Source organism: Streptomyces antibioticus (assembly GCF_002019855.1).
Taxonomy (GTDB): Bacteria; Actinomycetota; Actinomycetes; order Streptomycetales; family Streptomycetaceae; genus Streptomyces; species Streptomyces antibioticus_B.
The window spans coordinates 7920619-8035961 of the sequence record NZ_CM007717.1 but is presented as its reverse complement, the minus strand read 5'-3'; the positions used below and the strand labels follow the sequence as shown (position 1 = coordinate 8035961).

The 115343-nt window shown below is 73.1% G+C and carries 104 protein-coding genes and 1 tRNA gene (1 of these 105 running past the window's edge); 55 read left to right on the top strand and 50 right to left on the bottom strand.

Annotated features, from left to right (window positions below):
- Nucleotides 1–381: 381 nt before the first annotated feature.
- Complete coding sequence (locus AFM16_RS39620) at nt 382–519, bottom strand: hypothetical protein (protein ID WP_167797320.1); 138 nt, start codon at nt 517–519, stop codon at nt 382–384.
- 69 nt (nt 520–588) lie between these two features.
- On the opposite strand from AFM16_RS39620, the gene AFM16_RS36250 reads away from it, so the two are divergent.
- Nucleotides 589–4038 (top strand): DNRLRE domain-containing protein, encoded by a 3450-nt coding sequence (locus tag AFM16_RS36250; protein ID WP_078636520.1) that lies wholly within the window; start codon nt 589–591, stop codon nt 4036–4038.
- Between the two features lie 248 nt (nt 4039–4286).
- Here AFM16_RS36250 and AFM16_RS36245 read toward each other — a convergent pair whose 3' ends face one another.
- From AFM16_RS36245 to AFM16_RS36215, 7 genes are all read right to left on the bottom strand, one after another.
- Nucleotides 4287–6218, bottom strand: coding sequence for a lectin (locus AFM16_RS36245; RefSeq protein ID WP_078636519.1), 1932 nt, complete (start codon nt 6216–6218; stop codon nt 4287–4289).
- A gap of 236 nt (nt 6219–6454) precedes the next feature.
- On the bottom strand, nt 6455–6973 hold the full coding sequence (locus tag AFM16_RS40325) for a hypothetical protein (protein ID WP_245177894.1): 519 nt from the start codon (nt 6971–6973) through the stop codon (nt 6455–6457).
- A gap of 186 nt (nt 6974–7159) precedes the next feature.
- On the bottom strand, nt 7160–8578 hold the full coding sequence (locus AFM16_RS36235; protein WP_078636518.1) for a pyridoxal phosphate-dependent decarboxylase family protein: 1419 nt from the start codon (nt 8576–8578) through the stop codon (nt 7160–7162).
- A gap of 122 nt (nt 8579–8700) precedes the next feature.
- Nucleotides 8701–9627, bottom strand: a complete 927-nt coding sequence (locus AFM16_RS36230; protein ID WP_030782344.1) for a poly(ethylene terephthalate) hydrolase family protein — start codon at nt 9625–9627, stop codon at nt 8701–8703.
- Nucleotides 9628–9727: 100 nt separating this feature from the next.
- Nucleotides 9728–10342, bottom strand: a complete 615-nt coding sequence (locus tag AFM16_RS36225; protein ID WP_030782347.1) for an acetoacetate decarboxylase family protein — start codon at nt 10340–10342, stop codon at nt 9728–9730.
- Nucleotides 10339–12063: a GMC oxidoreductase gene (locus AFM16_RS36220; protein ID WP_078636517.1), complete on the bottom strand. Its 1725-nt coding sequence runs from the start codon at nt 12061–12063 to the stop codon at nt 10339–10341. Before AFM16_RS36220 ends, AFM16_RS36225 begins: the two co-directional genes overlap by 4 nt.
- The gene (locus AFM16_RS36215) at nt 12060–12713 is read right to left on the bottom strand and encodes a TetR/AcrR family transcriptional regulator (protein WP_030782353.1); all 654 of its coding nucleotides are present in this window, start codon (nt 12711–12713) and stop codon (nt 12060–12062) included. The genes AFM16_RS36220 and AFM16_RS36215 overlap by 4 nt, the downstream gene beginning before the upstream one ends.
- 198 nt (nt 12714–12911) lie before the next feature.
- Here AFM16_RS36215 and AFM16_RS36210 point away from each other — a divergent pair, with 198 nt between their 5' ends.
- On the top strand, nt 12912–14252 hold the full coding sequence (locus tag AFM16_RS36210) for an NAD(P)-binding domain-containing protein (RefSeq protein ID WP_078636516.1): 1341 nt from the start codon (nt 12912–12914) through the stop codon (nt 14250–14252).
- A 4-nt stretch (nt 14253–14256) separates the two neighbouring features.
- Here the strand turns inward: AFM16_RS36210 and AFM16_RS36205 are convergent, their stop codons facing one another.
- Nucleotides 14257–14718 carry a hypothetical protein gene (locus AFM16_RS36205; protein WP_143648519.1) on the bottom strand — a complete coding sequence of 154 codons (462 nt, stop codon included), beginning with the start codon at nt 14716–14718 and terminating at the stop codon, nt 14257–14259.
- A gap of 66 nt (nt 14719–14784) precedes the next feature.
- Between AFM16_RS36205 and AFM16_RS36200 the strand changes: the two genes are divergently transcribed.
- A complete protein-coding gene (locus AFM16_RS36200; RefSeq protein WP_030782358.1) occupies nt 14785–15555 on the top strand; it encodes an ABC transporter permease in 771 nt (256 codons plus the stop codon).
- Between the two features lie 3 nt (nt 15556–15558).
- Here the strand turns inward: AFM16_RS36200 and AFM16_RS36195 are convergent, their stop codons facing one another.
- From AFM16_RS36195 to AFM16_RS36180, 4 genes are all read right to left on the bottom strand, one after another.
- Complete coding sequence (locus AFM16_RS36195) at nt 15559–16212, bottom strand: response regulator (RefSeq protein ID WP_037874840.1); 654 nt, start codon at nt 16210–16212, stop codon at nt 15559–15561.
- A 46-nt stretch (nt 16213–16258) separates the two neighbouring features.
- Nucleotides 16259–17467 (bottom strand): sensor histidine kinase, encoded by a 1209-nt coding sequence (locus AFM16_RS36190; RefSeq protein ID WP_051780179.1) that lies wholly within the window; start codon nt 17465–17467, stop codon nt 16259–16261.
- 64 nt (nt 17468–17531) lie between these two features.
- Nucleotides 17532–18248 carry a DUF4232 domain-containing protein gene (locus tag AFM16_RS36185; RefSeq protein WP_078636514.1) on the bottom strand — a complete coding sequence of 239 codons (717 nt, stop codon included), beginning with the start codon at nt 18246–18248 and terminating at the stop codon, nt 17532–17534.
- Between the two features lie 220 nt (nt 18249–18468).
- Nucleotides 18469–19185: an SDR family NAD(P)-dependent oxidoreductase gene (locus tag AFM16_RS36180; RefSeq protein ID WP_078636513.1), complete on the bottom strand. Its 717-nt coding sequence runs from the start codon at nt 19183–19185 to the stop codon at nt 18469–18471.
- Between the two features lie 155 nt (nt 19186–19340).
- Between AFM16_RS36180 and AFM16_RS36175 the strand changes: the two genes are divergently transcribed.
- Nucleotides 19341–19847 (top strand): MarR family winged helix-turn-helix transcriptional regulator, encoded by a 507-nt coding sequence (locus AFM16_RS36175; protein ID WP_245178035.1) that lies wholly within the window; start codon nt 19341–19343, stop codon nt 19845–19847.
- A 24-nt stretch (nt 19848–19871) separates the two neighbouring features.
- On the opposite strand, the gene AFM16_RS36170 is transcribed toward AFM16_RS36175, so the two are convergent.
- The 5 genes from AFM16_RS36170 to AFM16_RS36150 all read right to left on the bottom strand — a co-directional run bounded on the left by AFM16_RS36170 (nt 19872) and on the right by AFM16_RS36150 (nt 25673).
- Nucleotides 19872–21104 (bottom strand): OmpA family protein, encoded by a 1233-nt coding sequence (locus AFM16_RS36170; protein WP_078636512.1) that lies wholly within the window; start codon nt 21102–21104, stop codon nt 19872–19874.
- 50 nt (nt 21105–21154) lie between these two features.
- A complete protein-coding gene (locus AFM16_RS36165; RefSeq protein ID WP_078636511.1) occupies nt 21155–21862 on the bottom strand; it encodes a hypothetical protein in 708 nt (235 codons plus the stop codon).
- A complete protein-coding gene (locus AFM16_RS36160; RefSeq protein WP_078636510.1) occupies nt 21859–23121 on the bottom strand; it encodes a hypothetical protein in 1263 nt (420 codons plus the stop codon). The genes AFM16_RS36165 and AFM16_RS36160 overlap by 4 nt, the downstream gene beginning before the upstream one ends.
- On the bottom strand, nt 23118–24803 hold the full coding sequence (locus AFM16_RS36155) for a hypothetical protein (RefSeq protein WP_167797316.1): 1686 nt from the start codon (nt 24801–24803) through the stop codon (nt 23118–23120). The genes AFM16_RS36160 and AFM16_RS36155 overlap by 4 nt, the downstream gene beginning before the upstream one ends.
- 276 nt (nt 24804–25079) lie before the next feature.
- Nucleotides 25080–25673, bottom strand: coding sequence for an NADPH-dependent FMN reductase (locus AFM16_RS36150; protein ID WP_078636508.1), 594 nt, complete (start codon nt 25671–25673; stop codon nt 25080–25082).
- 112 nt (nt 25674–25785) lie between these two features.
- Here AFM16_RS36150 and AFM16_RS36145 point away from each other — a divergent pair, with 112 nt between their 5' ends.
- Nucleotides 25786–26625, top strand: a complete 840-nt coding sequence (locus AFM16_RS36145) for a helix-turn-helix domain-containing protein (RefSeq protein ID WP_078636507.1) — start codon at nt 25786–25788, stop codon at nt 26623–26625.
- On the opposite strand, the gene AFM16_RS36140 is transcribed toward AFM16_RS36145, so the two are convergent.
- The 7 genes from AFM16_RS36140 to AFM16_RS36110 all read right to left on the bottom strand — a co-directional run bounded on the left by AFM16_RS36140 (nt 26609) and on the right by AFM16_RS36110 (nt 36519).
- Nucleotides 26609–27952 (bottom strand): NtaA/DmoA family FMN-dependent monooxygenase, encoded by a 1344-nt coding sequence (locus AFM16_RS36140; protein ID WP_078636506.1) that lies wholly within the window; start codon nt 27950–27952, stop codon nt 26609–26611. The genes AFM16_RS36145 and AFM16_RS36140 overlap by 17 nt on opposite strands.
- 401 nt (nt 27953–28353) lie before the next feature.
- Nucleotides 28354–29556, bottom strand: coding sequence for a vWA domain-containing protein (locus AFM16_RS36135; protein ID WP_078636505.1), 1203 nt, complete (start codon nt 29554–29556; stop codon nt 28354–28356).
- Nucleotides 29553–30764 (bottom strand): AAA family ATPase, encoded by a 1212-nt coding sequence (locus tag AFM16_RS36130; RefSeq protein WP_078636504.1) that lies wholly within the window; start codon nt 30762–30764, stop codon nt 29553–29555. Before AFM16_RS36130 ends, AFM16_RS36135 begins: the two co-directional genes overlap by 4 nt.
- Complete coding sequence (locus AFM16_RS36125) at nt 30761–32596, bottom strand: ankyrin repeat domain-containing protein (protein ID WP_078636503.1); 1836 nt, start codon at nt 32594–32596, stop codon at nt 30761–30763. The genes AFM16_RS36130 and AFM16_RS36125 overlap by 4 nt, the downstream gene beginning before the upstream one ends.
- Entirely contained in the window at nt 32593–33726 is a 1134-nt protein-coding gene (locus AFM16_RS36120; protein ID WP_078636502.1) for a leucine-rich repeat domain-containing protein, read from the bottom strand. The genes AFM16_RS36125 and AFM16_RS36120 overlap by 4 nt, the downstream gene beginning before the upstream one ends.
- Nucleotides 33727–33848: 122 nt before the next feature.
- Nucleotides 33849–33924, bottom strand: a tRNA-Arg gene (locus AFM16_RS36115).
- Nucleotides 33925–33978: 54 nt separating this feature from the next.
- On the bottom strand, nt 33979–36519 hold the full coding sequence (locus AFM16_RS36110) for a SpoIIE family protein phosphatase (RefSeq protein WP_078636501.1): 2541 nt from the start codon (nt 36517–36519) through the stop codon (nt 33979–33981).
- Nucleotides 36520–36646: 127 nt separating this feature from the next.
- Here AFM16_RS36110 and AFM16_RS36105 point away from each other — a divergent pair, with 127 nt between their 5' ends.
- Nucleotides 36647–37180: a DUF488 domain-containing protein gene (locus AFM16_RS36105; RefSeq protein WP_078636500.1), complete on the top strand. Its 534-nt coding sequence runs from the start codon at nt 36647–36649 to the stop codon at nt 37178–37180.
- Here AFM16_RS36105 and AFM16_RS36100 read toward each other — a convergent pair.
- Complete coding sequence (locus AFM16_RS36100; RefSeq protein ID WP_078637223.1) at nt 37153–37590, bottom strand: DUF2267 domain-containing protein; 438 nt, start codon at nt 37588–37590, stop codon at nt 37153–37155. The two genes, AFM16_RS36105 and AFM16_RS36100, sit on opposite strands and share 28 nt — an antisense overlap.
- 155 nt (nt 37591–37745) lie before the next feature.
- Complete coding sequence (locus tag AFM16_RS36095) at nt 37746–38180, bottom strand: Hsp20/alpha crystallin family protein (protein ID WP_030782416.1); 435 nt, start codon at nt 38178–38180, stop codon at nt 37746–37748.
- A 138-nt stretch (nt 38181–38318) separates the two neighbouring features.
- On the opposite strand from AFM16_RS36095, the gene AFM16_RS36090 reads away from it, so the two are divergent.
- The 3 genes from AFM16_RS36090 to AFM16_RS36080 all read left to right on the top strand — a co-directional run bounded on the left by AFM16_RS36090 (nt 38319) and on the right by AFM16_RS36080 (nt 40211).
- A complete protein-coding gene (locus tag AFM16_RS36090; RefSeq protein ID WP_078636499.1) occupies nt 38319–38987 on the top strand; it encodes a type III effector protein in 669 nt (222 codons plus the stop codon).
- A gap of 83 nt (nt 38988–39070) precedes the next feature.
- Nucleotides 39071–39703 carry a DUF1345 domain-containing protein gene (locus tag AFM16_RS36085; RefSeq protein ID WP_078636498.1) on the top strand — a complete coding sequence of 211 codons (633 nt, stop codon included), beginning with the start codon at nt 39071–39073 and terminating at the stop codon, nt 39701–39703.
- Nucleotides 39704–39728: 25 nt separating this feature from the next.
- Nucleotides 39729–40211: a GreA/GreB family elongation factor gene (locus AFM16_RS36080; RefSeq protein ID WP_078636497.1), complete on the top strand. Its 483-nt coding sequence runs from the start codon at nt 39729–39731 to the stop codon at nt 40209–40211.
- Nucleotides 40212–40222: 11 nt separating this feature from the next.
- On the opposite strand, the gene AFM16_RS36075 is transcribed toward AFM16_RS36080, so the two are convergent.
- A complete protein-coding gene (locus AFM16_RS36075) occupies nt 40223–40402 on the bottom strand; it encodes a hypothetical protein (protein WP_030782424.1) in 180 nt (59 codons plus the stop codon).
- Nucleotides 40403–40518: 116 nt separating this feature from the next.
- On the opposite strand from AFM16_RS36075, the gene AFM16_RS36070 reads away from it, so the two are divergent.
- Nucleotides 40519–41535, top strand: coding sequence for a cation diffusion facilitator family transporter (locus AFM16_RS36070; RefSeq protein ID WP_078636496.1), 1017 nt, complete (start codon nt 40519–40521; stop codon nt 41533–41535).
- Nucleotides 41536–41542: 7 nt separating this feature from the next.
- Here the strand turns inward: AFM16_RS36070 and AFM16_RS36065 are convergent, their stop codons facing one another.
- The 4 genes from AFM16_RS36065 to AFM16_RS36050 all read right to left on the bottom strand — a co-directional run bounded on the left by AFM16_RS36065 (nt 41543) and on the right by AFM16_RS36050 (nt 51703).
- Nucleotides 41543–46453 (bottom strand): DNA repair ATPase, encoded by a 4911-nt coding sequence (locus tag AFM16_RS36065; RefSeq protein ID WP_078636495.1) that lies wholly within the window; start codon nt 46451–46453, stop codon nt 41543–41545.
- Between the two features lie 77 nt (nt 46454–46530).
- Complete coding sequence (locus AFM16_RS36060) at nt 46531–48603, bottom strand: flotillin family protein (protein ID WP_078636494.1); 2073 nt, start codon at nt 48601–48603, stop codon at nt 46531–46533.
- A 262-nt stretch (nt 48604–48865) separates the two neighbouring features.
- Nucleotides 48866–49501: a hypothetical protein gene (locus AFM16_RS36055; protein WP_078636493.1), complete on the bottom strand. Its 636-nt coding sequence runs from the start codon at nt 49499–49501 to the stop codon at nt 48866–48868.
- 243 nt (nt 49502–49744) lie between these two features.
- Complete coding sequence (locus tag AFM16_RS36050; RefSeq protein WP_078636492.1) at nt 49745–51703, bottom strand: ATP-binding protein; 1959 nt, start codon at nt 51701–51703, stop codon at nt 49745–49747.
- A 200-nt stretch (nt 51704–51903) separates the two neighbouring features.
- On the opposite strand from AFM16_RS36050, the gene AFM16_RS36045 reads away from it, so the two are divergent.
- From AFM16_RS36045 to AFM16_RS36015, 7 genes are all read left to right on the top strand, one after another.
- Complete coding sequence (locus AFM16_RS36045) at nt 51904–52575, top strand: uracil-DNA glycosylase (RefSeq protein WP_078636491.1); 672 nt, start codon at nt 51904–51906, stop codon at nt 52573–52575.
- A gap of 57 nt (nt 52576–52632) precedes the next feature.
- On the top strand, nt 52633–52995 hold the full coding sequence (locus AFM16_RS36040) for a zinc ribbon domain-containing protein YjdM (RefSeq protein ID WP_078636490.1): 363 nt from the start codon (nt 52633–52635) through the stop codon (nt 52993–52995).
- Between the two features lie 313 nt (nt 52996–53308).
- Nucleotides 53309–55072: a SulP family inorganic anion transporter gene (locus AFM16_RS36035; RefSeq protein WP_078636489.1), complete on the top strand. Its 1764-nt coding sequence runs from the start codon at nt 53309–53311 to the stop codon at nt 55070–55072.
- Nucleotides 55069–55476, top strand: a complete 408-nt coding sequence (locus AFM16_RS36030) for a pyridoxamine 5'-phosphate oxidase family protein (protein WP_078636488.1) — start codon at nt 55069–55071, stop codon at nt 55474–55476. The genes AFM16_RS36035 and AFM16_RS36030 overlap by 4 nt, the downstream gene beginning before the upstream one ends.
- Nucleotides 55476–55901 carry an ATP-binding protein gene (locus AFM16_RS36025; RefSeq protein ID WP_078636487.1) on the top strand — a complete coding sequence of 142 codons (426 nt, stop codon included), beginning with the start codon at nt 55476–55478 and terminating at the stop codon, nt 55899–55901. The genes AFM16_RS36030 and AFM16_RS36025 overlap by 1 nt, the downstream gene beginning before the upstream one ends.
- A gap of 68 nt (nt 55902–55969) precedes the next feature.
- Nucleotides 55970–56407, top strand: a complete 438-nt coding sequence (locus AFM16_RS36020) for an STAS domain-containing protein (protein ID WP_030782454.1) — start codon at nt 55970–55972, stop codon at nt 56405–56407.
- Between the two features lie 211 nt (nt 56408–56618).
- A complete protein-coding gene (locus tag AFM16_RS36015) occupies nt 56619–56972 on the top strand; it encodes an ArsR/SmtB family transcription factor (RefSeq protein ID WP_030782456.1) in 354 nt (117 codons plus the stop codon).
- A gap of 100 nt (nt 56973–57072) precedes the next feature.
- Here AFM16_RS36015 and AFM16_RS36010 read toward each other — a convergent pair whose 3' ends face one another.
- Nucleotides 57073–59070, bottom strand: coding sequence for a heavy metal translocating P-type ATPase (locus tag AFM16_RS36010; RefSeq protein ID WP_030782459.1), 1998 nt, complete (start codon nt 59068–59070; stop codon nt 57073–57075).
- 108 nt (nt 59071–59178) lie between these two features.
- Here AFM16_RS36010 and AFM16_RS36005 point away from each other — a divergent pair, with 108 nt between their 5' ends.
- Nucleotides 59179–59550, top strand: coding sequence for an ArsR/SmtB family transcription factor (locus AFM16_RS36005; protein WP_030782462.1), 372 nt, complete (start codon nt 59179–59181; stop codon nt 59548–59550).
- A gap of 224 nt (nt 59551–59774) precedes the next feature.
- Here the strand turns inward: AFM16_RS36005 and AFM16_RS36000 are convergent, their stop codons facing one another.
- From AFM16_RS36000 to AFM16_RS35985, 4 genes are all read right to left on the bottom strand, one after another.
- Nucleotides 59775–60473, bottom strand: a complete 699-nt coding sequence (locus tag AFM16_RS36000; RefSeq protein ID WP_030782465.1) for an adenosylcobinamide amidohydrolase — start codon at nt 60471–60473, stop codon at nt 59775–59777.
- Nucleotides 60474–60539: 66 nt separating this feature from the next.
- On the bottom strand, nt 60540–60887 hold the full coding sequence (locus tag AFM16_RS35995) for a hypothetical protein (RefSeq protein ID WP_030782468.1): 348 nt from the start codon (nt 60885–60887) through the stop codon (nt 60540–60542).
- 71 nt (nt 60888–60958) lie between these two features.
- Nucleotides 60959–62026, bottom strand: a complete 1068-nt coding sequence (locus tag AFM16_RS35990) for a dipeptidase (RefSeq protein ID WP_030782471.1) — start codon at nt 62024–62026, stop codon at nt 60959–60961.
- Nucleotides 62023–63366 carry an amidohydrolase family protein gene (locus AFM16_RS35985; protein WP_030782473.1) on the bottom strand — a complete coding sequence of 448 codons (1344 nt, stop codon included), beginning with the start codon at nt 63364–63366 and terminating at the stop codon, nt 62023–62025. Before AFM16_RS35985 ends, AFM16_RS35990 begins: the two co-directional genes overlap by 4 nt.
- A 131-nt stretch (nt 63367–63497) precedes the next feature.
- Here AFM16_RS35985 and AFM16_RS35980 point away from each other — a divergent pair, with 131 nt between their 5' ends.
- The 11 genes from AFM16_RS35980 (at nt 63498) to AFM16_RS35930 (ending at nt 75794) form a co-directional block, all read left to right on the top strand.
- On the top strand, nt 63498–64280 hold the full coding sequence (locus AFM16_RS35980) for an IclR family transcriptional regulator (protein WP_030782476.1): 783 nt from the start codon (nt 63498–63500) through the stop codon (nt 64278–64280).
- Nucleotides 64277–65233 carry an ornithine cyclodeaminase family protein gene (locus AFM16_RS35975; protein ID WP_030782479.1) on the top strand — a complete coding sequence of 319 codons (957 nt, stop codon included), beginning with the start codon at nt 64277–64279 and terminating at the stop codon, nt 65231–65233. Before AFM16_RS35980 ends, AFM16_RS35975 begins: the two co-directional genes overlap by 4 nt.
- Before the next feature lie 233 nt (nt 65234–65466).
- Nucleotides 65467–65805 (top strand): DUF485 domain-containing protein, encoded by a 339-nt coding sequence (locus AFM16_RS35970; RefSeq protein WP_030782481.1) that lies wholly within the window; start codon nt 65467–65469, stop codon nt 65803–65805.
- Nucleotides 65802–67421, top strand: coding sequence for a sodium/solute symporter (locus AFM16_RS35965; protein WP_030782485.1), 1620 nt, complete (start codon nt 65802–65804; stop codon nt 67419–67421). Before AFM16_RS35970 ends, AFM16_RS35965 begins: the two co-directional genes overlap by 4 nt.
- Nucleotides 67422–67598: 177 nt before the next feature.
- Nucleotides 67599–68135, top strand: a complete 537-nt coding sequence (locus AFM16_RS40530; protein WP_051780200.1) for a hypothetical protein — start codon at nt 67599–67601, stop codon at nt 68133–68135.
- A 57-nt stretch (nt 68136–68192) separates the two neighbouring features.
- Nucleotides 68193–68954: a bestrophin-like domain gene (locus tag AFM16_RS35955; protein ID WP_030782490.1), complete on the top strand. Its 762-nt coding sequence runs from the start codon at nt 68193–68195 to the stop codon at nt 68952–68954.
- Nucleotides 68955–69314: 360 nt separating this feature from the next.
- Nucleotides 69315–70187 (top strand): hypothetical protein, encoded by an 873-nt coding sequence (locus tag AFM16_RS39615; RefSeq protein ID WP_179123352.1) that lies wholly within the window; start codon nt 69315–69317, stop codon nt 70185–70187.
- A gap of 104 nt (nt 70188–70291) precedes the next feature.
- Nucleotides 70292–72469 (top strand): bifunctional polysaccharide deacetylase/glycosyltransferase family 2 protein, encoded by a 2178-nt coding sequence (locus AFM16_RS35945; protein WP_030782496.1) that lies wholly within the window; start codon nt 70292–70294, stop codon nt 72467–72469.
- Nucleotides 72466–73761, top strand: a complete 1296-nt coding sequence (locus AFM16_RS35940; protein WP_030782498.1) for an acyltransferase family protein — start codon at nt 72466–72468, stop codon at nt 73759–73761. Before AFM16_RS35945 ends, AFM16_RS35940 begins: the two co-directional genes overlap by 4 nt.
- Before the next feature lie 70 nt (nt 73762–73831).
- Complete coding sequence (locus tag AFM16_RS35935) at nt 73832–74236, top strand: hypothetical protein (protein ID WP_030782500.1); 405 nt, start codon at nt 73832–73834, stop codon at nt 74234–74236.
- Between the two features lie 511 nt (nt 74237–74747).
- Entirely contained in the window at nt 74748–75794 is a 1047-nt protein-coding gene (locus tag AFM16_RS35930) for an ABC transporter substrate-binding protein (RefSeq protein ID WP_030782503.1), read from the top strand.
- Between the two features lie 20 nt (nt 75795–75814).
- On the opposite strand, the gene AFM16_RS35925 is transcribed toward AFM16_RS35930, so the two are convergent.
- Entirely contained in the window at nt 75815–76744 is a 930-nt protein-coding gene (locus tag AFM16_RS35925) for a helix-turn-helix transcriptional regulator (RefSeq protein ID WP_107419220.1), read from the bottom strand.
- A gap of 339 nt (nt 76745–77083) precedes the next feature.
- Here AFM16_RS35925 and AFM16_RS35920 point away from each other — a divergent pair, with 339 nt between their 5' ends.
- Genes AFM16_RS35920 through AFM16_RS35895 form a run of 7 tightly spaced genes read left to right on the top strand, consistent with a single transcriptional unit; the run spans nt 77084 to nt 85757 of the window.
- Nucleotides 77084–81004, top strand: a complete 3921-nt coding sequence (locus AFM16_RS35920) for a non-ribosomal peptide synthetase family protein (RefSeq protein ID WP_245177892.1) — start codon at nt 77084–77086, stop codon at nt 81002–81004.
- A 28-nt stretch (nt 81005–81032) separates the two neighbouring features.
- Entirely contained in the window at nt 81033–81257 is a 225-nt protein-coding gene (locus AFM16_RS40315) for a tautomerase family protein (protein WP_245177891.1), read from the top strand.
- Between the two features lie 50 nt (nt 81258–81307).
- Nucleotides 81308–82297: a DMT family transporter gene (locus tag AFM16_RS35915; protein WP_078636485.1), complete on the top strand. Its 990-nt coding sequence runs from the start codon at nt 81308–81310 to the stop codon at nt 82295–82297.
- On the top strand, nt 82294–82986 hold the full coding sequence (gene epsC, locus AFM16_RS35910) for a serine O-acetyltransferase EpsC (protein WP_179123351.1): 693 nt from the start codon (nt 82294–82296) through the stop codon (nt 82984–82986). The genes AFM16_RS35915 and epsC overlap by 4 nt, the downstream gene beginning before the upstream one ends.
- A gap of 35 nt (nt 82987–83021) precedes the next feature.
- Nucleotides 83022–84038 carry a cysteine synthase A gene (cysK, locus tag AFM16_RS35905; RefSeq protein ID WP_051780250.1) on the top strand — a complete coding sequence of 339 codons (1017 nt, stop codon included), beginning with the start codon at nt 83022–83024 and terminating at the stop codon, nt 84036–84038.
- On the top strand, nt 84035–84526 hold the full coding sequence (locus tag AFM16_RS35900; RefSeq protein ID WP_030782519.1) for a cupin domain-containing protein: 492 nt from the start codon (nt 84035–84037) through the stop codon (nt 84524–84526). The genes cysK and AFM16_RS35900 overlap by 4 nt, the downstream gene beginning before the upstream one ends.
- A gap of 37 nt (nt 84527–84563) precedes the next feature.
- Nucleotides 84564–85757, top strand: coding sequence for an MFS transporter (locus AFM16_RS35895; RefSeq protein WP_078636484.1), 1194 nt, complete (start codon nt 84564–84566; stop codon nt 85755–85757).
- An 18-nt stretch (nt 85758–85775) separates the two neighbouring features.
- On the opposite strand, the gene AFM16_RS39185 is transcribed toward AFM16_RS35895, so the two are convergent.
- Nucleotides 85776–86027: a hypothetical protein gene (locus AFM16_RS39185; protein WP_143648514.1), complete on the bottom strand. Its 252-nt coding sequence runs from the start codon at nt 86025–86027 to the stop codon at nt 85776–85778.
- Here AFM16_RS39185 and AFM16_RS35890 point away from each other — a divergent pair.
- The 3 genes from AFM16_RS35890 (at nt 86008) to AFM16_RS35880 (ending at nt 88010) form a co-directional block, all read left to right on the top strand.
- Nucleotides 86008–86424 carry a hypothetical protein gene (locus AFM16_RS35890; RefSeq protein ID WP_143648512.1) on the top strand — a complete coding sequence of 139 codons (417 nt, stop codon included), beginning with the start codon at nt 86008–86010 and terminating at the stop codon, nt 86422–86424. The two genes, AFM16_RS39185 and AFM16_RS35890, sit on opposite strands and share 20 nt — an antisense overlap.
- Before the next feature lie 267 nt (nt 86425–86691).
- Nucleotides 86692–87609: an NAD-dependent protein deacetylase gene (locus tag AFM16_RS35885; protein ID WP_078636482.1), complete on the top strand. Its 918-nt coding sequence runs from the start codon at nt 86692–86694 to the stop codon at nt 87607–87609.
- An 80-nt stretch (nt 87610–87689) separates the two neighbouring features.
- Entirely contained in the window at nt 87690–88010 is a 321-nt protein-coding gene (locus AFM16_RS35880) for a GYD domain-containing protein (RefSeq protein ID WP_030782530.1), read from the top strand.
- Between the two features lie 12 nt (nt 88011–88022).
- Here the strand turns inward: AFM16_RS35880 and AFM16_RS35875 are convergent, their stop codons facing one another.
- The gene (locus AFM16_RS35875; protein WP_078637221.1) at nt 88023–88796 is read right to left on the bottom strand and encodes a DUF1963 domain-containing protein; all 774 of its coding nucleotides are present in this window, start codon (nt 88794–88796) and stop codon (nt 88023–88025) included.
- 54 nt (nt 88797–88850) lie between these two features.
- Nucleotides 88851–89336, bottom strand: a complete 486-nt coding sequence (locus tag AFM16_RS35870) for a molybdopterin-dependent oxidoreductase (RefSeq protein ID WP_030782536.1) — start codon at nt 89334–89336, stop codon at nt 88851–88853.
- A 213-nt stretch (nt 89337–89549) separates the two neighbouring features.
- On the opposite strand from AFM16_RS35870, the gene AFM16_RS35865 reads away from it, so the two are divergent.
- The 12 genes from AFM16_RS35865 (at nt 89550) to AFM16_RS35810 (ending at nt 103521) form a co-directional block, all read left to right on the top strand.
- Nucleotides 89550–90368 carry a class I SAM-dependent methyltransferase gene (locus AFM16_RS35865; RefSeq protein WP_078636480.1) on the top strand — a complete coding sequence of 273 codons (819 nt, stop codon included), beginning with the start codon at nt 89550–89552 and terminating at the stop codon, nt 90366–90368.
- A gap of 224 nt (nt 90369–90592) precedes the next feature.
- A complete protein-coding gene (locus tag AFM16_RS35860) occupies nt 90593–91849 on the top strand; it encodes an ATP-grasp domain-containing protein (protein ID WP_179123350.1) in 1257 nt (418 codons plus the stop codon).
- An 8-nt stretch (nt 91850–91857) separates the two neighbouring features.
- Entirely contained in the window at nt 91858–92748 is an 891-nt protein-coding gene (locus AFM16_RS35855) for a Rossmann-like domain-containing protein (RefSeq protein ID WP_078636479.1), read from the top strand.
- A complete protein-coding gene (locus AFM16_RS35850; protein ID WP_078636478.1) occupies nt 92745–93860 on the top strand; it encodes a PLP-dependent cysteine synthase family protein in 1116 nt (371 codons plus the stop codon). The genes AFM16_RS35855 and AFM16_RS35850 overlap by 4 nt, the downstream gene beginning before the upstream one ends.
- Entirely contained in the window at nt 93857–94915 is a 1059-nt protein-coding gene (locus AFM16_RS35845; RefSeq protein WP_078636477.1) for a dipeptide epimerase, read from the top strand. The genes AFM16_RS35850 and AFM16_RS35845 overlap by 4 nt, the downstream gene beginning before the upstream one ends.
- Complete coding sequence (locus AFM16_RS35840) at nt 94899–96161, top strand: MFS transporter (protein WP_030782551.1); 1263 nt, start codon at nt 94899–94901, stop codon at nt 96159–96161. The genes AFM16_RS35845 and AFM16_RS35840 overlap by 17 nt, the downstream gene beginning before the upstream one ends.
- A gap of 71 nt (nt 96162–96232) precedes the next feature.
- Nucleotides 96233–97033, top strand: coding sequence for a class I SAM-dependent methyltransferase (locus tag AFM16_RS35835; protein WP_078637219.1), 801 nt, complete (start codon nt 96233–96235; stop codon nt 97031–97033).
- A 76-nt stretch (nt 97034–97109) separates the two neighbouring features.
- A complete protein-coding gene (locus AFM16_RS35830; RefSeq protein ID WP_078636476.1) occupies nt 97110–98690 on the top strand; it encodes an ABC transporter substrate-binding protein in 1581 nt (526 codons plus the stop codon).
- Nucleotides 98687–99640 (top strand): ABC transporter permease, encoded by a 954-nt coding sequence (locus AFM16_RS35825; protein WP_078636475.1) that lies wholly within the window; start codon nt 98687–98689, stop codon nt 99638–99640. Before AFM16_RS35830 ends, AFM16_RS35825 begins: the two co-directional genes overlap by 4 nt.
- Nucleotides 99637–100494 carry an ABC transporter permease gene (locus tag AFM16_RS35820; protein WP_078636474.1) on the top strand — a complete coding sequence of 286 codons (858 nt, stop codon included), beginning with the start codon at nt 99637–99639 and terminating at the stop codon, nt 100492–100494. The genes AFM16_RS35825 and AFM16_RS35820 overlap by 4 nt, the downstream gene beginning before the upstream one ends.
- Nucleotides 100495–100574: 80 nt before the next feature.
- Nucleotides 100575–102041, top strand: coding sequence for an ABC transporter ATP-binding protein (locus AFM16_RS35815; RefSeq protein ID WP_306293492.1), 1467 nt, complete (start codon nt 100575–100577; stop codon nt 102039–102041).
- Between the two features lie 76 nt (nt 102042–102117).
- Nucleotides 102118–103521, top strand: coding sequence for a phosphoinositide-specific phospholipase C-related protein (locus tag AFM16_RS35810; protein ID WP_179123349.1), 1404 nt, complete (start codon nt 102118–102120; stop codon nt 103519–103521).
- A gap of 49 nt (nt 103522–103570) precedes the next feature.
- Here AFM16_RS35810 and AFM16_RS35805 read toward each other — a convergent pair whose 3' ends face one another.
- The 8 genes from AFM16_RS35805 to AFM16_RS35770 form a co-directional block, all read right to left on the bottom strand.
- Entirely contained in the window at nt 103571–104494 is a 924-nt protein-coding gene (locus AFM16_RS35805; protein WP_078636472.1) for a TauD/TfdA dioxygenase family protein, read from the bottom strand.
- Nucleotides 104495–104549: 55 nt separating this feature from the next.
- A complete protein-coding gene (locus tag AFM16_RS35800) occupies nt 104550–105380 on the bottom strand; it encodes an ABC transporter ATP-binding protein (RefSeq protein ID WP_078636471.1) in 831 nt (276 codons plus the stop codon).
- Nucleotides 105367–106443 carry a taurine ABC transporter substrate-binding protein gene (locus tag AFM16_RS35795; RefSeq protein ID WP_078636470.1) on the bottom strand — a complete coding sequence of 359 codons (1077 nt, stop codon included), beginning with the start codon at nt 106441–106443 and terminating at the stop codon, nt 105367–105369. Before AFM16_RS35795 ends, AFM16_RS35800 begins: the two co-directional genes overlap by 14 nt.
- A 77-nt stretch (nt 106444–106520) precedes the next feature.
- A complete protein-coding gene (locus tag AFM16_RS35790; protein WP_245178031.1) occupies nt 106521–107297 on the bottom strand; it encodes an ABC transporter permease in 777 nt (258 codons plus the stop codon).
- 427 nt (nt 107298–107724) lie between these two features.
- The gene (locus AFM16_RS35785) at nt 107725–108408 is read right to left on the bottom strand and encodes an Rv1733c family protein (protein ID WP_078636468.1); all 684 of its coding nucleotides are present in this window, start codon (nt 108406–108408) and stop codon (nt 107725–107727) included.
- Between the two features lie 93 nt (nt 108409–108501).
- A complete protein-coding gene (locus tag AFM16_RS35780) occupies nt 108502–109329 on the bottom strand; it encodes a rod shape-determining protein (protein ID WP_078636467.1) in 828 nt (275 codons plus the stop codon).
- Nucleotides 109326–109742, bottom strand: coding sequence for a TraR/DksA family transcriptional regulator (locus tag AFM16_RS35775; RefSeq protein ID WP_370628123.1), 417 nt, complete (start codon nt 109740–109742; stop codon nt 109326–109328). Before AFM16_RS35775 ends, AFM16_RS35780 begins: the two co-directional genes overlap by 4 nt.
- A 31-nt stretch (nt 109743–109773) precedes the next feature.
- Complete coding sequence (locus AFM16_RS35770; protein ID WP_078636466.1) at nt 109774–110103, bottom strand: TraR/DksA family transcriptional regulator; 330 nt, start codon at nt 110101–110103, stop codon at nt 109774–109776.
- Nucleotides 110104–110430: 327 nt separating this feature from the next.
- On the opposite strand from AFM16_RS35770, the gene AFM16_RS35765 reads away from it, so the two are divergent.
- From AFM16_RS35765 to secD, 4 genes are all read left to right on the top strand, one after another.
- Complete coding sequence (locus tag AFM16_RS35765) at nt 110431–111426, top strand: sensor histidine kinase (protein ID WP_030782586.1); 996 nt, start codon at nt 110431–110433, stop codon at nt 111424–111426.
- 2 nt (nt 111427–111428) lie between these two features.
- On the top strand, nt 111429–112178 hold the full coding sequence (locus tag AFM16_RS35760; RefSeq protein ID WP_030782588.1) for a response regulator: 750 nt from the start codon (nt 111429–111431) through the stop codon (nt 112176–112178).
- Between the two features lie 34 nt (nt 112179–112212).
- Entirely contained in the window at nt 112213–112629 is a 417-nt protein-coding gene (locus tag AFM16_RS35755; RefSeq protein ID WP_078636465.1) for a hypothetical protein, read from the top strand.
- Nucleotides 112630–112732: 103 nt separating this feature from the next.
- Complete coding sequence (secD, locus tag AFM16_RS35750) at nt 112733–115039, top strand: protein translocase subunit SecD (RefSeq protein WP_078636464.1); 2307 nt, start codon at nt 112733–112735, stop codon at nt 115037–115039.
- A gap of 48 nt (nt 115040–115087) precedes the next feature.
- Here the strand turns inward: secD and AFM16_RS35745 are convergent, their stop codons facing one another.
- A protein-coding gene (locus AFM16_RS35745; protein ID WP_078636463.1) for an NAD(P)-dependent alcohol dehydrogenase crosses the window boundary here: on the bottom strand, nt 115088–115343 show its end. Its footprint extends 734 nt past the window's final position; only the last 256 of its 990 coding nucleotides appear in the window; its start codon lies beyond the right edge, outside the window; it ends in the stop codon at nt 115088–115090.

Below are 115343 nucleotides of genomic sequence, written 5' to 3'. Positions count from 1 at the left end.
GCGGCGGCGGGCAGACGAAAAGCGACCGAACACGGCGAGGTCCCCCCGGACCACTTGTGGCGGGACCGGGAACGGACCACGCGTGATGGCGTATCAGATGGCGAAGATTCTGCGACGACAGCGTGAACACGCGCCAGAGCGGACCATGCCATGTGATCATCATCACGTATCGTAATCGGCCGTAGCCCTGCGTGTCGGACTAAGTCGACTCTGCTCATCTTCCGGAAATCCCTGGGCCTTTCGGTTCGTCCGGCAGCAATCCACTGATCACCTATCAGATCCATGCCATCAGGCGACCGTTAAGGTCGTCACCGACCGTTTCGCCCCTCGGGGTGTGGTCACCCACCGACTGCGGTCAGGCCACGCGAAGCACCACATGCGCTACGACGACACGCCCGCTTCCGCTTTCGCCCCGTCGGTGCACAGGGTGACGAAGGCCTTCACATGGGTCATCATCAGCTGGCCCTGCCATGCCCTGACCGGATCGGGAAGATCCGCGCCGGGGAGCCGATGTCTCATGGCCCGGCTTCACCATTCCGGCCGCGCCCGCCCCGCGCGCCGGCTCCAAGGGGGAAGGGACCTCGTCCGATGACGCGTACCCGGCGCCGGATGCCTGGCCGCCGCACCAGCGCGGTGGTGCTCACCGCGGCCGTGCTGGTGGGCGGCCTCGCCTACACCGGTTTCCAGTTGGAAAGCCCGAAGGGCGCCGGCAGCCACCCCGACCGACGGCCCGGGCCCCTCTCCGAGGCAGCGGCAGTGGAGACGGCCGCGCGGACCGGCAAGCCGGTCGAGGTCACCGCCCTGCGTACTGCGCGCTCCACCACCTGGGCCCGCCCCGACGGCAGCATGGCCAAGAAGCTGTACTCCTCCCCCGTACGGGCCAAGGTCGGCAGCGAGTGGAAGGACATCGACTACCGCCTGCACCGGACAGCGGAGGGCTGGGAACCGCAGGCCACCAACACCCGGGTGGTGTTCTCACCCGGTTCCCGGGCTGCGGGACGCACATCCCGAAGCTCCGTGCACCGGATGCCCCTGGTCAAGGGCGCCACGAATGGGGACGGCACCGACACGGCGCTTGCCACCCTGCACATCGACGACTACGAGCTCCAACTGACCTGGCCCGGCACCGTCCCCGCCCCGATCATCGACGGCTCCCGCGCCCTGTACCCCGAGATCCTCCCGGGCGCCGACCTGGTCCTCACCGCCGACGACGACGGGTTCGCCCAACTGGTCGTCCTGAAGAACCGGCAGGCCGCCTCCGACGCCCGTGTCCGGCAACTGTCGTACGGCATCACGTCGGAGGACCTGACCTTCCGGCTCGACCCGGTGTCCCACGTCCTCATGGCTGAAAACGCCTACGGCAACGAGGTCGCGACCTCGCCCACTCCACTGATGTGGGACAGCAGCGGCCTCCCGGCGGTCACCGACAGCACAGTCGGCGCCACCGCCCAGCCGACCGAGGCAGAGTCACCGATCCCCACGGACGAGGGCGCAACGCCGGAGGACAGCGCCAGCCCCAGCGAGGACACGCCAGCCGAGTCGGACGAGCAGAGCGACACCAGCCCCGAAACCCTCCCGTCGGCCACCGATGGTCCCGAACCTACGGTGTCCGAGTCCCCCTTGCCGCCTGCGCCACCCGAGCCGACCCCCGCGCCCTCGCAGAGCGGATCGGCGGCCACGCTCAGTCTGCCCTCCATCGACGGCCCGTCCCCCGACTCCCGCGGCGATCTGGTCGAGGTCGGCCTGTCCGGGGCGAACTGGGTCTTCACACCCGACCCGAACTTTCTCACCGACCCTGCGACCACGTACCCGGTCTTCATCGACCCCTCGGTGAAGAAGCACACGCAGAACTGGACCACCGCTTACAGCAGGCACCCCAACGCCTCCTTCTACAACGGTAAAGGCTTCAACAAAGGCGGTACGCACGAGGCTCGGGTCGGCTTCGAGTCCGACACCTGGGGAACTTCGCGCTCATTCTTCAACATCGATTTCGACAAGGACCTCAAGGGCACGAAGATCACCAGCGCGAAGCTGCGCGTCCTGGAGACATATGCGTGGTCGTGCAGTTCCCGCTCGATGACGGTTCACCTGACCGGCGCCATCAACTCCCACACCAACTGGAAGAACGCCCCGAAGCTGCACAACGGCAACAAGTACGCGACCAAGAGTTTCGCCCACGGATACAAGTCGGGCTGCCGGGATGCCTACGAGACCTTCGATGTGAAGAAGGCCGCCCAGCTCCGCGCCGACCAAGGGAAAGACAGCATCACCTTCGGCATGCGGGCGTCCGACGAGCACAGCCAGTACGCGTGGAAGAAGTTCCAGGCCGACGGTGACAATGCGCCTGTCCTTGAGCTGGTCTATAACCGCCGGCCGACCATCGACCCCAAGGCACTCGACCTTGGCCCCGACGCAAAGTGCACCACCACCGAGCCGTACGTCCGCATGGGGTCGGGCAACCTGACCTTCACCGCCCGCGCATCCGACAAGGACAAAAACCTCGACTTCTTCGATTTCGACCTGTGGCCCACAGGCAAGTGGGACAACACGGGTGACCTGCTGGGGTCCACGGGCAAGGTTTCCACGGGCAGTGACACGGACACCGCGCTGCGCACCACCACAGGCTTCTCCACGAGCAAACTGAGCAACGGGACCCTGTACTCCTGGCGGGTCCAAGCACGCGACGATGCTGGCTCCACCTCCGGATTTGCGCCGGCGAAGACACCGTGCCGTTTCGTCCTGGACACCAGTGCGCCCAAGCCGCCCAAGGTCAGTTCCACCGACTTTCCCAACGCCGACGGCGACGAGAACGGCTTCGGCAACGACGCCGAGGACGCCAACTGGAGCGCCAAGAAGTTCGGAACCCCCGGCTCGTTCACCGTGCGGGCCCTCAATACCGATGTCGTCCGGTATGAGTACGGGTTCAACTCCGCCAGTTACCCCTTCTCGCTCGCTCGCACATCCGGTACCGCCACCACAGTGACCGCGACGCTCGCGAACGCGAAGCCGCCCACCGCGGGGCCGAACGTCCTGTACGTCCGTACCGTGGACGCGGCCGGCAACGTCTCGCAGCCGACGAAGTACTTCTTCTACGTCTCGCCACGCGACCAAGCCGACGCGCCGGGCGACTTCACCGGCGACAAGCTCGCCGACCTCATGGTCGTCACGGAGGGCGGGAACCTGGCGCTCTACCCCTCGCAGGCCACCAACGACCTCGCCAAGGGCAGCGGCGACCTGGACTACTCCATGTCCGGCGCCTACCGCGCCAATCCCGACAAGGACCCCAACGGCGACGACCTGCCGCCCTTCGTCGCCGCCCCTTCCGGGCACTTCAAGGGTGCCCTGATCACCCACAACGGCGACATCTACGGCGGAGACGGCCTCCAAGATCTCGTCGTGCGCGTCGGCGGCAAGTTGTGGGTCTACCCGGGCGACGGCTACGGCGCCGTGAACGTCGACAAGCGCCGCGAGATACTCCTGCCCGACAATGCACCGAAGCCCGCCGACCTCAGCCAGATCGTGGCGGCCGGCGACATCACCGGAGACGGACGAACCGACTTCTTCGCCACCTCCGGCGACGCACTGTGGGCCTTCACCGGCTACCACGGAGCCACCGTCGACCAGGCCGTACGACTGTCCGCCTCAGCCTGGACCGAACGCGACATCGTCACCGTTCAGGACATCAGCGGTGACGGCGTCAGTGATCTCGTCTACCGCACCGACGTCTCCGCAAGATTGCTGCTGCGTAAGGGCATTGCGGCTTCCGGCGGCGGAGTGACACTCACCTCGCTTGCCTCCGCGGCCAACTCCTCGGGCGGCGTCGACATCGAGTACGGAGCCGCGGGCTGGGGCAGCGCCAGTATCCCGCACCTCATCGGGACGCCCGACGTCAACGGGGACTCCGTGCCCGACATCTGGACCGTGCGCTCCGACGGAGCGGTGCGCTTCTACGCGGGCAGTAAGACGGCACTGTCAGGATCTGGTGCCGAGATCATCGCTCCGGCGAGCTACTGGAAGACCCGTATCGCCATCGGCTGAGCCCTACACTCCGCGACGCCCAAGGCCACGGTCCCGCCCCCTATGGGCGGGACCCGCTCTCGCCCATGGTTCACCGCCTCGCTTGAGGAGACGCTGAAGGGCGCGATCCCCTGGTCACGAGGTCGAGGGCGGCTACGCGGATGTCGCAGTTGACAGACGCGCGAATGCGGGCGTCCGCGCTGGCGCCGCAGCAACCCGACCACCGCCGGGCCCCCGTTCCCGGGAGCCCGGCAGCTCGGTGGCGTGGGTCAGGCCGCGTTCAGGGTCCACTTCTGGTTCGCCCCGCCCGTGCACGTCCAGATCTGGGCGGGCGTGCCGTCCGCCGAGTTGTTGCCGGTGACGTCCAGGCACTTGTTCGCGCCGGTGTTGACGACGTCGTGCGTGCCGGCGTTGTACGACCACTGCTGGGCCGCGGTGCCGTTGCAGGTGTAGAGCTGCACGCGCGCCCCGTCGGCCGCCGAACCGCCGCTCACGTCGAGGCACTTGCCGAGCGCCCTCACCGTGCCGTCGGCTCCCACGGTCCAGCGCTGGGCGGTGGTGCCGTTGCAGCCGTAGAGCTGTACGGCGGTGCCGTCGGCGGTGGCACCGCCCGCGACGTCCAGGCACTTGCCGGCCAGACCGGTGAGGGTGCCCGTGGTGCCGCCGCCCGGGTTGCCCGACGGGGTGCCGGACCAGGTGAAGGTCGCCGTCGTCCGGGCGGGCAGGGTGTAGACGAGGGACTGGCTGCCCCAGTCCACACGCACCGACCGGGCCGAGGTGGAGCCGTTGTGGGCGATCAGCGCCTTGGAGCCGTCCGGGTTGCGCCAGGCGACGTTGGGCACCGAGGAACTGGCGGTGGAGGCGATCCGGTAGGCGCCCGGCCTGACGAACTTGGTGAGATGGCCTGTGGTGTAGTACTCGACGGTGTAGTCGACCTGCCCGGCGCGCGGGCCGCCTTCCTGGACGGTGATCAGGCCGGTGCAGGTGCCGCAGCCGCCGTTGTGCGGGCCCATGTCCTGGTTCAGGGCGAGGCTCCATTTGACCAGGCTGCTGCTCCAGTTGCGGGCGTAGGTGACGATGTCGGCCAGGTCCTCGTTGTGCTGGTTGGTGATCCAGGTCCCGCCGGAGTGCTCGGTGCTGAACTGCCGTACGGTCGGGTACTGATTGTGGACCTGGGTGCCCACGGCCGGATCGCCGAAGTAGCCGTGCCACGCGATGCCGCCGAAGAGCGGGTCGTTGCGCACACCGGCGTCGGCCAGGATGGCGGCACCGAAGTTCGCGTAGTCACCGTAGTTCCAGTCGTGGATCAGGACCTTGGTGTCGATGCCGGCGGCCCGGAAGGCCGGGTAGACATGGTTCTTGGTGAACTCGACCAGGCCGGACGGATTCCAGCTCATCCCCGGGTAGTTCATGGCGGTGGGGTTGCCCGCCTGACAGCAGTTGGGCTCGTTCTGCACCGACAGATAGTCGACGTGCACTCCGGCGGCCTGGTAGCTCTGGACGTACTTGACCAGGTACTGGGCGTACAGCGGGTAGTACTCCCACTTCAGCCAACCCATCTGGTCCATACGGCCGTTGTCCTTCATCCAGCCGGGCGCGCTCCACGGCACGCCCTTCACGCGCAGGGCCGGGTTGAGCTGCTTGGCCTGGACGGTCAGCAGGCGCACATTGGCGTCGTAGCCGTTCGCGCCGAAGTCGCTCAGCGTGCAACAGGTGTCGTCCAGCGAGACGTTGCCGGGCCGGGACAGGTCCGAGGCGCCGATGGGGTTCCGGACGAACGACAGCCCGATGCCGTCGGCGGGCGAGAACAGCTTGCGCATGACGGTGTCGCGGGTGGCGGCGCTGATGGCTCCGCCGCGCAGCAGATGGGCGGTGGTGTCGGTGATGGAGGCGCCGCCGCCCTCGAACTGCTGGTAGGTCGTGCCCTCGTCGACGGTGATGGTCTGGTCGGCGCCGCCGCCCGCGGAACCGAAGTTCACGGCCGTCTGCTGGGCGAGACCGCGGGTGACGTTGCGACCCGCCGCGTCGGACGTCGTGGTCAGCCAGACGTCGACCCGTTCACCCGCCGCGGCGGCCCGGGGTGTCAGACCGGGGCCGACGCTCAGCGCCAGCACGAGCAGCAGGACGGCGGCCACGGTGGCGGGCAGCCGGCCGGACGAGGGGGTTCCGCGCCGGGGCGGGAGTCTGTGCGGCAGAGTCATGACGAGACCTCTCGTGGGGGGGGCCGTCGCCTTCAGGGCTTGAATGCACGCCACAACGGTCCGGACGGCTCCGGACGTCCGGGCGCACGCCTGAGAGGGCACGGTGAGGGGCAGGTGTGCGGCTCAGCGACACCTCGGTGACTTATCTCAAGGCGTGATTCAACTAATAAGACATGCACTCGTCAATACTGTGCGTCCACATCTCCAAGCTTTGCCGCGCCCCTTGACAACTCCCCCTACAGGTTCCGGCAGCAGTGCCGTTCCGACTCCGCGCCGGAGATCCTGGGGATGCGCAGCCGGTGCATCAGATCGCGGGTGAGACGGGTGTCGAGCGTGGTGCGCCAGGTGACCTCGGGGTACCGGGCCCGCAGATGCGACAGCGCCCGGGTGCCCAACCCGCAGCCCAGGAAGGGTTCTTCGAGCACGACGTCCGTGATGACGCCCTCGGCGCACCGGTCGCACGCGTGATACGTCACGCGCCCGACGACCTTGCGGATGTGCACCAGCAGCAGACACTCCTCGCCCGGGCCGTCCGGTGAGGAGGACGGCAGCAGTTCGACGCCGCGGTAGGCCAGCAGCCTGCGGTGCCACCGGCCCCCGCGCCCGCCGCCGCGCCGGTGCCTTCCCCCGGACCGGCCGGTCGGCCGCCGTGGTGAGACGTCCGCCCGGCGCCCGGGCCGGCCGTGCGTGTCCGTCGTGGCATACGTCTGGTTTCCGTGCATGCGGTCGCGGGTGCCCAGGCCCGCGGACACCATGCGGGATCCGTGATCGTCCGATCCGATGGCGGCAGGTTGCCCGGGACAGGCATACAACCCCCCGCCACCGGGCACCAGAGGGACACAGCTCGGGACAAGTGCCCTCCCCCCGGCCACCCGAGCGCATGTCGGCCCCACCCCCGTCCCCCCGGGCAGTGGGGCCGACGCATGCCGTGCGCCACCTGTTCACGCGTCCGCGACGGGGGCGGGCCCCAACTCCCGTACCGCGCGCGCCAGGGCGTCCAGGACCCGGTCCGTGTCCGTCTCCGTCGTACGCCAGTTGCTGAACGCGGCGCGCAGCGCGGGCGTTCCGTGCAGGACCGTGGGCGTGAGGAACGCCTCGCCCGAGTCGGCGACCGCCCGCGCCAGAGCGCCCAGCCGCTCGGGGGTCGCGCCCTCGGTGAGGGTGAGGCAGACGACGTTCAGCCGCACCGGCGCCAGGAGCCGCAGCCCCGGGACGGCCGCGACACCCTCGCCCAGCCGCCGGGCCAGCGCGACACAGCGCCCGACGATCTCCGCGTGGCCCTCACGGCCGTAGGCGGTGAGCGAGAACCAGGTGGCGAGGGCGCGCAGCCGCCGGGAGTTCTCCGGGGTCAGATGGAGGAAGTCGGGGGTGCCGGTGGGCAGGCCGAGATACGGCGACTCGTTGTGGAAGACCCGCACCTGGAGGTCCTGGCGGCGGGTGAACTGGACGGCGGCGTCGTAGGGGACGTTCAGCCATTTGTGCAGGTCCACACAGATCGAGTCGGCGGCGTCGAGGCCGTCGACCAGAGCGGCGTGGGCCGGTGAGAGCGCGGCGAACGCGCCGAAGGCGGCGTCCACATGGAGCCAGAAGTCGTACCGCTCCTTGAGGGCGGCGATCGCCCGCAGGTCGTCGAAGTCGACCGTGTTCACCGTCCCGGCGTTGGCGACCACGACGGCGGGATGCCCGTCGAGCACGTCGAGGGCCTCGGCGAGCCGGGACACGTCCACGGCCTCGCGGTCACCGCCCAGCAGGGGGACGGGGCGCAGCCGGTCGCGGCCGATGCCGAGGACGGACAGGGCCTTGGTGATGCTGGAGTGCGGGCTGCCGGACAGCACATGGACGGGGCCGAGAGCGGCCGCTCCTTCGCGGGAGACGGACACGCCCTGCCGTTCGCCGAGCCACTCCCGGGCCACGGCCAGGCCCACGGTGTTGGACATCGTCGCGCCGCTGACGAAGGCGCCCCGGTGCGCCTCGCCCAGGCCGAACAGTTCCCGCAGCCAGCCCAGCGTCTCGCGCTCCAGGGCGTCGGCGCCGGAACCGCCGCCGCTGGAGCCGTTCTGGTCGTAGACGCCGGTGAGCCAGTCGCCGGTGAGGGCCGCGGGGGTGCTGCCGCCGGTGACGAATCCGAGGTAGCGCGGGCCCGCCGAACCGGAGAAGCCGGGCTCCCACTGCCGGGCGAAGCGTTCCAGAGCGCCCTGTGCGCCGACCCCGGCCGCCGGGAGCGGGCCGGGGTCGGGGGCGGGTACGGCGGCGGAGACCGGTCGCTCCCCGATGCCGGCGAGCGCACGGGTCGCGAAGTCACGGGCGGAGGCCAGGAGTTCCGGGAGTCGGTCGAGGTCGGCGCGGAGCGTGGGGTGCATGTCCGCAGCGTAGGCGGGCGGTCCGGGCGGACGCGGGAGCCAATCCGGAGGAAGTGGACCGGAATCCCAGACGAGGAGCACGGCGGGCGGCCACGGGGTGCGCCGTGGCCGCCCGCCGGGGTTCAGGGCTTGGCGGTGTACGTCACTCCGGTCAGGTTCTGGGCCGCGGCGCCCCACACCTGGTCGTGGAGGGAGGAGTCGACGCCGAGGGTGTGGAGCAGCCAGGCGGTCGTGATGCCGTAGGTCAGGCGGAGCTGGGTGGCCCGGGTGACGGTTCCGCTGTCGCAGCCGATGCCGGAGCTGTCCTCGAAGCCGCAGTGGAACCCGCCGGTGATGACGCGCAGTTGGCTGGCGGACTGCTTGGCGTCGTACATCTTGCGCTGGTGGTCGGCGACTTTGGCGATGGTGTCGGAGCTGCCGCCGACATACTGGACGGGGATGGTCAGCGAACCGGAGGCGGTGACGGCCGAGGGGTTGGTCTCGGCGGCCGCGAGGGTGGAGACGGTGGCGACGGCCGGGTTGCGGCCCGCCGCGACCAGGGCCGCTCCCCCGCCCATCGAGTGGCCCGAGAGGGCGAGCCGGTCGGTGCTGACCGCGCCCGCGAAGCGTGAACCGGCGGTGCCGTTCTGGGTGGTGAGCCAGGTGAGCGCCGCGTTCAGGTCGTCGGCGAAGGCGGTGTGGCTGGGGAAGAGACCGCCCTGGGACTTGGGCGCGACGGTGATGACGCCCCAGGACGCGTAGTGCCTGAGGAGGCTCTCGTACTGGCCGATGCCCTGGAAGAAGCCGTGTCCGAAGGCGAGGCCGGGGTGGGTGCCGGTGGCGACCGGCGCGTTCGCCCCGGCCGTCGTGCCCGGGTACCAGACGCGTGCGCTGTAGGAGCGGCCCGAGGCGGAGACGGTGAGGTCGGTGTAGGCGACGGGGAACGACCCGGTGGTGAAGGGGTCCGTCGCCCGCACGGCGGGGGCGGCCTGTGCGGCGGGTGCGAGGGTAAGGGCGGCTGCCGCGGTCAGCAGCAGCGCGGTCAAGGAGCGCAGGAGCGTACGGAACACGAGATCACCTTTTCTGTGGGGAGGAAACAGTGATGTCTGAGCCGCTCGCGGTCGAACTCGGCGGAGGCGTAAGGCCGTTGGCGTGTCGGCCGTGGCGCGTTCAGCCGCCGAAGCGCAGGGTGAAGTCGCGCAGGGTGAGACTGATCAGCGGGGGCCGGCCGCCGAGTGCGGCGAGCGGGCTGCCGGCCGGTGCCGTCCATTCGGCGCGTGCCCGTCGCAGCTCGGCGCGGCTGCGCACCGGGCTGGTCCTGATCCGGCCGTCGAGGCTCTGCGCCACCTTGTAGGCCAGCGGCCAGCGCCCGGGCAGGCGTCCCCGCTCGGTGCAGCGGCCGGTCGCGAGCACCTCTTGCCCGGTCCGGGCGGTGAAGGACGCGCCGTCGTCCGTTCGCTCCGCGTCGAAGGCCGCCATCTCCTTGGGGATGCCCCACAGGGCACGGCCGCCCGCCATGGACGCCTCGCTGTCGACCCAGATGTCGGTGACGCAGACCCGGGGCCGGGCGCCGTCCCGCACCAGGACCGCCCGCAGCAGTTCGGTGTAGTGCAGGACGCTGTCGTTCTCGTAGACGACCCAGGCGGCGCCGACCAGTCCTCGGCCCGCGACGGTCAGGGGGCGCAGGCCGGGTGTGACGGGGGGAATCGCGGCACGTCGTACGGCCCACAGGGACAGGTACATCTGTCCGGCCAGGTGCCAGGGCTCGTCCGGGTAGGCGGTCATACCGCGTCCGTTCCGTGGGGTGGGGGGAGGCGCAGGGCGGCGGGGGCGGTGGCCGCGACGGCGGGGCGGCGCGGCGGGACGGGTGCGACGGGGCGGTACGGGAGTCCGGGTGCGGGGCGGGGGTCGGTCTCCCCCAGGTTGGGCCACAGGGCGGTCGCCCGCTCGGCGAGGGCGGTGATGGTGAGCGAGGGGTTGACGCCGAGGTTGGCGGAGACGGTGGAGCCGTCGATCACGTGCAGCCCCGGGTGGCCGTGGAGGCGGTGGTAGGGGTCGACGACTCCGGTGTCGGGGGTCTCGCCCATCGTGCAGCCGCCGATCAGGTGTCCGGTGGTCGGTACGTCGAAGAGGTCGGCCCAGGTGCCGCACGCCTGTCCGTCGATGCGGGCGGCGGCCGTGCGGGCGGCGCGGTGTCCCGCGGGGATCCAGGTCGGGTTGGGCGCGCCCTCGCCGGGCCGGCTGGTGAGGCGGCGGCGGCCGGTCGGGCCGCGTCGCAGGTAGGTGGTGACCGAGTTGTCCACCGTCTGCATGACCAGCAGCACCACGGTCTGCTGCGACCAGCGGCGCGGACTGTGGACGGCGGGCAGACGGCGGGCGCCGCGCGCCATGGCGGCGAGTCCCACGAGGAGGCGGGATCGTCCCGGCACCGGGTCGACGAGCATCGCGCCGAGCAGGGCGAGGAGGTTGCTGCCGCGGCCGTAGCGCACCGGCTCGACGTGCGTGGTGTCGTCCAGGTGGACGGAGGAGGTGATGGCGACGCCGCGGGAGTAGTCCGCGTCGCGTTCCCGGGCGCGGACTCCGAGGATGGCCTCCGAGTTGGTGCGGGTCAGCAGGCCGAGCCGGGGTGAGATTCCGGCGAGCGAACCGTCGTCCTTCAGGGTGTGCAGCAGCCGTTGGGTGCCCAGGGCGCCGGCCGCGAAGATCACGTGCCGTGCGGTGAGGGTCCGCCGCCGTCGGCCGGGGACGGCGCCGGTGTGGACCGAGGTGACGGCCCAGCCGTCGCCCGCGCGGCGGACGCCTGTCACGGTGCGGCGTTCCATGACGTGTGCTCCGGCGCGTTCGGCCAGGCCGAGGTAGTTCTTGGGCAGGGTGTTCTTGGCGTTGTGACGGCAACCGGTCATGCAGGCGCCGCAGTTGACGCAGGTGGTGCGGTCCGGTCCGGCGCCGCCGAAGTACGGGTCGGGTACGGAGGTGCCGGGTTCGGCGCCGGGCGGGCCGAAGTGGACGGCGACGGGGGTGGGTCGGAAGGTGTCTTCGCGGCCGAGGTCGCGTGCGGTGTCCCTCAGCAGCAGGTCGGCCTCGGTGAACAGCGGGTTGGGGGTGACGCCGAGCATCCGGCGTGCCTGGGCGAAGTAGGGGGCCAGTTCGCGGCGCCAGTCGGTGAGGGCCGCCCAGCGCGAGCCCTCGTAGAACGCGTCCGGGGGTTCGTAGAGGGTGTTGGCGTAGCCAAGCGATCCGCCGCCGACGCCGGCGCCGCTGAGCACGAGGATGTCGCCGAGCAGGGAGGCGCGCAGGATGCCGGTGCAACCGAGGCGGGGTGCGAAGAGGTACCTGCGCACCCGCCAGGACGTGCGCGGGAAGTCGGCGTCGGCGAAGCGCCGGCCGGCTTCCAGGACGCCGACGCGGTAGCCCTTCTCGGTGAGCCGGAGGGCGCTGACGCTGCCGCCGAAGCCGGAGCCGATGACGAGGACGTCGTAGTCGTGCGGGTCCTGGGCGGGGGTCATCGGTCGTCTCTCGCTCTGAAGTCGGCGAGCAGCGGGGTGATGAGACGTTCGAGGTTCTCGCGGCGCACCTGGGGGTGGACGCCGGTGAGCGGAAGGGGGCCGTCGAGGCCGGGGACGTGCGGGACGAGCGCGAGGTGGGGCAGCAGGACGAGGAGGTGCGAGAGGAGGGCGTCCAGGTCGGCGTCCTTCCTCAAGTCCCGTGCCGCGACGGCGCGTTCGAGGAGGGGGCGGAGGCCGGCCTGGTACAGGGCGTCCACGGGGGCGCGGACCGCGTCCCGGACCGCGGGGTCCATCTCCATGTTGGTGGCGGCGGTGACCCCGCGCTCCAGAGGGTGTCCGGCGAAGTAGTCGAGCCAGGCTTCCAGGGCGTCGACGAGATGGGTGGCGAAGTCCGTGCTCCCGTCGTAGCCGTCGAGCCAGCGCCGCATCCGGGCGTAGATGCGCAGCGAGGTCTGTTCGGCGACGTAGGTGAAGAGGTCGAGCTTGCCGGAGAAGTACTGGAAGAGGGAGCCCTTGGCGACGCCGGCCTCGCGGGCGATGACGTTCAGGCTGCCCGTGGAGTAGCCGTGGGTGCCGAACTCGTCCATCGCGGCGACCAGGACGCGCTCGCGGCGGGCCGGCGACAGCCTGGTCCAGGTGGGCGTGGGCATGGACACTCCTCCGTATGACCGGACGGTCATGTGACCGCCCGGTCATGGTGGGGGCGGCGGGTGCGGGAAGTCAACGGCCTTGCGACAGAAGGCTGTTGAGGGGCTCGGTGCCACGCCGCGCCCGTTGACAGGAGGCGACGGATACGCCCAGCCTGTGACCGGCCCCCGATATGACCGGGTGGTCATGAGGAGGTCGGCATGCAGAAGGTGTGTGTGATCGGGGCCGGTTCTTCCGGGATCACCGCGTGTCAGGTCCTGGCGGAGCGGGGCATCGCCTACGACTGCTTCGAGCTGGGCTCGGACGTGGGCGGCAACTGGCGCTACCTGAACGACAACGGGCAGTCGTCGGCGTACCGCTCGCTGCACATCAACACGTCCCGGCAGATCATGCAGTACGCCAGTTTCCCCATGTCGGACGCGTATCCGGTCTACCCGGGGCACGCGCATATCGCGCGCTACTTCGACGCGTTCGTGGAGCACTTCGGGCTGCGGCCGTCGATCCGCTTCCGCACCGAGGTGACCGAGGTCGTCCAGGACGGGGACGGGTGGGTGGTGACGTCACGCCATCGCGACACGCACGAGGAGGAGCGGGGGGTGTACGACGCCGTACTCGTCGCCAACGGCCACCACTGGAAGCCCCGTTGGCCCCGGCCGGGCATCCCGGGGTCGTCGGATTTCGTGGGCGCCCAACTCCACTCGCACGACTACCGCACACCCGAACCGTTGGCCGACCGGCGGGTGTTGGTGGTGGGCATCGGCAACTCGGCGTGCGACATCGCCGTGGAGACCTCGCGCGTCTCCCGGCGGACGTATCTCGCGATGCGCCGGGGCGCGCACATCGTGCCCAAGCATCTGTTCGGCGTCCCCACCGATCACCTCACGCACTCCTGGCTGGCCAGGGCGCCCCTCGCGGTCCAGGACCGCGGCCTCCACCTCCTGCTCCGCCTGAGCCGCGGCCGGCTGGCGGACTACGGCCTGCCCACTCCCGCCCACCGCGTTCTGGCCGCCCACCCGACGATCTCCGACGACCTGCTGTCCCGGCTCGCGCACGGCGACATCACGGTAAAGCCCGCGCCGAACAAGGCGGATGAGGGTCATGTCTTCTTCGAGGACGGCAGCGTGGAGGAGATCGACACGATCATCTACTGCACGGGGTACGACATCTCGTTCCCCTTCCTGGCGGACGGCGTGCTCGGCCTCCGGGACAACAACCCGGCCCTCTACCGCCGGGTCGCCGCACCCGACCGCCCCGGCCTGTACTTCATCGGCCTCGTCCAGCCCCTCGGCGCCATCATGCCCCTGGCGGAGGCCCAGTCCCACTGGGTCGCCGACCTGCTCCAGGGCCACTGCACCCTCCCCGACCGCGAGCACATGCACGCCGAGATCCACACCTACCGCACCCGAACGGCCCGCCGTTACGTGGCGTCCACCCGCCACACCATCCAGGTGGATGCCCAGGCGTATCTGCGGGAGCTGAGGAGGGAGCGGAGGCGGGGGGCGGTGCGGGGGCGGGGCGCGGTGCGGGGTGGCCTGCGGTGACGGTCTACGGTCCGGCCTCGAGGTCGTCGCGCATGGCGGCTCTGAGGGCGTCGAGCGCGGTGTCGTACCGGACGCGGTGTTCCGCGTAGGCGCCGTCTTCGAGGAGGAGGCCCTCGGCCATGGCGTTCCGGAGGTCGCGCAGGATGCGGTACAGCTCTTCGGACGGCGCGACGACGCTGCCGGGGGCGGAGATCGTCATCTGATGGCGGAACCCGGAACACGGGTCGAAGGCGTCCCAGGCGGCCTTGCCGCGCTCCGTGTCGGAGGCGCCCGTGTCCCGCGAGAGGCGGCTGAAGGTCAGCCTGGCCTGGGACAGGGCGGCCAGGTAGTCGCCGTAGAGCGCGCGGCGCGCCTCGGTGCGCTGGTCGATCCGGTCGCGTCTCCACCGTCGGCGGTCGAGGTACCCGGCGGACACCGTGGCGATCGCGCCGCCGGCCAGGGTGCTCGCGAGAGCCATCCAGTCCATCGTCACCACGATAGGGGGCCGTCGGCCGCCGCGTAGGGCTCCTGGTGCGGTGGGTAGTGTCCGTGGATGCATGTCCTTGCCGCGGAGACCTTGTTGCCCGTCGATCTGCGGCTCGGTGTCGCGTTGGTGGTGTTGTTGGTCGCCGCCGCCGGGGTGGCCGTGGTGTTTCGGCTGGCGCCGGACGCGTCGTTCGGGCGGGCGTGGGAGATCGTGGCGGCCGGGGTGCGGGCCGCCGCGCAACTGGCCGCCGTATCCCTGGTGATCGGGTGGGCGGTGGGGCATACCGCGGCGCTCGTCGGGTTCTTGTGTCTGATGTTCGGCGTCGCGACCCGGACGGCGGGTCGGCGGATCACCCGTAACTCGACGTGGTGGTGGGCGGCGTTGCCGATCGCCGTTCCGGTGGCGCCGGTCGTGGCGGGACTTGTGATCGGCGGGCTGTTGCCCGTGCCCGGGATCGCCATCGTTCCCGTGACCGGCATTCTCATGGGCGGGGCGCTGACCGCGACCGTGCTGGCGGGTCGGCGCGGTCTGGACGAACTCGCCCAGCGGCACGGAGAGGTGGAAGCCGGCCTCGCGCTGGGCCTGCTGGAGCGTGAGGCGCGGCTCGAAGTGGCTCGGGGTGCCGCGTCGGAGGCGTTGGTGCCGGCCCTGGACCAGACCCGCACCGTCGGGCTGGTCACGCTGCCGGGGGCGTTCGTCGGCATGCTGCTCGGCGGAGCCTCACCGGTGCTGGCCGGTGCCGTGCAGGTCTTCGTGCTGATCGCCCTGCTCGCGGTGGAGGCGCTCGCGGTGGCCCTCACCCTCGAACTGATCGCCCGCCGACGGATCCACCGGTGAGCGTCAATCGCCGACCTGTGCGATACCCGACTCATAGGCGAACACGACCGCCTGGGCGCGGCTGCGGAGGTTCAGCTTGGTCATCGCGCGGTGCAGGTGGGTCTTGACGGTCGACTCGCTGACGCTCATACGGTCGGCGATCTCCTCGTTGGCGAGACCCTTGGCGACGAGCCCGAGCACCTCGGCCTCGCGGTCCGTGAGCACGCTCGTCGCGTCGCCCCCGGTACGGGACCGTTGTTGCCGTACGGCATGCTGCTCGACCAGCCGCCGGACGCGGGCCGGGGCCACCAGGAGGTCGGCGGAGAGGGTCGCGGTGACGGCGCTGAGGAGCTGCTGCGGCGGCATGTCCTTGAGGAGGAAGCCGCTACAGCCCGCGCGCAGGGCGGCGTAGACGTACTCGTCCTCGTCGAAGGTGGTGAGGACGACGATGCGGGGCGCCGGGTCGAGGCCGAGGGCGAGGATGCGCTCGGCGGCCGCGAGTCCGCTGAGCCGGGGCATCTTGATGTCCATGAGGATCAGATCCGGGCGGTGTTCGCGCGCGGCGGCGACGGCCTCCTCACCGTCCGACGCCTCCAGGACCGGGCCCAGCCCCTCCACGGTGCGCAGCAGCGTCACGATGCCGGAGCGGATGAGGTGCTGATCGTCCACGACCAGGATGCGGGCCACAGCGCTCCTCGGAGATGCTCACTGCTCGGGTCTCGGATCAGCCGCCGTCCCGGTCCTGCCCCAGGGGGAGTCGTAGCTGTACCTGGTATCCGCCTCCCGGGCGCGCACCGGTGGTCAGCGAGCCGTGCCACATCTTGGCCCGTTCCCGCATTCCGATCAAACCGTGTCCGGAACCGCCGCCCGTCGTGGCCGGAAGCGGGCCTCCCCGGTCGAGGACCGTGACGCGCAATTCGTCGTCCAGGTAGCGGACTTCGACGTCGGCCGTACCCGATCCGGAGTGCTTGACGACGTTGGTGAGAGCTTCCTGGACGACGCGGTAGGCGCACAGTTCGAGCCCGGGGTGCAGGGGTCTGCGTTCACCTGTGAACCGGATCCCGACGTGCAGGCCGGCCGCCTCCAGGCGCTCCGCGAGCGCGGGGATACGGCCGATGTCGGCCAACAGGTCGTCGGGGAGCGGGTCGTCGGGAAGCAGGTCGGCCGGATCCTCCGCGCCGGGCGTGCCGCCGAGGTCGTGGGTGCGCAGGACGACCAGCAGTCGGCGCAGTTCGTCCAGCGACTCCCGTCCGGCCGCGGCGGCGGTGCCGAGGGCCGTACGGGCGGCGGGCGGGTCGGCGTGGAACAGGTACTCGGCCACACCGGTCTGGAGGGTGACGATCGTCATGTGCTGCGAGATCGTGTCGTGCAGCTCGCGCGCGATCCGGAACCGCTCGTCCAGCACGGCCCGCCGGGCCTCCTGGCGTTGCTGCCGGTCGAGCAGCGCGGTCAGCCGCCGCAACTCGGCGTTGCGCGCGGCCAGTCGGCGCTGGGTGAGTCCGACGGCGAAGGCGACGGCCGGCACGATCAGCGCCTGTACGGCCACGACCGGCCAGGGCAGCCGCCCGCACACCCCGCTGAGCGCGATGACGGCGGTGAGCAGCGCGGCCCCGCAGACGATGCGGGCGCGGGCCGCCCGGGCCGCGACGGAGACGAACGCCACCGCCGGGACCCAGAAGTTGAGCGAGGGCTGATACCCGAGCAGCAGATAACCGGCGAAGCCCGCCGCCGTGACCACGAGCACGGCGAACGGCCGGTTCTCCCGCAGCGCGAGCGGGAGGGCGATCAGCAGGGTGAGCAGGTGGGCCCACAGGTCGAACGGCCGCCACGGCGCCGGATGGTAGAAGGCGCCCGCCAGACAGCCGGCGACGGCGAAGCCGGCGGCGAGGGCCACGTGGGCCGGGCGCGGGCGGAGGGCCTGCGTCGCGGGCATCCGGTCATGGTAGACGACGGTTCTCAACTGATCCGCCCCCACGCGGAGTCGCGGCCCCCGGCCGTCAGGAGTCCATGATGAAGTCCAGCGCGAAGCCGGACGCGGTCGTCCAGTACGTGACCCGGGCGCCGTCGTCGAACGCCACCACCCCCGGCAGGTCCACGCCGATCGGCCCGCTCCCGTCACTGCCGTGCTCACGTCCGTGCAGGAGAAGGGTGACCGAGTCCGTCTCGTACTGGTCCATGGGGACACCGGAGGCGAGCAGCGCGGCGTACGCCTCGTCCCCGGGTGCGAGGACGACGGGGCCCTCCCCGGGGTCGCTGTCCTCGTACACGTCGATCGGGTACCGGGCCTCGGCGTAGTCGCCGAGGAAGAGGTACGGGTAGTGGTGGACGGCGCACTTCTTGTCGCCCGCGTTGGTGACGGCGATCAGGAGATGCTTGGGGACCTCTCCCTTCCCGTCCTCCAGGGTGGTGCCGAACGAGAGGTCCTCCTCGGCGCAGTCGGGAACGGCGGCGCTGTCGCCGCCGTTCCCGCCGCCACCGGTGGTGCCCCCCGAGTTGTCACCACCGGAGTCACTCGGCTTCGCCGGACTCGACGCGCTCGGCCGGCCCGAAGGAGTGGAGCCGGCGCCGTCGGTCGTGTCGGGCTCGCACGCCGTGGCGGCGAACGCCGCGGCGACCGCGGCGGCCCCCACGGCGTAGGACCTCCAACCCCCGTTCGTCCTGGGGCCCTTGGTCTTCCTGGGTGTCGTGCGGTTGTCGCAGGCATCGGTACGCATGATGTTTTCCCCCGTGGCCGGCTGGTCCCGGCCGTACTCGACTCTCGGTGGGCGACGTCTGTCGCCCCCGCGATGTCGTCGAGGCTAGGAGAGCGAGGGTGCCGACGGCGTCCGCCGCGGAGCCGGAGACGCCGTCGACTTCGGGCGTCGGGAACGGCGTTCACGTAGACCGTGGACCGACGGCGGGGTCGTCCTGCGGTTGACCCGGTCCCTGAGGGCGCTATCTCGTGGTGAAGGCACCGCCGTTGACGTGGATGGTCTGGCCGGTGATGTGCCGGGCGCCCGGCGAGGCGAGGAAGTGGGCCGTCTCGGCGATGTCGTCGACCGTGCCCGCGCGCTTGTCGTGCGTCTCCCCCACCAGCGACGCGTGGCGCTCGTCGGTCATCTGCCCCTGGAAGAAGTTGGTTCCGGCGATGTAGCCCGCGGAGATCACGTTGACGGTGACCCCGCGGGGGCCGAGTTCACTGGAGAGCGAGGCGCTCCACGCGGCCAGTGCCGCCTTCGCCGCGCCGTAGGAGCCGCCCCGGCGCTCGGCGCCGATCGACCCGATGCTGAGGACCGTGCCACCCGGGCCGAGCTTGTCCTGTACGGAGGCCGTGGTCAGCACCGCGCCGAGCAGGTTCTGGGCGAGGTTGGCCCGCCACTGCGCCAACACCCCTTCCAGGGGCGGGACATCGCCGGGTGCCGGGCCGGGCAGACCGCCGGCCGCGTTCACCAGGACGTCCAGCGCGTCGAACCGGGCGGCGAGTGCCGCGACCTGCCCGGGGTCGGTCGCGTCGCAGGTCACGCCGTGCACGCCCAGTTCCTTCGCCGCCCGTTCGACGGTGTCGGCGTGGCGGCCGGTGATGTACACCTCCGCCCGGTCGGCGGCGAACCGGGCCGCGACGGCACGGCCGATGCCGCTGGTTCCTCCTGTGACGAGCACGGTGCGGGTCAAGGGTTCCTCCTCCAGGCCTCGCTGCTACGTTTAGACCTAAACATAGCCGAACCGATTCCGTGCGGAGGGATTCCACCGTGGACGACAGCGGCGCCGTACCCGAAGAGCACGTGCCCGAAAGCCACGTACCCGAAGAGCACGTACCCGAAGAGCAGGTGCCCTCCTACCCGCCCGCGGAGATCGCCGCGGCGTGGCGGCGGGAGCGGCCGGGCACACCCACCGAGTCGATCGAGATCGTCACGCCCATCTGGTGGTTGGGGAAGCTGTTCGCCGACGACCGCGGCCGGGTGCTGCGCGAGGCGGGCATCGACGCGGCGACGCTCGACCTGCTCTCCGTCATCCGCCGTTCCGGGCCACCCTACTCGCTCAGCACGCGCGAGATCGCCCGGCGGACGCTGGTGACCGCCGGCGCGGTCTCGCAACGCGTCGCCCGAGCCGAACGGGACGGTCTGGTCCGGCGGGCGGCGGGGACCACCGGCCGCCGGTCCGTGGAGGTGTCGCTCACGGCCGACGGCCACGCCCTCATCGAACAGTCCGTCGACGCCGTCCTCGGCCGCGAGGCCACACTCGTCAGCGATCTGTCGGCGGACGAACGCGACGTCCTCATCGGGCTGTTGGGGAAGCTGATGACCGATGTACGGCGACGCACCGCCCAGTCGTGACGTGAGAGAGCCCAAGTCCCGGTCTCAGGAGATCGGTTCGATGACGACCCGCCGGTTCTCGCGGGCCGCCGAGAGGTCGTGGGTGCCGTCGGGGAGGATCTCCGGGCGTTTGGGCCGCGTCGCGCCGACGCCCCGCACGGTGAGCCGGTCCCGTGGGACGCCGAGCCGGACCAGCGCGTCGCGTACCGCCGTCGCCCGCTGGACGGACAAGGTGCGCCGGCCCGCCGCGGTGCCGTACGCGGCGGTGTGACCCGTCACGGTGTAGCGCCGGGCGCCGGGGGCGGCCCGGATCCGGTCGGCGACGTCCTGGAGCGTGGTCTCGGTCGACGGCAGCAGCCGGGCGCTCTCCGGGGCGAACAGCAGCGCGGCGGGGATCTCCCAACCGTCGTTCAGCGAGACGACCTTCGGCTCCGGGACGGTGTCCTGCGGCAGACCGGAACCATCGGTCCCGCCGGACGGCGTGGCGGTGGCCGCCGGTGCCGCGCGGTCGTCGAACTCGATGTCGTCCGCGGACACCCCGGACGCCGTCAGGAGGGCACGCCACAGAGCACGCAACTGCTCGACCTGGGCGGTGCCCAGCGGGACGCTGCTGCTGCCGAGCGACAGCCAGGTCACCCGCACCCCCTCCGGCAGCCGAGGCAGCGAGCCGCTCTCCCGGAGCTGGGCCACGAGGTCGTCGGGGGACACGTCGTATCCCGTGTCGGCCAGGTCCAGGGCACCGGCGGTGGAGATGCCGTCGGAGTCGATCACGATCCAGGAGGGGCGTTCCCGTGCCGCGGTGGCCAGGGCGGTCAGCAGATCGCTGCCCGGCTTCCGCGGGCGCAGGGCGCTCCCCCGGGCGTCGCGGCGGGCGCAGGCGACGGCGGCCGCCCGGACACGGTTCGCGAACGCCGAGCGGTTGTCCGGCAGCGGGTCGAGGCTGTACCCGGCGACCGGATCACGGACGGCGTCCGTGCCGTCGACGGGGACGAACGTCACGCGCGCGTGTTCCTTCTGCGCCACCGTCAGGACGTCCGCCGCCCCCGGCGGGGCGACCTCGTGGGCACGGACGGACGCGGTGACGTCGCCGATCAGGGCGACCGTCTTCGCCGACGCGGGCTGCTCGGCGTTCCGTACGTCCGCGCACTGCTTGTCGTCCACGTTGTTCTGTACGGTCGTGTTGTCGCCGCCGCCCTCGTCCTGGCAGCCGGCGAGCGCCGACGCCATCAGCAGCGCCGCCGCCAGGACGGCCGTCCGGCGCGGTGTCGTCCTCTTCACTTCTCGCTCCCCCTAGTGGATCCACTCGTGTCCCGAATGTCCGGGCGGCCTCAGCGGACGACCAACGGCCGCCCGGTCAGTGCGGCGAGGCTCACCCCGAGGGCGAGCGCGACGTCCTCCGCGTCCCGGCCGTCGTAGACGCGCGGCGCGGGGCCGTGCGGCGGGTCCCAGCCGGGGACCCGGCCGAGGCCGGAGCGGTGGAAGGCGGGCATACGGACCGCGCGCAGCCCGATGAGCGCCAAGTGGTCAGTGTCGCCACCGGAGTTGTGGTCGGGCAGCCCGGTCAGCTCCCCCGTGCTCAGGACCACCAGGACGGTGTCCCGGTCGACGGCGCACAGGGCCCCGACCGGCCCGGTCAGGGCGTCCAGCGTCGATGCGGTGTGGCCGAGTTCGGGCCCGAGCGGGGCGGGCAGGGCGAACGGCCGTCCGATCGGGGCCGGTTCGAGGCGGACGCGGGCGGTCTCCGCGAAGTCCACCACGGCGAGTTCGTCGTCGTCCCGCAGTTCACCGCCGAGCCAGACGGCGAACGCGTCGAGTCCGGGCGCGGCGGCGGGGAGCGCGCGCAGGGACGACAGGGAGACGTCCAGCGCCACGACGAGACGCAGCGGCGGGCCGAACGGCTCGCCGCCGAGGCGGGCGCAGACCAGGCGGGCGGGGAGCGGGGCCGCCGGCAGCTCCACGGACCGCGCTCCCGCCAGCCGCTTCGATCGCGCGAGACGGGCGTGCACCGCCAGCCGGGGAGCGCCGCCCGGGCTCACCGGTCGCTCCCGAAGCCGTCGTCAGGGGTTCCGGTGTCCTCCGTACCGCCCGCTCCGCCGGCCCCCTGGGGCGGGAGCGCCCGCGGCAGTTCCCCCTCCAGTCGCGCCCGCAGCGCCCGCGCGGCCCGCACATGGCGGAACGCCACGTCGGGGACGTCAAGTCCCGCGATGTGCAGTCGCGGATCACCGTCGGGGTGGGAGGAGGCGGACAGGCCGCTGTCCTCCTCGCCCGACACGGGCGGCTTGTGCCGGGAGCGTTCGGCGAGGATGAGTGCGGCGGCCGCGGCCCGGCTGCCCACGGCCGTCACCATCAGGTCGTTCACGAGCCGGTCCAGCTCGATACCCGCTTCCTCGTAGGCCGTTCGGGCGCTCCGCCAGTCGCCGCGCAGGCGGTGCTCCCTGCTGTCGTCAGCACGCACCTCCTTGTCCCGGGCCGTCTCCACCGCGTCCCGATTCCGCTCGCGTCCGAAGATCCGGGCGAGGAGGTCGGCCAGGAGCAGTCCGGCGAAGACGAGGGCGACCAGTGGCCCGCTGGGGCTGAGGTCCCCGAACGCGGCGAAGGCGGACGAGCCGTCGAGGCGCTGGGCCGTGAGCAGGCAGGTCACCGCGATCAGGCCCAGAGCCACCAGCAGGGCGGCCGCCGGGCCGACGGGCGAGGGGCGGGGACGGGTCGCCCCGTCGCCGCCGGAGCTGCCGAGCCGCGCGGCGAACGGCCGGCACAGCGCGCCCGCCACCCGCACCGCCAGCACGCTGCTCACGGGGATCACGGCGGCCAGTGCGTAGCCGCGCAGGTCGAGTCCGCCGGTCGCGTCGCCGAACGTGAAGGCGTTGAGCCAGAACAGGAACTCGGTGAGCACCAGGATCAGTTCGGTGACGATCAGCAGATGCCGGGGCAGGGTGAACAGGGCGGCCGGACCGCGGTCCGCGGCGCGTTCCTCGGCGGCGCGGGCGCGTTCGGCCTCGTACGCCGTCTCCCGCCGGATCGCGGGGCGCGGGTCCCTCGCCCAGATACGGAAGGCGTCGTCGGCCGCATGCCAGCGCCGGTGCTCGGCGAGCAGCGTCCGCTGGGCGTCCATCAGGGGGTCTGCGGCCGCGAGTTCGCCGACCGTGTCGGTGCTGACGACGGTGACGACGGCGAAGTACTCGCCGGGGGTGGGGCTTTCGGAGCGGACGGCGCGCTCCGCGGCGAGCAGCGCGGCCACCTGCTCGCTGCCGTCGGCGGTGTACGTCGGAACGGTGCGCCGGGGAAAGGTCGTCATCGGTGTCCCTTCGTCCCGCCGGGCCCCTCGCCGGGCCGCGGTGGTTCTTCGTCAGGTCGGGACGGTGGCGGCAGCGCCTTCAGGGCCTCGCCGAGTGCGTCGCCGGCCTGTCGCAGCGCGTCCTCGGTGTCCTCGGTGTCCCGCTTGTGGTGCTGTTCGAGGGCGAGCATGACCTCCCGTTGCCCGGCGGCACCGCGCGTCATCCACCGGGTCACGGCCTCGCGGTGCTCGTGGCGCAGCCGCTGGAGCTCGGTCGCCTCGGCGAGCAGCGCCGCACGGTATCGGGCGTCCTCGGGGTGCGCGCCGTCCTCGACGCCCTCCTCCGTGGCGGGCGGGACGTTGTCGAGCAGGACGGTGAGCGCCGTGAGGTGGTCCCCGGCCGAAGCCATACGGTGCGAGCGCGCCACGTCGTCCCGGCAGCGCCGGGCCTGGACGCGCAGTTGCTCCACTTTCACCCGGAACACGGCGTCATCGGTGTCTTCCATGTACGACCGCGCCTCGCCCAGTACGCCCGTGACGTCGGCTAGTTGGCGTTCCACGGCCGTGTGGACCCTGGCCCGTACGGCCGAGGCGTCGAGGCGCGGGACGGGTTCGGAACCGGCGGAGTAGGAGGCGTGGGCTTCGTCGATGCGGGTTCTGAGGGAGTGCTCGACGGCCTTCTGATGGGCACTCAGGGCCTCGTCGTAGGCTGCGGCCAGGGCGGGCATCCTGGTGCCCGGGTCGTCCTCGGCGAGGCCGCGAATCCAGTGCATGACGAAGCGGCCGACCGCGGCGCCCACGACCGGCGCCACGAACAGGCCGACGCCGGAGAGTCCGAGCGCGGCGCCGACGATCATGCCGGCGTGGGCGCCGATCGCGGCGGACGCCGTGTCCTCCACGACGTGCTGGGCCGCCAGCCACATGTCGATCTCGCCTCGCCGCACCTTGCGGAACTCCCGGGCCGAGGAGAACAGCAGTCCGAAGAAGGGGATCCCGGAGTCGGTGATCGCGTGGAGCACGCCCGTGCCCATGTGTTCCAGGGCGTCCAGGCCGTGCTGGGCCGCGAGATCGAGGTGGGCCGTCATGTCCTCGCCCAGCGGATGGTGGAGGAACTCCTCGAAAAGGGTCTTGCCGACACCGAGGGCCTGGTCGTGCAGGGCGCGGGAGACGAGTCCGCCCAGCGACACGTCCGCCTCGGCGCTGATGTGCAGCAGCCCTTTGACGGTGTCCACGAGGGTGGGCAGCGCCTGCTCCTGGAGGACGTCCCACGCATGGTCCAGGTAGTCGGTGTGTGCCACGACGTCACGCAGATAGTGGACGGCCGCCTCGCCGGCGTGCGACAACTCGGCGTGCACGGCGTGCAGATCGCCGATGCCGGTCGCCATCAGCGTGCCGGACAGTTCGACGCCGTGCGGCTCGCCCCTGGCCGCCATGGCGAGCAACGCGGCCTCTACGGTGCTCAGTTTGACGCCCCGGTCGAGGGTCTCGGAGAGCCACCGCCAGGCTCCGCCGGGGCGACGGGGATCGGCGTCCGGCGGGTCGGGGGACGGCGGTTCGGGCAGGGCGCCGTGCAGCCGCCGTTCCAGGCCCGACGCGGCGGCGTCCTCGTAGCGCGCGAGCACGACGGCCTCGCGCAGTTCCACGACGACACCGGGGACGGGCCTGGCCGGATCCGGCGCCAGCGCCGCGACGCGAGCCGTCACCGACCGGCGGCGCTCGGCGTGCAGTTCGGCGCTGGAGGTTCGGGTACGGGTTGCGAACGATGGTCGGAACGACGACGGCGGCATACGGAGCCTCCCGCCGGGGGTTCTTCAGGCGTGCCCGAGGCACGGACGGCTGCGCGCGAGGGGCCTGCACCGTCGCACCGTGGCGTGGGAAGGACGCGGCGTCCGGAAGCCCCCCGTCATGCCTCCGCGCCGTGTGCTCACGCTACTGGCGGCGGTACGGGGCGAATTCCCGCCCGTGCGGGAGTCGTGACGTCACGCCGGATAGGGAATCGCCTCCCGGGCCGTGCGCAAGGCCCCTGCCCACCAGGCCAGTTGGTCGAGCATCGTCTTGGCGTAGCCGGGGGCGTCCGGGTCGACGGGGCTGCCGTCCCGCCATTCCGTGTAGAGGAGGGGAAAGGCGAGGCCGTCGCGGATCGTCACGGCGTGCAGTTCGCTCAGCACGTTCTCCAGATGCAGCACCGCGTGACGTCCGCCCGCGGCACCGCCGTAGCTGACGAAGGCGACGGGCTTGGCCGCCCACTGGGTGAAATGCCAGTCCACGGCGGCCTTCAGGGAGGCGGGGTAGCTGTGGTTGTACTCGGGTGTCACGACGAGGAAGGCGTCGGCGCGGGTCAGGGCCGCGGTCAGCGGGGCCATACCGGCGGGGCGGGGGTAGTCGTCGCCCGCGTGCTTCGGGGAGGCGTCGGGCAGTGCCAACGGGAGGTCGTAGTCGGCAAGATCGACGGTGTGGACCTCGAATCCCCCGTGGGCCGCGGCCTGTTCGGCGGCCCAGGAAGCGACCGTCGGTCCGAACCGGTTCTCGCGGACGCTTCCGACGATGACGGCGAGGTTGTGTGCGCTCTTCATGACCTCCACGATCGGGCCGCGCCCCGGTCGCAGCCAGGCCGTGGCCAGGCTGGCCCTCGTGGGGCCACGCTGAGCCCGCGCCGCTCGCCCCGGCGGCCCATATCCTCGGGTCATGGGTACGCCGTTGGGGGATTTCATCAGGGCCAAGCGGGACAGCATCCAGCCCGAGTCGCTGGGGCTGCCGGACCGCGGCCGCCGCCGTTCACCCGGACTGCGGCGCATCGACCTCGCCGCCCGGGCCGGCATCAGCGTGGAGTATCTGACGCGCATCGAGCAGGGGCGGGACCGCAACCCGTCGATCGCGGTGGTGCACGCGCTGGCCGACGCGCTGAGTCTCGACGCCGCCGAGCGCGACCATCTGCGCCACCTCACGAAGATCACCGGCGGTGAGTGTTCCGCCCTCGGCCGCGGGCCGCAGCCGCCGGGCCGGGACGTGCGCCCGTCGGTGCTGGAGACGCTGCGGCTGCTGGAGCCGGGCCTCGCCCTGGTGACCAACCGGCTGGGCGACGTGCTGGCCCGGACCGACGCGTTCGAGGCGGTGCTGGCCGACACCGGTCTGTTCGACACCGACCGCCCCAACCTCACCCGGTACGTCTTCACCGACCCGCGCGCCCGTGCGCTCTTCCCCGACTGGGACGACATCGCCGACGAGCGGGTGTTCGGCCTGTGGCATGGCCCCGCCGTCGAGAACTTCGCCTGGTTCACGGCGGAGTTGGCTGCCGTCGCGGGCCCTGACTTCACCCGGCGCGTGAACCGGCACGCCGTACCGCGCGACCAGGTTCTCCGCCTTGACCACCCGACCGGATGCAGGCTCCGGCTGCACCGCGAGACCCTCGAACTCGCCTCGGACGGGCAGCAGTTGGTCGTCCATCTGGCGGCGGACGCGGAGACGGCCGAGGCCGTCGACCGTCTCCGCCGCCGCGCGCACGGCGGGCTCAGCGCCGTGTCGTAGGGTGCGGGACGGCGCCCCCGGCGTCGGCCCGGGAGGGCCGCGGCGGGAGTTCGAGGCCCAGGTTCTCGCGCAGGGTCGTCCCCGTGTAGTCGGGGGCGACGATCTTCCGCCTGCGCAGCTCGTGGAGAAGGCCGTCGACGATGAAGTCGTGCTGGCGCGGGTCGGCGAGACCGCTGAGCGAGATCACGTCCAGCACGCCCGCCCGGAACCGTTCCTCCACCGCGTCGGCGAGCTGCTCGGGGGTTCCCGAGGCGGCCCAGTGTCCCGTGTCCTGGGCGGCGACGACGAGTTCACGCAGCGTGTAGCCCTGCCGGACGTACCCGGCGAAGATGTCGACCCGGCCACGGCGCCGGTTCACGGAGGTGATCTCCGGCAACAGGCTCTCCGGCAACGGCTTGTCGAGCGGCAGGTCCGACAGGTCGACGCCGCCGCCGAGCATGTCGGCGACCTGGTGACGGCCGCGCTCGAAGTCGATGGCCTCGCGCCGCTCACGCACCAGCCGCCGCGCCTCCTCCTCCGTCGCGCCGAACGTGGCGTGGAACGAGCTGAAGATCAGCGGCAGTCCGTCCGCCCGGCCGAACTGCCGCGCCTGGCCGCGGATCCTGCGCGTGAAGTCGAGGGCGTGGTCGAGCGTCGGCAGCGAGGTGAAGACGATCTCCGCGTAGCGGGCGCCCAGCGCGGTGCCCGCCTCGGACTGTCCCGCCTGGATCTGCACCGGGCGACGCTGCGGCAGGGGCGGGATGTTGAGCGGTCCGGCCACGTCGAAGAACCGGCCTGAGTGGTGGACCGGGTGCACCCGGTCGCGGTGCAGCACCGCCTTCCCGTCGGCGCCGACGGTCAGCGCGTCGGGCTGCCAACTGTCCCACAGCGCGTTGACCACCTCCAGCGTCTCGGCGGCGCGCGCATAGCGCTCCTCGGGGCTGGGGAGTTCACCATTTCCGTAGTTCTCCTCGCCGACCGAGGAGGTCACGAGGTTCCAGGCCGCCCGCCCGTTGCTCACATGGTCGAGGGTGCCGAACAACCGGGCCAGGTTAAAGGGGTGGTGGAAGGTCGACGACACGGTGGCGATCAGGCCGATCCGTGAGGTCACCTGGCTCAACGCCGAGACGAGGACCAGGGGTTCCTGCGAGCCGATCGCGCCCTGGGCGTCGAAGCGCAGCAGATCGGCGGTGAACAGGGCGTCGATGCGCGCCGCCTCGGCGAGCTTCGCGACCCGTACGGCGGTGTCGAGGGTGGACCGGGTCGGGTCGACCGCGAGGTCGTAGGTCTCCGACGTGCCGCCGGCTCCGGTCACGGTCTTCAGCGTCCTGGGCTGCTGCACGCTCACAACTCGTCCTTTTCTCAAGGGTGTCGGTGTCGTCCCGGGTCGACCGCCCGCGCGGACACGGTCACGCACGGCGGGACATCCAGAACATGCGGGACATGCGGGACATGGCGGATCCCGTGCGGGACCGCCGGAGAAAGCCGGAACAGTCAGGTCAGCGACAGAGCGCGGTGTGGGTCCGGCACAGATCGACGTGCCGGCGCTTGGTCCACCCGGGAGACAGGGCCGCGGAGAGGGCCGGCCGGACGGGTGCTGTCCCCACCGTGGCTCCCCTCCGGATCGGCGGCGGCGCGGGCGTGAGTGCCGCGGCGCGCGTCAAGCGCACCCATGATCTCCCGCCGCCGCGACCGCGGCAAGGCCGCCCGCTCCCCCGAACCGGGCGGAGACGGCCGTCACGCCGTACGTCAGACGGGAATGCGCACCGTCTCCACCCACTTCGGCGGCTCGGGCGCGGCCGGGCCGATCAGGGCGGCGATCAGACGGCAGGGGAGGTTCCCCTCGGGCCAGGGCGTGAATCCGTCGGTGAGGACGACGACGATGCCCGGGCGTTCGGGGGCCGCGAGGGCGGCGGCGATACCGACGCGCATGTCGGTGCCGCCACCGCCGCCCAGGGTGATCTGTTCGGTGGCCACCACCCGGGTCACGGCGTGCACGTCGGCGTCACAGGCGAGGACGGTCACGCGGTTGCCCCGGATGCCCACTTCGCGCAGGACGCCCGTCACCTCGCCCAGGGCGGCGGCCAGTTCGGCGTCGCCCATCGATCCTGAGGTGTCGATGACGACGGCCACCCGCGGCAACGGGCGGCGCAGGCTGGGCAGGACGACCCCGCGCAGCGCCGGTGTGCGGCGCGAGGGGCGGCGGTAGGTGTAGTCGACGGCGCCTGCGGCCCACGCGGCGGCCTCGCGGACCGCGCCGGTCAGGGCGCGCCGCCAGTCCACCGTGGGTTCCAGGACCTCCTCGGCCCAACGCCGCCAGCCCTCGGGGAGGTTGCCCCGGGTGCGCTGATGTGCGCGCATCGCCTCGGCGGTCTGCCTCCGCAGGGCCTGTGCCTCGACCTCGCCGAGCCGTGCGGGGCCCGCGGAGTCGGGGAGTTCCCAGGGCGCGGGCCGTCCGTGGGCGCCCGAGCCGCAGTCCGGGGTCGTCACCCCGGCCGGCAGCAGGTCGACGTACGCCTCGAACAACTGGCCCTCGGGGAGGCCGAATCGGCCGGGTTCCATGCGTCCTTCGGGCAGCCGCAGGCCGTCGGCGAGGAGATCGTCGTTGATCTCGCAGTCCTGGGCGACGTTGACGCGGTACGGGTCGCGCTGGACGGCGGCGGGGAGCCGGTCCGCCCGGCCGTGGTGGTCGCGCAGCAGGTGCGCCGCCTCGTGCACCCACACGCCCGCCAGTTCGGGCACCGGCGTCGCGTCGACGAAGGCGGGCGACACGTAGCAGCGCCAGTGCCGGTCCACGCCCATCGTCGGCACCTCGGTGCTGGGGACGACGGTCAGGGCGTACAGCGCCGACGCCAGATAGGGCCGGTCCTGCGCGGCCTTGTAGCGGGCGGCGAGCAGTTTGGTGCGGTCCAGGGCGCGGCCGGCCTCCCCGGCCGGCCCCGGACGGGTCACCGTGCGCCGCCCGGCAGGGCTCCGGACATCTGGAGCAGACCGAGGAAGCCGTCGATGCCGGGCGGGACGGGCCAGTCGAGCCGGCGCATCGCCGCGAGGTCGGTGGCGGCCCGGGCGGCCACGTCGGGCACGCCCGCGTCGACCGCCTTGGCCAGGACGGCCCAGCCGGCCTCCCAGCGGGGCCGGGTGAGGTCGCTCTGGATGGCGGCGACGACCGCGATGAGGAACGCGAGCTGCCGGTCGCCGCGGTCGGGCAGCGCGAAGGCGTCCGGGTCGGCGAGGACCCGGTCGGGGTCGGGCAGGTCGAGGTGTTCGAGGTACGACAGCAGCTCGATGCCCGCGCCGTCCCCGACCGCGCCGGTGAGCGCGGCGGCCAGCGCCTCGCGGCCGGCCCCGGCCGCGTATCCGGCGGCGAGCAGCCTGAGCGCCATCTCCCAGGTGCGCGGGGACGGCCAGGACCGGCCGCGGCTCTCGGCGTCGGCGGGGATGTGGTGGACCAGGCCGGGCCGGGCCGTGAGGAAGCCGGAGATCGCGCCGCGGGCGCGGGCGACCGCACCGGGCACCTTGCCGGCGTCGACCACGGGGACGGTCACCTCCGGCCAGGTGCCGGCCATGCCGCGGGCGACCGTGCGGGGGTCGTGGGTCCAGTCGAGGTGGACGAACCGGTTGGCGAGCGGCGGGCTGAGGTGCCAGCCGTCCGCGGCGCTGGAGGGCGGGTTGGCGGCGGCGACGATCCGGACCGCCTCCGGCAGCACCAGGCTGCCGACCCGGCGTTCGAGGACCACCCGCAGCAGGGCCGCCTGCACGGCGGGCGGGGCGGAGGACAGCTCGTCGAAGAAGAGCAGGCCCTGTCCGGCCCGGGCGAGGCGGACCGCCCAGTCCGGCGGCGCCATCGGCACCCCGGTCACGGCCGGGTCGTCGCCGACGACGGGCAGTCCGGCGAAGTCGGACGGCTCGTGCACGCTGGCGATGACGGTCTCCAGCGGCAGCCCGAGTCCGGTGGCGAGCTGCTCCAGGCCGGCCGACTTGCCGATGCCCGGCTCGCCCCACAGCAGGACGGGCTGATTGGCCGTCACGGCGAGGGCGAGCGCCTCCAGTTGGGGGTTGGCGGCGGGCTCGGTCCGATGGGTGCGCAGCCTGCGGTTGAGGTCGTCCGCGGCGGCCAGCGGGCCGGGCGGCGCGGTGGCGGCGGTACGGGGCGTGCTCAAGAGGTCGGCTCTTCCTCGTCGTCGGACTCGTAGGCGTCGGCGGGTTCGTCGGACTCATAGGCGTCGTCGGGGTCGTCCGTGTCGTACGCCTCCGGTTCCTCCTCCATCCACCGGTCCCACCAGTCGGCGCCGATGCCCGGGTGTTCCGCCTGGACGCGCTTGCGGAGGAAGGCCAGGTCGGGCCGTTTGTAGCGGCGGACGATCTGGGCGAGCGACAGTTCCGTGTCGTCGGTGACGTCGAGCCGGGCGCCCGCGGCGACGAGCGCCCGGACCAGGGCCTTCGAGCCGAGGTCGTTGGCCGCCACGAACAGCGGTGTGCGGCCCCGCTGGTCGCACGCCTCCAGGTCCAGCCCTTCGGCCAGCAGCCGCGGCAGCAGCGCCTCGTGGTCGAGGAGGTTCAGTACGTGCAGCAGGGTGCGGCCGTGCGCGTCCCGGACCCGGGGATCGACGCCCGCGTCCAGCAGTTCCAGCACGCCGGCGGTGTCGCCGTGCTGGGCGCGCAGGAACAGGTCGGCGCGCTGGGCGCGCAGCGCCTTGGGCAGCCGGCCCGCTCCGGAGGTCCAGGTCTGCTCCACGGCGAAGCATCCGGCGATCTCTCCGCCGAAGGCGCGCAGGGCGCGTTCGCGCTGCTGTTCCTCGTCGCTGTGCGGCATCCGCAGCAGGCCGCCGGGCCGGAAGGCCACCTCGTGCCACTCTCCGCGGCACCGGACCCGCACGGGTGCGGGGGCCGCGGGTCCCGGCGGTCCGGCCGGTCCCTCGGGGGCGGCGAGGGCCGGGAACAGCGCCTCGCGGACGAGCGGATGCAGATGCTCCGGTACGACGCCGCCGACGCGCAGCAGATCCAGGTCGGGGAGGCGGCGCCACAGGGCCTCGGGGAGGAAGGGCACCCCCTCGACGCCCTTGCGGTCGACCGGGCGCAGCCGCAGTCCGCCGGTGCTCGCGGGCTCCACGAGGAGGGAGACGCGCCAGTCGGCGGCGATCAGGCATCGGTCGCCGAGGCCCTCGGCCGCGCGGCGGCGCAGTTCCGGTTCCAGGCGGGTGTGGTTCAGGGCGAGCCCGGCGATCAGCCGCTCGGGGTCGGCCCGGTACCAGCCGGACGTCTCCGGCGGCGTCAGGTCGGCCTCGATGCCGGCGGCGGCGAGGGCGGCCCGGGACTCGCCCCGCTGGTGCAGCAGGGTGGTCCACTCGGCGCGGGCCACGGGGTCGCCGGGGTCGGCGGCGGGCAGTTCGGCCGCGCCGCGCGGGGTGCCGTCGGCGTGGAAGAACGGCGGGCGCTCGTGGTCGCCGCCGCTCCGCTCGCGCAGTTCGGCGGTGTGCCGGGCGTCCCACAGGTGCCGGGCGGAGCGCCAGTCCTGGGTGGTGCGCGTGAAGACTCCGGCGGCCTGCTCGTCCTGGACCGTCTCGAAGCGCAGGGCGATCCGCTGCGGGCCCTCGGTCATCGCGGGCGTGGTGAGGTGCAGATAGGGAACGGCCCGGGGGCCCTCGCCCGGTCGCGCGGGCTGGTAGCGGGCGAGGACGACCGTGAGGTCGGTGGCGAGGGTGGTGCGCCCGCCGAGGACGCGCGGCAGATGCCAGCGCAGCAGATCGGGGGCGAGGTGGCGGAGGTCGTCGGTGAGGCGTTCGGCGATGTCGTCGCCGCAGTGGTCGGCGATCTCGGACAGGTCGAAGGTGATGTCGACGTTCGCCGCCGCGCAGGCGCCGCGCCAGTCACCGGCCAGCCGGCGTTCGGTCGCGTGCTCGATCATCCGGCGGGGCACCGCGTACCGGCGGATCCGGCGGCGGCTCGCCGCCTCGTCGGGCGGCAGCCACGGCGCTTCGGCAGGGGTGCTCACCGGTAGACGCTCCCTATCGCACGCAGGTCGGGGTGTGTGCCGACGGTGGCGCGCAGCCGCTGGGTGAAGGACCGCTTCACCTTGCGGGGCAGGCCGGGGCCGAGGCCGACGTACTCCAGGGGCGAGCCGTCGGGGACGGCGGCCAGCAGGGTCTTCGCGCCGCGCCCGGTGAGTCCGGTGTGGCACAGCTCCAGGCGGCGCAGCGGGCTGCCGGGGAGGGCGGCGGCCAGGGCGTGGGCGCCTTCGTCGCCGGTGGTGTTGGCGGGGGCGCCGAGGCTGCGTTCGGACATGGGCCGGCCCAGGTCGAGGGCCTCGATCCCGGCGAGCGATCCGGCGAGGGCACGGGCGCCGGCGGGGCCGATGCCGTTGCCCCCGAGGCCGAGGCGTACGGGGCGGGCGGGGTCGGCCGCGGCGGCGAGGATCGCGGCGCCCTCGTCGCCGAGGTGGTTGGCGGGGAGGTACAGCTCGCGCACGCCCGCGTCCCGGATCAGGGCGGCGAGCAGCGGGGCGGCGTCGGCGGTGAGGCCGTTGCCGCCGACGAACAGGCGTTCCACCGGGCGGGGCCGGGCGGTGAGGGCGTCGAGCAGGGCTGCCAGACCGTCGGAGGTCAGCCCGGTGTTGACGAGGTCGAGGGTGCGCAGCGCGGTGTTGCGGCGGAGCGCCGCGGCCAGGGCGCGGGCGGCGGCGTCGCCGGCCGGGTTGCGCTTGAGCCACAGGGCGCGGACGGTGTCGTCGCCGGTCAGCGCGTCGGCGAGCACGGTGACACCGTCGGGGCCGATGCGGTTGCAGCCGAGGTACAGGGTGTGGAGGCCGTGTCCGTCGGTGAGGGCGTCGGCGACCGCGCGGGCGCCGTCGTCACCGATGGTGTTGGTGCCGAGCAGGAGGTGCGTGGCGTGGGCGGAGGCGGCGGCGACGGGCAGCAGCCGTGCGGCACCGGCCGTGCCGAGGCCCTGCTTGCACAGGTCGACGCGGCCGTCGGCGCGCAGGGTGCCGACGGGGAAGCTCTCGTCCGTCCCGACCCGCCGTGCCGATCGCAGCCGGTCGAGCAGCGGCTCCAGTGCGGCGGGGTCGCCGACCGGGATGTCCGGGTGCTCGATCGCGGGGCAGCGTACGGGTGTCGGCTGCGTCATCACCACTCCACCGGTCCGTCGCCGGTGCCAGGCCCGCCGAGGGCGGCTCGCCCTCCGCCCGCCCAGGACCGACGCCCATCGTCTGTTGCACTGTTCGTCTGTTGCGCTGTTCCACGACTGGGTGGCAAGACCGGTCGGATTCGAACCGACGTCCTCCAGCTCGCTGCTTGGGCGCGACGACCTCTGCGCTACAGCCTTGCCGCGAAGATCATAGCGGTACTCGGCCTGACGTTCGAAGCAATTCCCCTGTGGTCACGGCGGTGGTGGCGGGTGGAGCAGGAGGAGGGCGACGTCGTCACCGCACGACGGGGAGCGCTGGAGCAGGGCGTCGGCCATGGCGTCGAGGTCGCGGGGGTCCTCGCGTGCGAGGTGTCCGGCGAGGACGGCGGTGGCGTCCCCGAGGTCGACACCGGGCGCCTCGATCAGACCGTCGGTGTACAGGGCCAGTACGGCGCCGGGCGGCAGCGGGATCTCGGTGGCCTCGTACTCGGCGCCGGGGTCGATGCCGAGCAGCAGCCCGGGCGGCAGGTCGAGGATCTCGGTGCGGCCGTCGGGCCGGCGCAGCAGGGGCGGCGGGTGGCCGGCGGTGGCCAGGCGGACGGTGCGGCCGGCGAGGTCGAGGTGGGCGTAGACGCAGCTCGTGAACAGGCCCGAATCGAGGTCGGTGAGCAGCCGGTTGGTGCGGGCGAGGACTTCGGCGGGCGGGGCCCCTGCGGTGGCGTGGACGGCGGTGCGGACCTGCCCCATGAGGGCGGCGGCGTTCACGTTGTGGCCCTGGACGTCGCCGATGGCGGCGGCGACACCGGCTCCGCCGCAGCGGATGACGTCGTAGAAGTCGCCGCCGATGTCCATGTCGCGGGCGCCGGGGAGGTAGCGGGCGGCCACGCGCAGTCCGGGCACGGTCGGGAGGGTGGCGGGGAGCAGGCCGGTCTGGAGGCTGTGGGCGAGCTGGTGCTTGGCGTCGTAGAGGCGGGCGCGGTCCACGGCCTGGGCGATCAGTCCGGCGAGGGAGGTCAGGACGGCCCGTTCGCCGGGGGCGAAGGTGTGGGGGCGCTGGTAGGAGACCACGCAGCAGCCGACGGGGCGCCCGGAGGCGATCAGCGGCAGGAAGGCCCAGGATCCCCTGCCGGTGAGCCTCGGGATGGCCGGGTTGAGCCGGGCCATCTCGCGCGGTGAGGCGAAGAAGAGCGGGGCGCCCGTGGTGAGGGCGCGCACGGTGGGTGCGGTCGCGTCCTTGAAGGGCGGCAGGTCGAGGAACTCGATCACCTCGGGCCGGTAGCCGCGGTGTCCTACGACCCGCAGCCGGCCGCCCTCGGCCAGGGACAGCACGAATCCCTGGGCGTCGAAGGCGGGCATGATGTGATCGGCGGCCAGCTCGACGACGTCCCGCACGCTCGCGGCCTCGGTGAGGGTGGCGGCGAGGTGCATCAGGTCGTAGAGGCCGCCGGTGCCCTGGTGCTCGGACCCCGGTCGATCGACGGTGTCGGCCGTCGCGGCGATCCCGACCGGGGTGATACGGAGGCTGACCCCCGAGCCGTCCGGGCAGAGCCGCAGGTCGAGCCGCAGGTCCGGCGGGCACAGGGCGGTGAACGACGTGGGCCGGTGACTGAGCACGGCGGCCCGGTAACGGTCCTCGAACGCGGGATCGTCCAGCCATGGCAACGCCTCCCACAGCAGCACCCCGGCCAGATCCGCCACCCGGCGCCCCAGCAGCTCCGCGGCCGCCGCGTTGACGAAGGTGATCCGTCCCTCCGGGTCCAGCGCGCAGCAGCCTTCCGGGAGGCGGTTGGCGAAGTCCGCGGCGGCCTGCGCCTCGGCGGGCCCGGCGGTGGGGCCGCGCGCCGGGGCGACATGGCGCGGCGCGCGCCCCGGCAGGACCGGCTGCCCGTCCTCGGCGGCCCGCTCCAGCAGCGCGCTCATCCGGTCACGGGCGGCGCCGACCGCCCGGCGCTCCTGGGCGCCGAGCCGCGGCGGGCGCGAGCCGGGCCACAGCAGCACCAGCGCACCCCGGACCATCGGCCCGGCCACGAGCGGGGCGGCGGCCAGCGCCACGTCGTACGGCAGCACGAGCGCGGCCTTCGGGTAGCGCCGCGTGAGTTCGGCCTGACTGGCGAGCCACACCAGCCGCCTCTCCCGCACCGCATCGGCCACGGGCCCCGAGGCCGCCACCCTCAGCCGCTCCCAGAGTGCGGCGATCTTCGGCGGCACCCCGCTGGTCGCCGCCAGCCGCAGCACCCGCCCGTCCAGCGACACCAGGTAGAGCAGCCCGGCGGACGCACCCGTCTCACGCACCACCTCGACCAGGCAGGGCCGAAGCGCCTCCAGGACGTGACCGGGCTGCTCCTCCGGTGCCGGGACGGGGTCGGTGCCCGGAAGCGGTGTCGTGGCGACGGCCGTGCGCCCGCGTCCGTACCGGTTTCTCGCCGCCTCGCCCCCGATTCCCAGCCCCGCGCCGATCTGGGCCCAGGTCGCGCCGGCCTGGCGGTCGGCCCGTACGGCGTTGCGTACGAGTTGGTCGGCCAGGTCCGGTACCTCCGCGGCCTCCGCGCAGAGGCGGCCCGCGTCGGAGTCGTGCGCCGGGGACGGGTCGACCGCGCGCGTCGCCACGGCTTGGGCCCGGTCCAGCAGGTCCGTGCCGGTGAGCAGGGTCGCCCGGCGTGCGTCCGCCGCTGCGCGCCACCGGCGTCGGGCCCGCCAGGCCGCCTGCCGGTGCAGCGGGCCGCAGTACCGTCGGTTGCGGGCGGCGTCGTCCGGTAGCGGCGCATCGCACCAGCCGCACCGAACATCGTCCATATCCGCACAATACGCCCGTCTGGGGCGACGCTGCGGGGCCGGTCCGGCGCGACTCGCACACCGTCGCGATGTCTTTCATGATGCCTGGAGCGCCTTCGGCGTGCCGCCGGGCGAGAGGACGGTGGGCATGAACCGGATCTGCACGATCGGGCATTCCACGCGTGACGTCGACGAGGTGGTGGCGATGCTGCGGAACAACGCGGTCACCTGCCTGGTGGACGTCCGGTCGTTCCCGTCGTCCAGGAAGTTCCCGCAGTGGAACCAGGACGCGATCGTCGAGGCGCTGCCTCCGGACATCGGTTACCGGTGGATCCGCGAGCTGGGCGGGCGGCGGCACACGCCGAAGGACGTGGCGAGCGTGAACGACGCCTGGCGGGTCAAGGCGTTCCGTGACTACGCCGACTACATGGCCACCGACGCCTTCGCGGAGGGGCTGCGCGAGCTGATCGAGCTGGCCGGGCACGAACGGCCGGCGATCATGTGCAGCGAGGCGGTGCCCTGGCGCTGCCATCGCCGGCTGATCACGGACGCCCTGATCGTCGCGGGTGTCGAGGTCGTGAACATCATGTCCCCCACGACGACGAAGCCGGCCGTCCTGGACCGCAACGCCCGTGTCCAGGACGGCCGGTTGACCTACCCCGCGGACGCCGGTACCCCGTGAGAACACTCGGGCTCGGCGCCCGGTCTCGGCAGCTCGGCGCGGCCGAACAGCAGGGCATGGCCCGAAGGGAGCCGGGCGAGGATGCGCCGCAGGAGATCCTCGCCGGCGAGCTGGGCCACGACGCGGAGGACGGTGCCCGTGTCCCAGCGCGTGGTGGCCGCCGTGCCGCCGGTGCGGGCGGCCAGGTCCTTCACGAAGCCCCAGCCGGTGAGCGGTTCGACGGCCGGGATCTCGGAGGTGAAGGCGACCGCGGCCTCGTGCGGCAGTCTGGCCGCCAGCTCCACGCGCTCGTCGCCCGTGAGCTGGCGTCCGAACGCGGCCAGTACGGTGCGCACGGCGTCCTCGGCCCGCTCACGCGTGGGGTACGCGCCCTCGTAGCGCACTCTTTCCAGCATCTGCTCGAACGTCATGCCGACGGCGGGCCGGCAGGGTTGTTCCGGCAGCGTGATCATCGGTGATGCGGTCGCCTTTCTCGTCTGCGGGAATCGTTCGGGGACGGCACGGACCGTTCAGGGACGGCCCGGTCCGTTCGGGGACGGCGCGGTCATCGTGTGCGCCGTCGGGCTCAGCCGCCGATCTGCTTGCGGGCCGTGCCGCCGCCGATGGCGATCTTGCGGGGCTTGGCGCGCTCGGCGATCGGGATGCGCAGGGTCAGCACGCCCGCGTCGTAGTCCGCCCGGATGTGCTCGGTGTCCAGGGTGTCGGCCAGCACGACCTGGCGGGAGAAGACGCCCAGCGGGCGCTCCGAGAGTTCCATCTGCACGTCGTCGGCCTTGGCGACGGGCCTCCGCTCGGCCTTGACGGTCAGCATGTTCCGCTCGACGTCGATGTCGATCGCGTCCGGGGAGACGCCCGGCAGGTCGAGGGCGATCACATACTCCTCGCCCTCCCGGTAGGCGTCCATCGGCATCGCCGACGGCCGCGACCAGGTACCGGTCGTGTTCAGGAGCTGCTGGGTGAGGCGGTCCAGCTCACGGAACGGGTCGGTGCGCATCAACATGAAAGACACCTCCAGTGTTCGGGTCAGCACGTCGCTGCCAATGCGGTTCACCTGGCATCCGTTGTAACATGTCATCGAAACGATGACAAGTTCAGTGTCATCGAAAGGGTGACAAGACATCTCGGAGGATCCGTATCCATGGACGACAGGCCCACCCCCACCTCCTTCCTCGCCGCCGCCGCAGCGCTCGACTCGATCAACGAGACCCTGCACACCGCCCGGACCCCGCGGCACGGCGAGCCGCCCGAGCCCGTCCCGACCAGCGCCGAGCAGGCCCTCGCCGCGCTGCTCCTGCTGCGCGAGGTGCGCGACCAGCTCGCCGCCTGGGAGCCGGGACTGATCGAGGAGGCCCGTGCCGCGGGCGCCAACTGGGCCGATCTCGCCCACCCGCTCGGGGTCTCCAGCCGCCAGGCCGCCGAACGCCGCTATCTGCGCGTACGCCCGGGAGGCCCCGGGACGACGGGCGAGGAGAGGGTGCGGGCGACCCGTGACCGCAGGGCCGCCGACCGCACGGTCACGGCCTGGGCCCGTGACAACGCGGCGGACCTCCGTCAGCTCGCCGGCCGGATCACCGCGCTCACCGACCTCCCGGCCTCCGCCCGCACCTCGCTCGCCGCGCTCACCACGGCCCTCGCCGACAACGACGCGGCCGCCCTCGTCAGCCCCCTGACGGCCACGCACGCGTACCTGACCTCCGGGCACTCCGACCTCGCGGCCCGCGTGGACGACGTCGCCCGGCACACCGACCGGCTCCGCCGGGACAGCGGCGACCAGCGGCGCGGCCCCCGCAGACCGGCGGGTTCCTGAGCGGGAACCGTGGGCGGAGCCCCCGGGCGGGCGCGTCCGCCGTGCCGGGCCGATCGGCGGCATCCGGATTATCGTGGTGGTTCATGAGCACCTGGTTGCCGGTCGGTGCCGTGCCCCGTCTCGCCGGTTCGGTGGTCCTCGGGGCCGCGGTCGGCGTGGCCGTCGGGCTGACGACCGACGCGCCGCTGGGCGCCCTGGCCGCGATCGCCGCGATGGAGCTGTTCTTCGTCCTGGCGGGCTGGGTGGTGCTGTGGCCGATGGACGCGGCCGCCACCCATCGCAACGCCCGCCGCGAGGACTTCGAGCCGGTCGTCGAGGAACTCGTGGTGGTCGGGGTGGCCCTGTGCGGCCTGGTCGCGATCGTGCTGCTGCTCCTGCACGGCGACACCTCCGACACCCGGCACGCGGCGACCGCCCTGTGCGGGGTCTTCACGGCCTGGGCCGCCCTGCACCTGATGTACGCGACGCGCTACGCCTACGTGTACTACGAGGACTCGGGCGGCGGCATCGACTTCAACTCGGACAGCCCGCCCGCGTACCGGGACTTCTTCTACTTCAGCTACAACCTCGGCATGACGTACCAGGTGTCCGACACGAACGTCTCCAGCACCACGATCCGCTCGATCGTGCTGCGGCACTGTCTGATGTCCTACGTCTTCGGCACCGGCATCCTCGCGACCGCCATCAACCTGGTCGTGGGAATCGTCAGCAGTTGAGATCAGCCGTCACAAGGGAGAACGCATGTCCAGCGAACCCGCGCCGATCAGCAGCGCCGCCCGTGACGCCCTCGAACGGGAACTCGCGGATCTCCACCGGGAACGCGGCGCGGTCGCGGCCACGCTCAAGGACTCCGACATGCAGGTCGGCGACGAGGCCGACGCGGCGGACGAGCTTCAGCGGGCCGACGATCTGACCCGTCTGGACGACCGTATCTCCGAGATCACCACCCGGCTCGAGCAGGCCGACGTGGCGGGGCCGCCGCCCACCGACGTGGTCGGCGTGGGCAGCACCGTGGCCGTGCGGTTCGCCGACGGCACGGTGGAGACCTTCCAGATCGGCGAGACGGCCACGGACGCCGATCCGACGCTCGTCACCGCGGACAGCCCGCTCGGGCGCGCCCTCCTCGGTCACCACGTGGGCGACACGGTGAGCTACGACGCACCCGACGGACCGGCGTCCGCGGTGGTGGTGTCTCTGGGCGAGCCACGGGACTCCCGTGACTGATCGGGACTCCTTCACTCCTCGTATTCGGCTTCCTCGTCCGACGAGGGACCGACCGGCAGTCCGGCCTCCAGACGGTCCTGCCGGGTCCGCTCGGCGAGTTCGTCCTGGTCGGGTCGCCGTGGCATGCCCCTGCCGTGACCGGTGCCCGGGTCGCCTTCGACGGCTCGATTGGACTTGTGGTGGTGCGCCATCCGGAGTCTCCTCCCATGGGTGCCCACGCAGCGGCGAGCACGCGTATGACTCTGCCAGGATATTTCCACTTTGCCCCTCACGTCTCTCCCGCCCGGACGGAAGCCGCTGATCGCCGATGCACCCGCGCCACGGAAGAGAACCCGAAGAACGGCGGCCGGACACGCGCACCGGCCCGGTGCTGGACGCCCGGGTGGGTGCCTCGGGCGGTCCCGGAGCGGGCGGGTCCGCCTTCACCGTCGTCGTGGCGACCGCCGCCAACTTCGGTGTCGCCCTCGCCAAGGCCGTCGCCGGCGTCATCAGCGGTTCCAGCGCGATGCTGGCCGAGGCCGGGCACTCGGTCGCCGACACCTGCACCGAACTGCTGCTCCTCGTCTCCCTCAAGCGCAGCAAGAAGCCCGCCGACGAGGACCATCCGCTGGGGCACGCGCCCGAGCGCTACATCTGGGCGCTCCTCGCCTCCGTCGCCACCTTCGTCGGCGGCGGTGTGTTCGCCCTGTACGACGGCATCCACTCCCTGACCCACGGCGAGACCCCGGGCGATCCGCTGGTCTCCTACATCGTGCTCGCCGCCGCCTTCGTCCTGGAGGGGCTCTCGCTGCGCACCGGGCTCAAGCAGGCGTCCGGCCGCGCGGGGTACTTCAAGGTCCCGCTGCTGCGCTATCTGCGTCACACGCCCGACACCGCCGTCAAGGCGGTCGTCATGGAGGACACGGCCGCGCTCGTCGGCCTGGTGCTGGCCGCGCTGGGGCTGCTCGGCGGGCAGCTCACCGGGTCCGGGGTGTGGGACGGCATCGCCTCGATCCTCATCGGGCTGCTGCTCGTCCTCGTCGCGGTGATCCTGGGCCGCGCCAACACCGAACTCCTCGTCGGCCGCGCCCTGCCCGCGTCCGCGCGGGACGCGGTGCGCCGGGAGCTGCTGACGATCCGGCACATCGAGGACGTCATGGAACTGACGACCCTGGTGCAGGGCCCCGGAGAGATCCTGGTCGCCGCGAAGGTCGACTTCCGCGACCTCTCCAGCGCCGCCGAGATCGAGTGGGCCTGCGAGGAGGCGGAAACCCGGCTCCGCGCACTGTTCCCGGACATCCGGCGCGTCTACCTGGACCCGACCCCGCCCCGCCGCGACGGCTGAGCCACCTCTACTCCTGAGCGGAGTGACGCGGACCGGCGGCCGCCCGGCTGATCGCCGACTCGACCGCCGCCATCCGGTCCGCGAGCAGGCCGAGCGCCGCGATCGCGCGCGAGAGCTGGTCGTCCTCGGGTCCGCCGAGCGCCGCGGTGCGGACGTGGGCGGCCTTCACGTCGTTCCAGCGGGCCGCCTGTTCCGGGGTGAGCGTGCCCCGCAGTTCGGCGAGCTTGAGCAGGTTCGCCTCGGTGCCGGTGGTGAGGACCTGGGCCTCGGCCGCGTAGTGGTCGTCGATCAGCGCGGCCAGCTCGGTGTCGTTCATGACCGGCCGGATCCGCTGCACGATCTTGTTCATGTTGCGGTACGACCCCTGGAGCTGGAAGGGCGGTTCCGTGCGGGCGTCGTCGGACCGGGCCGCCGAGGCGATGTAGGCGGCGTTCACCGCGAGGACCGTCGCGCGGGCGGTGAGGAGGTGGCGCAGTACGGCCAGGATCTGTTCCAGTTCGGCGGTCCCGTAGGGGTGGACGAGCCGGTCGGCGCGGGCCGTGCCGTCGCTCTCGGCGAGCCGGACCAGCAGGTCCAGGTCGGCGCGGTCGCGGCCGGCGAGTGGGGCCAGGACCGGGTGGGCGGTGAGCGCGTTCTCCACGAAGCTGAGCGCGAAGGCGTCCTGCTTGCCGGTCAGGACGTTGCCGAGGTTCCACACGTCGGCCCGGTTGGCGAGCATGTCGGGCACCCGGAAGCGGTTCCCCGACTCGGTGTAGGGGTTGCCGGCCATGCAGACGGCGAAGCGCTTGCCGCGCAGGTCGTAGGTGCGCGGCTCGCCGTCGCGGACGCCCTCGACACGGCGGGTGGCGTCGCACAGCGGGATGAACTTCTGGAGCAGCTCGGGCGACGTGTGCTGGATGTCGTCCAGGTAGAGAAGGGTGTTGTTGCCCGCCTCCAGCGCGAAGTTGATCTTCTCGACCTCCTGGCGGGCCGTCGCGTTCGGGGCCTCGGCCGGGTCGAGGGAGGTGACGGCGTGTCCCAGGGCGGGGCCGTCGACCTTGACCAGGACGAGGCCGAGGCGGTCGGCGACGTACTCCATGAGGGTCGTCTTGCCGTAGCCGGGCGGGGAGATGAGGAGCAGCAGGCCGCCGGTGTCGGTGCGCCGGGACGCGCCGGTGGTGCCGAGCTGCTTGGCGAGGCTGTCGCCGATCAGCGGCAGGTACACCTCGTCGATGAGCCGGTTGCGCACGAACGCGGACATCACGCGCGGCCGAAACTCGTGCAGCCGGAGCCGGGTCCGTTCGGCGGTCACCAGTTCCGCGCGGCGGCGCTGGTAGGAGCGGTGGCCGGGGACGTCGTGGGCGCGGAAGGCGCGGGTGCGGGCGAGGAACTCGTCCACGCGCAGCGGCAGGGTGCCGGCGGTGACGCGGGGGTGGGAGCCGAGCAGCCCTTCGACCGTCGTGGTCAGCGGCGCGTCGGAGGTGTGGCGGGGCAGGCCGGGGCAGAGTTCGGCGGCCACCGCCTCGGCCAGGTCGCCGGGGGTGGTGCCGGCGCCGGTGGACGCGTTGTACGAGGACAGCCACGCCTCCACGAGCTGTCGGCGCGCGTCCAGCCCCTCGAGGGCGGCGAGGTCGTCGTCGTAGGCCGAAGTGCCCACCGTACGGCGGAACTTGTCGAGGAGGTCGCGGCAGCCGCCGCTGATGACGAAGCCGTCGGGGCCGCCGGTCAGCTCGTCGAACAGGTAGTCGGCGGCCGCGTCGGCGCGCTCTCCGGTGATCGCCCGCGCGAACTCCCGGCGGAGATCGGCGATGGCGGGGGTCAGGCCGAACGTGTCGCGGGCGCGGGCCAGGGAGAGCGCGCGCCGAGTCCAGTCCTGGCGGGACTGTTCGGTGGTGCCGTGGGCCCAGAAGACCTGGGCGGCGGCGCGGGCCGCGGGTTCGTGGCGCAGGGGTCCGGCGGTCCGGTGCAGGCGGAGCAGGGCGGTGAGGATCAGGGTCGCGTCGTGGTCATGGACCCCGCGCTCGTAGCCCTCGTCGTAGGCGGCCTCGGCGGCCCGTCGTACGAGGCCGGGCAGGTCGGCCTCCTCCAGGGCCGGTGCGCCGTGCTCGTCCAGCAGCCGGGCGGCGAGGTGTTCGGCGCGGTAGACCTCCGGCGACTCCGACGGCAGGGTGCGGTCCCAGTACGGGCGGGTGGCGGCGAAGGCGGGGTCGGTGACCGGGGCGCGGTAGTCGGTGCCGGTCAGGGAGAGGACGAGGCCGTCGCCGTGCGGGACGAGGGTGAGGTCGAGGGGCTGGGTGTTGACGGCGAACCGGTGGGCGCCCAGGCGCAGGGTGCGGCCGTCGTCGGCGTAGAGGTCGGTGCGGTCGCGAAGGGAGCGCAGGGCGTTCTGGCGGGCGGCCTTGAGGCGGCCGTCGAGTTCCTCGGCCCTGACGGTGTCGCCGAGCCGGCGCAGTTCGTCGGTGATCGCGCGGAGCTTGGCGACCATGGGGTCGGCGGTGAAGTAGGTGGCGATGTCGTCCGTGTCGGCGAGGGCGGCGCCGCGCCGGGTGATCGTGCGCAGGACGCGGGCGGCCGACTCGGCGAGGCGTTCGGCGCGCCGGGCGCCCGCTTCCACGAGGGTCTGCTTGCGGGTGGAGAACGCCTCGTGGATCTCGTCGCGCCGTTCGGCGAGCCGGCCGAGGAAGTCGTCGAACTCGGCGAACCGGGACTCCAGGTTCTCCACCTGGACGAGGAGACGGGCGAGGTGGTCGTCGCACGCCTCGGGGGTGTCGGCGGCGGCGAGCGCGCCGGTGACGGACTGGCCGAGCAGGGCGAACTCGGCGGCGAACTCGGCGCGTCCCTCTCGGTCCAGCAGGGCTCGGCGGCGGGCGTCGAGGACGGCGCGGGCCCGGTTGACGCCGCCGAGGACCTCGGCGATCCGTTCCAGGACGGCGGTACGGACCGTGGTGTCGCCGATGTCGAGGCCCGCGACGACCTCGGTGACCGTGCCGAGCCCCTCGGCGATCCCGTCGAGCCGGGCGGCGAGCGGCGCGGCCTCGGCGACGGTGCCGATCTCCGCCGCCTCGGCGGCGAGTTGCCCGGTGTCGGACCGGTGGCCGGTGAAGGCGTCCTCGTGGGCGAGGTGGGCGACGGCGCGCTGCCCGAAGGAGGCGAGATCGGCCTCGGCGTCGGCGGCGAGCGCGTCGATACGGGCGAGGTCGATGTACCGCAGGTCCTTGAGGGTGAGCAAGTGGCTGTGGGCGCGCCTGAGTTCGGTGAGGCCGTCGACCCAGTCGGCGGCGCCGCGCGGGGTCTCGCCGCGCAACCGCCGTACGACGGCGGCGACCCGGGCCGTCGCCCGGTCCAGGGCGTCGGCGGCCTGGCGGGTCAGGGCCTGGACGGTCTCGAACTCGGCCAGCACCTGTTCGGCGGTGGCCCGTACCTCGGCCAACGGCTCGTGCAGACAGCCGAGTTCGGGCTCGGTCAGCCAGTGGTGGGAGTCGGCGGTCCGGACGCAGGCCGCGGCCAGGGCCTCGTACACCTCGCTCGTCGGGGTGGTCTCGGTGACCGTGCGGGCGAGGGAGAGGCAGTCGGAGATGCCGCGGACGAGGTCGGCGTTGCCGACCCGGGCCAGCGGGCCCGTGCCGACGGCCCGGGAGGCGGCGTGGGTGGCGGAGACGTAGGGCGAGTTCCAGCGCTGGACGGGGTGCACGCGCTGGGGTTCGTCGGCGCCGCCGCGGAGCACGGTCAGGGTGCCGTCGTCGAAGAGGGCCCAGCCGTCGCAGGACAGCGGGGTGGCGACCTCCTTGCGGATGAGGTTGTAGTGCAGCAGCAGACCGCGGCCCGCCGCGCGGGCGTGGAAGGCGAACAGGACGTCCTCGCCGTTGGGCGAGCGCACCGTCCGCTCGAACTCCAGGGGGTCGTCCTCGCCGCCGGTGACGCCGTCGAACGTCTTGTGCGTCCCGGCCGCCAGGCAGTAGCCGCCGGGGAAGACGATGCCCTGGTCCTCGGGGAGCCTGCGGCAGCCCTGTCCGATGCCGTCGAGGCGGACGACGGACCGGGTGAGCGTGTTGAACACCAGGTGGCGGTCGGTGTCCTCCTTGTAGGGGCGGACCCGGATCAGGACGAGTGCGCCGACGCGCGCGTAGGCGATGTCCGCGTCGGCGAGCGACTGGAGCGGCTCGGCGACGGGCTCGGTGTGGATGCCCTCGCCGGTCTCGGTGTCGTTCTCGGTCTTGACGGTGAGGGAGCCGCCGACGGTGGTGACGAACACCTCGCCCTCGACGGACACATGGGGGTGCCGGCCGAGGACGTGGTCCTCCCGGGTCGTCTCCCGCCAGGTGAAGTCGTGGGCGGGCGGCAGGACATGGTCCCGGTCGCCGCGGGCGTCGAGGAAGGCGACCTGCCCGTCGTCGGAGACCGCCCAGCGCAGGACCCGGATGTCGTCGGCCTTCTCACCGGTCTGGAAGACGGCCAGCAGCTTGCCCTCCACCCGCCGCAGTCGCAGCAGCCGGGCCTGGTGGTAGTAGCGGTGCAGGGCCCTGAACTCCCTTACGAATGAGGGGTCGTTCAGCAGGCCGGGCACGGCGTCGTCGGGCAGCCGGCGCATCTCGCGGTCGTGCAGGGCCAGCACGTCGCCGACCGTGGTCTCCGGCCCCCGGCCGGGGACGGTGTTGTAGCCGAGGAGCAGGACGCCAGCGACGGCGACGACGTCCCGGGGCACACAGGCCGCGTCCGTGTGGAGCCGCTCGGTGCCCGCCAGTTCCAGCCGCAGCGAGCCGAACTCCTCGATCCGCCGGGTGTTCAACTCCTCGGCGCGGCGCGCGAGTTCGGCGGCCTGCGCGGTGAGCCGGTCGCGCAGCACCTCGTACGTGCCGGTGTCCAGGCCGTACATGCCGGTGTCCGGGCCGTGGCTACGGGTGTCCGGGCCGTGCGTACCGGTGTCCGGGCCGATGGTCATGGGTTCCCTCTCAGAACGTCAGAGAAATGCGGTCCGGAGCCGCCGACCCCCGTACGGCGGGTCCGGACCGCGGCCTGTCAGACCTCGGCGCTGCCCTTGGCGCGGCCGTTCCCGGCGCTGCCGTTCAGGGCGGCGAGGGAGGTGTCGGCGATCCCCAGTTCACCGGCCCTGCCGAGCAGTTGCTCCAGGGCGTGGGAGTCGGCGCCGCCGGTCTTCATCAGCTTCATCAGCAGCGCGGACACGGTGAGGTTCTGCACGTCCGCCGTGGAGACCGGGCCGAGGACGCGGCCGAGGTCCTCGGTGAAGTCCGAGGTGCCGTCCAGCCACGGCCGGCCGAGGGCCTGCGCCGTCTGCGAGTGCTGCACGAACCCGTCGATGCCCCGGCCGAGCGAGATCGAGGAGACGAGGCGGTCGAGGAAGACGGACTCCCCGCCGACGATGTTGATGTCGGCGTTCTCCAGACCGGTGGCGAGCACCGTGGCCTGCGCCTCGGCGACCTGCCGCTGCACGTCCAGTCCGGCGAGCCGGATCTCCTTCTCGGCGGCGAGCCGCAGCCGGTACTCCTCGTGCCCGCGGGACGCCTCGTCGAGCGCGGCCATCGCGACGGCCTTCTGACTCAGGCCCTCCGCCTCCGCCTTGAGCTTCTCGGAGATGGCGGTGGCCTCGGCCAGCGCCTTGGCGCGGGTGCCCTCGCCCTCGGCGCGCAGCCGGGCCTCGGTCGCCTCCGCCTCGGCACGGCCGACCTTCTCGATGACCTCGGCCTCCTTGTCGCGGACCTGGACGGCCGCGAGCCCCTCGGCGGCGGTCTCGGCCTGGATGCCCTCCGCGAGCCGCAGCTTGGCCTGCGCGTCGAGGTCGGCGCTCTTCAACCGGGCCTCGGCGAGGGTGAGTTCCTCGGCGGCACGGTGCACCGCGGCCTGCTCTCCGGCCTCGGCGGCCTTGATGTCCTTGACCAGTTTCTCCTGCGCCTCCGCCTCGGCGGCGATGATCACGGCCTGCCGCTGCCGCTCCGCCTCCTCGACCGAGCGCAGCCGCTTGATGGCCTCCTCCTGCTCGGCGACCGTACGGTCCACGGCGATCCGCTCCCGGATGACCTCGGCGATGTCCCGCTTCTCCGCCTCGACCTCCTTCTCGGCGGCGATCCGGGTCAACTGGGTCTCCCGCTCCCGCGCGATGGCCTCCAGCATCCGGTCCTTCTCGATGCGCTCGTTCTCCACGGCGATGACCCGCTCGCGGTTCTTCTGCGCGACGGCGACCTCACGGGCCTGGTTCTCGCGCTGGACGCCGAGCTGCTCCTCCGTCTTCAGGAAGGCGCCCTGCGCGCGCAGCCGCTCCTCCTCCACCACCCGTGCCGTCTCGGCCTCCTCGCGGGCCCGCACGGTCTCGATCTCGCGCCGCTGCTTGATCTCCGCGTCCGCCTGACGGCGCTCCAGCTCCAGGATCGCCTCCCGCGCGTCGACGTTCTGCCGGGTGATCTCCTTCTCCTCGGTGCGCTGCGCCTCGTTGGTGCGGACGTGCTCGACGGCCGTCAGCTCGGTGATCTTGCGGATGCCCTGGGCGTCGAGGACGTTGGCCGGGTCGAGCTGGGTCAGCGGCGTCTGCTCCAGATAGTCGATCGCCGCGTCCTCCAGGTGGTAGCCGTTCAGATCGACGCCGATGACCTCGATGATCCGGTACCGCAGTTCCTCGCGCTTGGTGTAGAGGTCGGTGAAGTCCAGTTGCTTGCCGACGGTCTTCAGCGCCTCGGAGAACTTCGCGTGGAACAGCTCCTGAAGTGTCCGCTGGTCGCTGGCGCGGGCGGTGCCGACGGCCTGGGCGACCCGGATGACGTCCTCGACGGTCTTGTTGACCTTCACGAAGAACGAGATCCGGATGTCGGCGCGGATGTTGTCCTGGCAGATCAGCCCTTCCTTGCCGGCCCGGGTGATCTCGATGGTCTTCACCGAGATGTCCATCACCTCGGCCTTGTGCAGCACGGGCAGCACGACCTGGCCGGTGAAGGTCACATCGACCTTGCGCGTCTTGGAGACGATCAGCGCCTTGCCCTGTTCGACCTTGCGGAACAGCCGGGAGACGACGAACAGCACGGCGGTGGCGATGAGGAGGCACACGACGACAAGCACGCCGAGGCCCATGGTCATGGAATCCATGGGAAGTCCTTCACGTCTGGGTGGAGTTGACGCCTCGCGCGGCGAGGCGGAGCGGCCCGCGTCGGATGCGGGCGGCGGGACGTCGGTCAGGGTCGGTCGCCCGGTGCGGTCACCCGGGGCGGCCGGTCGCGCCGTGCGGTCGCGGGGCACGGTGGTTCGGGCCACCGGCCGGATCGCGGGCGGGCGGGCTGTTGTGGAGCGGCTTTCGGGCGACGGTCGAGCGGTGATCGGGCCACCGCGTCCGCGCGCGGCCGCCGGCGGTTCAGGCCGCCCGGTCGGACCGTCGCCGGACGGCGGTCCGGTCGCAGACGGGGGCCTGGCCAGGGGCCGGAGCCCCGCCGCGCACCACGGTCCGATCGCGGGCGGTCGTCCGGCCCCGGGCAGCGGTCCGGCTGCGGGCAGTGGCCAGATCGCGGGCACCCGTCGGGCCGTGGTCGGCCGTCGGGCCATTGCCGGGGCGACTGCCGGGGTCGTACGGCGTCCCGTCCGCGGGGTCCCGTCGGCGCGGCCCGGTGCGGGCGGACCGGGCAGACCGGGCGGACCGCAGCCCGGCCAGTGTGACCACGCACCACCAGGTCGTGGTCAGGGCGAGGAGGGCGGACAGGGCGAGCAGCGCGACCCGGGCCGCGGCCTCGGCCGAACCGGTCAGCCGGAGCCGGTCCAGCAGGACCGACCCGGTGAGTCCGAGGAACCAGGCGTGTGCGATCACGGCGGAGGCCAGGACGGCGACCGGCACCCCGCGCGACGACCGGGCCAGGCCCGGGGCGTCGGCGTCGAAGTCACGGGCGCCGGCCAGGCCCAGCAGGACCAGCAGCCAGAAGCCGAGGGCGACGACCAGGGCCGAGGTCCAGATCACGTCGGGAAACCGCACGGCGGCGTCGATGACTGCCTGCCTCACGTCCTCACCCCCGACTCGCTCAGTCCTCGCGCCCCGGTGCCCTCCCCGTTGCCGGGGCCGGGCACCGGGACAGCTCCCCGTGTTCCGCCCCTCCATCTTGAACTGCCCATGCCGGACGGCGCATTGCCGAACCCCGGCAAAGTTGACACCGCCTTCGTGCCGGGTGACGGCAACCGCGGATCACATCCCGGTCTCCGCGCTTCACGTCCCGGTCTCCGCGCTTCACGTCCCGGTCTCCGCGCTTCACGTCCCGATCTCCGCGACCAGTGCGCACAGGGCCGCGTGTCCGTGCGGTGCCGGGAGGTCGCGGTCCACCGCGCCGAGGGCGCGCAGGGCCCGGGTGCGGGCGCGGACACCGCGGCCGCTGCGGTGGTCCAGGAGCGCCTGGACGTAGCGGGCGGTGAGGGTGGCCCAGGCGTCGCCGCGGACGCCGGGGCCGGCCAGGGCACGGTGGGCGCTGCGGCGGGCGGCGCCGGGTGCGAAGGAGGCTTCGGCGAGGGCCTGGGCGGCCAGACTCACCGCCGCCGAGGGGCCGTTGGGGGTGTGCGGCGGGATGAGGGCGGCGGCCTGCGCGAACTGCTCGGCGGCGGTCCGGGCGTCCCCCTCGCGCAGGGCGATCACCCCGTGGACGTGGGCGATGTGGCCGAGGGTGGCGTCGTCGCCGGCCAGTACGGCGCCCGGCCAGGCCCGGCCCAGCAGCACCCGGGCGGTCCGGGGGTCGTGTTCGGCGCTGAGCCAGGCCGCAAGCCACCGCCCGGGGGCCGTGGCCGCGCTGTCCGCCGGGCACAGGGGAAGGAGCCGGGTGAGCAGGTCGAGGCCCTCGCGGGCGTGGCCGTGGACGACCCACCAGAACCACAGGCCGGTCACCGTCTCCAGAGCCGTCTCCGCGTGGACCGCGCGGTGGACGGCCACCCGCAGAAGGGCCGTGACCTCCTCCTGCTCCTCGTGCACCAGACGGACGGCCTGCGACTCGCAGCCGGAGGTCCACAGATGCTGTGCGACGGCCGTCAACTGCCGGCAGCGGGACGCGCGACGCTCCAACGCCGCCTCCAACTCACCTGCCTCGCGCAGCCGTTCATGCCCGAAGTCCTGGGCGGCACGCGTCATCCGGTAGCGGGGCGGGCGGGGTCCTCCCGGTTCCCGTACCGGCTCCAGGACGTGGATGGCGGCCAGCCGGGCCAGCAGCGAGGGCACCGCGTGCGGTGCGACGGTGCCGCCGGCGCACAGGAACACGGCGGTCGACTCGTCGAAGGCCCCGGCCAGCGCGCTGGCCCTGCCCCACACGATGCGGGCCTCGCGTTCGGACAGCGCGTAGCTGGTGCCGACGGTGTCGCGCAGCGAGCGATGGCGGCGCAGCAGGGGCCGTTCGCTGCGCAGCCAGCACTGGTGGCGTTCCAGTACGTCCGCGAGTTCGGCCACCGGCTGACGTGCCACCTGTTCGGCGGCCAGCTCGATGGCGTGCGGAACGCCTTCCAGGGAACGGCAGATGGCCTCGACCGCCCGCACGCCCTCCGCGCCGGGGCGGAACCCCTCCACCACCGCGCGTGCCCGCCGGAGGAACAACTCCACGGCCGCGGCATGGCCGTTGCCGTCCTCCGGGGCGCTGGTGGTCAACGGCGGTACCACCAGGACCTGTTCCTCACCGAGGCCGAGCGCGCGCCGCGAGGTCACCAGGACCCGCAGTCCGGGCACGGCCACCAGCAGCCGCTGCACGAGCCCCATGCATTCGTGCTGGACGGGATCGACGTCGTCGAGGAACAGCAGCCCGCCCACGGGCGGCAGCAGGCGCGCCAGTCCTGCGGTGCCCGCCTCGCCGGGGCGGGGGCGTCTGCCGGTCAGCGCCCGGTGCACGGCCGCGGCCAGCGCACCCGGCGCGTCCGGTCCGTCGTACGCGTCCGAAGTCCCGGCGGCGCCCGGTCCGTTCCCCGGCCCATGGAACAGCCCGTTGCCCGGGCCGTTCGCGAACTCGTTGTCCTGCCAGCGGACATGGACCACGCGGCGCCACGGGCCGTTCGCCCGCCGGGCGGCCGTGGCGGCCAGGCGGCTCTTGCCCACGCCCGCCCGGCCGGTGACCGTCACCAGATGGTGTCCCGCGAGCAGGTCCCACAGCGCGGCCGACTCCGTCTCCCGGCCGACCAGTCCCCCGACCGGCTCACCGCCGTACGCCGGCGCCACCGGCGCGCCGGCGACACACTTCCACACGTTCGCACCCTTCCCCGAGATTCGGACACCCGTTGGGGTGGCGCCGCGGCCCGGGGTAGGCGACCCGAGTGCAGAACCGTCACTGCAACGGCGTCACACCATCCCCAACGCGTCACTCTCGGCAAGGTCGCGCTCTTCTTCGCCGGATCACACCCGACGGGGGATGCCTCGAACACCTGAATGGGTGGCACACTGCGCGCATGTCGTCCCGTGATCCCTTCCGTTCCCCGGCGCCCCGCGCCCTGCGTGACCCCGAAGCCCTGACCGCCCGGCTGGGCGCGGTGCGGACCGAGCCGAGGGTGCGTCCCCTCAACGACTGGGTGGAGAAGCTGCGCGTCCGGCTCGGCGACGGCGAGTCCGTGCCGTGGTTCGACCCCGCGTCCGGTGGTGTCGCGGCCCGCAGTCTGTTCCTCCTGGAGGCCCCGGGGCGCAAGTCCATGGGCGCGGAGGCCGAGTTGCGCCGCACCGGCAGCGGCATCATCTCCGTCGACAACGACGACCCGACGGCCCAGAACTGCTGGACCCTGCGCGCCGAGACCGGGCTCGACTACCGGGAGTCCGTGCACTGGAACGTCGTGCCGTGGTACCTGGGCACGGCGGACCGCATCGCCGCGCCGGGGCGCTCGGAGATACAGCGCGCGGCGCCCTTCCTCCACGAGGTGATCGGCATGCTGCCCGCGCTGGAGGTGGTCGTCGCCATGGGCCGCAAGGCGCAGGCCGGCTGGGCGGTCTACCGGGAGAGGTACGCGCCCGAGGTGCACACCCTGGAGACCTGGCACCCCAGCCCCCGCGTCTTCGCCTCCCGGCCCACGGCCCGCGCGGAGATCACGGACGTCCTGCGCGAGGCGGCCCGCCTGCTGGAACGCGGGTGACGGGGACCGGACGGCCGGACCGGACGGCGGGGCCCGTGTGACGGCTACGCTGGCGGGATGATCGAGAACCTTCCCCCCTGTCCGAAGTGCTCCTGCGAGTACACGTACGAGATGAACGCCCTCGTGGTCTGCCCGGAGTGCGGCCACGAATGGGTGCCCGCCGAGACCGGCGCGGACGCCGAGGCCGCCGGTCCCGCCGAGCGCGTCGTGAAGGACGCCGTCGGCAATGTCCTGCGGGACGGCGATTCCGTGGTCGTCGTCAAGGCGCTCAAGGTCAAGGGCAGCCCCTCCGGGATCAAGGCCGGCACCAAGGTGCGCGGGATCCGCCTCGTCGACGGCGTGGACGGACACGACATCGACTGCAAGGTCGACGGGTTCGGGGCGATGCAGCTCAAGTCGAGCGTGGTCAAGAAGGCCTGACGCGCCCCGCGCGCGGGTTTCCCTGGGGGCAGCAGCATGCAGAGTTGCTTATTTTCGCAATTGCTTAGATGCTGTGATGGCTGTGTCCGTAGGTAGCCGCGGGCACAGCCTCGCGCCTTGCCCTGACGCAGGGCGCGAGCACTCACCATCCGTCTCCGGACCCGCCGCGCCTGATCACTCCCGATCGCGTCCCGTCGCGCTCCGCCGGAATGATGAATTGCCAATTTTCGCAATTGAGCAGATGCTGTAGTCGGCTGTCGCAGCCGTTGAGCCGGCATGCGGCGTCTGCCAGGGAAGTCGAGGTCACCGCCCGATGACGACGACAGCGACCGGCCGGTACTGGGCCCGGGTCTCCGCCCTGCTGCCGGGCCGCGACGATCTGGCCGATGTACGCCGTGATCCGCGCCGCGACCTGCTCGCGGGGCTGACCGTGGCGATCGTGGCGCTGCCGCTCGCGCTCGGCTTCGGGGTCTCCTCCGGTCTCGGCGCGGAGGCGGGTCTTGCCACCGCGGTCGTCGCCGGGGCCCTCGCCGCGGTCTTCGGCGGCTCGAACTTCCAGGTGTCCGGGCCGACCGGCGCGATGACGGTGGTCCTGGTCCCGATCGTCGCCGAGTACGGTCCGACCGGCGTCCTCACCGTCGGCCTGCTGGCCGGGATCATGCTCGTCGCGCTCGCCGTGCTGCGGGCGGGCAAGTACATGCGGTACGTCCCGGCGCCCGTCGTCGAGGGCTTCAGTCTCGGTATCGCCTGTGTGATCGGCCTTCAGCAGATCCCCGGCGCGCTCGGGGTGGACAAGCCCGAGGGCGACCGGGTGCTGGTGGTGGCCTGGCACGCGGCCGAGGAGTTCTCCGGGCACCCGAACTGGACGGCCGTCGCGCTCGCGGTGTCCGTGGCGGCGGTCATGCTGGCCGGCGCCCGGTGGCGGCCCACGATCCCCTTCTCCATCGTCGCCGTGATCGCCGCGACCCTGGTGACCCAGCTCGCGGGCCTGGACGGGGCCGCCCCGATCGGGGACCTCCCCTCCGGGCTGCCCGCCCCCTCCCTGGGCTTCCTCGACCTGGGCGCGCTGGGCTCCCTGCTCGCCCCGGCCGTCGCGGTCGCCGCGCTCGCCGCCCTGGAGTCCCTGCTGTCGGCGTCGGTCGCCGACGGCATGACCGTCGGCCGCAAGCACGATCCGGACCGGGAGCTGTTCGGCCAGGGCCTGGCCAACATCGCCGCCCCGCTCTTCGGAGGCGTCCCCGCGACCGGCGCCATCGCGCGCACCGCCGTCAACGTCCGCACCGGCGCGTCCTCCCGGCTCGCCGCCCTCACGCACGCCGCGGTGCTCGCCGCGATCGTCTTCGCCGCCGCGCCCCTGGTGTCGAAGATCCCGCTGGCCGCGCTCGCGGGCGTGCTGCTGGCCACCGCGGTGCGGATGGTCGAGGTGGGCTCGCTGCGGGCGATGGCCCGGGCCACCCGCTCCGACGCGCTGGTCCTCGTCCTCACCGCGGTCGCCACCCTCGCCCTGGACCTGGTCTACGCCGTGATCATCGGCCTGGTCGTGGCGGGCGTCCTGGCGCTGCGGGCGGTCGCCCGGCAGGCCCGGCTCGATCAGGTGCCGCTGGATCGCGGCGACCACAGCGCCGAGGAGCACGCCCTGCTCGCGGAGCACATCGTCGCCTACCGCATCGACGGCCCGCTGTTCTTCGCCGCCGCCCACCGCTTCCTGCTGGAACTCACCGAGGTCGCGGACGTGCGGGTGGTCATCCTGCGGATGTCGCGGGTGTCGACCATGGACGCCACCGGCGCCCTGGTGCTCAAGGACGCGGTGGAGAAGCTGCGGCGGCGCGGCATCGTGGTGCTGGCCTCCGGGATCCGCCCCGACCAGCTCCAGGTCCTGGAGTCCGTCGGCGCGCTGGAGCTGCTGCGGCGCGACGGCCGGGAGTACGCGACGACGCCGGAGGCGATCCGGGGCGCCCGTGAGCATCTGGAACTGGCCGGGGTCCTGCCGCCCGGGGTGTCGGGGGGCGGGAAGAGCCCCGTACGGCACGGCGCGAAGGCCGCCGAGTCCCGGCACCGTGAGGAGCCGGCCCGATGACCGTCTCCCCGGCGACGCCGCGCATGGTCGAGGTCTCCGGCGCGGAGGCGTTGTGGCTGGTGGAGGGCAGCGGCCTGGGACGGCTGGTGTACGGGCAGCGGGGGCTGACCGTCGTACGGCCGGCGCGGCACGTGTGGGAGTACGGGCGGCTGGTCGTCCGGGCTCCCGTGCGGGCGGCCGCCGTGCCCGAGGCGGTGACGTACCAGACCGACGAGATCCAGGCCGCGGCCGGCACCGGCTGGACGGTGACCCTGTCCGGCCCCGCCGAGGTCGTCACCGACCCGAACGAGGTGGCCCACCACCGGCGCACCCTGCCCGGCTGGAGCCACGGGCCGCACGACATCGTGCTGCGGATCCGTCCCACGACGGTGACCGGTTTCCGTCTCCTGCGGGCGGAGGGCTGATGTCCGTACCGACACAGACGCTCCCGCACCGGCATGTGCTCACCATGCCCAGCACACCGTCCGCGGTCCGGGTCGCGCGCGAGACGGCGCAGCAGGTGATGGCCGAGTGGGGCGTCGCCGCGCGCCACCCGGCGGTCGACCCGGCCCTGCTGATCCTCAGCGAGCTGGTGACCAACAGCGTGCGGCACGCCGCCGACCGGTCCCCGCAGGTCACCGTGATCTACGCGGCCGGCCGGGACTGTCTGGCCTTCGCCGTGCACGACCGCCACCCGTTCCTGCCCCCGCTGTACGGCGCCCTCACGGGGAGCGGCTCGGGCGGTCTGGGCACCGTCATGGAACTGACCCTGGCCCTGGCCGGCACCGCGGTGGTGCGTGCCGACGCCGACGGTCTGGGCAAGAGCGTCTGGATCACCCTCCCGCTCTGACCTCACCGGCACCCGCCCTTCTCCCCCGGATCCCCCACCCGCCCCTCGCGCAAGGAAGTTCACGACCCATGACCATCGACTGGCGCTACACCGTCCAGGACGGCCTCGGCATCCTCTCCGTCGCCGGACACCTCGGCCCGGACGCGGTGCGCCGCTTCAGCGGAGCGGTCGGCTGGGCGCTGGCCCGCGGCACGGGCCCGGTGGTCGTCGACCTCACCGAGCTGCGCGGCTGGTCGGCGGAGGGGCAGCTCGCCATCACCGACGCCGCCCGCCGGCTCGTCGCCGCGGGCCGGGCTCTGGAGCTGGCCGCGATCCCGGCCGACGGTTCGCTCGTGCCGACCGGCGACTGCCCGCCCATCCCGGTCCACGCCGACCTGACCGCGGCGCTCGCCGCCGCCCGTCCGACCGGGCCGCTCGGCGACGCGGGGGACGAGGGCGGGGAGCAGCAGGAGTGGCGCACGACGGGCTGGCCGCGGGGCGAGGACGCCGGCAGGTCCGGGCGCTGACCCCCTTCTCCAGACCTTAGTAATTGCTAATATTGGCAAGTCGAGAGGTCATGGCCGCGGAACCCCGTGGCTCTCGGCTTCTCAGGGCGGATTCGGCGTGGCCGGTCCCTCAGGTGAGGATGGGCCACATGTGTGTGACGAGTGGGTGGGCGCGAGGCGCCGAGATCCGGCCGGCGGTGCCGGACTGCTGCCGTGGACAGGAGGCGAACCGGTGAGTACGCCGCTGTACCAACTGAAGGCCGAGTTCTTCAAGACGCTCGGCCATCCGGCACGCATCCGGGTCCTGGAGCTGCTGAGCGTGCGGGAGCACGCGGTCGCCGAGATGCTGCCCGAGGTGGGCATCGAACCCGCGCACCTCTCGCAGCAACTGGCGGTGCTGCGGCGGGCGAACCTGGTCGCGACCCGCCGCGAGGGCTCCACGGTGTACTACTCGCTGACCAGCCCGCAGGTCGCCGAGCTCCTGCGGGTCGCCCGCTCGATCCTCTCCGGCGTCCTGACCGGCCAGGCCGAACTCCTCGCCGACCTCCAGGCCGCCCAGCCGCAGGCCGCCCCGCCGTCCCCCTGACGACGGCCCCCGTACGGCGGCCGTCCCCCGCGCACTGGACAGCGAATTCACGCGCGGGGGACGGTCGTCCCTCCGAGTGGGTGCCCCTTGTACGGCCACCTCAACTCGGGTCCTCCGACCGGGAAGCGCGGTGCCAGGCCGCGTCGCGCAGCAGGCGGAGGCCGTTGAGGCCGACGAGGACCGTGGAGCCCTCGTGGCCCAGGACGCCCAGCGGGAGGGGGAGTTCGCCGGCCAGGTCCCAGGTGACCAGGGCGCAGATGAAGGTTCCGGCGATGACCAGGTTCTGGACCACCAGCCGGTGCGCGGCCCGGGAGAGGGCCAACACGGCCGGGACGGCGGTCAGTTCGTCGCGGACCACGACCGCGTCGGCGGTCTCGAGGGCGAGGTCGGAGCCGACGCGGCCCATGGCGATGCCGCTGTGGGCGGCGGCCAGCGCGGGCGCGTCGTTGACACCGTCCCCGACGAGCAGCACCGTGCGTCCGTCGGCCGCGAGGCGTCGGACCGCCCGGACCTTGTCCTCGGGCAGCAGTCCGGCGTGGACGTCGTCCGCGGCGATGCCGGTCTCGGCGGCCAGGCGGGCGGCGGCACGGGAGTTGTCGCCGGTCAGCAGGATCGGCGTACGGCCGGTCAGCGCGGCGAGGGCGGCGACGGTGGCGGCGGCTTCCGGGCGCGGGCGGTCGGCGAGGCCCAGGACGCCGACGGGGGCGCCGTCGCGTCGGACGACCACCGCCGTATGGCCGGCATCCTCCAACTCGCCTGCCAGATAGGCCGCGTGGGCCCATGCCGGGTCGTCCGTGCCGTCCGACGGGCGGCCCGGCGCGCCGACCGCGATCGTGCGGCCGCCCACCGTGGCCGTGACCCCGACACCGGGCGCGGAGGTGAACTCCTCGGCGGCGGGCAGGTGGAGGCGGCGTGCGCGGGCGGCGTCGACGACGGCCCGGGCCAGCGGGTGTTCGCTGGGGTGCTCGGCGGCGGCCGCGAGGGTGAGCAGGTCGTCGCCGGTCAGCCCCGATCCGCCCAGCGGGCGGACCGCGGTGACGCGAGGGGTGCCCTCCGTGAGGGTGCCGGTCTTGTCCAGGGCGACGGTGTCGACCTGACCGAGGCGTTCCATGACGACGGCGGACTTGACCAGGACGCCGTGGCGCCCGGCGGTGGCGATCGCGGAGAGCAGCGGGGGCATGGTCGCCAGGACCACCGCGCACGGCGAGGCGACGATCATGAAGGTCATCGCCCGGGTCAGCGCGTCGGCGAGTTCGGCGCCGAGGGCCGTCGGGACGGCGAAGACGGCCAGGGTCGCGGCGACCATGCCGAGGCTGTAGCGCTGTTCGACCTTCTCGATGAACAGGTGGGTGGGCGCCTTGGTCCCGGACGCCTCCGCGACCATCGCCACGATCCGGGCGATCACCGAGTCCGAGGCGTCGCGTTCCACCCGGACGCGCAGGGCGCCGGTGCCGTTCAGGGTGCCGGCGAACACCTCGTCCCCGACGCCCTTGGCCACCGGGAGGGGCTCGCCGGTGATCGTGGCCTGGTCGACCTCGCTCGCCCCGGCGACGACCCGCCCGTCGGCGCCGACGCGCTCCCCGGGGCGGACCAGGACGGTGTCGCCCACGGCCAACTCCGCCGTGGGAACCGCCTCTTCCCGGCCGTCCGCGCTCACACGGGTGGCGGTGGCCGGGGCGAGGGCGAGCAGGGAGTGGACCGCGTCCTGGGTGCGGGCCGTCGCGAGGGCCTCCAGGGCACCGGAGGTGGCGAAGATGACGACGAGCAGCGCGCCGTCCCTCACCTGTCCGATCGCGGCGGCGCCGAGGGCGGCGACGATCATCAGCAGATCGACGTCCAGCGTCCTGGCCCCGAGCGCCCGCAGCCCCTCCCGGGCCGGGTCCCAGCCGCCGGTGAGGTAGGTGAGCGCGTACAGCGGACCCCACGACCAGGCCGGGGCGCCCGTCAGTTGGAGCGGCAGCGCGAGCAGGAACAGTGCCAGGGCGGCCGCGGCCCAGCGGGCCTCGACCAGGGCGAACACGCGGGTACGGCGCCGTGGCGGCGCCACCGGGACGGCCGGTGCCGTGTCTCCGGGGCGCCGGAGCAGGTCAGCGGGCATGGCGAGGCAACCCTTCACGGAGCGGCCCTCACGGGCGACCGACGGCAACCCGTTCACCATACAGGAACACTTGAACAGGTCTTCATATGTCGTCGGTAGCATGAACCCATGGGCCATCGAACCGGCGCCGCCAGCGCGGCCAGCACCCGCGAACGTCTCGACGCCGTGGGCGCCGCCGACGTCGCCGCCACGCTCCAGGCCCTCGCCACGCCCTCGCGTCTGCGGATCCTCGCCCGCCTCCAGGAGGGCCCGTGCGCCGTCGGCGACCTCGCCGAGGCCGCCGAACTGGAGGCGTCCGCCTGCTCGCACCAGCTCCGTCTGCTGCGCAATCTGGGCCTCGTCACGGGCGAGCGCCGGGGCCGCTCCATCGTCTACAGCCTCTACGACGACCATGTCGCCGAACTGCTCGAACAGGCCCTGTACCACGTCGAGCATCTGCGCCTCGGCCACCAGGACACACCGGCGCCGACCGGCCACTGACACCGGCACAGAGCAGTTTCAGCCGCGCTCTATCGCCGTGGCCGGTTTGTAGTGCATGGTGTGGGGGCGGGCACCGATCCGATCCCCCGGGTGAGGTTCCCTCTGCTGGGCCCTGCCGTCTCGTGGGCGGCGGGGCCCGCCGCACCTCCCGGCTCCCCACGGGAGGCCGTGCGGCTGCCCGAGCGCGGACCGCTCACTGCGCCGGGCCGGCACGTCACACCCGTTCAGGTCACGGCGTCCAGCACGGCGCCGTGCACCGCTCGGGCCAGGCGGGCGCCCCACAGGGAGCGGGGGCCCGCGAAGGAGTGGGGCTCCTCGCCGGGGCGGGGGACACGGGACGCGACACAGATCGCGTCGGTCGGAGTGCCGGAGCAGTCGAGTCCGGCCTCCACCAGGGCCTGCACCTTGGCCTCGACGGCGGTGGCGACCGCGTTGACCAGCGCGGCGTCGCTCAGGGGCACGGGCACGGCGGCCACGACGTTGATCGTGCCGGGCGCGAAGGCGCGCGGACCGGCGGTGGCGGATAGGGCGGGCGCGGGCACGGCGGGCGCCGCCGCCCATCCGCGGACCTCGATGCCGGCCGTGACCACCGCCTCGACACCCCCGTCGTCCGCGCGGGTGTGCGCCTCGACGTCGGCCGCCGTCATCAGGCCCACGCCGTCACCGGCCAGACCGACCGCCGCGGCCAGCTCCTTCAGATGCTCGGCCGGGTCGACGCGCCGATAGCCGTGGTGCACCTGCGCGTTGAGGACCCAGAGCCGCTCCCCCAGTCCCCCGCCCAGCACGGCGCTGCTCACCATCCGCCAGCCCGGACCCGCCCGCCACACCAGCGCGGAGAGGTCCGCACCGTCCTCGAAGCGGCTCAGCCGCTCCACGGTCAGCCCCCGGCCCGTCGGGGTCGGCGGCAGGACGGCGTGCTGCACGAAGGGCTCCTCGCTGGTGCGGGCATGACCCGCACATGCTACGAACCGGCCCGGCCGCCCCCGCCGTCAGTGCCCGGAACCGTGGCGGCCGCCCAGTTGGTCGCGGTGGCGCGGATCGCCGAGGTGGGTGTCCTCGGCGAACACCGGCGCCGACTTGACCTGCGCCTTCGTCCGGGAGAGCTGCACGGTCCGGGCGTCGTGGTCGACGCCCATCACGGCGTCCGAGGGGAGCACCACGTCCTTGCCGAGCACCCACGGTCCGGTGTGCACCACCAGGAACCGCGGACCGAGGTCCGCCGAGTACTTGCTGACCTTGCCGGCGTGCCCGTCCGTGGCGTCCACCTGGTATCCGGTCAGATCGTCGTCCGGGGTGTGGCCGGCGGTCGGCACGTGCGGTGTGCGGTGGTGGCTCACGATGTCCTCCCTGGGTGTTCCCTGTCGTCCTGTCCTCCGGGTGCCCGCTCCGGCGGACGGCAGACCTGCGGCTACGCCGTCCAGACGCGTTCGGCGTAGTCCAGGAAGTTGCGGCCCATGATCTTCTCGATGCGGGTGGCGGACCAGCCGCGCCGTTCGAGGAGCCGTATCAGCTCCCGGAACTGGTCGACGCCGCGCAGGTCGACCACGAACGGGTAGGTGTCCGCCCGTTCGCCGGCCGCGGAGACCCCGGCCGCCCTGCGCCGCGCCACGTGCTCGGCCAGCCGTTCCCGGTAGGCGTCGAGGTCGTCGATCGCGGTGACCGGGCCATCGGTGCCGATGCCGACGTGGTCCTCGCCGCAGACGTCCACGGCGTGCGCGAGGTGCTCGACGACGTCGGCGGCGCGGGCGTGTCCGGTGGGGTTGAGGAACGGCATGAAGTAGATGCCGACGAACCCGCCGCGTGAGGCCACCAGACGCAGTTCGTCGTCGGTCTTGTTGCGCGGCAGATCGGTCAGCGCGCGGCACCCGGTGTGGTTGACCGACACGGGGACGCGGGAGTGCGCGGCCGCGTCCAGACAGGTCCGCTCGCCGCTGTGCGACAGATCGACCATGACGTGGTGGTCGTTGAGCGCGTCGACCACCTCGCGTCCGAACGCGGTCAGCCCGGTGCCCGCGGGCGCCGCCGAGCCGCCGCCGAGGTGGTTGGCCTGGTTGTAGGTCAACTGGACGACCCGCACGCCGCGTTCGGCGAACTCGGCGACCCGGCTCACGTCGTCGCCGACGGCCACGGCGTTCTGGAAGCCGTAGACGACACCGACCCGCCCGTCGCGCGCGGCCGTGCGGATGTCGGCGGCGGTGGTGACCTTCAGCAGGGCGTCCGGATGCCGGTCGACGATGCCGTCCCAGACGTCGATCTCGTGCACCGTGTGCTCGTAGGGCGGCAGTTCGCCCATCACATAGCCGAGGGTGATGGTGACGGCGGTCAGACCGGAGGCGCGCGCCTCGGCCAGGGTCCGGGCATCCACGGTGAACTGCTCGCTGGTGGCGTTCAGTTCGGCCGCCGCCCGCATCGACCGCGGGGCGTTGGGGTTGTCGAGCTGTCCGAGCGCGTTGATGATCAGAGGCGTTCCGGTCAACGGGTCTCCCGGGATCGGGTGGCGGTGGCCGTGGCGGTGTAGGCGTCGCGCGGAAAGCGCCGCCCCCGCTTGACGGTCAGGGTGATGGTGCGCAGATGGCCGATGTCGGCCAGCGGATCCTGTGCGAAGACCGCCAGGTCGGCCAGCTTCCCCGGCTCGACACTGCCCGTCAGATGCCCGGCCCCGGCACTGCGCGCGCCGACGAGCGTCGCGGAGCGCAGCACGTCCCGCGCCGGGATGCCGCACCGCTTCACCAGGAAGGCGAGTTCCTCGTACAGGGCGGGGAACGGCTCGCCGGGGGCGGTCTCGTAGTCGGTGCCGGTGGCCAGCTCCACGCCCGCCCGGTGCGCCTGCGCGGTGAGGGCGACAGCCAACTCGGAGTTGCGGCGGGCGCGTTCGGCGCTCTCCGGGGTGTCGCCGGTGAGTTCCTCGCTCTCCCACATGGAGGCGGTCGCGTCCAGCACGACGCCCTGGTCCCGCATCCGGGAAAAGAGCACGGCGAGGCGCGGGTCCCGGCCGGTCACCAGGCTCGCGTGGTCGACGGGCGGCTTGTCCTTGTAGCTGGTCAGCGGCTCCAGGGCGGCCTCGTGGGCCAGCAGCGTCACATGGGAGACGGTGTCCACCCCGGCCGCGACGACCTCGCCGGGCGTCGCCGGGAACACGGCCGCGTGCGCCCACACCGGGACGCCCTGCCGATGGGCCTCGGCGGTGATCGCGGCGACGAGGCCGGCGTCCAGGTCGGCGTACACCTTGACGGCCGACGCGTAGGTGCCACGGGCCAGGGCGACCGCGAGCGGAAGGTCGGTGTCGGCGGTGACGGCCTGCATCCAGGGCACCTGCCCGGGCACGGCGCCCTGGCTCACCTGGTGGGTGCGGGGGTCGTCGAAGAAGGTGGGGCCGGCCATGAGCGCCGCGTAGTGGAGGTCGGGGGCGGCGATCTCGCCGACCATCGCGGCGCGCGCGAGGTCGCCGATCTGCCGCAGGTCGTCCGCCATGTCCCGTACGGCCGTCACCCCGCTGTGGACCAGACGGCGCAGGACCGCCTCGGCGGCCGGACGGTCGGGGGGAGTCGCGAGGTGCTGGTGCGCGTCGATCAGGCCGGGGGTGACGAAGTGGCCGGTGAGGTCGACGAGTTCGGCTCCCGCGGCGAGCGCGGCCGCCGTGTCCGCCTCGTCCGCGACGGACCGGATCAGGGGTCCGTCGACCACGAGCGAGACATCGGGCCGGGGATCGCCGCCGGTCCCGTCGAACAGGGTGAGGCCGCGGTAGACCACCACGTCACCGGCGGCGGGCGGTGCGAAGGGGGCAGCCGCCCCCGGGCTCTCGTTCGTCAAGGTCACCTCTCTCGATCACCGGGCACTTGATACTCGTTACCTGTTACTTGTTACGCTGTACGTAACAACACTCTCGTCTTGCGAAACACGGGGTACCCTACCCCGCGAAGAGCAGGGACGAGCCGGGAAGGACACCGATGCCGCACGCCACGCAAGCCGCCGCCGGTGCCCCGCGCACCGCCGTCGACAAGGCACTGGACCTCGTCGAGGCCGTCGCCCGGGCGCCCCGGCCGCCCCGGCTCACCGATCTCGCCGACGAGGTCGGACTGCACCGGGCCACCGCCTACCGGGTCCTCGTGGACCTGGTCCGGCGCGGCTGGGTCCTGCGGGTCGGCGACCGCTATCTGCCGGGTACCGCCGTGCTGCGGCTGTCGGCCCGCGCGGCCCACCACTCCCTGACCACCCTGGCCCGCCCGGTCCTGGAGGACCTCTCCGCGCGCACCGGCATGATGGTCAACCTCCAGGTCCTGGAGAACGACGGCTCCCGTGTGGTGGACGTGGTCCGCCCCGACCGGCTGGCGATGATCAGCACACTGCGGGACGAGGCGCTGCCCGTGCACCGGTTCGCCGGGCCGCTCGCCCTGGTCGCCGCCCTGCCCCCGGAGGCCCGCGGCCCCTACCTCGACGCGGCCCGGAAGGCCGGTCACCCACTGGACGGCGAGACGGGTCTGCTCGCCGACATCGAGCGCACCGAGGCAGACGGGTTCGCCGTCGAGCACGGCCGCAACGAACAGTTCGTCGCCTCCCTCAGCCGCGCCGTCGTCCCGGTCCCTGGGGCGCCGGTGTGCGCCGTCACCGTGGTCGGCCCGGACGCCGAGATCGACGAGGCGGCGATGCGCGGGCTGCGGGAGGAACTCGCCTCGGCGGTCGAGGCGTTGGGGGATCTGCTGACCGGTCCCGGCGGGGCGGGCGGCGCGTGAACGACGTCCTCGTCCTCGACCGGGCGGCCACCGCCGCGGCCCTCGACCCGCACCGGCTGATGGCCGCCGTGTCCGAGGCGCTCGTCGCCGTGGCCCGGGGCACGGTGTCCGCGCCGCCGCGGACCGCCGCCTTCGCGCCCGGGGGTCTGCTCGGCGCCATGCCCGGATACGTTCCGGGTCTCGGACTCGCGGCGAAGCTCGTGTCGGTGTTCGCCGACCCGGCCCGCCCCGGGCGCAGCAGCCACCGGGGCGTCGTCGCCCTGTTCGACCCCGAGGACGGCAGGCCGCTGGCCTTCATGGACGCCGAACCGGTCACCGCCTGGCGCACCGCGGCGGCCGCCACGCACAGCGCCCTGGCCCTGGCCCGGCCAGGACCGGTCGTGGTCGTCGGCACCGGCGCCCAGGCGCGGGCCCAGGTCCGTCTCCTCGCGGCGCTCCGCCCGACCGAACCCGTGACCGTGGCGGGCCGCGACCCCGCGGCGGCCCGCGCGCTGGCCGCCCTGCACCCGGCCGGCCTCGCAGCGTCCCTCGCAGACGCCGCCGAATCTGCCAACGGCATCGAGACCGCCGTACGCGAGGCGGCCACCGTCTACTGCTGCACCGGCGCGACCCGCCCCGTCCTGCGCCGGGACTGGCTCGCCCCGGGCACCCACGTCAGCTCGGTCGGCGGCTCCCACGGCCCCGAACTCGACGCCGGCACCGTCCGCGACGCCGCGCTCTTCGCCGAGTGGCACGGGGCCGCGGACACTCCCCCGCCGTCCGGCGCCCACGAGTTGCAGGGGCTGCCGGAGGGCCGGACCGTCACCCTCCTCGGCTCCGTGCTGTCCGGCGAGGCCCCCGGCCGGACCTCCCCGGACGGGCTCACCGTCTTCAAGTCCACCGGCCACGCCGCCCTGGACGTCGCCGCCGCCTACGTCGTCCACCGCACGGCCCTCGGCCACCCCCCGGAGTAGCGGTGCCGGGCGGCGTCCCGCGCGGCACCGCCGTACCCCTCACCACACCCGTCGCTCGCACAACATCCGAGGTCAGAGCGGTACAGCGGTCCTCATCAGGGACTTCACCGGAAGTCTCCGCGCGCGGTCCGGGAGCCGCATAGCGTGCGGTCACTCGAACGTATGAGCCGCTCCCCCCACGCTGCCGCGGTCCGTCGTCACGTGGGGCCCACGACCCCGTAGGAGACCTTGGGATGTCCTCCGACAGCTCCGAGTTACCGCCGCCCGCCCGCGCCGTGCCGTGGGCCGGCCGGCACCGTGACCTCCGCCGGCTACGCCGGGCCAGCCGACGGCAGCGGCGCGTCGCCACATTCGCCGCGCTCGGCTACTTCGCCGCCTTCCTCGTCCTGACCGTCGAGGCGCCCGCCGTCATGACCCGCCCCGCACCGGGCGGCCTGCCCACCGGACTTGTCCTGGCCCTGATCCAACTGCCGGTCACCTGGCTGGCGTTGCTCGTCTACGAGTACACCGCGCGCCGCTACGTCGACCCGTCGGCCCGGCGGGTGCGCCGGCACGAGGAGCCGTCGTCGTGACGGACTTCGACGGCAGCGCGCAGTCCTGGTCCCTGGTGGCGTTCTCCAGCGTCGTGGCCGTGACCCTGATGCTGTGCGTGCTCACCGGCCCCGACCGCGAGGACCTCGCCGAGTTCTACACCGGCTACCGTTCCCTGTCGCCCCTGCGCAACGGCCTCGCCATCGCGGGCGATTACATCTCCGCCGCGACCGTGCTCACCATCGGCGGGGTGATCGCGCTGTGCGGCTACGACGGTGTCGTCCTCGCCCTGAGCACGGTGCTGTCCCTGCTGCTCCTGATGGTCCTGCTGGCCGAACCCCTGCACCACACCGGCCGGTTCACCATGGCCGACGCGCTCGCCAGACGGTCGCCGGGCCGGGCGGTGCGCGTCACCGCGTGTCTGGTCACCCTCGCCTCGCTGGTGCCGATGATGGTCGTCCAACTGGCCGGGGTGGGCCAACTGCTGGCGTACGTCCTGGGGTTCACGGACAGCGCGATGCGCACCGGCTGCATCGTCGGGGCGGGCACGCTGATGATCGGCTACGCGGCGATCGGCGGGATGCGGGGCACCGCCCTGGTGCAGATCCTCAAGACGGTGATCCTGCTCGGCTCGGGCCTGGTCGTCGCCGGGCTGATCCTGCACACCTTCGGCTGGAGCCCGCGGACCCTGTTCCGGGCCGCCGCGCACGGCAGCGGCGCCGAGGACGGATTCCTGCGCTACGGGCTCCAGTTCGCGAGCGGGCCGTACCCCGGGCTCGACATGGTGAGCACCCAGGGCGCCATCGTGCTGGGCGCGGCCTGTCTGCCGCACGTCACCATGCGGATGTACACCGCGGGGAACGCCCCGCAGGTGCGCCGCGCGATGTCCTGGGCGATCTCGACGGTCACCCTGTTCATCGCCGTGATCACCGTGATCGGGGTCGGCGCGACGGCGCTGATCGGGCGCGCGGGCATCGCCGGGGCCGATCCGCGCGGCAACACCGCTTATCTGCTCGGTTCGCGCGCCGCGTTCGGGGCGCATCTGTCCCGCCCGGAGAGTCTGTTGTTCGCCACCGTCACGACGGCGATCTTCCTCACCCTGCTGGCCTCCGTGGCGAGCATGACGCTGGCCTGCGCCAACTCGCTGGCCCACGACATCGCGGCCGCCCGCCCGAACGTGTCGCCGGTGCGTGAGATCGCCCTGGCGCGGCTGGCCGCCCTCGCGGTGGGCCTGCCGGTCATCCTGCTGGCCGTCGTCGCCCAGCACCGCAGCCTCCAGCCGCTCGCCACCGTGTCCTTCTGTCTCGGCGCCTCGGCCATCGCCCCCGCGCTCGTCTACAGCCTCTTCTGGCGGCGCTTCACCCGGGCCGGCCTGCTGTGCACGCTCATCGGCGGGACCGTCAGCGTCCTCGTCCTCATGACCGGCACCAACCTGGTCTCCGGGTCCCCCGGGTCGGCGTTCCCGGACGCCGACTTCAACTGGTTCCCGTTCACCACCACCGCGCTCGTCTCGGTGCCGGCGGGCTTCCTGTGCGGGCTGCTCGGCACCGTGCTGTCCGGCAGACGGGCGACGGCGCGGGAACGCGAACGGTACGCGGCCATCGAGCCCGTCCTGCTCGCCGGACCGCCGCCACGGCCGGGCCGCGGGAGCCTGTGAGCCGGACCCGGCGCATACGCTCCCGGAACTGCGCGGACCGGCCGTGTCCCCGGGCCGACCATGATCGTTGCTCCCGTTGCCGCCGCGCCCGCCTCCCCCGTGGGCGTCGGCGGCCTCCACCCGCGCCCGCCCCCCGTCGTCGGCGCGGACCCCCTTCAGCGGAGAGGAACAGCACTGGTGAGCGGCTGGATCACCCTCGGTCTCGGCACCGCCGCCGCGCTCTGCCCCCTGCCGGGCGGCGGCGGACCCGCGGTCGCCGTCGACACCGCTCCCGCCGTCCCGCACGTGGTGGTGTGCGCCGACGACGACGGCTGGGTGGAGATCGGCGGCGACACGGCACGGCGGCCGCCGGACACCCGGTCGCCGCGCCCCGCCCCGCCGCCGTCGCGCCCGCCAGCCCCGGAACCCGGTCCGGCCGACGACGCCGTACCGGCCGCTCCCTCCCCGTCGCAAGCCTCGCCGCCCGAGCGCGCCGAACGGCCGGCCCCCTCCCCCGGCACACCGCCCGAGGCCGAGCCACCCGCCGCACCGCCGGCCCCGGCGCCCGGCGTCGCGCCGTTCCGCTGGGTGCCCCGCTTCCCCTACAAGGGCCGCTCCGCGCGTCCGGCGCCCGCCGGGCTGTCCACCACGACGACCACCGTCGTGATCACCACCCCGGCCGTCCTGGCCGCCGCCGCGCTGCGCCCGGGCTCCCGGCGCCGCAACGCCCGCTGACCCGTTCGCGGGTCCCCCTCCCCCTCCCCTCTCGTCCGCCCGTCCTGGAGTCCCGCCGTGCCGGAATGGCTGATCTACACCCTCGCCTGTGCGCTGGTCTGCGCCTTCGTCGTCGCCGCCACCGTGATGCGGCACCGTCGCGTCGCGGACGACGAGGACACCTCGCAGACACCCGACGTGCTGGAGTACATGGTGATGATGGTGGGCGTCGTCTACGCCATCGTCCTGGGCCTGGCGATCGCCGGCGTCTGGGAGGCGCGCGGCGCCGCCGAGGACACCGTGCGGCGCGAGGCGCAGGCGCTCTACGAGATCGACCAGCGTCTCGACGTCTACCCGGCCGCCTTCCACACCCGGGTGCAGCGGCACATCGACGCCTACGCCCGGCACGCCGTCACCACCGAGTGGCCGGCCATGAAGGAGGACGGCCCGGTCGACGACACCGGGGGCACGCTGCTGACCCGGATCCGCAGCGACATCGCGCACCACACGCCCACCGACGAACTCCAGGCCCAGGCGTACCAGCCGCTCCTCGACCAGGTCGCCGCCGCCGACGACGCGCGCCATCAGCGGCTCGACAGCGCCGGCAGCACCCTGCCCGGGGTGGTCTGGTTCGGGCTGATCGCCGGCGGGGCCGTCACGCTCGGTCTGCTCTACGCCCTCCAGATCCGCCGTTCCGCCCGGGAGCTGATGCTGGCGACCGCGTTCAGCGCGCTGGTGGTCTTCCTGCTCTTCCTCGTGTGGAGCTTCGACGCCCCCTTCGGCCACTCGGGCACGGAATCGGCGCAGCCACTGCTGGAGCTGTACGCGCGTTCCGTATGACATGCGTCACCCGGCCGTCGTGAACACCACACCCCGGCCGGTACTTTGACCCGATAAGCACCTGATGCCCATAACTACCGGCCAGTCACTTATGCACCCCCTGTGACATGCCGTCCAGCTCATGAGATCGGCTTGCTCTCCGGCCAGACAGTTGTGCGAGGATACTTTTTGGTCACCCTTGGTTGATCATCTGCTTCACACTTCTGACACAAACTCCACGTTTTGTGCACGTGAGTTATAGTCACCGCCCAAGCATCAACCAGCAGGGGGATGTGCTCGGGCCGGGTGGGGGCCTGGTTCGCCCCGATGTGCGCTCGACGTCATCGCGCCCCCGCCGCAGTCTCGTGGGGGATGGGTTACGTGAACAATTGGCTGGATGACACCCAACCGGAGGGGTCGGACAGTACATCCGCCTCTGGAAGCTTCTGGGAGAAGGCGCCGAGCGCACGCCGGTCCGCGCCCACCGAGGCGTTCGCGCCCGCCGATGTGTTCACGCCCGCCGACGCGACGGCCCCCCTGCCCGTCGGCACCCCCGACCGCCACTCCGCCTTCGACTACGTCGACCCGGACGAGCCCCTCCACGACCCGCACGAGCTGACCGTGCAGCTCGCGGCCGTCGACCCCGCGTCCCTGGCGAACGGCGGCTCCGGCAGCCCGCTCGACCCCCAGGACGCCACCGGCACGCCCGTGTTCGTCGACGAGTCGGGCCGTCGCAGCCGCCGGCTGAGGCTCCTCGGCTCGGCCGTCGGCGTCGCCTGCGGCGTGTACGCCGTCGTCATCGTCGCCACCCTCGTCTCCGGCAACTCCAGCGCGCCCTGGCTCCCCCTCCCCGGCCAGAACGACGACATCCCCGCCGGACAGGTCGAGATCTCCCCCCAGCCGTCGGTCGAGGCGAGCCCCACCGGCTCGGAGAGCGCCGCCCCGGGCACCGACCCGACGGGCTCCGCCCCGGCGGCGTCCGTGACGGGCGCGGCGACCGGCGCCCCCGCCGCCAGCACGAGCCCCGGCGGTCTCGACACCTCCGCGCTGCCGCAGACGTCCACCGGGGCGACCCCCCGCAACCCCGCCGGCTCGGCGACCGCGTCCGCCCCCGCCGCCTCGGCGTCCCCCGCCGCCTCGCCCGAGGCGAGCCAGCCCGTGACCGGCGGCGGCGACGCCTCGCCCAGCGCCGACGACTCGGGCGGCACGGGCGACGGCGGCGAGGCGAACGCCCTGTCGGCCGCCACCCCCTGAGGCCCCCGGCACCGCCCCGCGGCGTCAGCCCCCTCGGCCGAGGCCGACCGCATCCGTCACCCCCCGCGCCCCGCCCTCCCTCCTTACCTGGAGCACACCTTCCGATGGCACAACCCGCCCGCCGTCGCAGGGCCGCAGCCGCGGCCCGTGACAGCGCCGTCCGGCGCCGCCGCGTCCCGATGCGGCTGATGCTGCCCAGCCTCGTCCTCGTCGCCATGATGGCGATGCTGATGCTGCGCGGTTACGTCCACAGCGAGATCCTCGCCGACCACCGCATCCAGCCCGAGGCGTCCGCGAGCAAGGTCCCCGACGAGATCCTGGACGGCGGCCCGGTCATCGACACCCGCGGCGGCCGGCACACCACGCTGTCGGTGCCCGACCACCGTCTCGTCCTGACCTTCGACGACGGCCCGGACCCGGAGTGGACCCCCAAGGTGCTGGACGTGCTGAAGAAGCACCACGCCCACGCCGTCTTCTTCGTCACCGGCACCATGGCCTCCCGCTACCCGGACCTGGTCCGGCGCATGGTCGACGAGGGCCACGAGGTCGGGCTGCACACCTTCAACCACCCCGACCTCTCCTTCCAGTCGAAGAAACGTATCGACTGGGAGCTGTCGCAGAACCAGCTCGCGCTGGCCGGTGCCGCCGGCATCCGCACCTCGCTGTTCCGGCCGCCCTACTCGTCGTTCTCCGACGCGATGGACGACAAGTCGTGGCCGGTCACCGAGTACATCGGCTCGCGCGGCTACCTCACCGTCGTCAACAACACCGACAGCGAGGACTGGAAGAAGCCCGGCGTCGACGAGATCATCCGGCGTGCCACGCCCGAGGGCGGCAAGGGCGCGATCGTCCTGATGCACGACTCCGGCGGCGACCGCAGCCAGACCGTCCGGGCGCTGGACCGGTTCCTGCCCGACCTCCAGGCCCAGGGCTACCGGTTCGAGAACCTCACCGGCGCCCTCAGCGCGCCCAGCGCGCACACCGTCGTCACCGGCGTCGACCTGTGGAAGGGCAAGGCGTGGATCTTCCTGGTCGGCGCCGCCGAGAACATCACCGGCGTGCTGATGGTCGGCCTCGCGGTGATCGGCTTCCTGGTCATCAGCCGGTTCGTGCTCATGCTGCTGCTGTCCGCCCTGCACGCCCGCAAGGTGCGCCGGCGCGGATTCCGCTGGGGTCCGACGATCACCGAACCGGTGTCGGTGCTGGTCCCGGCGTACAACGAGGCGAAGTGCATCGAGAACACCGTCAACTCGCTGATGGCCAGTGAGCATCCCATCGAGGTGCTCGTCATCGACGACGGCTCCTCCGACGGCACCGCGCGGATCGTGGAGGCCATGGGCCTTCCCAACGTGCGGGTGATCCGCCAGCTCAACGCCGGCAAGCCCGCGGCCCTCAACCGGGGCATCGCCAACGCCCGCTACGACATCATCGTGATGATGGACGGCGACACGGTCTTCGAACCGGCCACCGTCCGCGAGCTGGTGCAGCCTTTCGGCGACCCGAAGGTCGGCGCGGTCGCCGGAAACGCCAAGGTCGGCAACCGGGACTCGCTGATCGGCGCCTGGCAGCACATCGAGTACGTCATGGGCTTCAACCTCGACCGCCGGATGTACGACGTCCTGGGCTGCATGCCCACCATCCCCGGCGCGGTCGGCGCCTTCCGCCGCTCCGCCCTGGAGCGGGTCGGCGGCATGAGCGACGACACGCTCGCCGAGGACACCGACATCACCATGGCGATGCACCGCGACGGCTGGAAGGTCGTCTACGCCGAGAAGGCGCGCGCCTGGACCGAGGCCCCGGAGACCGTGCAGCAGCTCTGGTCCCAGCGCTACCGCTGGTCGTACGGCACCATGCAGGCGATCTGGAAGCACCGCCACGCGGTGGTCGAGCGCGGGGTGTCCGGCCGGTTCGGCCGGGTCGGACTGCCGTTCGTCTCGCTCTTCATGGTCGTCGCCCCGCTGCTGGCCCCGCTCATCGACGTCTTCCTGCTGTACGGGATCGTCTTCGGGCCCACGCAGAAGACGATCGTGGCCTGGCTGGGCGTCCTCACCATCCAGGCGGTGTGCGCGGCCTACGCCTTCCGCCTCGACGGCGAACGCATGATCCATCTGATCTCGCTGCCCCTCCAGCAGATCCTCTACCGCCAGCTCATGTACGTCGTCCTGCTCCAGTCCTGGATCACCGCCCTCACCGGCGGCCGGCTGCGCTGGCAGAAGCTGCGCCGCACCGGTGTGGTGGGAGCGCCGGCCGGCGGTACGAACGAACGGAGGCCGGTCATATGAGCCACGGTCACCCGACCGGGACGGGCCGGGGCGCCGAGCGGACGCCCGCCTTCGGCGTCCCCCGGCAGCGGACCACACCGGCCTTCCCGGAACCGGACCCGTTCGCGGCCACGGTCACCGCCCCGGACTCCGCGGCCCCCAAGAAGCCGGGCCGCGACCGCTATCTCGATCTGCTGCGCACGATCGCCCTGGTCCGGGTGGTCGTCTACCACCTGTTCGGCTGGGCCTGGCTCACCGTGCTGTTCCCCTCCATGGGTGTCATGTTCGCGCTGGCCGGCTCGCTGATGGCGCGCTCGCTGAAGCGTCCGGCCCTGGGCGTGATCCGGTCCCGCGTCCGACGGCTCCTGCCGCCGCTGTGGGTGTTCGGCGCGACCGTCCTCACGCTGATGTTCCTCGGCGGCTGGAATCCGCTGAAGGACCCCGACCACGGCGGCACCCTGGGCCTCGTCGAACTGCTCAACTACGTCGTCCCGGTCGGCGCGCCCCCGTTCCCCTGGCACCTCGGCTCCACGTCCGGGCTGCTCGAGAACACCTGGGCCGTGCAGGCGGCGGAGGTGCTGTGGTACCTGCGGGCCTACCTGTGGTTCGTGCTCGCCTCACCGCTGCTGCTCTGGGCGTTCCGCAGGGCGCCCTGGGTCACGCTGCTCGCGCCGCTGGCGCTCACGGCCGTGGTCGGCACGGGCCTGGTGACCATCCCCGGCGAGACCGGCAACGCGATCACCGACTTCGCCGTCTACGGCGGCTGCTGGGTGCTGGGCTTCGCCCACCACGACGGGCTGCTCGCCCGTATCCCCCGCTATGCGGCGGTCTCCGTCTCGGCGCTCTTCATGGCCTTCGGCCTGTGGTGGGCCTCGGGGCACCTGGGACCGGACGGCTGGGACCTCAACGACATCCCGCTGGCCCAGGCGGCCTGGTCCTTCGGGTTCGTCGTGATCCTGCTCCAGTACTCGCCCTCGTGGCAGGTCCTCCCGCGCGGACTGGCCCGCTGGGACCGGCTGATCACGCTCTCCAACAACCGCGCTGTCACGATCTACCTGTGGCACAACCTCCTCATCGTCGCCGCCGTCCCGCTGATCGACCTGCTGTACCGGCTCCCCTTCATGCAGAGCCCGGGCGCCGAGTCCTTCCTGGACGCCACCGACGACTGGTGGATGTTCGCGCTGGTGTGGCCGCTGATCGGCGTGATGATCCTGACGACCGGCTGGGTCGAGGACATCGCGGCGAAGCGGAGGCCGCGTCTGTGGCCCGACGGCCGCGGGAGCAAGGCCCGCCGCGCCCGGCAGGCGGCCTGAGGCACACGGGAGCCGTCGCGCGAGGAGCGCGGCGGCTTCCGCCGTTCCGGCGTCTGCCATCCTGATCGGCATGCCCGCACGGAACCGACGGCTGCCCCGGCACCTCTCCTGGCCCCTGACCACCACCGACATCACCGAGTGCCTCGGCCCGTACATGAACCGGGTCACGGACCTGTCCTTCCTCACCGGGCACGACAGCGGGACCATCGTCCTGGGGGCGGCGTGGACCCCTCCCTCCTCCCGCAATTACGGCCGTGGCATCCACCCGGACTCGGTGGGGTTCGGCATCGACGTCCACCCGGTGGCGGCTACCCGGCGGGCCGCCGTCCGGGCCCTTCTGCGTACGCGGGCCCTCCCCCAACTGCACGAGTGGGTCGCGCGGGCGTGCGACGCCGACGAGACCTGGCGGCTGGCTTCGCACCAGCACTACTGGCGGCTCACCGACGGGCTTCTCACGCATCGCGACGAGGACTGAGCCGGCTCGGGCAACTCCCTTGATTGTTGCGGGTGTTGCACGTGCATGAACAAAGTCGCGGTCCTGTCCGACGGCGTTGACTTCGATCCGGGGGACATGTCAGTTTTGCCGCGCCGCCCCGTCCGGGAGCGGTCTCGGCACGCATGACGATGGGGGATGTTCGCATGCCAGGAGGGGGCAACCGGGTGTTCGGCCGGTCGCGCACGGGCTCACCTCTCCCGCTGTGTACGTCGTGTACGTCGCCGCTGTGTACGTCTTCCGCGTGTCCGCGGGGCGTACGGCTCTGACCGCCCGCACCGGGCTCTCCGGTAGCTGATCCGACGGTCCGGCCCGCCCGGCCGCCGCGTCCCCGCGCTTCCCCGTGTCCTTCCGTTCCCCAGGCCCGGCCGCCGTGCGTCCGGGTCCGACCTTCGCCCGTACCCGTCGCCTCCCCCCGCGCCTCCGATCCACCGGCTCTCTCCCCCGGCACACCAGCGGGGGATCGCCTCATCCGTGAAGGACAGCCATGCACATGCTCCGCTCCCGGGTCCCGCACCGGTCCCGTCCGCTCGGCAGATCACTGCGTCCGGTCGCCGCGGCCGCCGTGATCGCCGCTCTCGCCACCTCCCTGACCGCGTGCGGGGACGACGAGGACTCGGGCGGCGCGTCCGGCAGCGCGAAGTCGTCGTCCACGGTGACCATCGGACAGCACTCCAACGGCGCGGCCGAGCAGACCGACCTGGAGGTGGCCGAGGTCGCCGCCATCAGCGCCAAGGTCCCCGAGTCGGTACGGGACTCGGGGAAGCTGGTCATCGGCATCGGCGCGCTGCCGGCCGGTTCGGTGCCGTTGAACTACGTGGGGGACGACCAGAAGACCATCACCGGTGTCGAACCGGACTTCGGGCGGCTCATCGCCTCGGTTCTCGGTCTGGAGCCGGAGGTGCGGAATTCCACCTGGGAGAACCTGTTCGTCGGAATCGACAGCCAGAAGATCGACGTGGGCTTCTCCAACATCACGGTGACCGAGGAGCGGAAGAAGAAGTACGACTTCGCCTCCTACCGTCAGGACAACCTGGCCTTCGAGACGCTCGCCGATGACAAATGGAACTTCGACGGCGACTACAAGAACCTGGCCGGAAAGACGGTCGCGGTCGGCGCCGGAACCAACCAGGAGAAGATTCTCCTGGAGTGGAAGAAGAAGCTGGAGGCGGCGGGCGAGAAGCTGACGGTCAAGTACTTCCCGGAGAACAACAGCGCATATCTGGCGCTCAACGGCGGAAAGATCGACGCCTTCTTCGGGCCGAATCCCTCGATTTCTTATCACGTCACGCAGACCGCGAAAACTCCGCAGGCGACCCGTAACGCGGGGCAGTTCTCCGGCGCGGGCGAGACGCTTCAGGGGCTGATCGCCGCCACGACCAAGACGGGCAGCGGACTGGCGGAGCCGGTCGCCGAGGCGATCAACCACCTCATCGAGAACGGCCAGTACGCCACCTGGCTGAAGGCGTGGAACCTCTCCAACGAGGCCGTCGACACCTCGCAGGTCAATCCGCCCGGGCTGCCCCTGACCAATGAGTGACCACCCCTGAGCGGGCGGGGTCAATGAGCGCGCGGCGGCCTTTCGGATACGGGGCCGCCGCGTCGGCCTGTGAGGTAGCCGGCCTGGAAGCGGCTCTCCGCGCCCAGGTCCTTGAAGATGTCGGCGATGTGCCGGCGGCAGGTCCGCAGGGAGATGCCCAGCCGGCGGGCGATCGTCTCGTCGCGGACGCCGTCGCTCAGCAGGCTCAGGATCGTGCGGTGCAGTTCGTCGCGGACCGGCCCGTCGTCCGGCCCCGCGAAGGGCTCGGCCCGCTCCCACGCCTGGTCGAAGACCCGGTGCAGAAAGGTGAGCGTGGCCTCCTCGCACACCCGGACGACCCCGTCGGCGGCGGCCGGATGCGGCAGAAAACCGACGGTGCGGTCGACGACGGTCAGCGCGCCGAACGGTTCGGCCATGGTGCGCACCTCGGCCCCGGCGGCGGTGAGCCGTTCCAGATGGGCGCGGGCGGCCGGCCGATGGCGTGCCGCGTGGGGGTGCAGGACGCGCAACCGGACGCCTCGGGCGAGCAGGTGTAACTCCTCGTCGGGAGCGGGCCGTAACGGGTCGGCGGGGTGGGTGCCGCCGGGCCGGCAGCTCACCGTCTCGTCGTGGCAGCCGAGCAGCGCCTCCGCCAGCACGGCCCCGGCCGAGGCGCGGTCGGCGAAGGTTTCGACGGAGTGCCGGGGCGGGCCGGAGCCGCGCAGCGCGGAGTGCAGGGCGGCGAGGTCGTCCAGCCGCCGGCGGGTCTCGCTGAGCCGTACGACGGTCTGCCGCATCGCCGATTCCCGGGAGGCGAGCCGCGCCGCGGCGACCTGCGGATCGAGAATCCGCCACCGGTGTTCCGCCGGATCCGCGGATTCCGTGGACCGGGCGTCGTCGTTCCGGTACTTCTCCAGCAGATGGGCGTCTTCCAGATCGGTGAGGATCTGCCTCGCCTCCGATTCGGTCAAACCCAGGACATCCGCCGTTCGTGAGACCGAAACAAATTGATAAGAAATTGCCCAGGCGTAGACCCGCGTATGTGCGGGGCCTAGTGCGGACGCTACCGCGGAACAGTCGATCGGTTGGCGTATGTCCATCTTTACCCCCTGGCAGTTTGCTGTCTGCAACATGATGACCGCCGGGAGCAGTTGAAAACAAGTGGCCTGTCCGGGCAAGCTTTTCGAGGCATCGAATTGCGCCATGCCCGTCCGCTTTCACCCACCGAATTCCCGACTGAACCCATTCACGACAGGGAAATCGAGCGGCCTGCCGTCGCGCCGTCGTCCCTCGCAGCGAAAGACAGGTTCATGCCCACCACGGAACTCGAAGCCGTCCGCACCACGTCGACCCGGACCGGTGAGACGATTCCCGAACTGCTGGCGGAGCAGGTCCGGTTCCGCCCCGAGGACGTCGCCGTCGTACACCGGGACCGCTCGTTCACCTACCGCCGGCTCGCCGACGACAGCGCGCTCGTGGCCGCGTATCTGCGCCATCTGGGGGCCGGTCCGGACGACCGGATCGGCGTCCTGGCCGACCCGTCGTACGATCTCGCGCTCGGCACCTGGGGCATCCTGCGGGCCGGGAGCGCCTATCTGCCGCTGTCCCCCGACTATCCGGCGGAGCGCCTCCGGTTCATGATCGAGGACGCGCGGGCCGCCATCGTCTTCGTCCAGGACGAACTCCGGCCCCGGTTACGGGAGCTGGCGCCCGCGGAGACCCGGGTGGTCAGCCTGTCCGACGCGCGGGCCTTCGGCCGGGCCCAGGGGATCACCGGTGCCGACGACGGCACCCTGCCCCCGCTCCCCTCCCCCGAGCCGCACCATCTGGCGTACGTCATCTACACCTCCGGCAGCACCGGGCGGCCCAAGGGCGTGATGATCGAACACCGGTCGCTGGCCAACCAGTTGCGCTGGCTGCACGAGAGCCACGGCCTGGACGAGCGCCGCAGGGTGCTCCAGAAGACGCCGACCAGCTTCGACGCCGCACAGTGGGAGCTGCTCGCGCCCGCCTGCGGAGCCACCGTGGTGATGGGGGAACCGGGGCTCTACCGGGACCCGGACCGGATGGCCGAGCACATCGAGCGGCACCGCATCACCACCCTCCAGTGCGTGCCGACGCTGCTGCGGGCGCTGCTCGACCTCGAAGAAACGTCACGGCTTGTCTCGCTCGACCAGCTCTTCAGCGGGGGCGAGATCCTCTCCCGGGAACTCGCCCGGCGCTGCGTGGAGACCCTGCCGCACGCCACCCTCGTCAATCTGTACGGGCCGACGGAGTGCACCATCAACTCCTCGTCCCACACCGTCGATCCGGCCGCCCTGCGGGAGGGGCCCCGGGCGGTGCCCATCGGCACCCCGGCCGCCAACACCGAGTATCTGATCCTCGACGAGCGACGCATCCCGGTCTCCGCGGGGGAGATCGGCGAACTGTACATCGGCGGACGGCAGTTGACGCGCGGCTATCTGCTGCGCCCCGATCTCACCGCCGAGCGGTTCTTCCACAGCCCGTACGCCGGCCGGGGCCGGGGCGGCTGGCTGTACCGCACCGGCGACCTCGCCTACGAGAACCCCGACGGCACCGTGCAGTACGTGGGCCGCGCCGACACCCAGGTCAAACTGCGCGGCTACCGCATCGAGCTGGACGAGATCCGGCTGCGCATCGAGACGCACGACTGGGTGCGCAAGGCCGCGGTGATCGTGGCCGACGACCGGGCCACCGGTCATCAGAACCTGCTGTCCTACATCGAACTCGACCCGGCCGAGGCCGCGTTGATGGACCAGGGCAACCACGGGGCGCACCATCAATCCAAGGCGGGCAAGCTCCAGGTCAGGGCCCAGCTCGCCGACGTGGGCGTCCGCGGCCCCGACGAGCTGGCCGGGCGGCCCGTGACCGAGCTGCCGGGCCGTGAACCCACCGCGGAGCAGCGGGCGTTGGTCTTCGCCCGCAAGACGTACCGCTTCTTCGAGGGCGGCGAGCTGCGCGAGGACGACGTCCTGCGGCTGCTGGAGCGCCGCGCGCCCGGCGCCGCGCCGCGCGACCCCGCCGACCTCACCCGGGACGAGTGGGGACACCTCCTGCGCTACTTCGGCCAGTACCGCAGCACCGAGCGGCTGCTGCCCAAGTACGGCTACGCGTCACCCGGTTCGCTGTACGCGACCCAGCTCCACCTGGAGCACGAGGGCGTCGCGGGCCTGGCTCCCGGCTACTCGTACTACCACCCGGTCGACCACACGCTCGTCCGGATCGGCGAGCGGGAGACCACCGGACGCCCCGTTCTGCGCCTGCACTTCACCGGCAGACGCCGGGCGATCGAGCCGGTCTACCGCAACAACATCCTGGAGGTCCTGGAGATCGAGACCGGGCACATCCTCGGGCTGTTCGACGAGGTGCTGCCCGGCCACGGCCTGCGGGTGGTGCCGGACGGCTACGACCCGGCCGTCCGCGACCGGCTGCGGATCCCCGACGAGGACTACTACCTGGGCAGTTTCCGTATCGTCCCGCTCGGCCCGGACGAGCCCCCGGGCCTGCCGCCCCTGGACGTGTACGTCCAGGCCCACCCGGGCCGGATCGCCGGTCTCCCGGCCGGCCAGTACGCCTACACCGGCGGCGGCCTGCGCCCCGTCTCCGCCGAACTGGTCCAGAAGAAGCACGTCATCGCCATCAACCAGGAGGTGTACGACCGGGCCTCCGTCGGCATCAGCGTGGTCAGCCCCACCGGTCCGTCCTGGCTGCGCTATGTGGCACTGGGACGCGAACTCCAGCGGCTCCAGCTCAACGACCTCGGCATCGGGCTGATGTCCGCGGGCTACAGCTCCAAGACCGGCAACCCCCTGCCGGCCGCCCGCCGCGTCGACCGGATCCTCACCGGGGCGGGCCTGGCGACCGGGCCGTCGTACTTCTTCGTCGGCGGGCGGGTCAGCGAGGAGCAGCGGCGGGCCGAGGGCATGAAGGAGGACGTCGTCCACATGCGCGGCCCCGCCGAGATGATCAAGGACGATCTGGCCGCGTTCCTGCCCGACTACATGGTGCCCAACCGGGTCACCGTGCTCGACGCCCTGCCGCTGACACCGAACGGCAAGACCGACACCCGCGCCCTGGAACGGCTGGACACCGAGGTGCCGCGCCCTGCCGACCGGCCGTTCACCGCGCCGCGCACCCCGGCCGAGGAGCGGGTCGCCGCACTGTGGCGGAAGCTGCTCCACCGCGACGAGGCGTCGGTCCTCGACGACTTCTTCGAGACGGGCGGCAACTCGCTGGTCGCGGTCGCCCTGGTCAACCGCATCAACAAGGAGTTCGGCACGACCCTCCCCCTCCAAGTCCTCTTCGACGCCCCGACGGTGGAGAAGCTCGCCCTGAGCGTCGAGTCGGCGCGCGCCGCCACCGGCGAGGCACGGCCCGGGCTGTCCCGGCTGGTCCCGCTGCGCCCGGCCGGCCAAGACTCCACCGCACGGCCGGTGTTCTGCTGGCCCGGCCTCGGCGGCTACCCCATGAACCTGCGCGCGCTGGCCGCCGAGACCGACGGCGGCCGCCCTTTCCTCGGGGTGCAGGCGCACGGCGTCAACGCGGGCGAACGGCCGTACCGGGGCATCCGGGAGATGGCCGCCGCCGACGCGGAACTGATCCTGCGCACCCAGCCGGAGGGGCCGTACACGCTGTGGGGCTACTCCTTCGGCGCCCGGGTCGCCTTCGAGACGGCCCATCAACTGGAGGCCGCCGGGCACCGGGTGGACCATCTCAACCTGATCGCCCCCGGCTCCCCCAGGATCCGCAGCCGTACGGCACCCCGCCCCGCCGCCGACGGCGCCGCACGCGCGGCGGACTGGGGCGACCCCACCTTCCTGACCATCCTCTACTCGGTGTTCGCCGGCCGGATCGACGGCCCCGAGCTGGCCGACTGCCTGGCCACGGCCACCGGCCCGGACTCCTTCGCGGCCTTCGTCGGCGAGCGGTACCCGCATCTGGGCGCCGAACTGGTGCGGCGGATCACCGAGATCGTCCGCCTCACCTACACCTTCGAGTACACGTTCGGCGAACTCCTGGAACACCGGATCAGCGCACCCGTCCGCGTCTTCAAGGCCGCGGGCGACGACTACTCCTTCCTCGACGGCGTCAGCGGCTGGTCCGAACGCCCGCCCGTGGTCGTCGCGTTGGCGGCCGACCACTACGGGCTGCTGCGCGCCCCCGGGGTCCACGAACTGTCCGCCGCGATCCGCCGGCTCGACCACCACTGAACCGCAGCACGCCCGAAGGAGCCCCCGCATGCCCCATGTCACCGTCCGTCACTTCCCCAAGGATCTCGACGCCGACCGCCGGGCCGCCCTCGTCGCGGCCGTGACCGACGCGGTGACCGCCGCGTTCGACGTCGAGGAGGGCGCGGTCTCCATCGCCCTGGAGCCGGTCCCCGCCGAGGACTGGCAGGAGCGGGTCTACGGACCGGAGATCACCGGCCGGGCCGACCTGCTGGTCAAACACCCCGCCTACTGACCGGCGGACCCGCACCACCCGCGCAGCCAACCATCGAAGGACAACCCCCTGTGAAGAACGCGACCATCGCCCGATTCCTGCTCCAAGCCACCTTGTGGGGAAGCAGCTTCACGTTCATCAAGGCGTCGCTGCACGGGCTGACCCCCGGCCAGTTGGTCATCGCCCGGCTGCTGCTGGGCACCGCCTTCCTGCTCTCCCTCGCCGCCCTGCGGCACGTGCCCCTGCCCAGGGGCGCCGGTCTGTGGGGCCACGTGGCGGCCGCCGCCCTCTTCGGCAACGTCCTGCCGTTCCTGCTGCTGTCCTACGGGGAGCGCACCACCGGCGCCGGTCTGGCGGGCGTCCTGGTCGGCGCCACACCGCTGCTCACCCTGGGCGTCGCCACCGCCGTCCTGCCGGCCGAACGCGCCACCGCCCGCAAGGCCGTCGGCCTGCTCGTCGGCTTTGTCGGCGTGGTCGTGGTCATCGGCCCCTGGACCGACGCCACCGGCTCCTTCTCCGGCCGGGCGGCCTGCTTCGGCGCCGCGCTCAGCTACGCGGTGGGCTATGTCTACGTCCGCAAGTTCCTCAGCCCGCGCGCGCTCGCCCCGCTGGCCGCCGCGGCCTCCCAACTCCTCGCCGCGGCCGTCCTGATGGCGGCGGCCCTGCCCTTCCTGACCTGGCACACCCCCCACTTCACCGCCAAGGTCACCCTCAGCATCCTGTTCCTGGGCCTGTTCAGCACCGGCCTCGCCTACGTGCTGTACTTCCGGCTCATCAACGACGTCGGCGCCACCAACGCCTCCGCGGTCAACTACATCGTGCCGGTCGCCGCCGTCCTCATCGGCGCCGTCGCCCTCGGCGAGGCCGTCTCCTGGAACCTCCTGCTCGGCGGGGTGATCGTGCTGCTCGGCATGGGCTACGCGGAGAACCGCCTCGGCCAGCTCCGCCGTACCCCCGAACCGGCCGCGCCCGCCGACGAGTCGGTGCCGCGGGCCGACACGTCGGTGCCCCAGGCGGCCGCGAACGCCACGAACACGGCGAACGCCCAGGAGCGGTCGTGAGCCGCCCGGCCGCACGCCGCCGCCACCGCCCGTCCGCACCCCGCTGGTACCTCTCCGCCGTGGCCGATCTCGACACGATCCGCAGCCGCGACCCGTCCGTACTCAGCCGCGGTGAGGCCCTGCTGCACCCCGCGCTGCCCGCCGTATGGGGCTACCGGGTCGCCCACCGGCTGCACCGGCGCGGACTGCGCCGCCTCGCCCGGCTGCTGTCCAACACGGCCCGGGTGGCCTCGGGCGGGGTGGAGATCCACCCCGGGGCCCGGATCGGGCGCGGCTTCTTCGTCGACCACGGCGCGGGCACCGTCATCGGGGAGACCGCGGTGATCGGGGACGACGTGACGCTGTTCCACCAGGTCACGCTGGGCTCCACCGGCTGGTGGCACGACCCGTCGGGCTCGGCCGGCGGCCGCCGTCATCCGGTGGTCGGCGACCGGGTGGTGATCGGCGCGGGCGCCGCCGTCCTGGGCCCGGTGACCGTCGGCTCGGACACGGTGATCGGCGCCCACGCCCTGGTGCTGCGGGACGTGCCCGAGGGCAGCCGCGTGCTCGCCCCGGTCGCGACACCCCGGCGGACCGGCGGCCGACGGTCCGTGACCCGCCGGGCGGCCGTCCGCCCGGCACCCGCCAGGACCGCCGCCGGCGCCCCGCCCCGGACGACCGCGACGGTGACGGCCTTCCCCACCTGGTGACCCCGCGGCCACCGACCGCCGACGAGGAGCAGACCATGACCACCACCCGCACGACCCCACCCCTGCCCACCGCCCGCAGGCCCGCCGGATCACTGGAGGAGCTGGTCGGCCGCACCCCCCTGGTCCGGGTCGACTCGGGCACCCCGACGACCGTGCTGTACGCGAAGCTGGAGAGCGCCAACCCGCTGTCCAGCGTCAAGGACCGCACCGGTCTCTACATGATCGAGGCCGCCGAGCGGCGCGGCCTGCTCACCCCCGGCGACGGCACCGTCGTCGAGGCGTCCTCCGGCAACACCGGCATCTCGCTGGCCGCCCTGAGCGCCGCCCGCGGCTACGCCTGTGTCATCGTCCTGCCCGACAGCGCCACCCGTGAACGCGTCCAGCTTTTGCGGGCGTTCGGCGCCGAGGTGGTCCTCACCCCGGCCGAGGAGGGCTACACGGCCGCCATCGAGAAGGCGGAGGAGATCCACCGGGCGCGCCCCGGCTCCTGGTTCGCCCGCCAGCACGAGAACGCCGACAACGTCGCCGCGCACTACGCCACCACCGGCCCCGAGATCTGGGCCGACCTCGACGGGCGCATCGACGTGCTGATCGCGGGCGTGGGCACCGGGGGCACGCTCAGCGGCACCGCCCGCTATCTGAAGGAGCGTCACCCCGCGCTGCGGGTGGTCGCCGTGGAGCCGGAACGCTCACCGGTCCTCAGCGAGGGCTGGGGCGGGCTGCACCGCATCCCCGGCCTCAACGGCGGCTTCGTCGCCGACACCACCGACACCGACCTGATCGACGAGGTGCTGACCGTCTCCGACGAGGCGGCCTTCGACACCGCCCGGCTGCTCGCCCGGAACGAGGGGCTCCTGGTCGGTGTCTCCTCGGGCGCCGCCGCCCACGCCGCCCGGGTGCTCGCCGCCCGCCCCGAACACGCCGGGCAGACCCTCGTGACCGTCTTCCCCGACACCGGCGAACGCTATCTGTCCTGGCTGGAGTCCGCCGACGCCGAAGAAAGCCCCGTCATCTCCGCCCCCACCGACGCCACCGAGGAGCCCGCTCGATGACCCAGTTGCCCCGCATCGTCCTGCCCGGCGAGGGAGACTCCGTCCAGATCGGCACCACCACCCACACCACGTTCAAGGCCGTCGGCGGGGAGACCGACAACCGCCTCGGCATCTTCGAGCACCGCATGGACGCCGGCGCGCCCGGAGCCTCCCCGCACATACACAAGGAGCAGTTGGAGGCGTTCTACGTGCTGCACGGCACGGTCGAACTGCACCTCGACGGCCGCTCCTTCCCCGCCAGGCCCGGCACGTACGTCAACGTGCCCGAGAACATGTCGCACGGCTTCCGCAACCCGTACCAGGACCAGGCGACCATGCTCATCATCTTCACCCCGGCCAAGGACCGCGAGGAGTACTTCCGGGGCCTCGCGGAGCTGTACGCCGACGGCAACCGGCCCACGGAGGACGAACTGCTGGACCTGATGTCCCGCTACGACCAGTACGAACTCACCGTCGACGGCACGGTCCCGGGATGGGGGCGGCACTGACCGGCCGTCTCCGGGTGCTCCGCGCGGCCCGGTCGCGGTGACCGTCCCCGCGAAGCCGCCGGCCCCGGCCGGCCCCCGCCCGTCGCCGTCGACCGGACGGCGACGGGCGGCGGTCGTCGGCGCCTTCGTCGCCGCCTTCGGCGGTTTCGCCCACTTCAACGTGCTGCTCTCCGCCATGCCCGCCTACGCCGTCCGCTCCGGCGCCGGACCGGCGGGCGCGGGCTCCCTCACCGGCGCGCTGATGGCCGCCGCGCTGGCCGTCCAGCCGTTCACCCCGCGGCTGTTCGCCCGGCTGGGGCGGCGGCGGTCCCTGATGCTGTGCGGCGCGCTGCTCGGTCTGCCGTGTCTGCCGCTGCCGGCCGTCTCCGGACTGCCCGCGCTGATCGGGCTGTCGGCGGTGCGCGGCCTGGGGTTCGGCATCCTCGTCGTCGCGGGCGTCACCTTCACGGCGGACCTGTTCCCGCCGTCCGCCCGCGGCCGCGCCCTCGGCCTGTACGGCGCGGTCGTCGGCGTCGCCGGGATCCTCGGCGCGCCGCTGGGCGTCGCCCTCGCCCGGCAGGACTCCTATCCGCTCGCCTTCGGGCTCGCCGCGGGCGGCGCCGCCCTCGTCGTGGCGGGCGCCGCCGGCTTCCCCGGCGGCCCCGCTGCCGCCCCGCCCCGACGGTCCCGGCCCCCGAAGGCGGCCACGGCCCGCGCGCTGCGCCCCATGACCGGCCTGCTGCTGATCGAGGCCGCCTCCACCACGGCCTACGGCGTCGTCTTCACGTTCCTGCCCCTCACCGCGTCGGCCGCGCCCGCCGCCCTGCTCGCCGCCCAGGTCTCCTCCGTGCTCGCCCGGCTCCTGGCCGGCCGCCTCATCGACCGGCACGGGGCCCGGCGCGTGCTGACACCGGCCGTGCTCATGACCGTCCTCGGAACGGCCGCCGGTGCCGTGCCGCCGGACGGCGCACTGCTGACCTGGGTGTTCGTGGGCGGCGCCTTTGTGTTCGGGGCGGGCTTCGGGGCCGTCCAGAGCGCGACCCTGGTGCTGCTCCTCCAGTCCGCCGACGACACCTCCGCCGGGCCGGGGGTGGCGGGGGTGGCGTGGAACATCGCCTTCGACGCCGGCACGGGCCTCGGATCGCTGGCGGGCGGCCCGCTCTACTCGCTCGGCGGCCCGACCGCGCTGTTTCCGGCGACCGCGGCTCTGCTGGCCGTCACCCTGCTGGCCAGGGCGCGCGGACCTGGCTGACCTCGCCGACGCCGACAGTCACCAGATCAGGCACCAGTAGCTCTGCGAGGTGCCGATGCCGATACGGCTGACCTGCGGGACCAGCCTCGGATCGGGGTTGCCGAGGGCCGCCATCGAGCACACCGGGTCGCCGACCCGGCCCGCGGCCGCCATGCGCCGGGCGGCGGCCTGGGCGACGGCGGAGGTGTACCAGACGGTGGTGGTCGACGGGGTGCTCCCGACCGTGGGCGGCGGCGTCGGGGGTGGGCTCGTGGTCAGGGTCGGCGCCACGGTCGTGGGCGGTACGGGCACGGTCGACACGGGCCCGGTCGGCGTGGGCCGGGGCACGTCGGTCGCCGTCGCGGAGGCCGAAAGGGTGAGCGTCGGCCGGGTCGTCACCGGTGGCTTCGGCGGCTTGGGCGGCTTCGGCGGGTGGGTCGTCCTCGGCGGCCGTACCGACGAGGCGGACGGCCGTACCGGTGCCGATGTCGTCCGCGGTGCGGCCGAAGGACGCGTGGAGGGGGGTTTCGGGGTGGTCGCCCCGGCCGTGGCACGGTCGCTGGGGCGGGCCGTCGGGCGCCCGGTCGTCGCCGCGCCCGTGGGCGTGCCGGAGGGCCGGGACTCCGTGGCGCTGGGGCGGGCCGTGCTGGACGTCTCCGGGCTGGCCGTCGCGGACGGCGGTGGGTAGTAGGTGGGCAGGGACAGGTCACTCGACGGGGTCGGCGTCGGCCGAGGCGTACCGCCGTCCGATGCCGTCAGCGCCCAGATGCCCAGACCGCCCCCCACCAGGACGGCTGTCCCACCCACGAGCCACGCCGTTCTGCGCGGTGGACGTCGGTGACGGCTCATGCATCCCACTGTCTGCCCGCCCGCCGGTGTTCTCAAGCGGTGGGCGCCGGATCGGCCCTCCGGCAGGCCATCTCAGTGACGGCGACGACTTTCGTACCCTTGCGGCATGCGCATGCGCCCCACTCTGAGCTGGACCCCCACCGAGGACCTGCCGCCGGGCACCACGGACCTGGATCAGGTCACCGAGGCGCTCGGCGGCGGCGGTCTGCTGGTGCTCAGCGGGGCCGGCATCTCCACGGAGTCGGGCATCCCCGACTACCGGGGCGAGGGCGGGAGCCTGAGCCGGCACACCCCGATGACCTACCAGGACTTCACCGCGAGCGCCCATGCCCGGCGGCGGTACTGGGCGCGCAGCCACCTCGGCTGGCGCACCTTCGGCCGCGCCCTGCCCAACGCCGGACACCGGGCCGTGGCCGCGTTCGGGCGGCACGGCCTGCTCTCGGGTGTCATCACGCAGAACGTGGACGGGCTGCACCAGACCGCGGGCAGCGAGGACGTCGTGGAGCTCCACGGCAGCCTGGCCCGGGTCGTCTGTCTCACCTGCGGCACCTTCACCCCGCGCCGGGAACTCGCCCGGCGGCTGGAGGAAGCCAACGCGGGCTTCGACCCGGTGGCCGCGGAGATCAACCCCGACGGCGACGCCGACCTCACCGACGAACAGATCGGCGACTTCCACGTGGTGCCCTGCGCGATGTGCGGCGGCGTCCTCAAACCGGACGTGGTGTTCTTCGGCGAGACCGTTCCGCCGCAGCGGGTCGAGCACTGCCGCACCCTGGTCCGCGAGGCGGCCTCGCTCCTGGTCCTGGGCTCCTCGCTGACGGTGATGTCCGGGCTCCGGTTCGTCCGCCAGGCCGCCGAGGCCGGGACACCGGTGCTGATCGTCAACCGGGACCCGACCCGCGGCGACCGGCACGCCGTGACCCGGGTGGCCCTCCCGCTGGGAGCCGCCCTCACGGCGGTCGCCGAGCGGCTGGGCATCCCCGTCCAGGACGGGACGCCACCGCTCGCCCCCTCCAACGGGTGAATCCGGGCGGCGGCCGGGCGGCGGCCGGGGTGACAGCGGGAAGTCCACCTGCGTCCGCCTCGCGCGCAGGGAGCAGCCGTATGCCGAAGTACCTCATCCAGGCCAGCTATACGCCCGAAGGCACGAAGGGCCTGCTCGCGGAGGGCGCGAGCGGCCGTCGTGACGCCGTGGAGCAGGTCGTCACCGGCCTCGGCGGCACGGTCGAGGCCCTGTACTTCGCCTTCGGCGAGGACGACTTCGTGGGCATCATCGACTTCCCCGACCAGGTCTCCATGGCCGCCGTCAGCCTCGGCGTCAAGGCCAGCGGCGCCCTGCGCACCCGGGCCACTCCCCTGCTCACCGTGGAGGAGATCGACGAGGCCACCCGACGCCAGGTCGGCTTCCGCCCGCCGGGTGCGTAGCATGCGCGCCGGTCAACACTGCTGTTCGTAGCGGAGGTCGGCGTAGCGCCGGGCGGCGATGTCCTCTCGGGTGCCCACGATCAGGTTCATGGTGAAGACCTCGTAGTCGATCGCCTGTCCGGCCATCTGGGCGAGGAGCACGTCGTCGCCGTCGTCCGGTGCCATGTCCCACGGGTCGGAGAACCCGCCGAGCTGGACACAGACTCCGGGCCGGTTGCCGCCGGAGGCCGCGGCGAGGACGGCGTCCTCGAAACGGTCGAGCACGTCCACGTCCCCGAACGCGCTGGTCTCCGGGCCCGTGCGCCAGTCGTTCTCACTGTCGAGGGTCAGTCCGGTCACGGGGTACAGGGTGCGCGGTTCGTAGACCCTGATGCTCATGTCCTCGCCGTCGTAGGTGTACGTCGCGGCGCGCTCCGCGGTCGGCACCCCGGCGGGGACGTGGAGGACCACGGAGGACTCCGGCGGGTACTCGATGTCGGTGAAGAACAACAGGTGCCCGTCGGCGGGCAGTTCGATGTCCAGGACGTCGCGGGGCAGGGCCGCGCAGTCGACGGTCAGCACGAGGGGCTCCCTGCCGTCGGGCCAGTCCACCCCTTCCGGCAGCGCGGGCAGCCCGCCCGTGCGCCCGGCGGGCCGGGCCTTCTCCCGTCGGTCCGGGGGCAGTTCCTCGTACGGCACCAGGTAGAGGCACGGTCGGGAGCGCGCGATCAACTCCCGCGCCACGCCGTCCGGTACGCCGAAGGCGTCGGCGATGTCGTGAACGAACCGCTCGTCGGTCGCAGTCATGTCCGGGATCGTGCCACGGACCACTGACAGCCCGGCTGTCGCGGTCTCCGTTCCTCACGTCCACGCCCGGTAGCCGCCGTCCACGCGGATCGTGTCGATGGCGCTGATGTGGCGGGCACCGCAACGGTCCTGCGGGAGCACGAGTTGCGGACCGGCGCGGTCGAGCGGGGTGCCGTCGACGGTGGCGGCGAGCAGCACGGGCGCCTGTCCGAAGTCGGGGTCGATCTCCGCCCACGACAGCAGGGCGTGGTGACCGTCCGCGCCGCGCACGGCGATCAGGAAGCGCAGTCGGTCCTTGCGCCGGGCGGGGTCGAAGACGGGGCCGGCGTCCGCGAGCACGTCGTGCAGGAGCGGGCCGGTGAAGCGGTGGCGCTGGACGCCGCTGGTGGCGCACTCGAAGGCGACGTCCGCCTGCCGCTGGGGCCAGGCCAGCAGGTCGGGCACCGTCAGACGGTACGGCCGGGCCACGTCACCGGCGAGCACGACTTCCGCCAGCGGCCCGACGGCCGTACCGGCGGCTGCGAGAGAGGGACCTGTCACGCAGACGCATATACTCAAGTGAAAGATCGAGAAGCATGGCCGATGCAAGGTTGAACTACTTGTGCACATGGCATCTGCGATTTCCATGGCATTGCGCCGTGCCGGGCGCCCGGTGGACCGTGACGGCGCGCCTCAGCCGAGGGAACCGGCGCCTGTGGAGGATCGGGGAGGCGTCACCGTCCCCCTCCCCCACCCGCGTGAAGAGGTCCGGCCATGAGATCTTCCGACGACGGCGACGGGCGGTACGGCGAGGCCGTGTTCCGTCCCGAACAGGCCGGCGAGGGCGAGCGCATCGACTACGGCGCCCTGGCCTACGACGACGTCACGCTGACCCGGCTGCGGTCCCTGGGGGTCGGTCCGGGGTGGCGCTGCCTCGACGTGGGGGCCGGTACGGGGACGGTCTCTCTGGGGCTGCTGACCGGGGCCGGGGTGGCGAGCGTGCTCGCCGTGGACCGGGACGTACGGTTCCTGCGCGCGCGGCAGATGCTCGGACTGGACGTGCTGGAGGCCGACGTCACCGCCCCGGACTTCGCCCCCGGCCGATTCCGGCTCGTGCACGCGCGGTTCGTGCTGATGCACGTGCCCGAGCGGGAGCGTCTGATCAGGGCGCTGGCCGAACTCGTCGAGCCCGGCGGTGTGCTGGTGCTCGGTGACGCCGTCGATCTGACGAGCGACCGGGCCGCCGGACTGCCGGACGACACGCCGTACAGCGTCGTGATGCGGGCGATGTGGCGCGGGCTCGGGGACACCATCGGCACCGATGTCTCCTGGGTGCCCTCGTATCCGCATCTGCTGCGCGAGGCGGGGCTGGTGTCCGTCGGCGCCGAGATCCACGTACCGCCGTTGCTGCCGGGCAGTCCCATCAGCCGTTTCTGGGCGGACACTTGGGAGCGGAGCAGGGCGGCGATGCGCGCCACCGGTCTGGTCGGCGACGCGGACATCGACGCGGCGATCCGGTACCTGGACTCCGGGGACTGCGCCGCCCTGTCGGCCGGCATGCTCACCGCCTGGGGGCACAGGCCCCAGGAGTAGGGCTCGACCCTCAGTCGTACGGCGACATGAGCCCCCCTTCCCGCCGTTCAGCCCCCCCCTTCCCGCCGTTCAGCCGCCCTTCCCGCCATCCGGTCCCGCAGAGGGACTGGTAAATGAAAATGATTATCGATAGCGTGTCGGTTGGCGCGGCCCCCCGTCCCCTCTCGCCGAGGGTTTCTCCGGGCTGCCCCGACGTCTGAACCGCTGTCGCGAAAAGGGGAGTTGTGGCTCATCTGCTGATGGTCGAGAGCTGGGTCGGGTCGATGAGCAGACTCCTGCCACGGGCGATCCGGGAGGGAGGGCACGAGTTCACCTTCCTCACCCGCGACCTGCACCACTACCTCCGCTCGGCACCCGAGGGCACGGCCCACCCGCTGCTCGGCGCCCGCCATGTGATCACCGCCGACACCAACGACACCGACGCCCTGCTGCCGGAGATCGAGCGGCTGCACGCGGTGCTGCGCTTCGACGGGGTGCTCACGTCCTGCGACTACTACCTGCCGGCCGTGGCCCGGATCGCCGCGCGGCTGGGGCTGCCCGGTGCCGCCCCGGAGGCGGTGGAGGCCGCCTGCCGCAAGGACGCCACCCGTCGGATCCTCGCCGAAGCGGGGGTTCCGGGGCCGCGGTTCGCCGTGCACGAGGAGTGGGCCGACCTGAGCCGGGCGGCGGACGGCATCGGCTATCCGCTGGTCGTCAAGCCGGTCGACCTGTGCGGGGGCATGTACGTGCGGCGTGTGGACGACGAGGAGCAACTCGCCGCCTGCGTGAGGGAACTGGCCGCCTTCCCCGTCAACGCCCGCGGCCAGCGCCGGGCGCCGGCGGTCCTGTTGGAGGAGCTGCTGGACGGCCCCGAGGTGAGCGTCGAGACGGTGTCGCACGCGGGCACGGTGCAGGTGGTCGGCGTGACCGACAAGAGCATCGGCGGGGCGCCCGCGTTCATCGAGACCGGGCACATGTTCCCGGCCGCGCTCGCCGCCGACGACGCCGAGGCCGCCGGGCGGACCGCCCTCGCGGCGCTGGAGGCGCTCGGTCTGACCGACGGTGTGGTGGCCCACACCGAGATCAAGCTGACCTCCGCCGGTCCGCGTGTGGTCGAGGTCAACCCGCGCCCCGCGGGCAACCGCATCACCGAACTGGTCCGCCATGTGACCGGCGTCGACCTGGCCGCCGCCTTCGTGGAGGTGTCCCTGGGCCGCGAGCCCGATCTGCGGGGCGGCGACACCGGGCTGCGCAGCGCGGCCGTCGGGTTCCTCGTGCCGGAGACCTCGGGCACCGTCGAATCCCTGGACGACGGCGGCCTCGGAGCGGCGCCGGGCGTGCTGGAGGTGGGGCTGCCCGGGCCGGGCCGGCAGGTGAGCGCGGCGCGCAGCAACAACGAGTACCTCGGGCACGTCATGGCCGGCGACCCCGCCGGGCTGGGCGCCCGCGCCCGGGTCGAGGCCCTCCTCGACGAGCTGCGGTCGGGGCTGGTGATCCGATGAGCGGCCTGATGAGCGATCCGACGAGCGCCGTCGACACGGCCCGCGGGGCGCGCTTCGCGGCGTACGACGAGCTGGTGGCGAGCGTGCGCGCCGGTGGACTCGGTCCGGATCCGGCCGGGCTGCGGATCGCCGTGGCGTTCACGACCCGGCAGGCGGTACGGCACGAGGGGCGGTCAGGGGGCTATCGCAACGAGGTCCTCAGTCTGCGGCTCGGGGCCGCCGTGGGCTCGTGCGCGGTCGAGCCCGGGGCGCTGCCGGAGCGTGCCGTCGAGGAGTGCGCGGGCGTGGACGTGGCGCGGCTGCTGGAGCATCCGCTGCCCGCGGTGCGTGTGGCCGCGCTGGACGCCTATCTGATGCACCTCGCCCCGCACACCCCGGGCAACGGGGCGCGGCCCGTTCCGCTGCCCGCCGGGACGTCGTTGGAGAAGTCCGTGGCCCGCGCGCGGGCGGTCGTGGAGCTGCTCGAACTGCCCGTGGGGGCGACCGTGCTGGTGGTGGGGGTCGTCAACTCCCTGCTGGCGGAGCTGCGTGGGCGGGGGCTCGGCTATGTGCCCTGCGATCTCAAGGGCGGCCGGACCGAGTGGGGCGAGGAGGTGGTGACCGACGCGCTCACGGCGGCCGGGCGCTGCGACGCGCTGCTCGTGTCGGGGATGACCCTGGGCAACGGCACCTTCGAGCCGCTGCGGCGGCACGCGGTGCGGCACGGCAAGCAGTTGGTGATGTTCGCGCAGACCGGGAGCGCCGTCCTGCCGCGTTTCCTCGGGCACGGGGTGAGCGCGGTGTGCGCGGAGCCGTATCCGTTCTTCTGGCTCGACGGCGGTCCGGGTGTCGTGCACCGCTACGGCGGTCCGCGTGCGGACGACGGATACGGCGGCGCGTGTCCGGAGGGTTCGCGATGACCACGACCGCTCTGTGCCGGGCGGCCCGCCCGGAGTTGCTCGCCCTGCTCGGCGGTACGCCGCTGGTCCGGGTCACGGTCGATCTGCCGGGCCCGCACCCGGGGTTCTGGGCCAAGCTGGAGGGCCTCGCGGCGGGCGGGATGAAGGCGCGGGCCGCGGTGTCGATGCTGCTGGGTGCCCGTGAGCGCGGTGAACTGCGGCCCGGGGCGCCGGTGGTGGAGTCCACGTCGGGCACGCTCGGGGTCGGGCTGGCCTTCGCCGGTCAGGCGCTCGGCCATCCCGTCGTCCTGGTCGGGGACAGTGAACTGGAGCCGTCCATGCGGCAGTTGCTGCGTGCTCATGGGGTACGGCTGGAGATCGTGGACCGTCCGGCGGTCCGGGGCGGCTGGCAGGCCGCGCGGCTCGAACGGCTGCGGGACCTGCTGGCCGTGCTGCCGGACGCGTACTGGCCGGACCAGTACAACAACCCCGACAACAGCGCCGGTTACGCCTCCCTGGCCGCCGAACTCGTCGACCGGCTGGACCACTTGGACATCCTGGTGTGCAGCGTGGGCACGGGCGGCCACAGCGCGGGGGTCATCGGCCCGCTGCGGCGGCGCTGGCCCGCGCTGCGGCTGATCGGGGTCGACGCGACCGGCTCCACCATCTTCGGCCAGCCCGCCCGGCCGAGGCTGATGCGCGGCCTGGGCAGCAGCATCCACCCGCGCAACGTGGCCTACGACGCCTTCGACGAGGTGCACTGGGTCGGCCCGGCCGAGGCCGTGGACAGTTGCCGCCGGCTGGCGCGCGGCAGTTTCGTCAGCGGCGGCTGGAGCACCGGCGCCGCCGCTCGCGTCGCCGCGTGGGCCGCCCGGGTCCACCCCGGCGCGGTCGTCGCCACCGTGTTCCCCGACGGCCCGCACCGCTACCTCGGCACCGTCTACGACGACGACTTCGCCTCGGCCCACCGTCTCGACCCGGCCTCGGCGGCCGCCCGGCCGGTCGAGATCCCGTACCCCGGCGCGGCCGAGGCGACCGGCTGGGCGCGCTGCACGCGCGTCACCGATCCGCTGAGTCCGCCGAATCCACTGAGCCCGCTGGGTGACTCGCCCCGTCCGGAAAGGACCCCGTGAAGGCCCGTCTGCGCACCGTACGGCTCGATCTCGCCGAGCCGCTGCGCATCTCCCGCTCCACCATGACCTCCCGTGACGCGATATGGCTGGCCGTCGAGCACGACGGTGTCACCGGCCACGGCGAGGCCGTCACCAGCGTCTACTACGGGCTCGGCACCGCGTCGCTGGAACGGCTTCTCGGCGCCGCCGGTGCCGGTCTGGCCCGCTTCCCCGATCCCGAGAGCGCCCTGGAGGCGCTCTGGGCGGGCGAGTTGAGCGGTCGAGGTGCTCCGCCGGCCGTGACGGCCGCCGTGGAGGCCGCACTGCTCGATCTCGTCGGCAGGCGCGCGGGCCGCCCGGTCCACCGGCTGCTGGGTGCCGTACGGCCGCCGGTCGCGGCCACCGCCCGGACCATCGGCATCACCTCGCTCGCCCGCGCCGCCGCCCAGGCGCGTGCGCTCACGGCGAGCGGCTTCGGGATCCTCAAGGTCAAGGCGGGGAGTTCCGATCCGGAGGACGACGTCGAGCGCGTCCGGGTCGTCCGGGACGCGGCGCCCCGGGCCCGGCTGCTGCTCGACCCCAACGGGGCCTGGACGGCGGCGCGATCCGAGGCGCTGCTGCCCCGGTTCGCCGACCTCGGTGTGGAGGCCGTGGAGCAGCCCCTCGCGCCCGGAGATCCGGAGGCGCTGGCCGCGCTGGCCGAGCGTGCGCCGCTGCCCGTGATCGCCGACGAGGACGCCGTGAGCCTGGCGGACGTGCGCCGGCTGGCCGGGCGGGTGCAGGGCGTCAACGTCAAACTAGCCAAGTGCGGGGGCGTGCGCGCGGCCCTGCGGATCGCCGAGGTGCTCGACGGCAGCGGCACCGCGCTGATGCTGGGCTGCCTGACCGCCAGCAGTCTCGGACTGGCTCCCGCCGTCCACCTCGCCGACCGGGCCCGCTGGGCGGACCTCGACGGACATCTGCTGCTGGCCCGCGACCCGTGGTCGGGGATCGGCGGCGAGGACGGCTTCGTCCGGGCAAGTGACCGGCCCGGCCTGGGAGTCGAGGAGGTGGGGGCCGATGAGGACGTGGCGTGAGGCGCGCGGGTTTCCGCTCGCGGTCCAGCTCCTGCTGGTCAACCAGCTCGGTGTGAACACCGGTTTCTATCTCCTCATCCCCTATCTGGCCACCCATCTCGGCGAGAACCTGGGCCTGTCGGCGGCCGTCGTCGGCGTCGTCCTCGGGGTGCGCAACCTCAGCCAGCAGGGGCTGTTCCTCATCGGCGGCTCGGCCTCCGACCGGCTCGGCGCGCGCGGCGTCATCATCGCCGGGTGTGCCCTGCGCACCGTCGGGTTCGCCCTGTTCGCGTTCGGCGACGACCTGGCCGTCCTGCTCGCCGCGTCGGTGCTCAGCGGACTCGCCGGGGCGCTGTTCAACCCCGCCGTGCGCGCCTACCTCTCCCAGGAGGCGGGCGAGCGGGAGGCCGAGGCGTTCGCCCTGTTCAACGTGTTCGCCACCACCGGTGCCCTGATCGGACCGCTGCTGGGCAGCGTGCTGCTGCTGGTGGACTTCCGGGCGTCGGCGCTCACCGCCGCGGCGGTCTTCGCCGTGCTGACCGTGGCGCAGGCGCTGGTGCTGCCCGCCCGCGCGGTCCGGCCGAACCGGAGCACACTGCGCGCGGACTGGCGTGAGGTGCTGGGCAACCGTGCCTTCCTGTCGTTCGCGCTGGCCATGGTCGGTCTGTTCACCCTGGAGAGCCAGCTCTATCTGCTGCTGCCCGACGGGGCGCGGCACGCCACCGGCTGGGACGGGGCGGCCGGGCTCGTCTTCGTCGTCGGCACGGTCACCAACATCGCGCTGCAACTGCGCGTCACCCGAGCCCTCAAGGCACGCGGGAACAGGGCACGTTGGATCGCGACCGGCCTGGCGCTCATGGCGCTGGCGTTCCTGCCGCCCGCCGTGGTGGCCGGCGGCTCCGACGGCCCGGCGGGTCCGGCCGACGCGGTGCTGCGCGCCCTGCCCGTCCTGCTCGGCGCGCTGCTGCTCCACCTGGGGGTGATGGTCGCCCAGCCGTTCGTGATGGAACTCGTGCCCCGCTTCGGCCGGGCCGAGCTGACGGGCACGTACTTCGGCGTGTTCTACATGGTCTCCGGGATCGCCGCCGCCGTCGGCAACGCCTTCGTCGGCTGGGTGATGGACCTCGGGGACCGGGGCGGGGCGGGCTGGCTGCCGTGGGTGGGCTGTGCGCTGGTGGGGGGCGCGTCCGCGCTGGGCGTGGCCTGGCTCCACCGGCTCGGATCGCTGCCGGCACCGGCGAAGCCCGCCGTGGCCACCGCCGTCTGAGGCCCGCGAGGAAGGAGACGACACCCATGACCGCCACACCCGTGCCCTCCACACCCGTGACGTCCACACCCATGGCCTCCACCGCCGCCCTCAACCTGCTCACCGACCACCCGGCCCTGTACGAGGCGCGGTTCCCCGCTCCCGACCGGCTCGCCGCACGCTGGACCGAGGACTGTCTGCGCCGGCATCGCGCCGGGGCGCGGGTGCTCGACATCGGCTGCGGCACCGGACGCGACGCCGCCCGTCTCCACGCCGTGGGGCGCCGGGTGACCGGCGCCGATCTGTCCGAGGCGATGCTCGCGCACGCCCGCGCCCATCATCCGGGGCCGGTGTACGTCCACGCCGATCTGCGCGGATTCGACCTGGGCCGGGGTGAGTTCGACGCCGTGGTGTGCCTGGACAGCTCCCTGCTGTACTGCCACACCAACGCCCAGCTCGACGCGTTCCTGTCCTCCTGCCGACAGGCACTGGCCCCCGGCGGTCTGCTGGTCGCCGAGATGCGCAACGGCGCCTACTTCCTCGGCCGCACCGACCTGTTGGACGCGCCCGCCGTCGACACGTTCACCTGGCAGGGCTCGGTCTACCGCTCCACGACCACGCTCACCGTGGACCGCACGGCCCAACTCCTGCGCCGTACGCGCGTATGGACCGTGGACGACGGTCCCGAGCCGGTCGAGCAGCGGTCCGTGTGGCGGCTGCTGTTCCCGCAGGAGCTGCGCCATCTGCTCGGGGCGCACGGCTTCGACGTCCTCGAACTCCACGACGGGCCCGGCCCGCGCACCGAACCGCCTTGGCGGGAAGGGCTGTTGCCCGGCGCCACCGCGGACGCGGACCGGCTGCACGTCGTCGCGCGCCTCTCCCCCGCCCGCTGACCTTTCACCTCACGGCATCCCATCTCACGACATCCCACCTCACGGCATCCCGCCTCACGACATCCCAAGGAACCCCATGTACGACGAACGTCTCCCCGGCCTGCGCCGACGCGGCTTCCTCGCCGCCACCGGTGCCGCCTCCCTCGGCGCGCTCGCCCTCGCCGGCTGCGCCGGATCCGACGACGCGGGCACCGACAAGAAGAGCAAGGGCGACGGCGCTCCCCGGCGCGGCGGGCGGCTGCGCGCCGCGTTCGCGGGCGGGGGCGCCGGTGAGACCCTCGACCCGCACAAGGCGTCCCTCTTCGCCGACGCGGCCCGCGCCAAGGCGCTCTACGACAAACTCGCCGACTACGGCGCCGACCTGTCCGCCCAGCCTCGGCTCGCGGAGAAGTGGGAGCCCAACGCGTCCCTGGACCGCTGGCAGGTGACCCTGCGCGAGGCGACGTTCCACGACGGGCGGCCGGTCACCGCCGCCGACGTCCTGCACAGCTACCGCCGTATCGCCGACCCCCGGCAGGCGTTCCGCGCCAAGGCGTCCCTGGAGCCCATCGACCTCGACGCCAGCCGCGCCACCGGCAAGCGCGGCATCGAGTTCGTCCTCAAGCGGCCCACGGCCGAATTCCCCAACGTCCTGGCCGCGTTCGGCGCCTACATCATCCCCGAGGGCGCCTCCGACTTCGACAGGAAGCCGATCGGCTCCGGCCCCTTCCGGTTCGCCTCCTTCACCCCCGGCCGCTCCGCCTCCTTCCGCCGCTTCGACGACTACTGGGAGGGCGCCCCGCACCTGGACGAACTGGAGTTCGTGGTCGCCAACGAGGAGTCCGCCCGCGTCAACGCCCTCCTGGGCGGCCAGGTCGAGTACGCCCATGAACTCGATCCGACGACGGCACGCGCCCACGAGGGCAAGGGGCGTATCGAGATCGTGCGGCTGCGCAACAGCGCCATGCAGGCGTTCTGCATGAAGACCGACCGGCCGCCCTTCGACGACCCGTCGGTGCGCCAGGCGTTCTTCCTCATCGCCGACCGGCGGGAACTGGTCGACGGCGCCCTGTCCGGCGCGGGTGTCATCGGCAACGACCTGTTCGGCAAGGGCTACGAGTACTACGCCGACGGCCTCCCCCAGCGCGAACAGGACCTCGACCGGGCCCGCGCCCTGCTCAAGCGGGCCGGCGCCGAGAAGCTCACGGTCACCCTCGACACCTCGTCCGTCGCCGCCGGATTCACCGAGGCCGCCGGGATCTTCCGCGACCAGGCCGCGAAGGCCGGCGTCACCGTGAACGTGCGGATGGGCAGCAAGGACTCCTACTGGGCCGACATCCTCGACAACGGCACCCTGTGCTGCTACCGCTCCGGCGCCATGCCCATCGAGTCCCACATCTCCCAACGGCTGCTCACCGACTCCACGACCAACGCCACCAAGTGGAAGCACAAGGACTTCGACGCCCTCTACCAGCAGGCCCAGTCCACCCGCGACGCCACCGACCGCGCCGCCGTGTACGGGCGCATGCAGCGCCGACTGTACACCGAGGGCGGATTCCTGATCTGGGGCTTCGCCGACTGGATCATCGGAACGTCCAAGTCGGTGAAGGGAGTTGTGGCCGAGGCGCCCGCCAACACCCTGGACTGGGCGCGCTTCGACAAGGTGTGGCTGGCGTGAGCGGACTGCGCTCCTTCGTCGCCCGGCGGCTGCTCCTCGGTGCCGTGCAGACCGGGACGGTGGTCGTCCTGGTCTTCGCGCTCACCGAGGCGCTGCCGGGCGACGCCGCCGTCGCGCTGGCCGGCGACCAGCCCGACCCGGCCCGGATCGAGGCCATCCGCGAGACCATGCGGCTCGACCGGCCCGCGTACGAGCGGCTGGCCGACTGGGCGGCGGGCCTGGTCCGCGGCGACTTCGGCACCTCGCTGGTGTCGGGCCGCCCGGTCGGCCACTACATCGCCGACGGCTTCGGCCCGACGCTCGTGCTGGCCGCGCTCACCGTGGCCCTGCTGATCCCGGCGGGCTTCGGCCTCGGTGTGCTCGCCGCCCGCCGCGAAGGGCGGCGCACCGACCGGTGGATCAGCTCGGTCACGCTCGCCGTGTACGCGGTGCCCGAATTCGCCCTGGGCACCCTGCTGGTGACCGTCCTCGCGCTCCGGCTGGGCTGGCTGCCGCCGACCGCCGTCGGCTACGGCACCGACCTGCTCGCCCATCCGTCGGCGCTCGTCCTGCCCGTGCTGGTCCTCGCGTCCCGCCCGGTCTGCTCGCTCTCCCGGCTGGTGCGGGCCGGCATGATCGACGCGCTCGGCTCCCCCTACGTGGCCCAGGCCCGCCGCTACGGCGTCTCCGCGGCGCGCGTCACCTGGACCCACGCCCTGCCGGGCGCCCTCGCCCCGGCCGCCCAGCATCTCGCGCGCACGATCGACTGGCTGCTGTGCGGTGTCATCGTCGTGGAGGCCCTGTACGCGATCCCCGGGCTCGGCACGGTGCTGCTCGACGCGGTCGCCGAACGCGACATGCCGGTGGTCCAGGGCCTCGCCGTGGTGTTCGGCACCGTGACCGTCGTACTGAACCTGGGCACGGACCTCGTCCTGCGCCGGCTCGCGCCCCGGGCGGGGGTGGCCGCGTGAACCGGCCGCGCACGGGCCGCTTCGTCCTCGGCGCGGCGATCGTCGCCGTCCCCCTCGTACTCGCCCTGCTGGGACCGCTGTTCGCGGGTGATCCGGGACCGCGCACGGTGTCATTCACCCTCGGTGACGGGCACTGGCTCGGCACCGACTTCGTGGGCCGTGACGTGTGGGGGCAGGTGCTGCACGGCGGCCGGCCCGTCGTGCTGACCGCCCTCGCCGCCACCGCCCTGTCGTACCTGGTCGCGCTGCCGCTCGGGCTGGCCGTCGCCCTCACCCACCGCCGGCTGGTGGAGGAGCTGGTGATGCGCCCCCTCGACGTGCTGCTGGCCGTGCCGTCGCTGCTGCTGATCCTGCTGGCGGCCACCGTGTTCTCGCCGGGCGCGGTCGGTCTGACGCTGCTCGTGGTGCTGGTGAACGTCTCCGACGCGACCCGCATGGTGCGTGCCGCCGCCACGGAGATCGCCGCCCGTCCGGCTGTGGAGGCGCTGCGCATGCAGGGCGAGACCTGGTGGCGGCTGGCCGTCGGGCACGTCGGCCGCGCGATGCTGCGCCCGCTGGTCGCCGACGCCGGGACCCGGCTGACCGGCGTGCTCTATCTCGTCGCGACGGCGGCGTTCCTCGGTGTCGGGGTCGCGCCGGACGCCGCCGACTGGGCGGTCATGGTCGACCGCAACCGCACCGGCCTGTTCGTGCAGCCGTGGGCCGTGGTCGTCCCCGCCCTGCTGATCGTCGCGCTGACGACGGGCACCAACCTGCTCTTCGACGCGGCGCTCACGGACGGCCGCCCGGCCCGGAAGCCGCCGTCCCCGTCCGGCGCCGTCCGTGACCGGGCCGGGAGCGAGGCACACCGGTGAACCACGCCGAACACACCGACCGTCTCACCCGCGATGACAGCCGCGAGGGGAAACCCGCGGCCGAGATCCGGAACCTGCGCGTGGAGATCGGGGGCAGAGCGATCGTCGCCGGAGTGAGCCTCACGGCCCGCCCCGGCGAGGTCACCGCCCTGATCGGCGCCTCGGGCAGCGGCAAGACCACCACGGGCCTCGCCCTGCTGGGCGAGTATCCGCCCGGGGCTCACGTCTCCGGTGACGTACGGCTGTCCGGGGGCGGCCTGGTCGGCTATGTACCCCAGCAGCCGGCCGCGGCCCTCAACCCGGCCCGTCGTGTGTCCGCCCTCCTGACGGACATCGCGCGCGCCCAGGTACGCCATCTGCCCCGAGGGCGGCGCCGGGCGGCGGCCCGCGAACGGGTCCTCCGGGCTCTCGCCGAGGCTCAACTCGGCCATGCGGAAGAGCTGTCGGAGCGTTATCCGCATCAGCTCTCCGGGGGTCAGCAGCAACGTGTCGTGCTGGCGCAGGCGCTTCTGCTGGGCGCCCGGGTGGTCGTCGCCGACGAACCCACCACCGGTCAGGACGCGTTGACCAAGAGCCGTGTCGTCGAACGGTTCGCGGCCGTCGCCGCGCGCGGTATCGCCGTCGTCCTGCTCAGCCATGACCTGGACGTCGTACGGGCGCTCGCCGACGAGGTGGTCGTCCTGCGGGCCGGACAGGTCGTGGAGTCGGGACCGGCACACCGTCTGCTGTCCGCACCCCGGCACGAGTGGACCCGCGAACTTCTCGCCGAGGAAGCGGAGTTCGCGTCCCGGGACCGTGGCGTGGACACCGGTCGGCCCGTCCTGCGGATCCGCGATCTGACCGCCCGTCACCGTGACGGCGGACGAGGCACGAGCGTGGTGCTGCGCGTGCCCGGGCTGGACCTGCGCGCGGGTGAGTGCGTGGCCGTCGTCGGCCGCTCCGGCAGCGGGAAGACCACCCTAGCCCGCTGTCTGGCCGGGCTCCACCGCGATCACGACGGGGAGATCCTCCTCGACGGCACGCCTCTGCCGCGCAGTCTGCGCGGCCGCGACCGTGCGCAACTGGCGGCCGTGCAGTACGTGTTCCAGGACGCGCGCGCCGCCTTCGACGAGCACCGTCCCGTCCTGCACCAGGTCGCCCGCACGGCGGTCCGGCTGCGCGGCGCCACTCCCGCCGACGCGACCCGGGAGGCCCTCGCCGTGCTGGCCGGCCTCGGACTTCCGGAGGTGCTGGTGCGCGGACGGCCCGGGCAGCTCTCCGGGGGCGAACTCCAGCGCGCGGCGCTGGCCAGGGCCCTGCTCGCCCGCCCGCGCGTCCTCATCTGCGACGAGATCACCTCGGGCCTGGATCCGGTCACCCGCCGGGAGATCCTGGGTGTTCTCACGGACCTGCTCCACGAGCGTGACGACCTTTCCCTGGTCCTGATCACCCACGATCCGGACACCGCCGCGCGGGCCCACCGGATCGTCGCCCTGGAGGCGGGCCGACTCGTCGAGCAGGGGCCGACGGACGACCACCGTACGTACGAGAGCGGCAGCAGTGAGTGACGTCGATCTTCAACCGGCCCCGGTTCAGCGGGAATTGAGGCCGAAACGGTGGCACCGCAGCCCTATCCGGTGTGTCATGCCTCTGCCACCCCCTCGCTCTGCGCGAAAGGAACCCCTCGTGCGCCTGCGCCCCCTGCGCGCCCTGTGCGGCACCGCCGCACTGGCCCTCGCCCTGCCCGTCCTGTCCCCGGGGCAGGCCGCGGCGGCCGTGCCCGCCTTCTCGGTGTATCTCCAGAACTACGCGACCGGCCTGAACGCGGCCGCCGCCGGCGGCACGGTCGCCGCGCACAACCCGAAGGGCAACGAGGACCATCAGCAGTGGGTCCCGGTCGCGGTCGACGGCGGCCACCAACTGCGCAACGCCGACCAGTCGAACGTCTGCCTGGGCCGCAACGGCACCTCCGCGGTGACCGCCGGATGCGGGTCGGCGGGGACCACCTGGACGATCACCGCCGGTGCGGACGGCACCTGGACGGTGGGCGTCCCCGGTGCCTCGCAGTACCTCACCGGGTCGGGGTCCGACGCCGCCGCCGTCCAGCTCGGCTCGGGCGGTGACCTCGCCCGCTGGTACCTCACCCCGGTGGCGCACGCGACGGCCCCGATGCCGTCCGCCGACACCCGCAGACTGGACCAGGTCACGTTCCTCACCACGCACAACGCCTACGCCAACGGCGCCGACGGCAACTTCGCGTCGTTCCCTGTGAGCCTGTTCCCCAACCAGAACCTGGGCATCAACCGCCAGCTCAACGACGGTGTGCGGGCGTTCATGCTGGACGACTACGCCGTCTCGGGTCGGGCCGTGCTCTGCCACAACAGTTGCGACGGGGTGAGCAACCCCGTGCCGCTGGCCACCGATCTCCAGCGCATGGTCGACTTCCTCAAGGCCCGTCCGGGTCAGTTCGTCACCGTGTTCCTGGAGGACTACGCGCCCTCCGACGTGCTGAAGTCGTCCCTGGCCTCCGTCAGCGGGCTGAACGACGTGCTGTACCGGCCCGATCAGGAGGGCGTGGCCGTGAAGGGCTGGCCGACGATGGCGGACCTCGCGGCGCGCGGGAAGCAGCTCCTCATCTTCAGCGACCGGACGCGCTCCGCCGACATCGGAGCCGGCTGGGCGACGCGTGACACCTTCGGTGTGCTGTACCAGCGGGAGTGGACCGTGGAGAACTACTGGTCCATGGGCGGCGGGATCGGCAGCTCGGACTGGTCCTGCTACAGCCGTTGGGGCACCGGGCGCCCGCTCACCGTGGACTCCGCCGCGTTCCACCCGCTGTTCGTCATGAACCACTTCCGGGACTACCCGATCGGCTCCACCATCGAGACGGACAACGGCAAACTCCTCAACCGGGCGCAGAACTTCTGCACGCCGGCCGCCCGCAAGAAGCCGAACTACCTCGCCGTGGACCGCTACGAGGTGGGGTCACCGTCCCCGCTGAGCACGGTCGGCACGCTCAACACGTACGTGCTGGCGCCGGGACAGTGACACCCGCCCGGCCCGCGCCGTCCGGGAGAACGGCGCGGGCCGGGTCGTGTCAGCCACGCCCCGCCGTCGGTACGGCCCCCGGTCCGACGGGGACGTCGCCGCGCAGCGTGATGCGGTGCATGACGCGGTGCTGGTCGCCGTAGTCGCGGTTGGCGTAGTGGGACGTGGCCCGGTTGTCCCACAGGGCGACGTCGCCCGGCTGCCAGCGGTGGCGCACGGTGTGCTCGGGCTTGGTGAGATGGGCGTAGAGGATGTCGAGGATGCCGCGGCTCTCGTGCTCGGAGACACCGGTGATGTGCGAGGTGAAGCCCGGGTTGACGAACAGGCCCTTGCGCCCGCTCTCGGGGTGCACCCGTACGACGGGGTGCTCCACCGGGGCGAGGGAGCTGAACACCTCGCCCTCCCACACGTTGCCGCGCCCCTTGCGCCGCTGGGCGAGGTAGTACCCGAACTCGCGGCTGCCGTCGTGGACCGCGGTGAGCGGATCGATCAGCGCCCGCAGGCCGGGGGTGAGCGACTCGTAGGCGAGCTGGCTGTCGGCCCACGAGGTGTCGCCGCCGTTCGGGGGCAGGACCACGGCCCGCAGCACGGAGATCGCCGGCGGCCGGGCCCCGAAGGTCACGTCGGTGTGCCACACGTCGGCGAAGCCGTTGTCCTGGCTGTCGAGCGCGTACACCTCGTCGGGCACGTCACCGGAGTCGTGCACGGGGTGCCCCGCGGTCACCTCGCCCAGCCGCCGCCCGAAGTCGATCTGCGCGTGGTCGTCGATGTCCTGCCCCGGCAGGAACAGCACCTTGTACGCGGTCAGCGCGGCCCGCAGCGCCTCCACTCCCGCGTCATCGATCCGGCCGAGATCCACGCCCCGCACCTCGGCGCCGAAACTCGGCCCGAGCGGGGTGATCCGCAGCCCCGCGACGTCACTTACGGGCGACCCTGCCCGGGCCTCGTGCACCTGCTCACTGATGACGGTCATGTCCGTCTCTCCTTTCATCGCGACGGTCGGGGGCGGTTGTGCGGGGGCGGCGGGTTCAGGCCGCCGCCGCCTTCACCTCGTGGGCGACCCTGGCGCGGAGTTCCGCGAACTCCGGGGACGCGCGCAGCTCTTCGGGGTCGATGTCGCCGCGCGGGAGCGGGATCGGCAGGTCCAGGGCGATGGTGCCGGGACGTCTGGTGAGGACCACCACGCGGGAGCCGAGGAACACCGCCTCGTCCGCGGAGTGGGTGACGAACACCGCCGTACGGCCGGTCTGGGCGGTCACCCGGCGCACGTCCTCCTGGAGCCGTTCGCGGGTCAGGGCGTCCAGTGCGGCGAAGGGCTCGTCGAGCAGGAAGACCGGGTTCTCGGCGGCCAACGCGCGGGCGATGGCGACGCGTTGCTGCTGACCGCCGGAGATCTCCCAGACCCGCCGTCCGTCGGTCTGCTCCAGCCCGACCCGCTCGAGGAGATCCGCGCGGCGCCGGGCCCGCTGGTCCTTGGGCACCTTGGCGTAGCGCAGCGCGAGGTCGACGTTCCCGCCGACCGTGCGCCACGGGAAGAGGCGTGGCTGCTGGAACACCACACCGGCCGCCTGCCCGGGCCGGGGTGCGGCGCCGGACACCCGTACGGTCCCCTGGGTGGGCTGCTCGAAGCCGGCGATCAGCCGCAGCAGGGTGCTCTTCCCGCAGCCGGACGGGCCGACGAGCACGAGGAACTCCCCCGGCGGCACGTCGAGTTCGACCGGTCCTACGGCCGTGACGGCGTCGGCGCCGCGGCCGTAGCGGTGGGTGACGTCCGTCAGGCGGATCGCTCCGGGGCGTTCACCGTCGCCGGCGGCCTCCAACGTCTTTTCCTTGCCGGTGACTTCGCTACTTGAGCCCATCGGGCAGCCCCTTCAGGTACAGCGCCTTGCGGACCGTCTCCTCCGTCGGCGCGGAGTCGATCTGCTTCTGGTCCGCGAGGAACGCGCCCGTGTCGGTGAGATAGGTCGCCAGCTTGCCGGGGCTGCCCTCGGTGCCGAGCCAGTCGGCCGAGGCGACCTGCTCCGGGGTGAGGAAGACGCCCTGGGACAGTTGCGCCTTGGCGTCGGCGAGGCTGATGCCGAGTTCCTTGGCGATGGCCTGCGCCGAGCCCTCGGGGTCGGAGGCGAGCCGCCGCAGCCCGTCGGCCTCCACCTTGCGCCAGGTCTCGATCGCCTCCGGGTCCTTCGCTATCAGCTCGTCGGAGACGACCGCGAGGTCCAGCGTCGGCTTCCCGCCGGCGCCGATCTCCTTGCTGCTGATGAGCTGGACGCCGGTCTCGCGCAGTTCGTCGAGCGTCGGCAGCCAGACGTAGGCCGCGTCGATGTCACCGCGCTGCCAGGCGGCGAGGATCGGCTGCGGCTGGAGGTCGATCAGCTTGACGTCGGACGCCTTCAGACCGGCCTGTTCCAGGGCCGCGAGGAGGCTGTAGTGGGAGGTGGAGGCGAAGGGTGTGGCGACCGTCTTGCCCTTGAGCCCGGCCACGTCGGTGATGCCGCTGGCCTTGCGCGCCACGAGGGCCTCGTTCTCGCCCGCCACGTCCAGGACGAAGGCGACCTTGTACGGGATCGGCGAACTGCCCGCTATCCCACGGGCGAACGGGCTGGAGCCCAGCGCCGCGATGTCCAACGAGCCGCCGATGAACGCCTGGTTGACGCTGGCGCCCGAGTCGAACTTGATCCAGGAGATCTTGTGGTCGGGAAGGGCCTTCTCCAGGAGCTTCTGGTTCTTCACCAGCAAGTCGCCGCTGGGGAAGGCGAAGTAGCCGATGCGCAGCCGTTTGGCGCCGCCGGAGGAGCCGTCGTCCCCCGAGGAGCAGCCGGTGGCGGCGACGGCGGCCGCGCCGAGCGCGGCGAGGAGCAGGGCGCGGCGGGTCGGCCGCCCCTGGGACGGTCCCGTGCTGACTCTGGGCTGCGAAGGGGTCATGACTGGCCTGTTTCTGTAGAGGATCGATGCGCTGTACGGCGGTGGAGGCGGAGGTGGAGGCGGAGAAGAGGGACGGGTCAGGCGCGGCCGTGCCAGGGCACGACGGTGCGTTCGAGCCAGAGCAGCAGTCCGTCGATGACGAGGCCGGAGATGCCGATGGCGGCGATCCCGACGAGCACCACAGGGGTGTTGTTGTAGTTGGCGGCGTCCTTGACCATGCCGCCGATGCCCGGCAGGCCGTTGACGAGTTCGGCGGCGACGAGCGAGGAGTACGCCACTCCCACGGCCAGCCGGACGCCGGTGAAGATCTCGGGGAGCGCCGACGGCAGGACGACGTCGCGGACGACGTCCCGGCGCGAGCCCCCGAGCGCGCGGGCCGCCTCCTGGAGGTGGAGCGGCGCCGCGGCGACCGCGGTGGTCGTGGCGACGGCGACCGGCGGGAACGCGGCCACCGCCAGCAGCGTGATCTTCGGTTCCTCGTTGATGCCCAGCCAGACGATCAGGAGGGAGAAGTAGGCGAGCGGCGGCAGGGTCCGCAGAAAGGTGATCCACGGTTCGAACAGCGACCGCACCCATCCGACGGTCCCCATGACCAGCCCGAACAGGACACCGAGCGCGATGCCGATGCCGGCGCCGAAGGCGATGCGCCGCAGGCTGATGCCCAAGTGCTCGATGAGATAGGTGCCGTTGTAGCCGCGCACGCCGTCATGGGTGGTGGAGACGGCGACGAACGCGTCCCACACCTTGGCGGGCGGCGGCACGAGTGTCTCGCTCCAGGCGCCGCTGTTCGCCACCGCCTGCCAGACGACGAGGAAGAGCAGGAGCGAGCCGAACGGCAGCGCGAGACGGCGCAGGGCGCCGAGCGACCGGGACCGGGTACGGCGCGGGGTGTCGGGCGCGGACGGCCGGCCGGTGGCGGTGCCGTCGGCGCCGACGTCCTGCGGAGCAGCCGATTCGGCCGGGGCGGTGGGCGGGGAGGGTGGCAAGGAGGGCCTCCACGGGCCTCGGAAGGACATGACGAGCACACCCGGCGCACGCGGGGAAGCGGAGGCGGCCGGGTCGGTGACCGGAGGCGGGTGACGGCGGGCGGGCAGGGCAACGCCCCGCGTGGCAGCGGCCGTTCAGAGGGGAAGGATCAACAACACGAAGCCGTACGGCGGCACAGGTCGACGACCAGGCGGCGTACAAGGGTTTCGTGGATCACGGGGGAAGTTGTACAGCAGGAGACAGCCGGGCGCCAGAAGCTGTCCACGCTCTGGACCCCGGGCCGGGCGGGGCGGCTCAGGGCGAGGTGGTCCAGCGGGGCGCGGTCCGGGCCCAATCCCCGTCCCATGCCGCGAGGTTGCGGCGGTGCAGGATCAGGGCGGCGGCGCCGTGGACGGCGAATCCGGCGAGGGCGACGGCCATGAAGGCGAGGAGCGCCCATCCCATGGTGCGGCTGCGGATCTGCTCGATGGTCAGGGGCGGCTCGGTGAGCGCCCCGTGGCGGTCGGTCCACACGGTGACGGTGCTGCCGGCGGTCAGGCCGGGCAGCACGTCGGCCTTCGCGGTGCGGTCCCGGCCGTCGGGGGCGGTGAAGCGGACCGTGACCGGGTAGCGGGCCTTGCGTGCCTCGTCGGATCCGGGCTCGGGGTGGTTCGGGGCGTCGTGGACGAGGACCGCGGCCAGCAGACTCCGGGCCCGGGTTTGGTGCTCGGCCGTCGCGCGGTAGTGCCGGTGGGCGGCGTCCCCGACGGCGAACGTGGCGGCGAGGCCCAGGACCGGCACGAGCAGCAGCAGGCTCAGGCCGATCCAGCCGAGCAGCCGGTCGGTCCGCCGCCGCAGGGGGTTGCGCCGCCAGCGCCACAGGGGCACCGGGCGAGGCGGCCGGGGCAGGGGCAGGCGACGTACGGGTTCGTCGGGGTCGGGGTCGGGGTCGTGCTCGGGGCCGGGTGGCGGCTGCGCGGGAGGTGTCGCGCCGGACACGGTCGTTCTCCTTCCAGGGGCGAGGGGGGTGCGTAGGGCAGGCCGGGGCGGCGCGGGGCGTCGTACGGGACGACGGTGGCGCGCGCCGGGCCCTCAGTCGGGCAGGTCCCCCCGCGTGGGCGCGCCCATGACCGAGGGGTGGGCGTGTGCCGCCCGCAGGATCGTGGCGGCGCCGCGCAGCGCGGCGGTGTGCGGCGCGGGGACGGCGCGGGCCGGTGCGTGCAGGGTGCCGCCGAGCCGGTAGAGGAGGTCCGGGCGCAGGGCGCCGCCGCCGGCCAGGAGGGCGCCCCGGCTCAGGGCGTCGGCGGTGAGGGACGTACGGTCCTGCCGGAGCATCGAGGTGATCATGGTGGTGACCGCGTCGACGACGTCCCCGGCGGCGCCGGTGCCGGAGATGTCGGTGGTGCCGAGGGCGGTGCGGCGGGCGTCGAAGACGACACCGTCGACCAGCAGCACCACCTCGGTGAGATGGGCGCCGATGTCCACCACGAGCAGCGGGCGGGACAGATCGGCGTTCGCGGCGAGCGCGACGGCGCGTGCGGTGGGGACGGTGAGGACCGCGTAGGGGCTCAGCACCTGTACGGCGGCGCGGGCGCGTTCCCGGTAGGTGGGGCCGTCCAGCACCGGCGTGGTGATCACCACCAGGGGCCGGGTGAGCCGGGGCAGCCGGTCGCCGAGGATCCGGTCGAGCATGCGGGACGTTCCCGGCACGTCCACGATGGCGCCGCGCTGGATCGGGTGCACGCCGCCGACGCCGGGGAGGGTGACGGTCGGCACGTCGAGGACGGTGCCGCGGCCCGCTATCCAGGCGCGGGTGCGGGCGCTGCCCATGTCGAGGGCGAGACCGCAGCAGCGCCGGCACAGGGGCCAGGGCCGGTGCTTGCCCGGCGGGACGCTCTGGGGACGGCGGATCAGGGTCATCGTCCGGCCTCCCTCACCTGCTGGCATCGCGCGCAGTAGCGGGCCTGCGGGACGATCATCAGCCGTTCGCGGTCGACGGGGCGCCGGCACAGGTGGCAGGTGCCGTAGCGGCCCTCGGCCAGGCGTCGCAGCGCCGCCTCCACGTCGGCGAGGACCATGCGGGCGGAGGCGGCGAGCTTGAGATCGACCTCGTCCTGGGCCGTACGGCGCCGGTGCGCGGGGGTCGCGGCGCGGGCGGTCGCCGCGATCTGCCGGAGCTGCTCCTCGCGGAACACGCGCTGTTCGCGCAGGTTCGCCCGCACCGCGGCGAGGTCTTCGGGCGACAGCCGCACGGCGCGGCCGTCGACGGCGGTCGGGTCGTCCTCGGGCTGAGCGTCGTCGGGCTGATCGTCGATGGTCTGGTGGTTCACCACTTCACCCCTTGTGCGCAGGGCGGGACTCGGCTCAGACGGCGGCGCGGCGCTGGCACGCGACGCAGTACCGCGTGTACGGGAGGATCTCCAGGCGCTCCACGGGGACGGGCTTGGCGCAGCCCCCGCAGACGCCGTAGGAGCCGTCGTCGATACGGGCGAACGCCTCGCCGATCTCTTTGAGCACCCGGCGGATCGCCTCCGCCTGCGCGGACATCAGATGGGCGTCCGCGCTCTGGCCGCCCTCGTCGAGGGCCCGGAGCTGGGCCATCCGGCTGTTGCGGGCGTGTTCGAGGCGCTGGCGGGCCTCGTGGGTGGTCAGCCGGCCGGGGTGGGGGTCGGTCCGGGAGGTGTCGAGCTGCACGGTGGACTCCTTTCCGCGCCACGGGCCACCTGGGCCACGCGGCAAAGGCCGCCCGGTGCGGCGCCGCACGGCCGGGACGGCCGAGGGGGGCGCTTGCCGAACCGGGCGGCTCGGTCCCCATCGACTCTGCCGACCGGGACGCGGGAATCCCATCGGGCACAGAACCCATTTGCGGTGGGCCGCGGTGACCACACCGGGACCGCGGTATGCAGGGCATGGGTACTCGATGACCTCGGAACTGGGGCACGTAATCTCTCGACCGCGCACATATTGCAAGGCAAGATGGGGCGGAGGCCGCTTGATTCAAAGGTGAGGAGGCGTTTCCCGGTGTCGCTGTTCTGGCGGATCTTCGGGCTCAACGCCCTGGTGCTGGGTGCCGCGACGGCGCTCCTGCTCTGGGCGCCGGTGACCGTCTCCGTGCCGGTGCTGCTGACCGAGGCCGTCATCCTGGTGGGCGGCCTCGCCGTCATGCTGGTCGCCAACGCCGCCCTGCTGCGCTGGGGCCTCGCGCCGCTGGACCGGCTGACGGGTCTGATGGCCACCGTCGATCTGCTGCGCCCCGGACAGCGGCTGCCCGTGCCCGGTGGCGGTGACCCGGAGAACGGCGACCCGGCGGGCGGCGGGCGCGGCGGCGAGGTTCCCGAGCTGATCCGCACCTTCAACGCCATGCTCGACCGGCTCGAACACGAGCGGGCCACGGCCAGCGCGCGCGTGCTGCTCGCGCAGGAGGCCGAGCGCCGCCGGATCGCGCAGGAGCTGCACGACGAGGTCGGGCAGAGCATGACCGCGATCCTGCTGGTGCTGGGGCGTGCCGCGGACGACGCCCCCGAGCCGCTGCGCGCACAGCTCCACCAGGCCCAGGAGATCACCCGGAGCAGCCTGGACGAGGTCCGCCGGCTGGTCCGCCGACTGCGCCCCGGGGTCCTGGAGGACCTGGGGCTGGTCAGCGCGCTGACCTCGCTCACGCACGACTTCGCCACCCACACCGGGCTGCGTGTGGTGCGCCGCTTCGACGCCGATCTGCCCGCCCTGGACCCGGAGGCCGAGCTGGTCCTGTACCGGGTGGCCCAGGAGAGCCTGACGAACACCGCCCGGCACGCGGACGCCGGCCGGGTCGACGTGAGCCTGCGCGGCGCGGACGAGGCGATGGTGCTGGAGATCGCCGACGACGGCCGCGGCACCGAGGTCGCCTGCGAGGGCGCCGGCATCCGCGGGATGCGTGAACGGGCCCTGCTCGCCGGGGCCACCCTGGACATCACCTCGACGCCGGGCACCGGTACCCGGATCCGCCTCACCACCCCTGCCCCCAGGAAGCAGCACTGACCATGTCCGAGCCGAACGACCCTCCCGAACCCGTCACGGCCACAAGGCCGTCGCCCCTCACGACCACGACCACGACCACGATCACGGCCACGGCCGCGCCGCCGAGGCCGATCCGCATCCTGCTCGCCGACGACCACGCCCTCGTACGGCTCGGTGTGCGGCTGATCCTGGACCGGGAGCCGGATCTGGAGGTCGTCGCCGAGGCCGGAGACGGTGCCGAGGCCGTCGACGCGGCCCGGCACGCGGACGTGGACCTCGCCATCCTCGACATCGCCATGCCCCGGCTGACCGGTCTCCAGGCCACCCGCGAACTGGCCGCGCTCAAGCCGGGCCTGCGCATCCTGATGCTGACGATGCACGACAACGAGCAGTACCTGTTCCAGGCGCTGAAGTCCGGGGCCTGCGGTTACGTCCTGAAGTCGGTCGCCGACCGCGATCTGGTCGCCGCCTGCCGCGCCGCGATGCGCGACGAGCCGTTCCTCTACCCGGGCGCGGTCACCGCCCTGATCCGCAACTACCTGGACCGGGTCAGACACGGCGAGGAGGACGCAGGGCAGCTCCTCACCCCGCGCGAGGAGGAGGTCCTCAAGCTGGTCGCCGAGGGACACTCCTCGAAGGAGATCGCCGAGATCCTCTTCATCAGCGTCAAGACCGTGCACCGCCACCGCGCCAACCTGCTGCACAAGCTCGGCCTGCGGGACCGCCTGGAGCTGACCCGGTACGCCATCCGGGCCGGCCTCATCGAACCCTGACCCTGTTCGTCCACCTCTGCCGAAGGGACGGTGCATGCGCCCGGCACCCCGCGCCGTCCCGACCGCGGCCGCCCGGCTCGCCGTACTCCTCGCCGTCCTGCTGGCGCTGGTTCCCGGGGTGTCCGCACCCGCCGCGCCCGACCTCTCCGGGGCCGGAGCCGGAGCCGGGGCCGGAGCCGGGACCGGGGTCGCCGTGGCGACGGCCGTGGACAGCGGTCCGCGGGCCGACGACGCGTGCGCCACCGGCTGCCCGGCCCAGGCCAGGGTCCGGCACGACCACGGCGGTGAACGCCCGTCCGCGCCGGACCACCCCGTCACCACCACCCGCACTCCGGTCGTCGCCCCGGCGGCCGGCGCACCGGCGTCGGCGCGAGCCGCGCACCCGTCCGTCTCCCCCGGCCGGACCGCGCACGATCGCGGGCGGGCACCTCCGACACCCACCGGCACCTGAGACACCCCTTTCCTCACCCTTCTCCCGTCACGGCCGGGCTCGCCCCTGCCCTGACGCGCCTTGTCGGAGGCTCGTGTTGAAACGCCGGAACAACTCCTCACGCATGCGTGCGCTCCTCGCGCTCGCCGTGCTCGTCGGCTCGCTGGCCATCGCGCTCACCGTGCCGGTCCGCCTCGGGCTCGATCTGCGCGGCGGCACCCAGATCGTGCTGGAAACCCGCTCCACCCCCACCACCGACGCCGGCCGGGAGGCCACCGACCGCACCCTGGAGGTGCTGCGCGGCCGCGTCGACGCGCTCGGTGTCGCCGAACCGACCCTCGTCCGCTCGGGCGAGAACCGCATCATCGTCGAACTGCCGGGCGTGCAGGACCCGAAGGAGGCCGCCGACGTCCTGGGCCGCACCGCACAGCTCACCGTCCACGCGGTCCTCGGCACCGCAGAGAACCCGGGCGCCGCCACGGCCCCGGCGAGCCCGGCCGATCCCGCATCGGCACGCACCCTGCCCGACGAGTCCGGGCAGCCGCTGCGGCTCGCGGACGCCGGTCTGACCGGGCAGGACGTGAAGGGCGCCGACGCCCGGTTCGACCAGCAGAGCGGCGCCGGATGGCATGTCACCGTCGACTTCACCGGCACCGGCAGCGACCGCTGGACGGACCTGACCGCGCGGGCGGCGTGCCATCCCGCGGGCGACCCGCAGCGCCGTATCGCGATCGTCCTCGACGACAAGATCATCTCTTCGCCGCAGGTCGCCGCCTCGGTGAGCTGCGGGGCCGGCATCGCGGGCGGCAGCACGCAGATCACGGGGTCGTTCGACGACACCGAGGCCCGCGAACTGGCCCTGCTCATCTCCGGCGGCGCCCTGCCCGTACCGGTCGACACCGTCGAGCAGCGCACGATCGGCGCCACCCTGGGCGACGCGGCGATCACCGCCGCCGCCTGGGCCGCCGTCATCGGCACCTGTCTGACCGCGCTGTTCATCATCGCCGTCTACCGGCTCATGGGCTTCCTCGCGACGCTGGCCCTGGCCTGCTACGGCCTGATCTCCTACGCCGCCCTGGCCGCGCTCGGCGCGACGCTGACGCTGCCGGGTCTCGCCGGGTTCGTGCTGGCGATCGGCATGGCCGTGGACGCCAACGTGCTGGTCTTCGAACGGGCCCGTGAGGAGAGCGCCGTGCGAGGCCGCTCCGGTACGGCGGGCACGCGGTCGGCGCTGTCCGCCGGGTTCCGCGGGGCGCTGAGCGCCATCGCCGACTCCAACATCACCACGCTGATCGCCGCCGCCCTGCTGTTCGCCTTCGCCTCCGGGCCGGTCCGCGGCTTCGGCGTCACCCTGGGCATCGGTGTCCTCGCCTCGATGATCAGCGCCCTGCTGATCACCCGGGTGCTCGCGGAGTACGCGGTGAGCCGCCCCGCGGTGTTCCGGCGGCCCCGGCTGACCGGCATCGCGGGCTCCGGGTGGGTCCGTGACCGGCTGGTGCGGCGCGACCCGTCGCCGATGCGCCGTCCGCGCCGATGGCTGGCCGCCTCCGGCCTGGTGCTCGTGGTGGCCGTCGCGGGGATCCTGGTGCGTGGTCTGGACTTCGGGATCGAGTTCACCGGCGGCCGTCTCATCGAGTACACGACGAGCACGCCCGTCGACCCCGACCGGGCCCGTGCCGCCCTGACCGACGCCGGGTTCCCGCGCGCGGTCGTCCAGTCCTCCGGCGACACCGCGCTCACCGTGCGCGCCGAGCATCTGACCGACGCCGAGGCGGCGACCGTCACGGAGACCGTCGGCCGGCTCGGCGGTGACACCCAGAAGGTCCGCGACGAGCTGATCGGTCCCACGCTGGGCGACGAACTGCGCCGCAACGCCCTCATCGCCCTCGGTCTGGCCCTCGGCGCCCAACTGGTCTATCTCGCGGTCCGCTTCCGCTGGCGGTTCGCCACCGCGGCCGTCGGCGCCCTCGCCCATGACGCGCTGATCCTGGTCGGCGCGTTCGCCTGGCTCGGCAAGCCGGTCGACGGGGTGTTCCTGGCGGCCCTGCTCACGGTCATCGGCTACTCGGTCAACGACTCCGTCGTCCTCTTCGACCGCGTCCGGGAGCTGATCGCCCGCGACCGCACGGCCGCCCTGTCCCGGCTGACGGACCGGGCGATCCTCCAGACCCTGCCCCGCACCGTGAACACCGGCATGGGCGCGGCGCTCATCCTGACCACCCTCGCCGTCCTCGCCGACGACACCCTGACCGACTTCGCCCTCGCCCTGCTCATCGGCCTGGCGGTCGGCACGTACTCCTCGGTCTTCACGGCGGCACCCCTGGCGATCGAACTGCATCCCGGCAGGAACGCCCCACGCCGGCCCGCGGCGTCCGGGGTCCCGCGGGCCCGACGGCAGCGGGAGAGGGAGAGGGAGAGGGAGAGGAGCTGAGACGCTTCCCGTGGGCCAGGCCGGGGTGAGGGGCCGCCCCCCGGCCCCTCACCCCACCACGACCACCGCCTTCCCCCGCGCATGCCCCCGCTCCACGTGCCGGACGCCCTCCGCGGTGTCGGCCAGGGGGTAGGTGCGGTCGACGACCGGGGTGAGCGTGCCGGACTCGATCAGTGCGGTGACGGCGAGCAGGTCGTCGTGGGTCGGCCCGGCCGGGGCGGACGGAAGGATGGGGAGCAGGCGCTGTCGGACAACGGTGTCGACGGCGGCCGTGCGCAGCATGAAGCCCATCGCCCCGAACACC

Bases quoted from the DNA above. Each gene is read 5' to 3' on its own strand.
- AFM16_RS36085 (WP_078636498.1), top strand. From the start codon at position 39,071: ATGAGCACCTGGTTGCCGGTCGGTGCCGTGCCCCGTCTCGCCGGTTCG.
- AFM16_RS35805 (WP_078636472.1), bottom strand. From the start codon at position 104,494: ATGACCGTCATCAGTGAGCAGGTGCACGAGGCCCGGGCAGGGTCGCCC.
- AFM16_RS36005 (WP_030782462.1), top strand. From the start codon at position 59,179: ATGGGCCATCGAACCGGCGCCGCCAGCGCGGCCAGCACCCGCGAACGT.
- AFM16_RS35970 (WP_030782481.1), top strand. From the start codon at position 65,467: ATGTCCTCCGACAGCTCCGAGTTACCGCCGCCCGCCCGCGCCGTGCCG.
- AFM16_RS36095 (WP_030782416.1), bottom strand. From the start codon at position 38,180: ATGTTGATGCGCACCGACCCGTTCCGTGAGCTGGACCGCCTCACCCAG.
- AFM16_RS36065 (WP_078636495.1), bottom strand. From the start codon at position 46,453: ATGACCATCGGCCCGGACACCGGTACGCACGGCCCGGACACCCGTAGC.
- AFM16_RS35875 (WP_078637221.1), bottom strand. From the start codon at position 88,796: ATGACTGCGACCGACGAGCGGTTCGTTCACGACATCGCCGACGCCTTC.
- AFM16_RS36160 (WP_078636510.1), bottom strand. From the start codon at position 23,121: ATGACGACCTTTCCCCGGCGCACCGTTCCGACGTACACCGCCGACGGC.
- AFM16_RS36075 (WP_030782424.1), bottom strand. From the start codon at position 40,402: ATGGCGCACCACCACAAGTCCAATCGAGCCGTCGAAGGCGACCCGGGC.
- AFM16_RS36145 (WP_078636507.1), top strand. From the start codon at position 25,786: ATGGGTACGCCGTTGGGGGATTTCATCAGGGCCAAGCGGGACAGCATC.
- AFM16_RS36215 (WP_030782353.1), bottom strand. From the start codon at position 12,713: ATGCCCACGCCCACCTGGACCAGGCTGTCGCCGGCCCGCCGCGAGCGC.
- AFM16_RS36060 (WP_078636494.1), bottom strand. From the start codon at position 48,603: ATGGATTCCATGACCATGGGCCTCGGCGTGCTTGTCGTCGTGTGCCTC.
- AFM16_RS35935 (WP_030782500.1), top strand. From the start codon at position 73,832: ATGCCCGCACGGAACCGACGGCTGCCCCGGCACCTCTCCTGGCCCCTG.
- AFM16_RS36090 (WP_078636499.1), top strand. From the start codon at position 38,319: ATGGACGACAGGCCCACCCCCACCTCCTTCCTCGCCGCCGCCGCAGCG.
- AFM16_RS36250 (WP_078636520.1), top strand. From the start codon at position 589: ATGACGCGTACCCGGCGCCGGATGCCTGGCCGCCGCACCAGCGCGGTG.
- AFM16_RS36200 (WP_030782358.1), top strand. From the start codon at position 14,785: ATGCATGTCCTTGCCGCGGAGACCTTGTTGCCCGTCGATCTGCGGCTC.
- AFM16_RS36220 (WP_078636517.1), bottom strand. From the start codon at position 12,063: ATGACCCCCGCCCAGGACCCGCACGACTACGACGTCCTCGTCATCGGC.
- AFM16_RS36185 (WP_078636514.1), bottom strand. From the start codon at position 18,248: ATGCGTACCGATGCCTGCGACAACCGCACGACACCCAGGAAGACCAAG.
- AFM16_RS36045 (WP_078636491.1), top strand. From the start codon at position 51,904: ATGTCGTCCCGTGATCCCTTCCGTTCCCCGGCGCCCCGCGCCCTGCGT.
- AFM16_RS35855 (WP_078636479.1), top strand. From the start codon at position 91,858: ATGAGCGATCCGACGAGCGCCGTCGACACGGCCCGCGGGGCGCGCTTC.
- AFM16_RS36245 (WP_078636519.1), bottom strand. From the start codon at position 6,218: ATGACTCTGCCGCACAGACTCCCGCCCCGGCGCGGAACCCCCTCGTCC.
- AFM16_RS36030 (WP_078636488.1), top strand. From the start codon at position 55,069: ATGACCGTCTCCCCGGCGACGCCGCGCATGGTCGAGGTCTCCGGCGCG.
- AFM16_RS35840 (WP_030782551.1), top strand. From the start codon at position 94,899: ATGAGGACGTGGCGTGAGGCGCGCGGGTTTCCGCTCGCGGTCCAGCTC.
- AFM16_RS35865 (WP_078636480.1), top strand. From the start codon at position 89,550: ATGAGATCTTCCGACGACGGCGACGGGCGGTACGGCGAGGCCGTGTTC.
- AFM16_RS35810 (WP_179123349.1), top strand. From the start codon at position 102,118: ATGCCTCTGCCACCCCCTCGCTCTGCGCGAAAGGAACCCCTCGTGCGC.
- AFM16_RS35795 (WP_078636470.1), bottom strand. From the start codon at position 106,443: ATGACCCCTTCGCAGCCCAGAGTCAGCACGGGACCGTCCCAGGGGCGG.
- AFM16_RS35850 (WP_078636478.1), top strand. From the start codon at position 92,745: ATGACCACGACCGCTCTGTGCCGGGCGGCCCGCCCGGAGTTGCTCGCC.
- AFM16_RS36100 (WP_078637223.1), bottom strand. From the start codon at position 37,590: ATGACGTTCGAGCAGATGCTGGAAAGAGTGCGCTACGAGGGCGCGTAC.
- AFM16_RS35830 (WP_078636476.1), top strand. From the start codon at position 97,110: ATGTACGACGAACGTCTCCCCGGCCTGCGCCGACGCGGCTTCCTCGCC.
- AFM16_RS36020 (WP_030782454.1), top strand. From the start codon at position 55,970: ATGACCATCGACTGGCGCTACACCGTCCAGGACGGCCTCGGCATCCTC.
- AFM16_RS36070 (WP_078636496.1), top strand. From the start codon at position 40,519: ATGCACCCGCGCCACGGAAGAGAACCCGAAGAACGGCGGCCGGACACG.
- AFM16_RS36235 (WP_078636518.1), bottom strand. From the start codon at position 8,578: ATGCACCCCACGCTCCGCGCCGACCTCGACCGACTCCCGGAACTCCTG.
- AFM16_RS36040 (WP_078636490.1), top strand. From the start codon at position 52,633: ATGATCGAGAACCTTCCCCCCTGTCCGAAGTGCTCCTGCGAGTACACG.
- AFM16_RS35900 (WP_030782519.1), top strand. From the start codon at position 84,035: ATGACCCAGTTGCCCCGCATCGTCCTGCCCGGCGAGGGAGACTCCGTC.
- AFM16_RS35760 (WP_030782588.1), top strand. From the start codon at position 111,429: ATGTCCGAGCCGAACGACCCTCCCGAACCCGTCACGGCCACAAGGCCG.
- secD (WP_078636464.1), top strand. From the start codon at position 112,733: ATGCGTGCGCTCCTCGCGCTCGCCGTGCTCGTCGGCTCGCTGGCCATC.
- AFM16_RS36080 (WP_078636497.1), top strand. From the start codon at position 39,729: ATGTCCAGCGAACCCGCGCCGATCAGCAGCGCCGCCCGTGACGCCCTC.
- AFM16_RS36035 (WP_078636489.1), top strand. From the start codon at position 53,309: ATGACGACGACAGCGACCGGCCGGTACTGGGCCCGGGTCTCCGCCCTG.
- AFM16_RS35930 (WP_030782503.1), top strand. From the start codon at position 74,748: ATGCTCCGCTCCCGGGTCCCGCACCGGTCCCGTCCGCTCGGCAGATCA.
- AFM16_RS36120 (WP_078636502.1), bottom strand. From the start codon at position 33,726: ATGACGCAGCCGACACCCGTACGCTGCCCCGCGATCGAGCACCCGGAC.
- AFM16_RS35945 (WP_030782496.1), top strand. From the start codon at position 70,292: ATGGCACAACCCGCCCGCCGTCGCAGGGCCGCAGCCGCGGCCCGTGAC.
- AFM16_RS40325 (WP_245177894.1), bottom strand. From the start codon at position 6,973: ATGGTGTCCGCGGGCCTGGGCACCCGCGACCGCATGCACGGAAACCAG.
- AFM16_RS35920 (WP_245177892.1), top strand. From the start codon at position 77,084: ATGCCCACCACGGAACTCGAAGCCGTCCGCACCACGTCGACCCGGACC.
- AFM16_RS39620 (WP_167797320.1), bottom strand. From the start codon at position 519: ATGAGACATCGGCTCCCCGGCGCGGATCTTCCCGATCCGGTCAGGGCA.
- AFM16_RS36205 (WP_143648519.1), bottom strand. From the start codon at position 14,718: ATGGACTGGATGGCTCTCGCGAGCACCCTGGCCGGCGGCGCGATCGCC.
- AFM16_RS36110 (WP_078636501.1), bottom strand. From the start codon at position 36,519: ATGGACGATGTTCGGTGCGGCTGGTGCGATGCGCCGCTACCGGACGAC.
- AFM16_RS36210 (WP_078636516.1), top strand. From the start codon at position 12,912: ATGCAGAAGGTGTGTGTGATCGGGGCCGGTTCTTCCGGGATCACCGCG.
- cysK (WP_051780250.1), top strand. From the start codon at position 83,022: ATGACCACCACCCGCACGACCCCACCCCTGCCCACCGCCCGCAGGCCC.
- AFM16_RS36190 (WP_051780179.1), bottom strand. From the start codon at position 17,467: ATGCCCGCGACGCAGGCCCTCCGCCCGCGCCCGGCCCACGTGGCCCTC.
- AFM16_RS35885 (WP_078636482.1), top strand. From the start codon at position 86,692: ATGCGCATGCGCCCCACTCTGAGCTGGACCCCCACCGAGGACCTGCCG.
- AFM16_RS35800 (WP_078636471.1), bottom strand. From the start codon at position 105,380: ATGGGCTCAAGTAGCGAAGTCACCGGCAAGGAAAAGACGTTGGAGGCC.
- AFM16_RS35980 (WP_030782476.1), top strand. From the start codon at position 63,498: ATGCCGCACGCCACGCAAGCCGCCGCCGGTGCCCCGCGCACCGCCGTC.
- AFM16_RS36150 (WP_078636508.1), bottom strand. From the start codon at position 25,673: ATGAAGAGCGCACACAACCTCGCCGTCATCGTCGGAAGCGTCCGCGAG.
- AFM16_RS35835 (WP_078637219.1), top strand. From the start codon at position 96,233: ATGGCCTCCACCGCCGCCCTCAACCTGCTCACCGACCACCCGGCCCTG.
- AFM16_RS35755 (WP_078636465.1), top strand. From the start codon at position 112,213: ATGCGCCCGGCACCCCGCGCCGTCCCGACCGCGGCCGCCCGGCTCGCC.
- AFM16_RS35880 (WP_030782530.1), top strand. From the start codon at position 87,690: ATGCCGAAGTACCTCATCCAGGCCAGCTATACGCCCGAAGGCACGAAG.
- AFM16_RS40315 (WP_245177891.1), top strand. From the start codon at position 81,033: ATGCCCCATGTCACCGTCCGTCACTTCCCCAAGGATCTCGACGCCGAC.
- AFM16_RS35940 (WP_030782498.1), top strand. From the start codon at position 72,466: ATGAGCCACGGTCACCCGACCGGGACGGGCCGGGGCGCCGAGCGGACG.
- AFM16_RS36010 (WP_030782459.1), bottom strand. From the start codon at position 59,070: ATGCCCGCTGACCTGCTCCGGCGCCCCGGAGACACGGCACCGGCCGTC.
- AFM16_RS36025 (WP_078636487.1), top strand. From the start codon at position 55,476: ATGTCCGTACCGACACAGACGCTCCCGCACCGGCATGTGCTCACCATG.
- AFM16_RS35780 (WP_078636467.1), bottom strand. From the start codon at position 109,329: ATGACCCTGATCCGCCGTCCCCAGAGCGTCCCGCCGGGCAAGCACCGG.
- AFM16_RS36225 (WP_030782347.1), bottom strand. From the start codon at position 10,342: ATGACCGCCTACCCGGACGAGCCCTGGCACCTGGCCGGACAGATGTAC.
- AFM16_RS36105 (WP_078636500.1), top strand. From the start codon at position 36,647: ATGAACCGGATCTGCACGATCGGGCATTCCACGCGTGACGTCGACGAG.